Origin of the sequence: Enterobacter sp. BWH52 (assembly GCF_001037565.1) — a bacterium.
GTDB classification, from domain to species: Bacteria; Pseudomonadota; Gammaproteobacteria; order Enterobacterales; family Enterobacteriaceae; genus Enterobacter; species Enterobacter hormaechei_C.
The window spans coordinates 115,344-228,521 of the sequence record NZ_KQ089854.1 but is presented as its reverse complement, the minus strand read 5'-3'; the positions used below and the strand labels follow the sequence as shown (position 1 = coordinate 228,521).

110 protein-coding genes, 1 tRNA gene and 1 pseudogene (2 of these 112 running past the window's edge) are annotated in these 113,178 nt (G+C 54.8%); 52 read left to right on the top strand and 60 right to left on the bottom strand.

Annotation, left to right across the window (positions count from 1 at the left end; all coding sequences use genetic code 11):
- The 4 genes from SK47_RS01115 to SK47_RS01100 form a co-directional block, all read right to left on the bottom strand.
- Window positions 1-1,253, bottom strand: the 5' portion of a protein-coding gene (locus tag SK47_RS01115) for an efflux transporter outer membrane subunit (RefSeq protein WP_048243360.1). Its footprint begins 112 nt before the window's first position; 1,253 of the gene's 1,365 nt are visible here — the first part of the coding sequence; it begins with the start codon at window positions 1,251-1,253; its stop codon lies off the left edge, out of view.
- Window positions 1,253-4,363, bottom strand: coding sequence for an efflux RND transporter permease subunit (locus SK47_RS01110; protein WP_023315100.1), 3,111 nt, complete (start codon window positions 4,361-4,363; stop codon window positions 1,253-1,255). The genes SK47_RS01115 and SK47_RS01110 overlap by 1 nt, the downstream gene beginning before the upstream one ends.
- Window positions 4,363-5,484, bottom strand: coding sequence for an efflux RND transporter periplasmic adaptor subunit (locus SK47_RS01105; RefSeq protein ID WP_023315101.1), 1,122 nt, complete (start codon window positions 5,482-5,484; stop codon window positions 4,363-4,365). The genes SK47_RS01110 and SK47_RS01105 overlap by 1 nt, the downstream gene beginning before the upstream one ends.
- A 147-nt stretch (window positions 5,485-5,631) precedes the next feature.
- Window positions 5,632-6,201: a TetR/AcrR family transcriptional regulator gene (locus SK47_RS01100; protein ID WP_022646570.1), complete on the bottom strand. Its 570-nt coding sequence runs from the start codon at window positions 6,199-6,201 to the stop codon at window positions 5,632-5,634.
- A gap of 185 nt (window positions 6,202-6,386) precedes the next feature.
- Between SK47_RS01100 and SK47_RS01095 the strand changes: the two genes are divergently transcribed.
- The gene (locus SK47_RS01095; protein WP_022650109.1) at window positions 6,387-6,806 is read left to right on the top strand and encodes a GNAT family N-acetyltransferase; all 420 of its coding nucleotides are present in this window, start codon (window positions 6,387-6,389) and stop codon (window positions 6,804-6,806) included.
- Here the strand turns inward: SK47_RS01095 and SK47_RS01090 are convergent.
- On the bottom strand, window positions 6,803-7,450 hold the full coding sequence (locus tag SK47_RS01090; protein ID WP_017383663.1) for a TetR/AcrR family transcriptional regulator: 648 nt from the start codon (window positions 7,448-7,450) through the stop codon (window positions 6,803-6,805). The two genes, SK47_RS01095 and SK47_RS01090, sit on opposite strands and share 4 nt — an antisense overlap.
- A gap of 78 nt (window positions 7,451-7,528) precedes the next feature.
- Here SK47_RS01090 and SK47_RS01085 point away from each other — a divergent pair, with 78 nt between their 5' ends.
- Entirely contained in the window at window positions 7,529-9,028 is a 1,500-nt protein-coding gene (locus SK47_RS01085; RefSeq protein ID WP_032608159.1) for an MDR family MFS transporter, read from the top strand.
- Window positions 9,029-9,269: 241 nt separating this feature from the next.
- Window positions 9,270-10,058 carry a lipoprotein NlpA gene (nlpA, locus tag SK47_RS01080; protein ID WP_045336004.1) on the top strand — a complete coding sequence of 263 codons (789 nt, stop codon included), beginning with the start codon at window positions 9,270-9,272 and terminating at the stop codon, window positions 10,056-10,058.
- A gap of 33 nt (window positions 10,059-10,091) precedes the next feature.
- Here nlpA and SK47_RS01075 read toward each other — a convergent pair whose 3' ends face one another.
- Window positions 10,092-10,772: an EAL domain-containing protein gene (locus tag SK47_RS01075; protein WP_048243358.1), complete on the bottom strand. Its 681-nt coding sequence runs from the start codon at window positions 10,770-10,772 to the stop codon at window positions 10,092-10,094.
- 76 nt (window positions 10,773-10,848) lie between these two features.
- The gene (locus SK47_RS01070) at window positions 10,849-11,469 is read right to left on the bottom strand and encodes a LuxR C-terminal-related transcriptional regulator (RefSeq protein WP_015570093.1); all 621 of its coding nucleotides are present in this window, start codon (window positions 11,467-11,469) and stop codon (window positions 10,849-10,851) included.
- Between the two features lie 570 nt (window positions 11,470-12,039).
- On the opposite strand from SK47_RS01070, the gene SK47_RS01065 reads away from it, so the two are divergent.
- Window positions 12,040-12,675: a LuxR C-terminal-related transcriptional regulator gene (locus SK47_RS01065; RefSeq protein WP_045332986.1), complete on the top strand. Its 636-nt coding sequence runs from the start codon at window positions 12,040-12,042 to the stop codon at window positions 12,673-12,675.
- A 6-nt stretch (window positions 12,676-12,681) separates the two neighbouring features.
- On the opposite strand, the gene SK47_RS01060 is transcribed toward SK47_RS01065, so the two are convergent.
- Genes SK47_RS01060 through SK47_RS01045 form a run of 4 tightly spaced genes read right to left on the bottom strand, consistent with a single transcriptional unit; the run spans window position 12,682 to window position 17,599 of the window.
- Window positions 12,682-13,746, bottom strand: coding sequence for a fimbrial protein (locus SK47_RS01060; RefSeq protein WP_022650114.1), 1,065 nt, complete (start codon window positions 13,744-13,746; stop codon window positions 12,682-12,684).
- A 15-nt stretch (window positions 13,747-13,761) separates the two neighbouring features.
- A complete protein-coding gene (locus SK47_RS01055) occupies window positions 13,762-16,254 on the bottom strand; it encodes a fimbria/pilus outer membrane usher protein (protein ID WP_048243355.1) in 2,493 nt (830 codons plus the stop codon).
- Between the two features lie 15 nt (window positions 16,255-16,269).
- The gene (locus SK47_RS01050) at window positions 16,270-16,962 is read right to left on the bottom strand and encodes a fimbrial biogenesis chaperone (RefSeq protein WP_001223973.1); all 693 of its coding nucleotides are present in this window, start codon (window positions 16,960-16,962) and stop codon (window positions 16,270-16,272) included.
- Between the two features lie 52 nt (window positions 16,963-17,014).
- Window positions 17,015-17,599, bottom strand: a complete 585-nt coding sequence (locus SK47_RS01045; protein WP_022646579.1) for a fimbrial protein — start codon at window positions 17,597-17,599, stop codon at window positions 17,015-17,017.
- A gap of 374 nt (window positions 17,600-17,973) precedes the next feature.
- Between SK47_RS01045 and SK47_RS01040 the strand changes: the two genes are divergently transcribed.
- From SK47_RS01040 to SK47_RS00970, 15 genes are all read left to right on the top strand, one after another.
- On the top strand, window positions 17,974-18,786 hold the full coding sequence (locus tag SK47_RS01040) for a winged helix-turn-helix domain-containing protein (RefSeq protein WP_022646580.1): 813 nt from the start codon (window positions 17,974-17,976) through the stop codon (window positions 18,784-18,786).
- An 18-nt stretch (window positions 18,787-18,804) separates the two neighbouring features.
- The gene (locus SK47_RS01035) at window positions 18,805-19,275 is read left to right on the top strand and encodes a hypothetical protein (protein WP_003860998.1); all 471 of its coding nucleotides are present in this window, start codon (window positions 18,805-18,807) and stop codon (window positions 19,273-19,275) included.
- A gap of 227 nt (window positions 19,276-19,502) precedes the next feature.
- On the top strand, window positions 19,503-20,126 hold the full coding sequence (locus SK47_RS01030; protein WP_003860995.1) for a common pilus major fimbrillin subunit EcpA: 624 nt from the start codon (window positions 19,503-19,505) through the stop codon (window positions 20,124-20,126).
- Between the two features lie 45 nt (window positions 20,127-20,171).
- The gene (locus SK47_RS01025) at window positions 20,172-20,849 is read left to right on the top strand and encodes an EcpB family pilus assembly chaperone (protein WP_048243353.1); all 678 of its coding nucleotides are present in this window, start codon (window positions 20,172-20,174) and stop codon (window positions 20,847-20,849) included.
- 6 nt (window positions 20,850-20,855) lie between these two features.
- Entirely contained in the window at window positions 20,856-23,450 is a 2,595-nt protein-coding gene (locus tag SK47_RS01020) for a CS1-pili formation C-terminal domain-containing protein (RefSeq protein ID WP_045350369.1), read from the top strand.
- Window positions 23,428-25,026: a hypothetical protein gene (locus tag SK47_RS01015; protein WP_023315112.1), complete on the top strand. Its 1,599-nt coding sequence runs from the start codon at window positions 23,428-23,430 to the stop codon at window positions 25,024-25,026. Before SK47_RS01020 ends, SK47_RS01015 begins: the two co-directional genes overlap by 23 nt.
- 6 nt (window positions 25,027-25,032) lie before the next feature.
- Window positions 25,033-25,686, top strand: coding sequence for a hypothetical protein (locus SK47_RS01010; RefSeq protein WP_006812468.1), 654 nt, complete (start codon window positions 25,033-25,035; stop codon window positions 25,684-25,686).
- A gap of 73 nt (window positions 25,687-25,759) precedes the next feature.
- Window positions 25,760-25,954 (top strand): hypothetical protein, encoded by a 195-nt coding sequence (locus SK47_RS01005; RefSeq protein WP_022646586.1) that lies wholly within the window; start codon window positions 25,760-25,762, stop codon window positions 25,952-25,954.
- Between the two features lie 23 nt (window positions 25,955-25,977).
- A complete protein-coding gene (locus SK47_RS01000) occupies window positions 25,978-26,163 on the top strand; it encodes a hypothetical protein (RefSeq protein ID WP_001196016.1) in 186 nt (61 codons plus the stop codon).
- A 67-nt stretch (window positions 26,164-26,230) separates the two neighbouring features.
- Window positions 26,231-28,327, top strand: a complete 2,097-nt coding sequence (locus tag SK47_RS00995) for a peptidase domain-containing ABC transporter (RefSeq protein WP_048243351.1) — start codon at window positions 26,231-26,233, stop codon at window positions 28,325-28,327.
- A complete protein-coding gene (locus SK47_RS00990) occupies window positions 28,324-29,073 on the top strand; it encodes a hypothetical protein (protein ID WP_003860969.1) in 750 nt (249 codons plus the stop codon). The genes SK47_RS00995 and SK47_RS00990 overlap by 4 nt, the downstream gene beginning before the upstream one ends.
- A 6-nt stretch (window positions 29,074-29,079) precedes the next feature.
- Window positions 29,080-30,330, top strand: coding sequence for an HlyD family secretion protein (locus SK47_RS00985; protein WP_022650120.1), 1,251 nt, complete (start codon window positions 29,080-29,082; stop codon window positions 30,328-30,330).
- 89 nt (window positions 30,331-30,419) lie between these two features.
- Window positions 30,420-31,199, top strand: a complete 780-nt coding sequence (locus SK47_RS00980) for an MBL fold metallo-hydrolase (RefSeq protein ID WP_022650121.1) — start codon at window positions 30,420-30,422, stop codon at window positions 31,197-31,199.
- A 25-nt stretch (window positions 31,200-31,224) separates the two neighbouring features.
- Window positions 31,225-32,211, top strand: a complete 987-nt coding sequence (locus SK47_RS00975; protein WP_022650122.1) for a GlxA family transcriptional regulator — start codon at window positions 31,225-31,227, stop codon at window positions 32,209-32,211.
- Window positions 32,212-32,334: 123 nt separating this feature from the next.
- On the top strand, window positions 32,335-32,664 hold the full coding sequence (locus tag SK47_RS00970; protein WP_023315117.1) for a hypothetical protein: 330 nt from the start codon (window positions 32,335-32,337) through the stop codon (window positions 32,662-32,664).
- Here SK47_RS00970 and SK47_RS00965 read toward each other — a convergent pair.
- From SK47_RS00965 to SK47_RS00945, 5 genes are all read right to left on the bottom strand, one after another.
- Window positions 32,642-33,445 (bottom strand): DUF4225 domain-containing protein, encoded by an 804-nt coding sequence (locus SK47_RS00965; RefSeq protein WP_039268673.1) that lies wholly within the window; start codon window positions 33,443-33,445, stop codon window positions 32,642-32,644. The genes SK47_RS00970 and SK47_RS00965 overlap by 23 nt on opposite strands.
- A 175-nt stretch (window positions 33,446-33,620) precedes the next feature.
- On the bottom strand, window positions 33,621-34,709 hold the full coding sequence (locus SK47_RS00960) for an AAA family ATPase (RefSeq protein WP_006812462.1): 1,089 nt from the start codon (window positions 34,707-34,709) through the stop codon (window positions 33,621-33,623).
- A 146-nt stretch (window positions 34,710-34,855) separates the two neighbouring features.
- A complete protein-coding gene (locus SK47_RS00955) occupies window positions 34,856-35,815 on the bottom strand; it encodes a YbgA family protein (protein ID WP_048243349.1) in 960 nt (319 codons plus the stop codon).
- A gap of 102 nt (window positions 35,816-35,917) precedes the next feature.
- Entirely contained in the window at window positions 35,918-36,328 is a 411-nt protein-coding gene (uraH, locus tag SK47_RS00950; RefSeq protein WP_022650126.1) for a hydroxyisourate hydrolase, read from the bottom strand.
- Between the two features lie 99 nt (window positions 36,329-36,427).
- The gene (locus tag SK47_RS00945; protein ID WP_022650127.1) at window positions 36,428-37,153 is read right to left on the bottom strand and encodes a MerR family transcriptional regulator; all 726 of its coding nucleotides are present in this window, start codon (window positions 37,151-37,153) and stop codon (window positions 36,428-36,430) included.
- Window positions 37,154-37,270: 117 nt separating this feature from the next.
- On the opposite strand from SK47_RS00945, the gene SK47_RS00940 reads away from it, so the two are divergent.
- Window positions 37,271-37,795 carry a lipocalin family protein gene (locus tag SK47_RS00940; protein ID WP_048243347.1) on the top strand — a complete coding sequence of 175 codons (525 nt, stop codon included), beginning with the start codon at window positions 37,271-37,273 and terminating at the stop codon, window positions 37,793-37,795.
- Window position 37,796: 1 nt separating this feature from the next.
- Here the strand turns inward: SK47_RS00940 and SK47_RS00935 are convergent, their stop codons facing one another.
- Genes SK47_RS00935 through SK47_RS00910 form a run of 6 tightly spaced genes read right to left on the bottom strand, consistent with a single transcriptional unit; the run spans window position 37,797 to window position 43,832 of the window.
- Complete coding sequence (locus SK47_RS00935; RefSeq protein WP_048243345.1) at window positions 37,797-38,804, bottom strand: fimbrial protein; 1,008 nt, start codon at window positions 38,802-38,804, stop codon at window positions 37,797-37,799.
- The gene (locus SK47_RS00930; RefSeq protein ID WP_022650129.1) at window positions 38,804-39,322 is read right to left on the bottom strand and encodes a fimbrial protein; all 519 of its coding nucleotides are present in this window, start codon (window positions 39,320-39,322) and stop codon (window positions 38,804-38,806) included. Before SK47_RS00930 ends, SK47_RS00935 begins: the two co-directional genes overlap by 1 nt.
- On the bottom strand, window positions 39,313-41,838 hold the full coding sequence (locus tag SK47_RS00925; RefSeq protein ID WP_048243343.1) for a fimbria/pilus outer membrane usher protein: 2,526 nt from the start codon (window positions 41,836-41,838) through the stop codon (window positions 39,313-39,315). The genes SK47_RS00930 and SK47_RS00925 overlap by 10 nt, the downstream gene beginning before the upstream one ends.
- A gap of 23 nt (window positions 41,839-41,861) precedes the next feature.
- Window positions 41,862-42,539 (bottom strand): fimbrial biogenesis chaperone, encoded by a 678-nt coding sequence (locus SK47_RS00920; protein WP_023323945.1) that lies wholly within the window; start codon window positions 42,537-42,539, stop codon window positions 41,862-41,864.
- Window positions 42,540-42,592: 53 nt separating this feature from the next.
- Window positions 42,593-43,177, bottom strand: a complete 585-nt coding sequence (locus SK47_RS00915) for a fimbrial protein (protein WP_023315123.1) — start codon at window positions 43,175-43,177, stop codon at window positions 42,593-42,595.
- A gap of 52 nt (window positions 43,178-43,229) precedes the next feature.
- Entirely contained in the window at window positions 43,230-43,832 is a 603-nt protein-coding gene (locus tag SK47_RS00910; protein ID WP_048243341.1) for a helix-turn-helix domain-containing protein, read from the bottom strand.
- A gap of 834 nt (window positions 43,833-44,666) precedes the next feature.
- On the opposite strand from SK47_RS00910, the gene SK47_RS00905 reads away from it, so the two are divergent.
- The 4 genes from SK47_RS00905 to SK47_RS00890 all read left to right on the top strand — a co-directional run bounded on the left by SK47_RS00905 (window position 44,667) and on the right by SK47_RS00890 (window position 47,552).
- On the top strand, window positions 44,667-45,455 hold the full coding sequence (locus SK47_RS00905) for a winged helix-turn-helix domain-containing protein (RefSeq protein WP_022650133.1): 789 nt from the start codon (window positions 44,667-44,669) through the stop codon (window positions 45,453-45,455).
- Window position 45,456: 1 nt separating this feature from the next.
- On the top strand, window positions 45,457-45,936 hold the full coding sequence (locus SK47_RS00900; protein WP_017693981.1) for a hypothetical protein: 480 nt from the start codon (window positions 45,457-45,459) through the stop codon (window positions 45,934-45,936).
- A gap of 353 nt (window positions 45,937-46,289) precedes the next feature.
- On the top strand, window positions 46,290-47,060 hold the full coding sequence (locus SK47_RS00895; RefSeq protein ID WP_263740538.1) for a GlxA family transcriptional regulator: 771 nt from the start codon (window positions 46,290-46,292) through the stop codon (window positions 47,058-47,060).
- A gap of 48 nt (window positions 47,061-47,108) precedes the next feature.
- A complete protein-coding gene (locus SK47_RS00890) occupies window positions 47,109-47,552 on the top strand; it encodes a GNAT family N-acetyltransferase (protein ID WP_045332974.1) in 444 nt (147 codons plus the stop codon).
- Window positions 47,553-47,584: 32 nt separating this feature from the next.
- Here SK47_RS00890 and SK47_RS00885 read toward each other — a convergent pair whose 3' ends face one another.
- From SK47_RS00885 to SK47_RS00870, 5 genes and pseudogenes are all read right to left on the bottom strand, one after another.
- The gene (locus SK47_RS00885) at window positions 47,585-48,172 is read right to left on the bottom strand and encodes a hypothetical protein (RefSeq protein WP_023295690.1); all 588 of its coding nucleotides are present in this window, start codon (window positions 48,170-48,172) and stop codon (window positions 47,585-47,587) included.
- Complete coding sequence (locus tag SK47_RS22775; protein WP_074173973.1) at window positions 48,169-48,534, bottom strand: tlde1 domain-containing protein; 366 nt, start codon at window positions 48,532-48,534, stop codon at window positions 48,169-48,171. Before SK47_RS22775 ends, SK47_RS00885 begins: the two co-directional genes overlap by 4 nt.
- Window positions 48,535-48,543: 9 nt before the next feature.
- Window positions 48,544-49,029, bottom strand: a complete 486-nt coding sequence (gene tssD / locus SK47_RS00880) for a type VI secretion system tube protein TssD (RefSeq protein ID WP_048243339.1) — start codon at window positions 49,027-49,029, stop codon at window positions 48,544-48,546.
- A gap of 300 nt (window positions 49,030-49,329) precedes the next feature.
- A pseudogene (locus SK47_RS00875) lies at window positions 49,330-49,632 on the bottom strand (hydroxyacid dehydrogenase); the annotation flags it as partial.
- Window positions 49,633-49,690: 58 nt separating this feature from the next.
- Complete coding sequence (locus tag SK47_RS00870) at window positions 49,691-50,032, bottom strand: SymE family type I addiction module toxin (RefSeq protein WP_023302861.1); 342 nt, start codon at window positions 50,030-50,032, stop codon at window positions 49,691-49,693.
- Between the two features lie 136 nt (window positions 50,033-50,168).
- On the opposite strand from SK47_RS00870, the gene SK47_RS22770 reads away from it, so the two are divergent.
- Window positions 50,169-50,348 (top strand): toxin-antitoxin system HicB family antitoxin, encoded by a 180-nt coding sequence (locus SK47_RS22770; protein WP_071785192.1) that lies wholly within the window; start codon window positions 50,169-50,171, stop codon window positions 50,346-50,348.
- Here the strand turns inward: SK47_RS22770 and SK47_RS00865 are convergent, their stop codons facing one another.
- Together SK47_RS00865 and SK47_RS00860 are read right to left on the bottom strand one after the other, a co-directional pair.
- The gene (locus SK47_RS00865; RefSeq protein ID WP_063869059.1) at window positions 50,349-50,927 is read right to left on the bottom strand and encodes a DUF2971 domain-containing protein; all 579 of its coding nucleotides are present in this window, start codon (window positions 50,925-50,927) and stop codon (window positions 50,349-50,351) included. It lies immediately after the preceding gene.
- A 297-nt stretch (window positions 50,928-51,224) separates the two neighbouring features.
- Window positions 51,225-51,319, bottom strand: a tRNA-Sec gene (locus SK47_RS00860).
- A gap of 287 nt (window positions 51,320-51,606) precedes the next feature.
- On the opposite strand from SK47_RS00860, the gene SK47_RS00855 reads away from it, so the two are divergent.
- Together SK47_RS00855 and yicI are read left to right on the top strand one after the other, a co-directional pair.
- Window positions 51,607-52,998 (top strand): glycoside-pentoside-hexuronide family transporter, encoded by a 1,392-nt coding sequence (locus tag SK47_RS00855; RefSeq protein ID WP_015570055.1) that lies wholly within the window; start codon window positions 51,607-51,609, stop codon window positions 52,996-52,998.
- A gap of 12 nt (window positions 52,999-53,010) precedes the next feature.
- On the top strand, window positions 53,011-55,329 hold the full coding sequence (gene yicI / locus SK47_RS00850) for an alpha-xylosidase (protein WP_048243337.1): 2,319 nt from the start codon (window positions 53,011-53,013) through the stop codon (window positions 55,327-55,329).
- Between the two features lie 84 nt (window positions 55,330-55,413).
- Here yicI and SK47_RS00845 read toward each other — a convergent pair whose 3' ends face one another.
- Both SK47_RS00845 and xanP read right to left on the bottom strand, forming a co-directional pair.
- Window positions 55,414-57,108, bottom strand: a complete 1,695-nt coding sequence (locus SK47_RS00845; RefSeq protein WP_048243336.1) for an AsmA family protein — start codon at window positions 57,106-57,108, stop codon at window positions 55,414-55,416.
- 118 nt (window positions 57,109-57,226) lie between these two features.
- Window positions 57,227-58,618, bottom strand: a complete 1,392-nt coding sequence (gene xanP, locus SK47_RS00840) for a xanthine/proton symporter XanP (RefSeq protein ID WP_003860925.1) — start codon at window positions 58,616-58,618, stop codon at window positions 57,227-57,229.
- A gap of 225 nt (window positions 58,619-58,843) precedes the next feature.
- On the opposite strand from xanP, the gene gltS reads away from it, so the two are divergent.
- Window positions 58,844-60,046 carry a sodium/glutamate symporter gene (gltS, locus tag SK47_RS00835; RefSeq protein WP_023315156.1) on the top strand — a complete coding sequence of 401 codons (1,203 nt, stop codon included), beginning with the start codon at window positions 58,844-58,846 and terminating at the stop codon, window positions 60,044-60,046.
- Between the two features lie 3 nt (window positions 60,047-60,049).
- Here the strand turns inward: gltS and recG are convergent, their stop codons facing one another.
- From recG to gmk, 5 genes are read right to left on the bottom strand one after another with little or no spacing between them, the layout of a single operon-like run.
- Window positions 60,050-62,131, bottom strand: a complete 2,082-nt coding sequence (gene recG / locus SK47_RS00830) for an ATP-dependent DNA helicase RecG (protein ID WP_015570052.1) — start codon at window positions 62,129-62,131, stop codon at window positions 60,050-60,052.
- A 3-nt stretch (window positions 62,132-62,134) separates the two neighbouring features.
- The gene (gene trmH, locus SK47_RS00825; RefSeq protein ID WP_003860922.1) at window positions 62,135-62,824 is read right to left on the bottom strand and encodes a tRNA (guanosine(18)-2'-O)-methyltransferase TrmH; all 690 of its coding nucleotides are present in this window, start codon (window positions 62,822-62,824) and stop codon (window positions 62,135-62,137) included.
- A 4-nt stretch (window positions 62,825-62,828) separates the two neighbouring features.
- A complete protein-coding gene (spoT, locus tag SK47_RS00820; RefSeq protein WP_003860921.1) occupies window positions 62,829-64,943 on the bottom strand; it encodes a bifunctional GTP diphosphokinase/guanosine-3',5'-bis pyrophosphate 3'-pyrophosphohydrolase in 2,115 nt (704 codons plus the stop codon).
- A gap of 19 nt (window positions 64,944-64,962) precedes the next feature.
- Window positions 64,963-65,238, bottom strand: a complete 276-nt coding sequence (gene rpoZ, locus SK47_RS00815; protein WP_000135058.1) for a DNA-directed RNA polymerase subunit omega — start codon at window positions 65,236-65,238, stop codon at window positions 64,963-64,965.
- A 54-nt stretch (window positions 65,239-65,292) separates the two neighbouring features.
- The gene (gene gmk, locus SK47_RS00810; protein ID WP_006177710.1) at window positions 65,293-65,916 is read right to left on the bottom strand and encodes a guanylate kinase; all 624 of its coding nucleotides are present in this window, start codon (window positions 65,914-65,916) and stop codon (window positions 65,293-65,295) included.
- A 250-nt stretch (window positions 65,917-66,166) separates the two neighbouring features.
- Between gmk and ligB the strand changes: the two genes are divergently transcribed.
- The 8 genes from ligB to etk all read left to right on the top strand — a co-directional run bounded on the left by ligB (window position 66,167) and on the right by etk (window position 76,237).
- Window positions 66,167-67,837: an NAD-dependent DNA ligase LigB gene (gene ligB / locus SK47_RS00805; protein ID WP_048243334.1), complete on the top strand. Its 1,671-nt coding sequence runs from the start codon at window positions 66,167-66,169 to the stop codon at window positions 67,835-67,837.
- Between the two features lie 708 nt (window positions 67,838-68,545).
- Window positions 68,546-68,842, top strand: coding sequence for a hypothetical protein (locus SK47_RS00800; protein ID WP_022650140.1), 297 nt, complete (start codon window positions 68,546-68,548; stop codon window positions 68,840-68,842).
- A gap of 115 nt (window positions 68,843-68,957) precedes the next feature.
- A complete protein-coding gene (locus SK47_RS00795) occupies window positions 68,958-69,602 on the top strand; it encodes a YjbF family lipoprotein (protein WP_022650141.1) in 645 nt (214 codons plus the stop codon).
- On the top strand, window positions 69,599-70,336 hold the full coding sequence (locus SK47_RS00790) for a capsule biosynthesis GfcC family protein (protein WP_047653570.1): 738 nt from the start codon (window positions 69,599-69,601) through the stop codon (window positions 70,334-70,336). The genes SK47_RS00795 and SK47_RS00790 overlap by 4 nt, the downstream gene beginning before the upstream one ends.
- Window positions 70,336-72,429 (top strand): YjbH domain-containing protein, encoded by a 2,094-nt coding sequence (locus SK47_RS00785; protein ID WP_075262076.1) that lies wholly within the window; start codon window positions 70,336-70,338, stop codon window positions 72,427-72,429. Before SK47_RS00790 ends, SK47_RS00785 begins: the two co-directional genes overlap by 1 nt.
- A gap of 43 nt (window positions 72,430-72,472) precedes the next feature.
- Entirely contained in the window at window positions 72,473-73,606 is a 1,134-nt protein-coding gene (locus SK47_RS00780) for a polysaccharide export protein (RefSeq protein ID WP_048243332.1), read from the top strand.
- Window positions 73,594-74,037: an arsenate reductase/protein-tyrosine-phosphatase family protein gene (locus SK47_RS00775; RefSeq protein WP_015570047.1), complete on the top strand. Its 444-nt coding sequence runs from the start codon at window positions 73,594-73,596 to the stop codon at window positions 74,035-74,037. The genes SK47_RS00780 and SK47_RS00775 overlap by 13 nt, the downstream gene beginning before the upstream one ends.
- A 22-nt stretch (window positions 74,038-74,059) precedes the next feature.
- A complete protein-coding gene (etk, locus tag SK47_RS00770) occupies window positions 74,060-76,237 on the top strand; it encodes a tyrosine-protein kinase (protein ID WP_045332964.1) in 2,178 nt (725 codons plus the stop codon).
- 26 nt (window positions 76,238-76,263) lie between these two features.
- Here the strand turns inward: etk and SK47_RS00765 are convergent, their stop codons facing one another.
- The gene (locus tag SK47_RS00765; protein ID WP_015570045.1) at window positions 76,264-76,881 is read right to left on the bottom strand and encodes a trimeric intracellular cation channel family protein; all 618 of its coding nucleotides are present in this window, start codon (window positions 76,879-76,881) and stop codon (window positions 76,264-76,266) included.
- Window positions 76,882-77,089: 208 nt separating this feature from the next.
- Complete coding sequence (locus SK47_RS00760; protein ID WP_003860907.1) at window positions 77,090-77,953, bottom strand: YicC/YloC family endoribonuclease; 864 nt, start codon at window positions 77,951-77,953, stop codon at window positions 77,090-77,092.
- A gap of 125 nt (window positions 77,954-78,078) precedes the next feature.
- Between SK47_RS00760 and rph the strand changes: the two genes are divergently transcribed.
- Window positions 78,079-78,795, top strand: coding sequence for a ribonuclease PH (gene rph, locus SK47_RS00755; protein ID WP_015570044.1), 717 nt, complete (start codon window positions 78,079-78,081; stop codon window positions 78,793-78,795).
- Between the two features lie 66 nt (window positions 78,796-78,861).
- A complete protein-coding gene (pyrE, locus tag SK47_RS00750; protein ID WP_048243330.1) occupies window positions 78,862-79,503 on the top strand; it encodes an orotate phosphoribosyltransferase in 642 nt (213 codons plus the stop codon).
- A gap of 82 nt (window positions 79,504-79,585) precedes the next feature.
- Here the strand turns inward: pyrE and slmA are convergent, their stop codons facing one another.
- The 3 genes from slmA to coaBC form a co-directional block, all read right to left on the bottom strand.
- A complete protein-coding gene (slmA, locus tag SK47_RS00745; RefSeq protein ID WP_003860901.1) occupies window positions 79,586-80,182 on the bottom strand; it encodes a nucleoid occlusion factor SlmA in 597 nt (198 codons plus the stop codon).
- 121 nt (window positions 80,183-80,303) lie between these two features.
- Entirely contained in the window at window positions 80,304-80,762 is a 459-nt protein-coding gene (gene dut, locus SK47_RS00740) for a dUTP diphosphatase (protein ID WP_015570042.1), read from the bottom strand.
- Window positions 80,740-81,951 carry a bifunctional phosphopantothenoylcysteine decarboxylase/phosphopantothenate--cysteine ligase CoaBC gene (coaBC, locus tag SK47_RS00735; protein WP_086532025.1) on the bottom strand — a complete coding sequence of 404 codons (1,212 nt, stop codon included), beginning with the start codon at window positions 81,949-81,951 and terminating at the stop codon, window positions 80,740-80,742. The genes dut and coaBC overlap by 23 nt, the downstream gene beginning before the upstream one ends.
- A 173-nt stretch (window positions 81,952-82,124) precedes the next feature.
- Here coaBC and radC point away from each other — a divergent pair, with 173 nt between their 5' ends.
- The 4 genes from radC (at window position 82,125) to mutM (ending at window position 84,316) form a co-directional block, all read left to right on the top strand.
- On the top strand, window positions 82,125-82,790 hold the full coding sequence (radC, locus tag SK47_RS00730) for a RadC family protein (RefSeq protein ID WP_006812419.1): 666 nt from the start codon (window positions 82,125-82,127) through the stop codon (window positions 82,788-82,790).
- 217 nt (window positions 82,791-83,007) lie between these two features.
- Window positions 83,008-83,244 carry a 50S ribosomal protein L28 gene (gene rpmB / locus SK47_RS00725; RefSeq protein WP_002436699.1) on the top strand — a complete coding sequence of 79 codons (237 nt, stop codon included), beginning with the start codon at window positions 83,008-83,010 and terminating at the stop codon, window positions 83,242-83,244.
- A 22-nt stretch (window positions 83,245-83,266) separates the two neighbouring features.
- Window positions 83,267-83,434: a 50S ribosomal protein L33 gene (rpmG, locus tag SK47_RS00720; RefSeq protein ID WP_003024094.1), complete on the top strand. Its 168-nt coding sequence runs from the start codon at window positions 83,267-83,269 to the stop codon at window positions 83,432-83,434.
- A gap of 72 nt (window positions 83,435-83,506) precedes the next feature.
- On the top strand, window positions 83,507-84,316 hold the full coding sequence (gene mutM, locus SK47_RS00715; RefSeq protein ID WP_003860879.1) for a bifunctional DNA-formamidopyrimidine glycosylase/DNA-(apurinic or apyrimidinic site) lyase: 810 nt from the start codon (window positions 83,507-83,509) through the stop codon (window positions 84,314-84,316).
- 2 nt (window positions 84,317-84,318) lie between these two features.
- Here mutM and coaD read toward each other — a convergent pair whose 3' ends face one another.
- From coaD to rfaQ, 7 genes are all read right to left on the bottom strand, one after another.
- Window positions 84,319-84,798, bottom strand: a complete 480-nt coding sequence (gene coaD / locus SK47_RS00710) for a pantetheine-phosphate adenylyltransferase (RefSeq protein WP_023315165.1) — start codon at window positions 84,796-84,798, stop codon at window positions 84,319-84,321.
- A gap of 3 nt (window positions 84,799-84,801) precedes the next feature.
- Entirely contained in the window at window positions 84,802-85,572 is a 771-nt protein-coding gene (locus SK47_RS00705; RefSeq protein WP_048243328.1) for a glycosyltransferase family 2 protein, read from the bottom strand.
- Window positions 85,572-86,846 carry a lipid IV(A) 3-deoxy-D-manno-octulosonic acid transferase gene (waaA, locus tag SK47_RS00700; protein WP_003860874.1) on the bottom strand — a complete coding sequence of 425 codons (1,275 nt, stop codon included), beginning with the start codon at window positions 86,844-86,846 and terminating at the stop codon, window positions 85,572-85,574. Before waaA ends, SK47_RS00705 begins: the two co-directional genes overlap by 1 nt.
- Before the next feature lie 66 nt (window positions 86,847-86,912).
- Window positions 86,913-87,902 carry a glycosyltransferase gene (locus SK47_RS00695; protein ID WP_045332963.1) on the bottom strand — a complete coding sequence of 330 codons (990 nt, stop codon included), beginning with the start codon at window positions 87,900-87,902 and terminating at the stop codon, window positions 86,913-86,915.
- Between the two features lie 11 nt (window positions 87,903-87,913).
- Window positions 87,914-89,014: a glycosyltransferase gene (locus tag SK47_RS00690; protein ID WP_022650148.1), complete on the bottom strand. Its 1,101-nt coding sequence runs from the start codon at window positions 89,012-89,014 to the stop codon at window positions 87,914-87,916.
- A gap of 2 nt (window positions 89,015-89,016) precedes the next feature.
- Window positions 89,017-90,144 (bottom strand): glycosyltransferase family 4 protein, encoded by a 1,128-nt coding sequence (locus SK47_RS00685; protein WP_045332962.1) that lies wholly within the window; start codon window positions 90,142-90,144, stop codon window positions 89,017-89,019.
- On the bottom strand, window positions 90,141-91,211 hold the full coding sequence (gene rfaQ / locus SK47_RS00680; protein ID WP_072163321.1) for a putative lipopolysaccharide heptosyltransferase III: 1,071 nt from the start codon (window positions 91,209-91,211) through the stop codon (window positions 90,141-90,143). Before rfaQ ends, SK47_RS00685 begins: the two co-directional genes overlap by 4 nt.
- 150 nt (window positions 91,212-91,361) lie before the next feature.
- Here rfaQ and SK47_RS00675 point away from each other — a divergent pair, with 150 nt between their 5' ends.
- Window positions 91,362-92,315 carry a polysaccharide deacetylase family protein gene (locus SK47_RS00675; protein ID WP_022650150.1) on the top strand — a complete coding sequence of 318 codons (954 nt, stop codon included), beginning with the start codon at window positions 91,362-91,364 and terminating at the stop codon, window positions 92,313-92,315.
- Window positions 92,316-92,341: 26 nt separating this feature from the next.
- On the opposite strand, the gene SK47_RS00670 is transcribed toward SK47_RS00675, so the two are convergent.
- From SK47_RS00670 to rfaD, 6 genes are read right to left on the bottom strand one after another with little or no spacing between them, the layout of a single operon-like run.
- Window positions 92,342-93,553, bottom strand: a complete 1,212-nt coding sequence (locus SK47_RS00670) for an O-antigen ligase family protein (RefSeq protein ID WP_023315170.1) — start codon at window positions 93,551-93,553, stop codon at window positions 92,342-92,344.
- The gene (locus SK47_RS00665; protein WP_048243326.1) at window positions 93,541-94,440 is read right to left on the bottom strand and encodes a glycosyltransferase family 2 protein; all 900 of its coding nucleotides are present in this window, start codon (window positions 94,438-94,440) and stop codon (window positions 93,541-93,543) included. The genes SK47_RS00670 and SK47_RS00665 overlap by 13 nt, the downstream gene beginning before the upstream one ends.
- A 5-nt stretch (window positions 94,441-94,445) precedes the next feature.
- On the bottom strand, window positions 94,446-95,555 hold the full coding sequence (locus SK47_RS00660; RefSeq protein ID WP_032608201.1) for a glycosyltransferase family 9 protein: 1,110 nt from the start codon (window positions 95,553-95,555) through the stop codon (window positions 94,446-94,448).
- 3 nt (window positions 95,556-95,558) lie between these two features.
- Window positions 95,559-96,542: a lipopolysaccharide heptosyltransferase RfaC gene (gene rfaC, locus SK47_RS00655; RefSeq protein ID WP_022646632.1), complete on the bottom strand. Its 984-nt coding sequence runs from the start codon at window positions 96,540-96,542 to the stop codon at window positions 95,559-95,561.
- 3 nt (window positions 96,543-96,545) lie between these two features.
- Window positions 96,546-97,592 carry an ADP-heptose--LPS heptosyltransferase RfaF gene (gene rfaF, locus SK47_RS00650; protein WP_048243324.1) on the bottom strand — a complete coding sequence of 349 codons (1,047 nt, stop codon included), beginning with the start codon at window positions 97,590-97,592 and terminating at the stop codon, window positions 96,546-96,548.
- 2 nt (window positions 97,593-97,594) lie between these two features.
- The gene (gene rfaD / locus SK47_RS00645) at window positions 97,595-98,527 is read right to left on the bottom strand and encodes an ADP-glyceromanno-heptose 6-epimerase (RefSeq protein ID WP_003860858.1); all 933 of its coding nucleotides are present in this window, start codon (window positions 98,525-98,527) and stop codon (window positions 97,595-97,597) included.
- A gap of 213 nt (window positions 98,528-98,740) precedes the next feature.
- On the opposite strand from rfaD, the gene kbl reads away from it, so the two are divergent.
- Both kbl and tdh read left to right on the top strand, forming a co-directional pair.
- Window positions 98,741-99,937 carry a glycine C-acetyltransferase gene (gene kbl / locus SK47_RS00640; protein WP_048243321.1) on the top strand — a complete coding sequence of 399 codons (1,197 nt, stop codon included), beginning with the start codon at window positions 98,741-98,743 and terminating at the stop codon, window positions 99,935-99,937.
- 9 nt (window positions 99,938-99,946) lie between these two features.
- Window positions 99,947-100,975 (top strand): L-threonine 3-dehydrogenase, encoded by a 1,029-nt coding sequence (gene tdh, locus SK47_RS00635; protein WP_017383610.1) that lies wholly within the window; start codon window positions 99,947-99,949, stop codon window positions 100,973-100,975.
- A gap of 27 nt (window positions 100,976-101,002) precedes the next feature.
- Here the strand turns inward: tdh and SK47_RS00630 are convergent, their stop codons facing one another.
- Together SK47_RS00630 and SK47_RS00625 are read right to left on the bottom strand one after the other, a co-directional pair.
- The gene (locus SK47_RS00630) at window positions 101,003-101,917 is read right to left on the bottom strand and encodes a hypothetical protein (RefSeq protein ID WP_032608204.1); all 915 of its coding nucleotides are present in this window, start codon (window positions 101,915-101,917) and stop codon (window positions 101,003-101,005) included.
- Window positions 101,918-101,932: 15 nt separating this feature from the next.
- Window positions 101,933-103,138, bottom strand: a complete 1,206-nt coding sequence (locus SK47_RS00625) for a glycosyltransferase (protein WP_023315174.1) — start codon at window positions 103,136-103,138, stop codon at window positions 101,933-101,935.
- A 205-nt stretch (window positions 103,139-103,343) separates the two neighbouring features.
- Here SK47_RS00625 and SK47_RS00620 point away from each other — a divergent pair, with 205 nt between their 5' ends.
- On the top strand, window positions 103,344-104,144 hold the full coding sequence (locus SK47_RS00620; RefSeq protein WP_023323978.1) for a glycosyltransferase family 2 protein: 801 nt from the start codon (window positions 103,344-103,346) through the stop codon (window positions 104,142-104,144).
- 11 nt (window positions 104,145-104,155) lie between these two features.
- On the opposite strand, the gene SK47_RS00615 is transcribed toward SK47_RS00620, so the two are convergent.
- The 3 genes from SK47_RS00615 to gpmM are packed head-to-tail and all read right to left on the bottom strand — an operon-like array spanning window position 104,156 to window position 107,929.
- Window positions 104,156-105,088, bottom strand: a complete 933-nt coding sequence (locus SK47_RS00615) for a divergent polysaccharide deacetylase family protein (RefSeq protein WP_032634365.1) — start codon at window positions 105,086-105,088, stop codon at window positions 104,156-104,158.
- 3 nt (window positions 105,089-105,091) lie between these two features.
- Window positions 105,092-106,351: a murein hydrolase activator EnvC gene (gene envC, locus SK47_RS00610; protein ID WP_026094345.1), complete on the bottom strand. Its 1,260-nt coding sequence runs from the start codon at window positions 106,349-106,351 to the stop codon at window positions 105,092-105,094.
- A 33-nt stretch (window positions 106,352-106,384) separates the two neighbouring features.
- A complete protein-coding gene (gene gpmM / locus SK47_RS00605; protein WP_022650159.1) occupies window positions 106,385-107,929 on the bottom strand; it encodes a 2,3-bisphosphoglycerate-independent phosphoglycerate mutase in 1,545 nt (514 codons plus the stop codon).
- 248 nt (window positions 107,930-108,177) lie between these two features.
- Between gpmM and SK47_RS00600 the strand changes: the two genes are divergently transcribed.
- The 5 genes from SK47_RS00600 to cysE all read left to right on the top strand — a co-directional run bounded on the left by SK47_RS00600 (window position 108,178) and on the right by cysE (window position 111,287).
- Window positions 108,178-108,609, top strand: coding sequence for a rhodanese-like domain-containing protein (locus SK47_RS00600; protein WP_003860840.1), 432 nt, complete (start codon window positions 108,178-108,180; stop codon window positions 108,607-108,609).
- Window positions 108,610-108,620: 11 nt separating this feature from the next.
- Window positions 108,621-108,872: a glutaredoxin 3 gene (gene grxC / locus SK47_RS00595; protein WP_003860837.1), complete on the top strand. Its 252-nt coding sequence runs from the start codon at window positions 108,621-108,623 to the stop codon at window positions 108,870-108,872.
- Window positions 108,873-108,903: 31 nt separating this feature from the next.
- The gene (gene secB / locus SK47_RS00590; protein ID WP_003860835.1) at window positions 108,904-109,371 is read left to right on the top strand and encodes a protein-export chaperone SecB; all 468 of its coding nucleotides are present in this window, start codon (window positions 108,904-108,906) and stop codon (window positions 109,369-109,371) included.
- Window positions 109,371-110,390 (top strand): NAD(P)H-dependent glycerol-3-phosphate dehydrogenase, encoded by a 1,020-nt coding sequence (gene gpsA, locus SK47_RS00585; RefSeq protein ID WP_006812398.1) that lies wholly within the window; start codon window positions 109,371-109,373, stop codon window positions 110,388-110,390. Before secB ends, gpsA begins: the two co-directional genes overlap by 1 nt.
- Before the next feature lie 75 nt (window positions 110,391-110,465).
- Complete coding sequence (gene cysE, locus SK47_RS00580; protein WP_022646641.1) at window positions 110,466-111,287, top strand: serine O-acetyltransferase; 822 nt, start codon at window positions 110,466-110,468, stop codon at window positions 111,285-111,287.
- Window positions 111,288-111,341: 54 nt separating this feature from the next.
- Here cysE and ppiC read toward each other — a convergent pair whose 3' ends face one another.
- Window positions 111,342-111,623 carry a peptidylprolyl isomerase PpiC gene (gene ppiC / locus SK47_RS00575; protein WP_006812396.1) on the bottom strand — a complete coding sequence of 94 codons (282 nt, stop codon included), beginning with the start codon at window positions 111,621-111,623 and terminating at the stop codon, window positions 111,342-111,344.
- A gap of 85 nt (window positions 111,624-111,708) precedes the next feature.
- Between ppiC and rep the strand changes: the two genes are divergently transcribed.
- On the top strand, window positions 111,709-113,178 hold the 5' portion of the coding sequence (gene rep, locus SK47_RS00570; protein WP_003860830.1) for a DNA helicase Rep. The gene runs 555 nt beyond the window's last position; 1,470 of the gene's 2,025 nt are visible here — the first part of the coding sequence; it begins with the start codon at window positions 111,709-111,711; its stop codon lies off the right edge, out of view.

Below are 113,178 nucleotides of genomic sequence, written 5' to 3'. Positions count from 1 at the left end.
AGCACCGTCAGATAATCGCCCGCGCCAGCCTTGTAACTGCGCGTCGCCACATCCAGCGTTTTTTGCTCCGCCGCCACGTATTCACGCTGGGCATCAAGCTGTTCACTCAACGTTTCGCGCCGCGCCAGCGCGTCGGCCACGTCCTTGAACGCGCTCTGGATGGTTTTCTCATAGGTCGCAATTAACCCTTTTTTCTCGGCTTCCGCATAGCGCAGCTGCGCCATATTGTTGCCGCCGCTGAACAGCGGCAGGGTGATGGAAGTTGCAAACGACCAGACCTTCATCCCGTGGCTGAACAGGGACGACAGCGAATCGCTGCCGACGCCCGCGCTGGCGGTGAGCGAGATGGTCGGGAAGAAGTTGGCGCGCGCCGCGCCGATGTTGGCGTTGGCGCTCAGCAGGTTGTGTTCCGCCTCCTGAATGTCCGGACGACGCAGCAGCGCGCTGGAGCTAACGCCCGCCGGGATCAGCGTGATGGCGTTGTCGCTCAGGCTCTCCAGCGTGCCGGGTAGCAGGTTCTCGGGCACCGTATCGCCCGCCAGCAGGTTGAGAGCGTTTTTGTCCTGCATCACCAGCGTCTGGTAGCTCGCCACGCTGGCGCGCGCCTGCTGGTAAACCGCCATCGCTTCACTGACGTCCGTTGCCGCTGCCACGCCTACTTCCTGCTGGCGCTTCACAATCTTGAGTGAGTTTGCGGCGCTCTCCAGGGTGGACTTCGCCAGCGCCAGATTGCTGTTATCCGCCGCCAGCGTCACCCAGGCCGTGGTCAGCTCGCTGACCATCGTCAGGCGCGTGTTCTGCGCGGTGAATTCGCTGGCAAGCCAGGTTTCACGCGCGGCACGCGACAGGCTCTGGTTGCGGCCAAACAGATCCAGTTCGAAGCTGGAGACCGCGCCGTTGGCTTCGTCACTTGTCGCGACACCGCTCGCCAGCGTGCGGCTGCGGGTGTGGCTCAGTTCCGCGTCCACCGTCGGGAACAGGGACGAGCGCGTTTCGCCATACTGGGCACGGGCGGCGTCGATATCCGCAATCGCTTTTTGCACGTCGCGGTTGCTGTTGAGCGCCATCGTCACCACGCTTTTCAACCGCGCATCATTCATCACCTGCTGCCACTGGCTCACCACGGCGTTGGCTTCGCCGTGCGCGCCGGGCAGGGTGGCCGGAACGGGCGCGTCCGGGCGCTGATACGTGGGATCTAATGACACACAGCCCGCGCTCAGCAGGGCTAACGCTAAAACAGTTACACGAAACATTATGACCTCCGGTTTGCGTGCTTACCGGAGAACAGACGTTTCACCAGTACAAAGAATAAAGGAACAAAGAAGATGGCCAGCAGCGTCGCGGCCAGCGTCCCGCCGATAATGCCGGTACCGATCGCCACGCGGCTGTTGGCCCCGGCGCCGGTGGCAATCGCCAGCGGCGTCACGCCTGCGATAAACGCCAGCGAGGTCATGATGATCGGACGCAGACGCGTCTGGGCGGCCCGCAGGGCGGCGCGCGTCAGGGAGTAGCCTTCGGCGACTTTGGCTTCGGCAAACTCGACAATCAGAATGGCATTCTTCGACGACAGACCGATGGTGGTCAGCAGCGCCACCTGGAAGTAGACGTCGTTGCTCAGGCCACGCAGGGAGGCGGCAATGGCCGCGCCCAGCACCCCAAGCGGGATCACGAGGATGACCGAAATGGGCACCGACCAGCTCTCATACAGCGCCGCCAGGCACAGGAACACCACCAGGATGGAGAGGGCATAGAGGCTCATCGCCTGACCGCTCGCCAGTTTTTCCTGCAACGACAAACCGCTCCATGCCCAGGTGCTGCCGGACGGCAGGTTATTCGCCAGTTGCTCCATTTTGCTCATCGCCGTACCGGAGCTGGCGCCGCTGGCGTTCTCGCCCTGAATTTCATACGCCGCCGAGCCGTTGTAGCGCACCAGGCTTTCCGGGCCATACTCCCAGCGGGTGGTAGCGAAGGCGGAGAACGGGGTCATGGTGCTGTCGCTGCCGCGCACATACCATTTGTTAAGATCCGACGGCACCGCGCGATAGTCGCTGTCGCCCTGGATGTAGACCTTTTTCACGCGGCCACGGTCAATGAAGTCGTTCACGTAGGTGCCGCCCCAGGCGCTGGAGAGGGTGTCGGTCACGTCGCTCAGGGAGAGCCCCAGCGACACGGCTTTGTTGTTATCGATATCCACCTGAAGCTGCGGCATCTGCGGCAGATCGTTGGCGCGCACGGCGTGCAGCGAGCTGTCCTGGTTGGCTTCGCCAATCAGCTGGTTACGCAGTTTCAGCAGCGCGTCGCGGTCGGTGCCGCCGCTGGCCATCAGCTCAAAGGTAAAGCCGTTGCTCTGGCCTAAACCATCCACCGCCGGGGGCGTCATGGCGAAAATTGTGGCATCCCGAATGGTGCTCAGCTCCTGCGTGGCGCGCAGGGCAATGGCCTGGGCGGTATTCTCATCGCCTTTGCGCTCTGACCAGTTTTTCAGGGAGACGAACGCCATCCCGGCGTTCTGGCCGCTGCCGCTGAAGCTGAAGCCTTCAATGGTGAAGATCACGTCGGTATTGGCTTTCTCTTTGGTGAGGAACCACTCGCGTACCTGGCGGCTTACCTCGGCGGTACGCACCGCGGTTGCGCCGGCAGGCAGGGTGTACTGCACCATGATTTCACCCTGGTCTTCGGTTGGCAGGAAGCTGCCCGGCAGTTTTAGCATGGCGAACCCCATCGCGCCGCAGAGCAGGGCGTAGATCACCAGCATGCCACCGGAACGGCGCAGGGCGCGCAGCACCTTGTTCTGATAGCTGTGCTCGGTCTTACTGTAGAAGCGGTTAAACGCGCCGAAGAAGCCCTTTTTGTGCGGAGCGGTGTGATTCAGGATCGAGCCGCACAGCGCGGGCGTCAGGGTCAGCGCCACCACCACGGAGAGGAACATCGCCGAAATAATGGTGACCGAGAACTGGCGGTAAATGACCCCGGTAGAGCCGCCGAAGAAGGCCATCGGCAGGAATACCGCAGAGAGCACCAGCGCAATGGCGATCAGCGCGCCGGAAATTTCGCCCATCGATTTTTCGGTCGCTTCCCGGGCGGGCAGCCCTTCGTCGCGCATAATACGCTCGACGTTTTCCACCACCACGATGGCGTCATCCACCAAAAGCCCTATCGCCAGCACCATCGCAAATAGCGTCAGGGTGTTGATGGAGTAACCGAACAGCGCCAGCACGCCGAAGGTGCCCAGCAGCACCACCGGCACCGCCAGCGCCGGGATCAGCGTCGCACGGATGTTTTGCAGGAACAGGTACATCACCACCACCACGAGGATAATGGCTTCGAACAGGGTCTGAATCACGTCCTCAACGGAGATCTTGATGAACTCGGTGCTGTCTTTCGGGTAGGCCACGTCGTAGCCTTCCGGCATCGACTTTTTGAACTCGGCGATCTTATCTTTTACCGCCGTGGCGGTGTTAAGCGCGTTGGCGCCCGGTGAGAGCATCACCGCCATACCCGCCGCCGGGTGGCCGTTCAGCTTCGCGGTGGCGGTGTAATCTTCGCTGCCCATCTCCACGCGCGCGACGTCGCTGATGCGCACCACCGCACCGTTGGACTGGCTCTTGACGATGATCTTTTTGAACTCATCGACCGTTTGCAGACGCGACTGAGCGCGGACGGTGGCGGTCAGCTGTTGGGCGTTCGACGAGGGCAGCGCGCCGATTTTACCGGCGGAAACCTGCACGTTCTGCGCTTCAATCGCGCTCTGCACGTCGGAGGGCATCAGCGAGTACGACGCCAGCTTCGCCGGGTCGAGCCAGATGCGCATCGCGTATTCTGCACCGAACACCTGTAGGCTACCGACGCCATCCACGCGCGCCAGCGGATCCTGCATATTACTCACCAGCCAGTCGGCGATATCCGAGCTGCTGGCGGTGTCGGTTTTGTCATATACGCCCATGATCAGCAGGAAGTTGCTCTGGGATTTTTCGACGGTGATCCCGGACTGCTGCACCTCGGTCGGCAGGCGCGATTCTGCCTGCTGGACTTTATTCTGCACCTGTACCTGAGCGGTGTCCGGATCGGTTCCCTGTTCAAACGTGACGTTAATGCTCACCGACCCGTCCGAGCTGCTGGTGGAGGTGAAGTAGAGCAGGTTATCCAGCCCGGTGAGCTGCTGCTCGATCACCTGCGTCACGCTGTTCTCCAGCGTTTGTGCGGAGGCGCCGGTGTAGGTGGCGGATATTTTGATCGACGGCGGGGCAACGTCCGGGTACTGCGCAACGGGCAGCGTGCGGATCGCCAGTATCCCGGCGAGCATGATGAGAATGGCGATAACCCAGGCAAAGACCGGGCGACGCACGAAGAAACGGGAAAACATCAGGCGTTTCCTCCGTTGGTTTTCATCTCTTCAGCTTTCACTTCCTGCCCGGCGGTGACTTTATCGGTGCCTTCCACAATCAGCTTATCGCCAGCCTTCAAACCGCTCAGCACCAGCCATTTGTCGCCGTAAGTGTCACCCGTCTCCAGCTGACGCTGTTCGACCTTGTTGCTGGCGTTCACCACCAGCGCGGTGGCGGTGCCTTTGGCGTCGCGAGTGATGCCCTGCTGCGGGGCGAGGATCGCGTCATTCATGATGCCTTCATCCACTCTGGCGCGGACGAACATGCCCGGCAGAAGCTGATGCTGCGGGTTCGGGAAGACGGCGCGCAGGGTAACTGAGCCGGTAGACTCATCCACCGCCACTTCGGTTAACGCCAGATGGCCTTTTTCGCTGTAGCTGCTGCCGTCTTCGAGGATCAACGACACGTTCAGCGTATCGCTGTTGCTGGCGAGGGTTTGCTTGCGTAAACGCAGCAGATCGGCGCTGGAACGGGTTAAATCGACGTACATACTGTCCAGCCCGCGAATGGTGGCCAGCGCGGTATCCTGCTGGGCGGTCACCAGCGCGCCGGGGGTCACAGAGGAGATGCCGATACGTCCGGCAATCGGCGCGGTGACGGTGGTCCAGTTGAGGTTAATGCGGGCGCTTTCCAGCGCGGCTTTCTTTGACTCGACGCTGGCCTTGTCCTGCGCGCAGGTGGACTTCGCGTCTTCCGCATCCTGACGTGATACGCCGTCGTCCTTCACCAGCTGCGCATAGCGTCGGGCTTTCTGGCAGTCGGCCTGCACCAGCGCCTGCGCCTGTTTCAGTGCGGCGGCAGCTTCATTATAAGCGGCGCGGTAGCTGGAAGGATCGATCTGATACAGCGCCTGCCCGGCCTTGACCGTATCGCCTTCGGTGAACAGGCGCTTCTGGATAATGCCACCTACCTGGGGGCGCACTTCGGCGCTCATTGCGGCGGCGGTGCGGCCGGTCAGCTCGCTGACGACGGACACCGGCTGGCTCATGAGTGTGACAATCCCCACTTCCGGAAGAGGACGCTGGGGAGCAGATGTTTGCGCATTATCGCACCCTGTCAGGAGGAGTAATGCTGCGATGGAGGTTGTTATGGTTTTCATAATCTTTTTCCAGGGTGAACGAAGCCTGCCCTGTTAATCGCTTAACAGGGAGGAGGGCTAATTAAAAGCACAGCGATCCCGCATCTCTGGCAGAGCCAGAAATGAAAAAAGGGAAATTAATTATTTCCGCTAATTATTCACATGCGATTACTTCGCAGAGAAAAGCATATTTAAAATATTCTGGTATATGGGCTCTAATTGTTCTGACGGTACTTTTAAAGGCGTGAGTCGACGGTAAATCGTGCCTTCGATCATCACAGCGGTAATCTCCACGCAGCAGCGAATATGCTCATCGCTCAGGTGGGGGAACTGCTTTTTAAGGTGCTCACAGGCGTTGGCGAACATGCGGGCTTCGGCTTCGATCAGCATGTTTGCCACCAGCGGATTGCGCGTGGCCTCTGCGGACATTTCGAGCATTAGCGCGTCATCATCTTCGTTAAGCGTCTGGCGCCAGGCAAGCGCCTGCGGCATCCCTTCAACCAGGGTTTTGCCCTGCATCTCCTCAATACGTGAGTCGATAATGCGCCGGATCATCTCTTCAATGATCGCGTCTTTGTTACTGAAATAGCGATAGATTTGTCCGACGCTGAGCCTGGCTTCGCTGGCGATCTGCGACATGCTGGCAGCGTGAAATCCACTGGCGCGAAAGCAGCGGCGCGCGGCGGTGATGATTTCGTCCTGCCGTAGTTTTTGTCGTTCTTCCAGCTTTGTGCTCATCGTCGGCTACCGTAAAAAGTGAGAATGATCGTTCTCATTATACGTTTTCGGAGCCTATTGGAAAGGTTTTTTTTATTTACATATTGAATGAATATTTCCTTGTTTAAACAATGGAGGAAATAAGGAGTTTTTATGAAGGTTAAGCTGTGAGATATTCAGATTGCGCTGAAAATAAGGAGAGATTTATGCACCTGAGCATTACAGATAAAGTCACGGCTGAAGAAAAAGAAGAATTATTAACGGGGCTAAGAGCCTATAACGCGCAGTATTTAGATCTGGCGACGTTTAGTGGCGATATTGGCGTATATATGCGAGACGACAATGGCGTCATGCTGGGCGGGTTAATCGGCGTACGGAAAGGCGACTGGCTGAACATCGACTATCTGTGGGTCAGTGACAGCGTGCGGGGTACGGGTGTGGGAAGCCAGCTTATCAAAACGGCTGAAGAGGAGGCCCGTCGCAAAGGCTGTCGTCACGCGCTGGTGGATACGGTCAGCTTCCAGGCGCGTCCGTTCTATGAAAAACAGGGTTATCAGGTGCAGATGTCCTTGCAGGATTACCCTTATCAGGGAATGCAGAGACACTATCTGTCCAAAAATCTTTAACCGCCGATCCCGGTGCCTATCACGGCTAACACGTGGCGCACCACGATCTCCGGCGAGAGGGCGCTTAGCCTCTCGTCATTGCGCATGCGGGAGAACGGCACCAGCACCAGGCTCAGCAGCGTAGTGAACAGCAGTTCGGGGGCCAGCGCCGGATTCAGCTTTCCTTCCTGCTGCCAGCCTTTGATGGTTGCCAGCGTGGTGTGATATTTCTCATCGCCAAAGCGTGCCTGCAAATGGGTGCGCAGTACCGGCATCTCGCCAATCACCTCCTGCATCCACAGCGGGGCAAACCAGCGATACTTTTCCGCCAGTTCGGCCAGCACCCTGACCATTTCCGTCAGGGCATCCACCGGCGAATCCCGGTTGTCGGCGAAAATCGCCCCGATCCGCTCGCGTAACGGCAGGAAGCGCTCCTCAATCATCGCATCCAGCAACTGTTCTCTGGAGTTGAAGTAGTAGTGCAGCATGGCGGGCGTCACGCCTGCTTCGCGGGCAATAGCGTTCAACGACGTATTGGCGATCCCCTGGCGGGAAAAGAGATTCAGGGCGATATCCAGCAGCTGTTCACGGCTGGCGGTAACGCGCTTGCCGCCGCGTGGCCGACCGGGGCGGCGGGGTTCAGAATTGTCCTTTTGTGCTGGCATGGTCACCGTATCTCTTGATCTTATTCATCACTTCCACAAATATTAATTATACGATTAATTAATTTCAAGTGATGTCTTATGGAGTCCGACGTAATGACTCAACCTGCGAAAAAGGCGCCGTCGATTAAGCTGCTGTTCAGCGCACTCCTGCTGGTGATGCTGCTCTCGGCGCTGGATCAGACCATTGTCTCCACCGCGCTGCCGACCATCGTCGGTGAGCTGGGCGGGCTGGATAAGCTCTCGTGGGTGGTAACGGCCTATATCCTCAGTTCGACCATCGTGGTGCCGCTGTACGGCAAATTCGGCGATCTGTTTGGCCGAAAAATCGTTCTGCAAATCGCGATTGTGCTGTTCCTTGTGGGGTCCGCGCTGTGCGGTCTGGCGCAGAACATGACCCAGCTGGTGCTGATGCGCGCCCTGCAAGGGCTGGGGGGCGGGGGTCTGATGGTGATCAGCATGGCTGCCGTGGCGGACGTGATCCCGCCTGCCGATCGGGGTCGCTATCAGGGGCTGTTTGGCGGCGTGTTTGGCCTGGCGACGGTGATAGGGCCGCTGATCGGCGGGTTTATCGTTCAGCACGCATCCTGGCGCTGGATTTTCTACATCAACCTGCCGCTGGGGCTGTTTGCGCTGCTGGTGATTGGCGCGGTTTTCCACGGCAGCGCGCGGCGCAGCAAGCATGAGATTGATTACCTGGGGGCGATTTACCTCAGCATGGCGTTGCTGTGCATCATTCTGTTTACCACCGAGGGGGGGACGATCCGCCAATGGAGCGACCCGCAGCTGTGGTGCATTCTGGCCTTCGGCCTGACGGGGATCGCCGGGTTTATCTACGAAGAGCGGCTGGCGTGGGAGCCGATTATCCCGCTGTCGCTCTTCCGCGACCGCAGCTTCCTGCTCTGTAGCCTGATCGGTTTTATTATCGGCATGTCGCTGTTTGGCTCCGTCACTTTCCTGCCGCTCTATTTACAGGTGGTAAAAGACGCCACGCCGACGCAGGCCGGTTTGCAGCTCATCCCCCTGATGGGGGGGCTGTTGCTCACCTCCATCATCAGCGGGCGCATCATCAGCCGTACCGGGAAATATCGTCTGTTCCCGATCCTCGGCACGCTGCTCGGCGTGGTGGGGATGATGTTACTGACGCGCATTTCAATCACCTCTCCAACCTGGCAGCTTTACCTGTTTACCGGCGTGCTGGGCATGGGGCTGGGACTGGTGATGCAGGTGCTGGTGCTGGCGGTGCAGAACAGCGTGTCAGCCGATCAATACGGCGTCGCGACGTCTGGGGTGACGCTGTTCCGCTCCATTGGCGGGGCGATTGGCGTTGCGCTGTTTGGCGCGGTGTTCACCCATATTCTGCAATCAGGTCTGATCGACAGGCTGCCTGAAGGGGCGGAACTGCCGCGTGAACTTAATCCCGTTGCCATACACCATCTGCCTGATGCCCTGCGTCTGGACTATCTGGATGCGTTCGGCTCGGCGATCCATGCGGTGTTCATGCTGGCGGCGGGGATTATGGTGCTGGCGTTTGTGCTGTCGTGGTTTTTGCGCGAAGCGCCGCTGCGTCGGCAGGCGTGAGGTTAGCGGTTCTGCTTGCGCCTGGACTACCGTAGCCTGATGCCCATCGCCCGGTGGCGCTACGCTTACCGGGCCTACACTTCCCCCGTCACGTAGGCCGGGTAAGCGCAGCGCCACCCGGCAACAGGCCGCATATAACTTAACCGTCTTACTGATTCCTTTTCGTTTTTTAGCCTGCCGTCTCGTTGTCGATATAGTCTTCAAAACGTCTTTCAAAAGGAACTGTCTCGTGAAACTTCGAATGGGTGTGCTTCTCCTGACTGGCCTGCTGCTCGCGGGCTGTGACCAGGGCGGCAATGATGCCAGACACATTAAAGTCGGCGTAATCAATGGCGCTGAGCAGGACGTGGCGGAAGTCGCCAAAAAGGTGGCAAAGGAGAAATACGGTCTGGATGTTGAGCTGGTGGGCTTTAGCGGCTCGCTGCTACCCAACGATGCCACCAACCAGGGCGAACTGGACGCCAACGTCTTCCAGCATCGCCCTTTCCTTGCAGAAGATAACAAGGCGCACAATTACAAACTGGTCGCCGTGGCCAATACCTTCGTCTTCCCGATGGCGGGTTACTCCCGAAAGATTAAATCGGTCTCTGAGCTGAAGGACGGCGCAACCATTGCGATTCCAAACGATCCCACCAACCTTGGTCGCGCGCTGTTGCTGCTGCAAAAAGAGAAGCTGATTACCCTTAAACCGGATGTTGGCCTGCTGCCAACGGCGCTGGATATTACCGCGAACCCGAAAAACTTACAGATTATGGAGCTGGAAGGGGCGCAGCTGCCGCGCGTGCTGGACGATCCGAAAGTGGATGTGGCCATCATCAGTACCACCTATCTCCAGCAAACGGGGCTTTCCCCGGTACACGACAGCGTCTTTATCGAAGACAAAAACTCACCCTACGTGAATATTGTGGTCACGCGTGAAGAGAACAAAGACGCCGAAAACGTGAAGGAATTTATCCAGTCCTATCAGTCGCCGGAAGTGGCGAAAGCGGCGGAGACCATTTTTAACGGTGGCGCGGTGCCGGGCTGGTAAGCCCCGGTAAAAAGGCCAGCGCTCCGCTGGCCGTCAAAGCGTTACGCGGGCATCGCTTCGGCTTTCGGGCCACAGAAAACCCTGACCAGACTGTGCGCCGGACGCGCGGGCGCGCGCCAGATCCCGCGAGTTTTCGATGCCTTCTATAAGAATTGATTGCGCGATACCTGCCCTGACCTCCTGTACAAACGGGGCAAGCGGCGCGCGCTCGCGCAGCGCTGAGCGGTCAATTTTCACCCCATCCAGCGGCAGCGCAAGTCGCGCGAACGCCTCCGCCAACTCCCGGGTTAAATCGTCCAGCCAGATTTGCCATCCCGCCTCTTTTAACCGAACAAGCGTGGCATGAAGGCGACGTTGCTCATCCTCGCTCAGCCGTGTGATGGTGAGGGGATCCTGAATTTCAATCGTTAACCGCTGCTGATGGCGTAACGCCAGCAACAACCGGATAGCGCGTTCGTTGAGAAGGTGTTCTGCCGGAAGGTTTAGCCAGTAAGCGTCCCGGGCGGGTATCTGTAACAGGGTGTTGGCCTGCCAGAAGAAGATTTGCAGCGCGCTGCGCGAGGGCAGCGAGGCAAACAGCACCTCAAGATTGACGTTACGGATCTCCACAAGCACTTCATGCGCGAACACCTGGCCCGAATGAAGATCGACAAGCGGCTGGAAGCGCAGCCCTGAGATACGTTGCAACAGGGGAGAGGGAAGAACGGTATACATGGAACAGCCTTCAGGAAATGAAAAAAAGGTTCCCGCGGACACGGGAACAAAAGGCAAACGACACACGGTCAAATTCTTAATTCAGGATCCAGCGAATGCTCTGGTAAAACGAGGGGCCACGCACGGCTTTAAGCTTGTTCATGGCGTTGTTCTTATAAAAGTAAACCAGCCTGACGTTACACCCCAGCTGACGGGCGATTTGCTTGGTTTTGAGATTACAGGAATAGCCGCGCAATACGCTGGCCTCCTCGCTGGACAGCCTCGCCGGGGTGCGTAAGCGGGTCGTCATGCCTACGTTGTAACGGCCAGACTCTTGCGGCGTCTGGCTCATCAGTATTTGCCACAGCGCTTTGATATCCCCCAGGGAGACTCTTTTACTGATTACCCCATCAACATGTTTGAATTTCAAATAGCCGGCGGATAACGAATAGATATAGATCTTCGCCGTCACTTGTTTCTGTTTAATGCAGAGAATGTCGTCATTTGTCGTCACCCGGAAATGACGCGTATTCAACGGATCATAAATGATGATATCAAAGAGTTGTTCACTCATAGCAAGTTCTTCGATATGGGTAAACCCATGGAAAATAACGTCGTGTTTTTCATCAGGCTCACGCTTTCCAAGCGATTGCAGGCCAATCATCGTGAATTCGCAGCTGTCAACAACGGCAACGTGAATTGTTTTTTTATTTTGCATTGGCATTCTCCTTTCGCTGAGTAAACAGTCCATATAAGAGAAAATGGCAGTTCGCACTCTCTTATTAAAAGAATAGCGAGCACTTTTTTAAATAACGCGATGCGATGGCATCAATGTAAGCCAATACAAACCGTCGAGTAAAGCTGATGCCAATTATTAGAGGAAGATAAAATTGAAAAATGGTTTTAATGGTATATGCAATTGTTTTAATCTTCTAATAATATTCATGCCAGATTTTTATTCTGTAAATGAGCGGATAATAAGCATCGGACGGTTAATTAATGGAGTTAATCCACCGATTTTTCAGTGGCTTAATGCTATTCCTGTAAGAAAAATTGTGATCGTGGCAGGGTTATCGACAAGGCTTTATCTGCAAGGGGAAACGGCGCGCAGAATAAAATAGAATTTTTTCTATGAATTTAATGTCCTTGTTCAGATTTTTAGGCCTGAGAAGGATAAAATCCTGGCGCGAAGAGGTTGTGAGTGGTGAGTACATAAACTATTATCATTTTCCTCCGGTCACGAGAATTTAGAAAAGACATGAATAATACTGAACGTATCGTAAGGGTAATGGTGTTTTACAAAATAAATATATTTAAAGAGATAATATTCCGGGCGCTCCAGGATCTTTTACCCGATTACGTACTGAACATTACTCAGGTCGATTCCACAGAACAGGCGCTGGCGGCGGTGGCGGATAATAGCGTGGATGTTTTCTTCACTGAATTTAATTATCTGCTTAATCATAAAGAGTGGAGCGCGGAGGTCAGCAGCCGTTTTACATCTTTATGTAAAACCCATCACGTCAGGCGTGTTCTGTTGGTGCCCGAGCTGCCTTACGGGCTGTTAAAAAAAGTTCTGGAGATGAAATTTGAATTAACCATCAGTCAGCAGGATGAATTGACTGAACTGAAAAAGGAATTACCCGCGTTGCTCATGGCGGACGGGCAAAAACCGTCGATCTCTTCGTGGCTCAGGCGGGTAATGCGGTCCGGCTCCCGGGCGCGCTCCATCCTCTCGGCCAGAGAGTGGGAGGTGCTTCATCTTATTGTGGAAGGATTTTCAACGACGGAGATTGCCCGTCATCGAAACCGTTCGGTCAGTACCATTGCGACGCAGAAGCATAATGCGATGAAAAAGCTGAATCTTTCCAACCACAGCGAACTGATTAAGTATGTGCAGGCGGTTGGAAAGATGGAGGAATAGTCCACATCAGGGGTAGATAATATTCAGCGTAGCCGATGTATTGATCTTACCCTGGCTTACCTGGGCGGGTGCCCACACGTAATAGTACGCCGCCATCGGAAGGGTGAAATGTTCGTCCAGCGCCGCGCCAGCCGCCACGCTGAATATCATTGTGGCGTTGCCACGGCTGGTGGTCGAGGTAGAGAAGGTCACCGGCGTTTGCGGGGCGTCACGTTTTATCAGGCGGAGCCCCACGCCCTGCGCCGCGCTACTGCTGCTGTCGATCAGCACCGAGCTGTCGGTCGAAAGCAGCTGCGTGCTGGACAGAAACATCTCAATTGCCCGATCGGAATTGCCATTAACCCCGACGTTCTGACAGCTCATGTTCAGTGAAAAAGGCGTCAGCCCCGGCTGTGAGGATGCACTGAGCTGGGGAATGCCGAGCGTCGGCAGCGCCACGGTCAGCCCCGCATTATCAAAGGAACAGGTAGTCAGTTTCGGCGCGTATTTGATGATCATCGGCTGACCAAACATATCGCGGTTGTCGTAAGGCCACTTGAATCCGCTGAATAACCACTGCGCTATCTTGATGACCTGATTGATTGGCCAGGTGATGATTTCCCAGATAGATAACCCGCTCATGTCGCTGACGAACAGAACGTCGCTCATGTTCGCCGTATCCCCCGTCAGGGTGGTGCCGCTCTGGTTAACGAGGGTGAAGCGAACCGTAAAAGGTGTATTCAGCTCAGACGCCGTATGGCTACCGCTGGCAGACAGGGTTTTATTGGCCGGGGGATTGGTGATCTCCGCCCGCACCATATACTTGTTGTTGCTGAATCCGAGGATGGTCGCGTATTTGCTGTCGGTCGAGAGGATCGGCGTGTAAGAAAATTCGCTGTTACCCGTCGTACAGTTGAACGAGCCGCTGTACTGGGTGGTGAAGCTGCCGGTCCATGTGGGCGTGGCCGGGCTCAGCTTATCCGATAAATCAATGGTAATCGGTGTGCCATAAACGATGCTGCTGCCGGAGCAGGTGGCATAGCTCATCCCGCTAACGCTGGTGAGGAGCAGGAACATGAATGATCGTAACATTTTGATAATCCGTAATTAATGGCAAACCGATGAGGGGCTGTTCAGCCCCCAGGCCGGGGAGGAGATTTCGCACTTTCCGCCGCGGAGATGCACGTTGAGCGCGCGTGGCGGCCGTTCAGCACGGATATACAGTACGCTGGCCTGTCCGACATACCCGACAGATTCACCATGTTCATCCAGCACTTCGGTGCCAAAGGGCAGCGGTTTGCCGTCGGCGCGCGTCGCATGAAGTACCCATGACTGGCGCTTGTCGGTTTCAAAGCGGATATAGCTCACCGCCCCGTCGTAAGGAGCCACGTTAGCCATATTGCCGATCACCTCCGCGCCAGCGCTGTTTTCCGTTTCAGTTAACGTAATGGCGTTTTTGCGATACGGGGTGGCGTAAGGCACCAGCGCCACGCCATCGCGGTTCGTCATAATGCTTTCATCGCCGTTCACCATCAGCCCCTCCGCCTTTGGCGCATCGACGATAGTCATGGTTGTGCCGGTTTCGTTTGAGGCGAGAACGTGCCACGGGTAGGCCACCAGGCTGCCGCGTCCGCTGAGCCCGGTCTGGCGGTAGTCGGAGGATTCGCTGTAAGAGCCACCGAGTGTCGCGAAGTTCGAACGGTACGCGGCGTTAACGCTTGCCGCATTTTTACCCCCCCGCGCATTACTGCCGGAGAGGGTATAGCTCAGGCGGTTCGACGCCAGCGCGTTCCCGCTCATGCTGATATTGCTCTGCTCATAATGCGAATCGCTGGCCGTCAGGCTGGAGGTGATCCACGCATTATTATCAAACAGCGAGAACGGCAGGCTGAGGGAGAGGTAAAGGCGCGTCTCTTCTTCACTGTCCCTGTTCCGTACCCGGCTGGCCGACAGGGTATAGCTGGCGCGGCCGATGGCGTTGGAATAGCCCATCTGGTATTCGCGCGTGGTTTGCTGTGAGTTCCAGTAATCGCGCTGTGTGCCGGAGACAAACACCGTGCCCCAGTTATTGAGCAGGCGCTGATTAAGGTTAAGCGTAAAGGTATTCTTGGGCTGCGCCGCGCGCATGGCGTCCCAGGTGCTTAGCGACATGTCGGGCGCAACGCCAAACCGATCTTCATAGTCGTCGTACTGCGCTCTCAGGCGCTGATACCCTTCGCGCGAATAGAGCGCGTCGCTGAAGCTGTAATAGCCTTTAGTGGAATAGCGATAGGCCGCCAGGGTGAAGTTGGTGGCGGTGGTATCGATAAATTTGCTGTACGACACGCGATAACTCTGACCGCTGCTGGTGCGATCCTGTAGGGTGGTTTTGGCGTGGGTGACATCAAACGAGACCGCGCCAAAGGGAAGGTTCCACCCGGTACCGACAAGCCCGGCCTGGTAGTTATCGCTAATAATCGTCCCGGTATACCCGGTGATGAGGTTATTAAACCCGTAGCGCAGCGTGGCCTGCATGAATGCGGGTTCGGCATCGAGCGTGTTCTGATGCACTTTACCCGCCACCACGCTGTACTGACTCACCCCTTCTTTTAGCATCCCGGGTACGGCGGAAAACGGCACCGTGAAGGACTGCTGTGAACCGTCCGCTTCACGCACCACCACCAGCAAATCGCCCGCGGAGCCGGTAGGCTGAATGCTGTCGAGGGTAAACTGGCCCGGCGGCACATTCTCCTGATAGATCACGTTGCCATTCTGGATAACTTTCACCAGGGCGTTCGTCCGTGCCACGCCGTGAACCACCGGTGAAAAACCCTGCTGTGAATTTGGGCGCATCTTCATGTCCGACGCCAGCGACACGCCGCGCACGCGCAGGGAATCAAACAGATCGCCAGGAATATAAAAGTCACCCAGCGTCAGGTTGGATTTCAGCGAGGCCAGGGGACGGCGCAGGTAGCGGGTATTATTCTGCCAGCTACTCTCTCCGCTGGCCGTTTTCCGCCAGGCGCTGCTGTCGCGAAACTGCCAGCCGAACAGGTTGGCGCCGGAATCCAGCCCGGCATAAAAATCATCATTTGTGTCTTTCGCAGCGCCTTTCGCGCGGGTGTTGTACCAGGTCGTGTTCCACGAGAGCATCAGCGCCGGTATCCCCTCGTCCCAGAACTGGGGGGCAATGTAACCTTCTTCAGTACGCAGCACGGCCGCCTGCGGAACGGTAAGCGCCAGACTCAGGGTGCTGGTATCGGTTTTGACTTCACCGCCCTGAACCAGATCGCGCAGCTGAACCTGCCCGTGCGCAATGGCGGGCGCAGGCACGGACGTGGTGTTGATGCCAAGCGACCGGGCATCTTTCCAGGCAAGGCGGATGTCGTCACGCTGCTCGCCGTAGATGACGGTATAACGCCCCTTCCAGCTGCCGTTTACGTAGATATCCATCTCCTGACTGCCGGCAGGCATGGCGTTGTTTTCGGAAAAGCGAGACAGATCGGACTCACCGGATGCGCCAGCAAGCAGGGAGGGATCAAACGAGACGGCCCCTGATTTATGCGAAAGCAGAAGCGTGCAGACTGCCAGCAGACAGAGTCTGTTTTGTTTCTTTTTCATGGTGAGTCTTTCCGATCACTGACTGGTGAAAGTCCGGGTTTTATACGCGCCAAGATCGTCCACATACATCAGCTGGAAGGTCTGTCCGCGCTTAACCGTATTTTTTGCGGCGACCGTCAGCTGCCCAAACGGGGAAACCATAGGGGACTCCTGGAGCAATTTCGTTTTACCCAGCGAAATATTGGCGACCGTAATATGGAACGGACTGTTATTTGTAATACGAAAGCGATCGCCTTCGGCGGCGAGCGTCAGTTTCGCCACCGCGTCATCCAGCGTGCCTTTCAGCGCAGCGGGCCGGTAAAAAAGTTTGATACGGGATTTAATCGCCAGCTGAACGGTATTCTGGTTTTGCAGATTTTCAGGTCTGGGCGGAATGTCGAGAACATTCAGGAAAAAGACGGATTCGCGATCCGCAGGCAAGCTGGACGGCAGCTTTTTAATACGAAGCTGTTGGCCATTATGTTCGTTAACCTTTATCACTGGCGGCGACAGCAAAAACGGCACATTGGCTGTTTCCGGCGTGGAATTAATATCACCGTCATCTATCCAGGATTGCACCAGAGCGGGCGCATCGCCCGTATTCATTAACTGGACGATCACCTCTTTGTTATTTTCAGGATAAAGGACACGGGTGCCATTAATGACAATATTGGCCCATGAGTGACCGGTGCTTAGCAGTAAGCCTGCCAGCAAAATTGCCTTGCGCATGATTGCAACCTTAAATACAGGCTCTGCGAAAACAGAGCCTGAATAATCATTATTACAGGTAGGAAATGGTATACGTTACGTTGGAGCTTAACTCGCCCACGGTGGCGGCAGCGGCGTTCGTTTTATAATAATAAACATCCAGCGTCAGCGTCTCGGAATCTGGCGCGGTCGCTGTACCCATAATATCTGTGGTGTAAGGCTGGTTCAGGGTAATTGGCGTAGACGAACCTGGCTCCACTAGCGCAAAACCGACATTACGTGCCACGCTGGCATCGCTTTCGTTCACGCTGTTATTGAGCAGGTATTTACCGTCAGTGGAAATATTATCCGCGCTGGAGAAATACACTTTCAGCGGGGTGCCGGTCGTTCCGGCTGCTGGTGAACAACCTGAGAAAGTCAGCGCAATAGATTTTTTATTCTTAGTGATCAGGCCAACCGTGGTGCCCGCATCTTTTACCGAAATAGGGGAAAGCGCAACGGTAAAGTCTGCGCTTTTACCGCCGTTAATGGTACAGGTTGTATCGGTAATAGCGCCGGTAAAGTTAATGATACCACCCGCTGAATTGTCTGCGGCCACTGCGCTGGTAGAGGCAATAGCAGCGGCCAGCAGTGATACGGTCATGATCGATTTGAACATGATAAACTCCATGAAGATTTGTGTTATTTAAAATGAATGTTAATCGGCTACACATGTCCCTGATGTACCGGCTAGACGCATGGCGACTCGGGAGAATGCTTTGACGATATTATGTTGCACTAAAAAAGTACATAACAAAACATTATTCCAACAATTTCTAAAGTTTAAGATTATAATCTTGTGTGTTGGTTTTTTTTAATGTTTTAACCTAAATGCGTTGGTTCAAATATTTTTATTAATGATTTAATAATTGTTAATTAATGAAGCTTTATGAATTCATCTCTCAATTAACATCACGCGACTTGACCACACAAACTTTAGACTTATTATTGCCTGGCAAATGCACATAATTTTAACAATGGCGTAATAATAATATGAAGTATCTCATTGATCTTACAATGCTTTATGAAGTCGACACCGGTATGATCATGATTAATGGAGAGGAAGAGTCATCCATTAAGTTATCTAACCAGGCGGGTCGTCTGCTTTATGAACTTATCATCAATAATGGTAAAACTCTCGACAGAGACGACCTGATAAAGAAGGTCTGGGAGGATCATGGTTTCTCTGGTTCTTCGGTGAGTCTGAATGTTGCCATAAGTGAAATCAGAAAAGCATTTCGTACATTAGGATGCGACCCTTTACTGATAAAAACGATACGTGGCAAGGGATTTAGCCTTGCCGCGCATATTGAACACCACACGGTCAGGCCGCCGGTTGTTTCAACGCTTAGTGAACAATCTGCCTCTGAAGCATTCGATACGCTAGCGCATAAGAAAGATGCCGATCCGCCTAAACAATTAATATCGCTGCACAGACTCTTTATTTCTCTCTGCACGTTATTACTGATTACCGTTATCGGCACCGCTGTTTTACTGTTGCACCAAAGGGATTCCTATGCCGAGAGCCTGAAAGATTCTGATATGCATCTGCTCGGTAAAGTGGACCGGTGTACGGTATACCTGATCGATAAGAATATGTATCAGCCGCGACAGCACTACTTTAATCACGTAAAAGAGGTCATCGCCAGTCAACATATCGACTGTCAACATCAGGTTGCAGATGCTTACTATTCCAGGTTTAAAAAGTCGCAGATAGAAAATTATTTCCTGGCCATCTGTTATCAGCAGGACAGTATCGACGATTATAAGAACTGCATTTCTTACAGAAGCCTGACCGGGAGTTAAAATATGTCAAGGACTAAAATGAGTGTACTGTTCAGTATCGTACTGGCGCTGTCTGTCATCGCGTTGTTATGGATCTATTTTACCAGAACGCAGGATGAGGGGTTTGGCTGCCAGTCAGATACCATTTCCTGGAAAACATATTCTACGGGTGAGTCAACCGATATGTCGCTAACCACGCTTTTCCTGTTTAACAACAAAGATGTTGTGACGGTTATTCATAAAGGCGTGCTCAAGAAAGAGGGCAAAAGCTACCTGATTGACCGAAATTACACGCTCAGCGTGGAAAAAGTCGATGGAAGCAATATCTTTTATATTAAGGATAAAAAGCTGAATAAATCTGAAGATGATGCGGCGCCGGATGGCGTTGTAAACGAAATGTTACTTGATAATATCAACTTCTTCTATATTACCAGCGTAAAAAAACATGCGTGGTTAATTAAGGGGCTGGTGTTGCCTGTAATGATGTGTGTGGCTGTCCCGACGTCCTGATATTTCTCTTTATTGAAAAATCGATATTTATCTATTGCTCGGGAAAATTAGTAATTTACTCAATACGTAACAATAAGATACGAGAAATTTATTTATATTTTTATTGTTGCTCTCCGTCGAGTGAATTTTTCTGTATTGCCTCGTTATTTTGCGGCTGTCTATACTCCGCCTCGAAAAAGGGGCTCCCCTTTTTATACACGTGGATTCTTTTTTGAAGGACTAAATAAATGAACAAACTGAACGCTATCGTTCTGGGCTCCCTGCTGTCTGTTTCTGCCCTGAGCGCAGTTAATGCAGCAGAAACGACGGCTTCTGCCACATGGCAGGCAACCGCGACCAAAGACAGCGAATCCGATCTGGTTGTTACGCCAACGCGTGCTCTGAACTTTGTTTACAGCGCCAACACCAAATCTTTCAACACCGACACCGGTCTGTTTGATGTGGCTATCCGTGGCGATCACTCTACGGCGACCAGCTTCAAACTCGAAGCTATCCTCGACGATTCAAACAACACGCTGTTCAGCGTGGGTGGTGAAGCGACCAAGCTGAAAGTGGGTGCGCGTTGGGGCGGTAACGACCTGGGCTCTATCGGTGGCACCGTGGGGGCGAAATCAACCGCATGGACCACGCTGGTTGATTCCTCTTCTAACACCGGCGTCTCTTCTGGCCTGTGGAACCTGACCACCAGCGCAGGCGCGGCGGCAGATACCGAAATTACCGGCCAGGACAAATTTGTCTTCTACGTTGACTCCGCTCAGGACAATGCCGGTACGGCGAAAGAGTTCAAAGACCTGACCAACAGCCTGTGGGAAGGGACCGTGTCTGTTGCGTTCCGCGCAACCTGGGGCTAAGGCCTGATCGATCCAGGGGCGCAAGCCCCTGTTTAGGGAAATAGCATGTTTAACCTCAAATCCGCCTTCTTATTTTTATTATTTATCTCTTCCTCCGCGCTGGCCATTAATGTGGGAAAAGTCACCACCATTATTTCTGCGGATGCTGACTCCACCGCCAAGGAAATAAAAAACGAAGCAGACAGCGTGCGCATTGTTTCTGTTCGCGCACAGCGGATCAGCAGCCCAATGGATGAAGGGATCGTCATCAATCCGGAGAAAGTGGACGAAGTGTTGCTGACGCCCACGCGCATGGTGATGCCCGCCGGTACCAGCAATATCGTCAAATTTTACTATCACGGGAACGCCGATAACAAAGAGCGTTACTACCGCATTACCTTCACGGATGAAGGGGTAAGCGAAGAGGTGGACAGCGGTTCGCCAAAAAACGGCACCGGGATGACGCGCGCGGTGGTGAGCACCATTCTGGTGGTTCAGCCCCGGGATAAGAAGATTGATTTCGTCTATGTGGCGGGAAAAATAACCAATAAAGGGAACACCTCGTTTCGCGTCAATGCGACCGGGACCTGCCTGAAGCCGAATCCGGAATCCCCCGGCACGCCGTGTAGCAAAAACTTCTACCTGATGCCAGAGACCTCGCGCGCTATCGAGGATATCAACGTTACGGATAACCATTTTCATCTCGGAATATGGGACCTGAAACAGTTCATTCCTGTTAAGTAAGGATGCATGGTGAAAAATAAATTAGTGTTGCCGGTGATGATGGCTTGCGCATCCGGCACGCTGCCCGCGCTTGCGCATGCAGCCTCAAGCTCCGTGGTTATCGCTAATTACCGTTTTCCCGACTCGCTTTATGCACTGCTGGAGCAGGGGATCAAAATTCCCGTCTATCTGGTGAATACGCGTCCACACTCAGCACAACAAGGGAACCACGAAGGCACGGCGAGCGAATATGTTCGTATCGGTGACGTGACGCTCTTTGCAAAAGATCTGAAGCTGGGGCTGAGGGACGTTCAGGTCCAGGAGTCTGATAACGGCATTCGTCTGTCAAAAGAGATGAGAACGTTATTGCAGAGCATTAACGATAAGCAGTTTGATGACCAGATGCGCATTCCGGTAAGTACGGGGTCCGCGTTCGAGCTGGATCAGAAAAAAATGCGCCTGTTGCTGAATCTGTCGCAGAGCGACTACGGGGTGAATATTCGCCCGCGTGAGGTGGACATTGATGCGCCGGAGTCTGACGACCTGAGCGGCACGTTCTCCTACAACCTCGGGGCGTATCACACCGAGAGCGGCTACGGTGACAGCTGGTCGTCGGGCTATCTGAACGCGAGAAACTGGATCTCAATGGGCGTCGATCATGTGCTGATCGATGGCTCTGGCTACGTCAACGAGAGCAGCAGCGATACCCAGATGAATGCGGTTATGTGGGAGCGCGACTATCAAGGGATGCGCTACGCCGCAGGCATGCTGAACGGCTGGGCGATGCAGTCTCTGGCGAGCGTCAGCGGGATTTCCGGCGGTGAAGTCTACGGCGTTTCCATGGGCAACCAGGCCAACTCCCGCAAACGCGATAACACGCTCTCTCTGACGCCGGTGGTGGTCTATTTCCCCACGGCGGGCGAGGCCCGTATTCGTCGTGACGGGCAGCTTATCGGCATTCAGCGCTTTGACGTCGGCAACCATGAAATTGACACCAGCAGCCTGCCCTACGGGATCTACAGCATCGAAGTTGAGGTGGTGAGCGGAAGCCGCACCGTGTCGCGTAGCATGTACACCGTAAATAAGCCGTTCTCCAGCAACGTGTCGGAAACGCTGCGCTGGCAGATGTGGGGCGGGATGTATAGCCGCGATAAATCCGTCGTCAATTATAAAAAATACGCGAAACGCAAAAACGAGCAGGACAACACCTACTACTACGATTACGACACCAAACATAAAGACACCATGTCGCTGGTGGGAGCCTCGTTCAGCAAGCGCAGCGGGATGGTCGACTGGAACGCCTCCACCTACATGATGCGGGAACACATCGTCAGCGAGCTGTGGGCCTCCCTGAACCTGACGGGCTATTTCTCGGTGAATACCCAGACCATGGCCGCCTCCGACGGAACCTATCGCGCCAACTATGGGGCGAATCTCAGCCTGCCGTGGCAGATCGGCTCGGTGTGGTACTCCCATGAACAGCTCTCCAGTGGCAAGTTCCTCGATATCTATGAGAGCAAGGGCAATACCTGGGGCGCCTCCTTTAGCCTGCCGTCGTTCGGTCTGCCCTCGGCGGGCAACCTGAGCCTGATGCGCCAGGAGGACGACCTCTATCGCTATAAACGCTATCAGCTGGACTACTCCCAGGGGTTATACGCCGGTCGCTACGGTACGGCGCGCCTGCGGGTGGGAATGTCGCGCAACAAATACGACGGGTATTACGAAGAGAAAGATCGTTACGTGATGCTCGATTTCGCTATACCGCTCGGCAATACCGTGTCGGTTGGCGTTTCCCACAATCGCGATACCGGCACGGCGCTGAACGTCAGCGCCAGCCGCCAGTTTGAAGGCGATTACCTGAAATCTGCTACTGCCAACGTCTCGAAAGCCTTTAACAGCCGCCAGGATCGCAGCGTAAGCGGCGGCGGCAGCGTGAACTTCGACACGCCGTGGAACAGCAACATCCTCAGCGTCCAGAGCGGCATGAGTAAAGGCTGGAACTCCACGCTGACCAGTGACGGCAGCGTGGGCTGGTCCAAAGAGGCCATCGCCGCCGGGAAAGGCACCGAAAGCGCAGGGGTGATTGTCAGTACCGGTCTCAAATCTGATGAAGCGCTGACCCTGAAGCTTAACGGCCGGGCAGAACGCATCAAAGGGGATAAGACCTGGCTGTCGCTGCCGGCATACCAGGCTTATGACCTGGAAGTGATGAACAGTGAAACCGGTACGGAAAGCTATGAGATTGGCGCGAATGCGCGTCGCCATATCACGGTTTATCCGGGCAATACCGTGGTGATGAAGCCGCAGGTGAAGAAAATCGTCACTCTGTTTGGTCGTCTTGTGGATGCAAACGGGGCCCCGATTGGCGCCATGCAGATCAAAAACCACGTCGGGCTGACCCGGACGGAAAACGACGGACGCTTCGTGATCGACGTTGATAAGAACAACCCTGTCCTGAGTATCGCCACGCCGGACGACAGCGTCTGCGAAGTGCGCCTGGACATCGAGTCTAACCGCGGTGCGCTGTGGCTTGGGGACATCTCCTGCGACAAAGGCGATTTCGTCTGGCAGGAAGCAAAAGGAACGCAGGAACGTGACGATGAAAAAGATATTCGCTCTTAATTTACTGCTGATGAGCGCGGCGGCCCAGGCGCAGGAGCTGCCCTATTTCGCCATTAATAACCCGGACAATAACGGTACGGGAAACAGCGCAGGGCTGTTTAGTCTCAACAGCACGTCGACCGCGTTTTTACACGGTTCGCGCGAGTGGCCGACCCTGAGTGCGAAAACGAATAACGGTATCGCCACTTACATCCCGGACAACAGCTTCAACGGCCCGGCAGGCAGCGCGTTAACTATCGACTTTTCGGTGACCGGTTCCAGCGCTTCTCCGTTCTTTAAAGGGACGGCGTGTTCCTCGTCCTGCGGCAACACGGGGTACACCCCGACGACCAGCTATACCGACACGTCGATGGTGGTTAAGCCGCCGGTGATGGAGCCCGGCACGTCATACGGGCGCTGGGTACTGGGCGATCCGTTCTTTAACTATTTGCTCAACGCCGCGCCAGGGGATGAAGTGACCATCACCTCCACGCCGCAAATCAGCTCCATCAACAAAGTGACCACCACCAATACGCTTCACAAGGTGGGCACGCTGACCATGACCAACTCCAGAGCGCTTAACCTGGGTATTGACCCGATCAGCGGCGAGGTGACGATTGTCGATGGATCAACGGGGGCCACCTGCACCAAGTACACCCGTAATACGGTCTCTGGCGTCCTGTGCGACCTGCTCGAATACACGTTTGTTGGGGAAGATATCTCCGGTTACAACGGAGGGCTGGCGCTCACCTCTTCCCGCGTCAACAGCGTGCTGCAATCGCACATGAGCGGCGGCACCGGGCTTGCCGCCGAGCTGACCTTCGATGAAAACACCTGGTACAGTATCTCCGGCGGTATCCTGAGCGATACGCGTGTCCTGGCGAACACCTTCCTTGCAGCGCCGCAGAAAAACGGCGGCAAAGCGTACCTTAAAATCTTTTTGCCGAAAGCGTTAATTCTGAGCGTGGCGCAGGCGGGGGACGGCAGCAACATTGGCAATATCGTCAGCCTGTGTCTGACGCCCGGCAACAGCTCGCTGGCGGCGGATTTCTGCTTCCAGCCGGGGGGCGGCCTGGTGATTAACCCTATCGAACCCGGGCTGGAAATTGTGCCAGACAACCCGGATTACACCCTCGATCCTGACGGTCTGGGCGGCTCAGGGAAAGGCATTATCGGCGAAGCGCCCATTGAGATCCCCTACACCATCACCTACAGCGGGGCGCAAAAAGATGCGGCGATTGCGGTCACGGTAAAAGTCACCGGGCCTACCCAAAGCCTGAATGGGGTGGACTACTGCGCCTTTAGCGGCAACGGCTTTACGGTTCCCATTCCGGGCAACGTGCTGGTGGGGAAAAGCCAGACGCTGATGGCGCACAACTGTAAAGGCGAAGTACTGTCGATCCCGGCGCCGGCCACCCATGCGGAAGAGTGGGACAAAATGAGTTCCGGCGTGACCGATATGTGGCTCTGGAAAACACCGCTGATCCTCCAGTTCGTTATGGATAATCCGGTATCGAAAACCACCTATGACGGAAATAGCTGGTTTGGTGAAGTGACCGCGCAGGGAAGAATAGATGTTAGCGCATCCTGGAATTAATCAACCATGACTGGAAAATTCCTGGCTATTTTTGCAATAAATTGCTTCATTTCCACAGGGGCAAATGCTTTAATTATCGAAAGTCTGAATATTGATTTTCTTCCCGAAAGAGAAGTTGTTTTTCAGCCGATAAAAAACGATACCAGCGAGCGTCAGAATTATACCGTGTCGCTTATTCAGGTAGACGTTCCTAAAGAGAAGGGAAAAGAAACCGAAATAAAAGACGGCGAAGTCATGTATTCGCCTAAGCAATTAACGCTGGGGAGCGGTGAACGCGCGGGTTTTAAATTTTATTATACCGGCCCGCATGACAACAAAGAGCGATACTATCGCGTAAAATTCACCGAGACGCCGCTCCAGGCAAAGGTTATCACGCGCAAAGGCCAGCGCATCCAGTCGGATGTGGTGGTCTCGCTTGAGGCTATTTTGATTGTCCGACCATGGACACGACATTTTGATTATGCGTTTAGCAACGGGGTGGTGAGTAATACCGGGAATACCTATTTTAAATATGTTTCCTCGGTCGGGTGCAGTACGCAATACAACAATTCAAAATATATTCCACCGGGGCAACGGCTGGAAATAGATAATGCCGGGCAGGCTGCAAGGCGGATGATTATTTATGGCAATAAAATCATTCCGCTGACCACCTGCCCGTAGCAACCGCTTTCCTTCATAAAAGGAAATTAGCCTTTAGCATCATGCTAAAGATCCATCACTACAGGAGATAAAAATGAAAGCGATTTCATTCGTAGAAGCGAAAGACATTATTGGCGGCGCGTTAAACCCGTTCGCTGGTCTGGTTAAAGGTGCACAGCTGGGTTACGACACTGGCGCCAGCATCATGGGCATGGTTGGCGGTGTGGTTGGCGGAGTTCTGGGTGGCGCAATGGGCTTCCTGGGCGCGCTGGTTGGTAGCTACAACTAATTCACGTTAACAGGAAAAGTATCATGCAAGTTATCGATTTCAAAAAAGCACAGGCCATCATCGGTGGTTGGGATCCGTTTGCTGCCGCTATTCAGGGCGCAAGCGCGGGCTATAACGCGGGCAGCCAGATGTTAGGCGCGCTGGGCGGCACCATCGGCGGCGTATTCGGCCTGGTGGGCGGCTTCATCGGCGGTTTCTTCAGCGCCTAAGCGAGAAGCACGTTGTACGCATGGCCCGCATTGCCGGGCCATTTTTTTATTTCAGCCACGGATCATTATGTTTTCGCTCTTTCAGTATAAAAAACAGGGTAAGACCGCTGTTATTCGCCAGCATGAATTTACCGAATGTGGACTGGCCTGCCTGGCGATGGTGTTGGGGCACTACGACCACCATGTCTCCGTCAGCCAGCTGCGCCGGGAGATTTCCGTTTCCGCCGATGCGGGAACCTCAATGGCGGAATTGATGACCCTTGCCAGCGATAAAAATATGTCTGGCCGGGTGCTTAAAGGCGAAATCACTGAAATAGAAACGTCTGAGCTGCCGCTCATCGCCTTCTGGCGCGGCAACCATTTCGTGGTCATCGTGAAGATCGACAGCCGCAGCGTGACCGTTCACGACCCGGCCAGCGGCGTGCGTCGTTACCGTCTGAAAGAGGCGGAAAAACTCTTTTCCGGGTATGTGCTTGAGCTTAAGCCCACGCCGTGCTTCGAAAAGAAATCCCCGGATGAAACGCTCACGCTTGGCCGTTTAGCCAATAAATCTCCGAGCCTGTTCCAGCGCCAGCTGCTGCTGTTTGTGCTCTGTATTTTTACTCTCATCACCATGCTGGCAAGCCCCACCTACGTGCAGCTGATTATGGATGAGGCCATTTCCCGCAGCGACAGCGATCTGGTGATCCTGCTCACCGCGATCTTCGCTATCGTCTTTATCTTTGAAGTCATCGGTAAATTCCTCAAGCAGCTGCTTGAGATCCTGATGCGTAACATTGCCTATGACGATTTAAGCCAGTCCGTGCGCCACTACATGCTGCGCACCCAGACCAGCTGGTTCCGCTCGCGCCCGCCGGGCATCGTGCTGGCTATTGAGAAATCGCTCCACGCCTGCGCGGAGTTCATCAGCAATGGTTACGTGCAAATTCTCTTTTCCAGCCTGATCGCCGTCACCAGCCTGCTGTTTATGCTGCTGTATAACGTCAAAATTGCGCTGCTGACAATGCTGCTGATGGGCGTGTTTTTCCTGATCCGCTTTTCGCTGATCGGCCCCTATCAACGCGCGGTGGATGACTCCATCGAGCGCACCGCCCAGTATGAGTCTCTGCTGGTGGAGACGCAGAAAGGGATCATAACGCTCAAAGCGAACAACATGGAGCAGGCCCGGGATGCGGTGATGGACAAATCCCAGCGCGAGCACATCGCCGGGCTGATGCGTAAAGAGCGGCTACTGGCCCGCTTTGACGTGGCTTCGCTGCTGGTGATCAATGCCGAGCAACTGCTGGTGGTCTGCTTTGGCGCGTGGCTGATCCTGGAAGGGCAGATGAGCATCGGGATGCTTTACGCCTATATCAGCTATAAGCGCTATTTTTCCGATGCCATGGTGCAGGTGGCGCAGAAGCTGCTGGACAAAAATGCCCTCAAGGGGCCGCTGGATCGCGTGGGCGACCTGCTGTTTGCCCCCTCTGAAACCAGCCAGTTTGGGAAGCGGATTGTCACCTCGCCGGTCTGTCTGCAATTTGAGGATGTCTCATTTGCCTATCCTGGCCGGGAGGCCACGCTACAGCATATCAACATGACCCTGAAGCAGGGCGAAGAAGCGGTGATTGTGGGCCAGAGCGGGTCGGGAAAAACCACGCTGCTGCGTCTGATCTCCGGCATGCTGCTGGCATCGTCTGGCACGCTGCGGATCAATAAGATCCCCATTGAGGAGTGCGATCTTTCCTCGCTGCGTCAGCACATCCGCATCGTCCATGCGGACGATATTCTCTTCACCGGCTCGATTCTGGACAACATCGCCTGCTTTGACAGCGCACCGGATAAAGAGCAGGTCATTGCCGCGTGTCGGCTGGCGGAGGTGGACCACGTCGTCGCCCGGCTGCCGCACGGCTACGAAACGGAGATGCTGCCGGGGAACACCTTTTTCTCTGCCGGGGAGATGCAGCGTCTGGTTCTGGCGCGCGCCCTGTACAGCCAGCCTAAGCTTCTGCTCTGTGACGAAGTGACGGCGAACCTGGATAAAACGACCGCGCAGAAAGTGCTGGCGAACCTGCGTAGCCTGGGGATTGGCCTGGTGTTTGTCACCCACTCGCCGGACGTGGTGGGCTGTCAGGGGCGTCTCTATACCATGGAAAACGGCACCCTGCGGGAGAGTGAGCAATGATGCTTTTGCCGCGTCTCTATGCGCGACTCTGCGCGCGCCAGGCCGGGCGCACGCTGCTGGCAAACCGGATCACGCAAAACTACAGCCAGTTTATGCGTTGCCCGGAGGCCGATGTTCCGGCTGATTTTCTGCATCAGAATGCGCATGAGCTGAGCGGGTTTAACTTCGTGGAGCAGATCTTCCCGCCCGCGCTTTGGGCGCGCAACGTTAGTTTTGATCTGCACGGGTACGTGGCGCAGTGGACGCGGGAGCAGGCATTTTACAGTTCATCTCGCACCCTGCTACTGGGCATGCGCTGGGCGGGCTTTGGTCTGATCGTGGATGCGCTGCTCGCCACCGCGCCAGCCGATGTGCGCTTTCAGTTTATTACCCGTCACCCTGCGCTGCATAAGCTGATGGCCGCGCACGAAGGCCGACGCGCCAGCTCGTTTTTCGCCCCTCACCGCCTGGTGACGGTGCTGCTGATGGACGAACGCCTGCCGGATGCGCCGCTGTTCTCCACCCAGGCAGGGGATCAAAAGGCGTGGTTAACGGACGTCTCAACGCGGTTTTTATCGCGCTATGGCTACAGCGTCCGAACGCTGCTGCCGATCTGTTCGCTGCACGCGGCGGAGTTTGGGCTGGAGAGTCAGGCGTATGCGCCGGAGGATTACCGTCAGGCCGCCGCCGACACGCTGAACGCGCTGCGCAAAACCCCCACGCTCTGGAGTGCATGGGATGATCTTTCAGTGATTTATCATGGATGACATATCGTGAAATTAAAAAACCGAAGCGGACAGCGGCGGGCGCTGATCCCGCATCACTTCTCAAAAAGCTATCACATCAACGCGCCACGGCTGAAAGCCGTGCTGACCTTGTTCATCGCCTTTTTTCTCTGCCTGCTGGTCTTTGCGATTGTCTTTAATTTTTCGGAAACCACGCTGGCACGCGGGGTGCTGATCCCGGCGCAGGGCGATGTGGAGGTGCGCGCCAGAGAGTCCGGAACCCTTGTTGATTTTGCCGTCCGGCCCGGCCAGTACGTGAAGGAAAACGATCCGCTGTTCACCGTGTCGCAGGACTATGGCGGCAAGCAGGGCTCGGTGGTGCAGTTTGACCGCCAGCAGATGGAAGCGGAGAAGAAGCGCAGCGAGCAGCGCATTCAGGCCATTGAGGACTCGATTGCGTCGTATCGCAAAAATCTGGCGCAGCAGCTGGCTCTCACCGACAAGCAGATCGCCGTTTCCCGCGATAAGGTGAAGAAGCTGCGCGCGCTGTTAAAAAACAGCACCGACACCTACGAGGCGTGGAAATCCGTCTCCGGGAAGGGCTATGTCTCCAGAGTGGATCTCGATAAAAGCCACAATGATGTGCTCAATGCGCAGCTCAACCTGACGCTGGAGGAGAGCACTATTCTTGAGCTTGAGGCACGCAAAACCAGCCTGACCGACAGCACCCAGTCGCAAATTGACTCTCTGAGCGAAGAGCAGCTGTATGTGAAAAACCGCATCAGCGAAATCGATCGCAACCTGTCCAGCCGGGGAAGTTCCACCATGGCGATGCTGGCCCCTTCCGATGGTTACGTGGTGGCGATTAACTTCCCGCCTGGCCGGGCCATTACGCAAAATAGCGAGGTGGTGGTGGTGATCCGTAAAAATACCGCGGCGACGATGGAGGGGTACCTGTATGTTCCGGCAACGGGGGTGGGGCGCGTGGCGAAAGGCGATAAGGTTAAGCTGCGCTTCGACTCCTGGCCCGTGGACAAATACGGTTCGGTGGAGGCGACGCTGTCCGATTTCTATGAGGTAAACATTGATGCCCATTCGGCGCTGATCCCGCTCCAGGAAGGGCAGAACTACTACCTGGCTAAAGTGCGCGTCCCCTCCTGGTTTACCGACCCGGACAAGAAAAAGCGCATGCTGATGGGCGGGATGACGGTGAACGCCGATATCGTTATCGATCGTAAGCCGCTTATCAATCTGCTGATTGCCCCGCTGGAAAGGGTGCGCAAGCGGTTTATCGATTGACCCGATTTCATCGATCATCGCCCTTTGGCCCACATTCTTAACGGCACCCTGGGGCTATTCTCCTTCTCATACCAACCGGAGGATAGCCCATGAACATTACGCAAATTCGCAATGCCACCCAACTGATCACTTACGCGGGAAAACGCTTTTTAATCGACCCAATGCTGGCGCCAAAAGGCACTTATCCGGGTTTTCCCGGCACGGCGCGGGCTGATATTCGCAACCCGATGGTCGAGCTTCCCGTTGACGTTCAAACGCTTCTGGATGCTGACGCGGTGATCGTCACCCATACCCATGCCGATCACTGGGATCAGTACGCCGTTGAGCTGATCGCCAAAGGCAAGCCGATCTACGTGCAAAATGATAGCGATGCCGCGCTGCTGCGCAGCCAGGGATTTACCAACCTGACGATCATGACCGGGGAAACAACATACGGCGATATCCGGATAGTGAAAACCCACGGCGGCCAGCACGGTACTGACCGCGCTTACGCCGTGCCGGAGCTGGCAGAGTTTCTGGGGGAAGCCTGCGGCGTGGTGTTCCGTCATCCCGATGAGAAGACGCTTTATATCGCAGGGGATACCATCTGGCGCGATGCGGTGGCGGCCGATCTGCAAAAGCACCAGCCGGATATCGTCGTGCTCAACGCCGGTTACGCTCATGTCATTGGGTTTGGGCCGATTATCATGGGGGAAGAAGATCTGCTTAACGTGCATTTCCTGCTGCCGCAGGCGAAAATCGTGGCGACCCATATGGAAGCTATCAACCACTGCCTGCTGACCCGCCGCGCGCTGCGCGAGTATGTTGACGCCAACGAGATAAGTGACGCGGTGAGCATTCCTCAGGACGGCGAAACCGTTATATTCTGAGTGTTAAAGGGGAAAGGAGAGACAGATGCCGCTTGTTAACGTTGCTATTGTCGCGGTGGACGGGTTTAGCCCGTTCCACTACTCCGTCCCCTGCATTCTGTTTGGCGATACGGTATCCGGGGAAAAGCGCTTTAACGTTACGATCTGCGCTGAAAAACCGGGATTCCTGACCTCGAAAGACGGTTTTGCCCTGCATGCGACGCAGGATTTTTCTGCAATCGCATCGGCTGAAATTGTGGTTGTACCCTACTGGCAGCACGTGCTGGAGCGCCCGCCTCAGACGCTGCTCGACAGCCTGGTTCAGGCCAGAGACAACGGGGCGGAAATTGTTGGGCTGTGTCTGGGATCGTTTGTACTGGGCTATGCGGGCATACTCAGCGGCAAACGGGCCGCCACCCACTGGGAGTTTGAACACCAGTTTCAGACGCTGTTTCCGGACGTTCGACTGGACATCAACGCGCTCTACGTGGACGACGGCAATGTGATCACCTCGGCAGGTACCGCCGCCGCGCTCGACTGCTGTTTGTATATCATCCGCCAGCGCTTTGGCAGCGTTGTCGCCAATCAGATTGCCCGCCGGATGATCGTCCCGCCGCACCGCGAGGGCGGGCAGGCGCAGTTTATTGCGCAACCTGTGCCGAAAGATACCCGCGACGGGCGGATTAACTGTCTCATTGACTACCTTCAGCAGCACATTTCCGAACCGCATAACCTGGATTCGCTGGCGGACGTGGTGTCGATGAGCCGACGCACGCTGACCCGCCATTTTATCAAGGCGACGGGCATGAGCGTTGCCGACTGGCTTACCGCCGAGCGCCTGCGGCGCAGCCAGATCCTGCTGGAGTCCGGCAGTCTGCCAATCGAAAGCGTCGCTGAGCAGGTGGGGTTTTTATCAGCGGTGACGTATCGGCAGCAGTTTAAGGCGCGCTTTGGTGTCAGTCCGGCGGAGTGGCGTAAGACGTTTCGCGTTAAGCCGTATGCAGCGAAAAATAATGCTGGCGCGATGGAATAAAAAGACGTGGGCGGCTTCTTTGCCTTTAAAGCTGGCGGCAATGGATATGCATCAGACGGGTTACAAGCACTTCTCTTCCGGTTAAGATAATCCACGTTACTTTCCAGAAGAAAAGGTAGTGGCATGAACAATATTGAAACGCAGTTACTTGAATCAGGTTTCACCGTAAAAGAATTAGCGTATCTGAACCGAAACATTAGCCGTTATGGTTCATCCCTGCTCGAGGTAGTGCTTGAGTTAGGTAAGCGATTTATCATGGTTCTGTGTATTACTGCGACTGTGGCCCTGATTTTCCTGGCGCTTCTTTTTTTCGCTGAACATTATAATATTGTTTCCGGTGGCATTTCTCTTTTCATCGTATTGATTATTGCCTGGTTTTTTCAACCCCCGATCATTACCTACAAAGCCTGGCGCTTCAGAAAGAAATACATTAGTTCTGTCCAGACGCATTAGAAATTAAATCAAACGAGACTTTTGCAGAGACACCCCAGCCGACAATTTTCATAGTGAGCGCTGCGCGATTCATTCCGTCGACTTTGCGGTAGAAATCCAGCGGGAGATAACGAAACAGGCGCCATGATTCGGGTTTCCGGATGGCGCCAAATACCGTATAGACGCTTGCTGCCAGGCTTACGCTATTGAATACCCCAAGTGCTGATTCACGTTTAAATCCCATAAACTGAGCGATATCCATGACGCCATCTGCCAGCATACCTTCGGAGTTTGGTTGATGTTGAAGCGTTCTGTTAATTTCTTTTGAAATGGCATTTGCACCATCCATAACCAGAATCGCTCCTGCAAGCGCACCCACTGGATTCATTGTCATCATTGCACCAACACCTGCAACAATCTGTAACCCTGAAAGCACAACCTTAATCGATGAGATAACGTAACCGACGACTTTGTTATTTTCTTTAACCAGTTCAATCTGAGCAAAAAGCTGAGCTGTACGGGAGCGAAGCATTCTGCTTTGCTCAAGAAGACTTTCGTTCTCAGCCCGGATGTTTTTCAGGCATTCCATGCACTCCTCATCACTTCTGGCTGCCCGGGTAGCACTAAATTGTTGCATCACAAACTGCCGAATATCATCCATAAATTTAATCCGTGCGAGTCCGTCGCTGAGATGTTGCCCTCCGACAATATTCGCAGTATTGATGAGCTTGCGGGCTTCAAGATTTATCATTGTTTCAGCCCATGCGCGGGCGTTCTGACCAGGGAAAATTACAATATCCATTTTAATTTTCTCATCTGATAACCAACGTTTACAGATTATCCTGACATCAGAAACTGGCAACAATAAATTGGATAATCTGTCGCGAGCGCAGAATTCGCCGAAGGTATATACCGACGGAAATCATCTTCGTCGTTGATGGCGACCTTGAAAGTGGTGACAGCATAAAAGAAGTGCATTACCCCAGCCGCTCCATCCGTGTCTCCCCCTCCGCCATCGACAGCTGATACAGCGAAAACGATCGGTGCTTCTCAATCAAATGCGCCAGCTCCGGCGAGTGGCTGGTGAGCCAGATCTGCGAATAGCGGCTGGCCTCGGCAATGAGGCTTGCCAGGGCGGGCAGCATCTGCGGATGCAGGCTGTTTTCCGGTTCGTTGAGGGCGATAAATGCGGGAGGGCGCGGGCTTAACAGCGCCACCGCCAGGCATAAAAAACGCAGCGTGCCGTCGGAGAACTCTGCCGGTTCCAGCGGTCTGCTCAGCCCCTCGCGCTGCATCATCATGCGGAAGCGCCCGCCGGTGTTGTCGCTGTAAAACACGCAGCCGGGGAAGGCCTGGTCGAGAATGCGCATCAGCAGCAGCTCGTCGCCAATTTCGACAATGGTCTGAAACGCGGCGGCCAGGTTCGCGCCGTCGCTGGCCAGCACCGGGGAGCGGAAACCCACCTGCGGCGCGCGGATCGCCGAGCCGGATGAAACGGAAAACTCATGATAAAAGCGCCAGTTACGCAGGGACTCACGCATCTGCGACACTTCGGGGTAGAGGTGCGGTTCGCCGAGCTGCCCGAACACTGACTCGTTCTCATACAGCGTACCGCTGTGGGTCACTTTTTCGTGATGTACGTTGTTCAGGAATACGGCCTGATTCTTACGCTTCATCAGCTGTGACGACGGACGACGGTGCTGGCCGCTCAGCCAGATAGATTCCTCTTTGATCACCGGATCGAGCTGAAACTGTGAGGGGTAGGGCAGCTTTTCCACGAACCCGACCTGAAGCTCATATTCATAGGTTTCCGTTTCCACCGCCAGGTTCATGCGCCGCAGCTGGTCGCTGCGGGTTTTGCCCGCCCAGAACACTTTCAAAATGCCCCCCTCGTTTGCCAGCGCCTGGGAGAATTGCCCCTGCGCCGCGCTGTGCATCAGGTAAATCGCTTTATAAATATTGGATTTTCCGGTGCCGTTGGGGCCGAACACGATATTGAGCTGTTCCAGCTCAAGCGACATATCGCGAATTGAGCGGTAGTTTTGAATATGCAGATTTTTGATCATCGGGTTACTCCGCTGTGCACGCTTAACCTGTACAGAATTACAGTATTTTACGCTGAGCGCAAAAAAAAGACGACAGTGAGGGTGTCGTCTAAACGGGGTACAGCTTTGGGCCTCTGTGGGTCAATGGGGCCTTCGCTTCTTTCTTATCAGGTAACGGCCAGACGCAGACCCAAATCATCAGGATAGGGATCAAAGTAGTTTTGCGTCATCAGATACCGGTCAGGGTATTCAGCCAGATAATGCTTAAGCAGCGTCAGCGGCGCGAGGATCGGCAGCAGTCCGTCCCGGTAATGCAGGATCACATCACGCAGTTCTCCGCGCTGGCGGCTGTTCAACTGGTTACGGAAATAGCCCTGAATGTGCATCAGCACGTTAGTGTGATTCTTCCGCGAAGCAGGTTTTTTCAGTATGGTCATCAGTTTGTCGCGATAGGCCACGAAAAACGCGTCCAGATCGTCCCACTCGTGCAGTGATGCCACGAACGGGCCAATTTCACGGTAGCCTGCCTGATGGTGCGCCAGAAGCTGAAGCTTATAGCGGCTGTGAAAGTCCAGCAGAGCACGGCGCGTCAGGCCATTTTTACGCATTACGTTCAGTTCGTGGAGGGCAAAAACGCGCTCAACAAAGTTTTCCCGCAGTACCGGATCGTGCAGGCGACCGTCTTCTTCGACGGGCAGCCAGGGGAAAGTTTCAAGGAGGGCGGCGGTGAACAGCCCGACACCCTCCTTGCGGCCCCGGTTGCCGTTTTCGTCGTACAGCCGCACGCGCTCCATGCCGCAGCTGGGGGATTTTGCACAGACGATAAACCCCGACAGATCGCCGATTTTCGGCAGATAATCTGCCGTAAATGCGGTCATCTTCTGCGTGACGTCATCGTGGGGCGCTTTGCTGAACCGCATTTCTGTCTCGCCGCCGGTGGTCATCACCAGGCGCAGCGCCGGACGAGGCGTGGGCAGGCCGATAGCCATTTCAGGGCATACCGGGCGGAAAGCGACCCACTGCGCCAGCTCATCCATCACAAAGCCCATACGCTTATGCCCGCCGTCAAAGCGAACGGCGGAACCGGTCAAACATCCGCTAATACCCAGCACAGGTTTTGTTGTCATGGTGTGCACCTCCCGATCTCATATCTAAAAGTTACACAACAATGCGAGTTTGTCCAAGTATTGGCGGGATTATTTTTTAATCGTCTTTAAAATCAAGAGCAATCAGCTGCCCTTGTAGGTTGAGTAACCGTACTGGCTGAGCAGAAGCGGGATGTGCAGTTTTTCATTGGTGCGGGTGACGGTGAACAGCACCGGCACTTCCGGGAAGAAGGAGTCCAGCTTTTTGCCGTGGAAGTAATCGGCGGTTTTGAAGGTCACTTTATACACGCCAGGTGCCATATCCTGATCCTGCGGATAAAGCGATTTAATGCGCCCGTCGTGGTCGGTTTTACCGCTGGCAATCGGGGTCCACTTGTCCTGCTCCTGCTTCTCCAGCGTAACGGTCACATCTGCTGGCGGCATACCGGTTTGCTGGTCCAGAACGTGGACGCTCAGGGTGCCTGCCGGGGCGCTGAATGCGGCAGGCGCGAAAGCCATGGCAGCCAGCATCATCAGAGGGAGTGTCTTTTTCATCGTGTTTTCCTGTTGAGTTGTCGGTGACAGGAAAACGTTAGCACTCGCTGCGCGAAAAAATATTCAACTTTTCGTGAAGATTGCCACAGCAGAAAATAATCAGAGGATAATTACCTCAAGGGAAACCTGCTGCTGCCACTGCGCAACCTGCTTTTTCCGCGCGGCGGTGAGTTTGCCGCTGGTGACCAGCAGCCATTTGCGATCCGGGAAAATTTCCGGGGCCAGCGCGGCAGGGGGAACCGGCAGGATGTCGATGCGGTGGCCCTGGCCGGTGCGCGTTAACGCTTCGAGCCAGATTTCACACGGGTCGTTGAGGTACCAGCCGCTGATGAGAACGTTATCGCCCGGCGCTTTTTTATCGCCCTCAAGGCAAAACGAGGTATAGGCGATGAGGATGCCGTCGAGGATCTCACGCAGCGTCATGGCGGCGGCGACGTTGGCCGATATCTGGCTGCGCAACGGACGCAGCACGTTAGTGACCAGCTCTGGCCTTGGGTATTCGCGTCCGGCGTCGTAAATCATCTGACGCAGGGATTCAATTTTCCCCTCCTGCAACTTTTGCATCATGGCCTGTTGCAGGGTTTGCCAGTTATTGGCGCGGCGCGGCGCAGGGCGTTCCAGCAGTGATTTAACCTGACCGATGGGTACGCCTTTTTTTACCCAGTCGAGGATTTTCAGCGCCTGCTGAACGTCCTCATCGCTGTACAGGCGGTGACCGCCGTCCGTACGCTCGGGTTTGAGCAAGCCATAGCGTCGCTGCCACGCCCGCAGCGTGGTGGCGGTGATGCCGCTGAGTCTGGCGAATTCGCCGATGGAGTAAGCCATGTCTGCATCCGAAGAGAAGGAGTTGTCTCAATATACTACGAATATTCCCCGACGGGATGAAGCGCCGCACGGGTGCGCTACACTTAACGTCCAACCGCGTAAATGAAAGGAGTTCTCATGAGGCTATGGCCTGTAGTTACCGGTGTCGCCATTGCGCTGACGCTGGTTGCCTGTAAATCTCCCACGCCGCCGAAAGGCGTGCAGCCCATTATCGGCTTTGATGCCAGCCGCTATCTCGGCAAATGGTATGAAGTCGCCCGACTGGAAAACCGCTTTGAGCGCGGTCTGGAACAGGTCACCGCGACGTACGGCAAGCGCAGCGATGGCGGTATCAGCGTACTGAACCGCGGCTATGATCCGGTGAAGAACAAATGGAATGAGAGCGAAGGAAAGGCGTACTTTACCGGCGAACCGACTACGGCTGCGCTGAAGGTATCGTTCTTCGGCCCGTTCTACGGCGGCTATAACGTGATCAAGCTGGACGATAAGTACCAGTACGCGCTGGTCAGTGGCCCGAACCGTGACTACCTGTGGATTTTATCGCGCACCCCGACCATTCCGGATGCGGTAAATCAGGACTACCTGAACACCGCACGCGGTCTGGGCTTCCGGGTCGATCAGCTGGTGTGGGTGAAGCACTAACCTACTGATACGAAAAGGTGATGCTTGCCAGGGCATTGGCCGAGCCGGGGACCAGGTCTCCGGTTCGGATGTACTGCGCCTGGAACGGCAGCGACAGCGTTTGTGCTGCGCTGGTGGTCTGGATGAAAAACTGTCCCGTCGTGCCTGCGGCCGAGCTGTCTGGCCCCATCATCAGCGGCCCGGTACCGTTATAGAAAAACTGCACGCCAATGCCGGAGGCCGTGGAGTCCCCGGTCAGCGTCACGACCGACGAGATATTTGACGGTGTGGTCTGATCGGTCATCACTGCGTTAACCGCCACGTTCTCATCGCAGGTCAGGCTGACGTTAAACTCCCCCGACGGCGAGGTGCTGCCTACGCTGGGCAGCGTGTGAACATCAATGGTGCCCAGGTCGACGTTGGCGCTTTTTGTGCCTACCGTGCAGCCGCTTGCCGTCACCGTGATGGTGGTGGGGTTGATGATCACCTGCGCGGTTTTCACTTCGTTGTTATAGGCCGTCAGGATCGCCGCGTTAATGGTCGGGGTCTGGTATACGCCGGATTTCAGCGGAACGCCGGTCTTGATAAACGTCACTTTTGCTGACCAGCCCAGTGCGGTGGCGTAACCGTTAGTCCCATCGGCCGGATAGCTCTGCGTAATGCCCGTCTGCATCGGCACATAGGTGGTGCCGTTATAATCTTTGAGCCCAAGAATGAAGCCGATGCCGGGCACGCCCGTTTCAAATACCATGTAATTTGCGCCATCAAGAATAACCGTGATGCCGGTGGCGGTTATACTGCTGCTCGGCTCCAGCGTCCCTTTGGAGCAGGTAAATACCAGGCCGCACCAGAACACTTCCGAGACGCTCGCAGAGGCGCTCCATTCAGAGCCGACCGTCTTTCCAGGCACGATGGAGTCTGCCGGGCCGGACCATGACATGGGTGTTGGCGAAAGGGTGATATCCGATGTCCAGGAGAGGGCAAGTGCCTGAGAGGACATAAAAAACAGGGCTAAAAACAGTAAACGCATTATTGATACTCCGTCGTCCAGGTCGCCACTGCCGAAACGTCTCCGGCATTGACCGGCGCACCCGTGGCGGCCAGTCGCGCATAGAAGGTCATTTTTACGCTGTCATCCCCCGCCGCGCCGTAAGCAGCGGTTTGGGTGTCCAGCGGGATAAGTACGCTGTCTTTATCCAGAATCTGCACTGCCACGCCGGTCGCGCCACCGTCAGCGACTTTCAGAAGCTGCGGGTTTTCGTCATCCGGCGTACCGCTGAAGCGGATTTTCACGCCAGCAAAGGTGGGGCCGCACGCTTCAAGGGTGAGCGTGAAGGGCGTTTTGATATTGCTGACCGCCCCCGCCTCGCTAAATTGCTTCACGCCGAGGGTGCCCAGCGGCACGTTTTGCTCCTTCGAATCTTCCGAGACAATGCAGGTATTGCCGATCACGTTGCCGGTCACGGAAACCAGCACGTCATAGCCGCGCGCGGGGACGGTGATGACCATCAGCAGGATCAGGGGGAGGAAACGGACGGTTACTGACATATGGCCTCCTGGGAATAAAGCCCGGTGCGGGCGTGATAATTCTGCGGGTTCAACGCATAGCGGATCGTGCAGCGCTGGGCGCTGTCGCGTCCCCATACGGCATGCAAGGTTCCCTGCGCTGACAGGCCGGTCAGATACACGCTGCCGCCGTCGCCGACGATACCGCTGGCTTTGTCATCCTCTGATGAGACCAGCGTGCCGAAGGGGAGCACGTCTTTAGCGTGACGTACGATAAACATCGCTTTTGCTCCCTGACGCGTGGTGAGGGTGGCGCGAACCAGTGCCCCGTCGGTGGGAATTTTATTGGCGATGGCGTTCTCAAGTTCCACGTCATTGCCCACGGTGGTGACATCCAGCGCAACCTGATTAACGCGATACGGCGTGGCGTACGGGATCACCGCATAGCCCCGGCTGTCGGTTTTGATGCCCTTGTGGTTGAGCACGGCGACATGGCTGGCGCCCGGGGCTTTCACCAGAATATTGGTGTTCCCGAGCGGCTGGCTCAGCGTCAGACCATCCTCATGCAGCACCGCTCCGCCGCTCATCCCGTAGCTGAGGTTGCGGGAGTCACCGGCGTAGCTGTAGCCCAGGTTATAGTCTCCCCACGCGCCCTCGTATTGCAGCGCGGCATCGCCGCCGTAGTGCTGCTGCGCGCTGTAGCGCTGGTTGACGCTATAGAAAAGATTCTCCTGCCCCGGCAGATAACCACTGACACCGGTACTGGCGGTGGTGCCAGCGGGATCCGCATGGGTAGCGGTAAAACGGAGACGGGTCGACAGCGCCGGATTACCCAGCGGCACCGACAGGGACAACGCGAGGATATTGTCTTTCTTGTTGTCGTACAGGCCAGAGCTACGCTGGGCGCTGATGCCAAGCGACAGGTTACGAAACGTCGCGTTCCACGCGAACTGCAAACTTTGCGTGGTTTTTGACGTATTCCAGTAGGTTTGTTGATCCCAGGACAGCGACAGCGCGCCGTATTCGCCCATCGGCTGCGACAACAGCAGCTGATTTTTTGCCTTACGCGACATATGCAGGTTGTAAACCGTGTCGTAGTGAGTGGTGACGGTGCCATCGTCTTCCACGGTCTGTTCTGGCGCTCCGCCCGCCATGCCTTTGTAAGTGGTATCGCTGAGGGTATAAAACCCTGCCGTTGAGTAACGCAGCGAGAAGAAATTGACTCGCGTACCGATATCGTTCAGCAGCTTGCTGTACCGCAGGCGCACCGAATCACCGGTGTAGTGCTGGTTATCAGCCAGCTGGCTGCGGGCATGGGTGAGGTCGAGGGAGTAGGCGCCAAAGTGGCCGAGATTCTGCCCGATCCCGAAGGCCAGGCCGGTGTAGCGATCGGAAAACTGCGCCCCGCCATAAAACGTGAGGCCGTATCGCCAGCCCAGGAACAGCTCGCCCTGCGCGAAGGAGGGCGAGATCTGATTGCCCGCAGGACGGTATTTCCCCGCCCCCAGAGCATATTTGCCCTGACCGTTACGCACCAGATTCGGCACGCTGGCAAAGGGCAGGGTGTATTGCGTCTGGCTACCGTCGCTCTCCTGAATGGTGACCGCGAGATCGCCGCCGGAAGAGGTCGGATAGAGATCTTTCAGCACAAACGCCCCCGGCGGAACGGAGGTTTGATAGATGACGTTACCGTTCTGGCGAACCGTCACCGTGGCATTGCTGCGCGCGATGCCGCGCACTTCAGGCGCGTAACCGCTCAGGCTGGCGGGCAACATATTGTCATCGGTCTTCAGGGCAATCCCACGCAGGCCAACGGCGTCAAACACCTGCGAGGAGGTGAACGTTTCACCGGCATAAACCTGGGCACGCAGGGCGCGGATATCCCGCTGTAGCCAGGTCTGGACGTGGGTGAGCTCGTTACTCTCTTTGGTCCACGTGGTGAAATCACGCAGCCGCCATGCGCCCAGGTTGGCGCCGCTGTTCAGGCTCACAAACAGCTGTTGTTCCCGCGTGCGCGTCTCGCCCCGGTAGTCATTATTCGCGCCATTGACCACATAGTTCAGCCACGCGGCAGGGATGCCGGACTCCCAGCTCTCCGGGCTGACGTATCCGCGCGGCAGAGCGCGCATCGCGCTTTGCGGTACGGTGAAGTTGAGGGTAAGCGTCCTCTGGTCAAAATCAAACCGGGTATCGGCGAATGACTGGGTTAAAAAAATGCAGCGCTGCGCAGGCGGCAGCTCACCCCCTTTAGCCTGACGGCTGTCGATGCCAAGTGCGGCGAATTGTGCAGGCGTAAGGCACGGCAGGGCTTCACCGGCGGTGCTTTCAGCGACGCGAAACGTGACGTTACCTGTGAACGCGAACTGGGTATTGATATACACGTTAAGATTGTACTCGCCCGGCGGCAACGCGCTCCCGGCGTTGACCCAGGCGAGATCGGCGCTGTTGGCGCGCTCGCCGTTGAGAAACGCAGGATTAAATTGCAGCTCGCTTTCGGCAGCCACGGCTTGCCGAATCACCAGGGCGATCGCCGTGGCGCACAGGATTTTAATTTTCATGTGGTCACGCCTTACTGTTTTTATTATTGGGACAATGACGTGCGGGTGACGGGCGTCCAGGCCCCATAATCGTTAATCGTCTGGTAGCTCATGCTGCTCGCATGGCTGAAGGTGTCTGCCAGCGTCACGCTGGCTTTCGGCGGTACCATGACGGGCGATACCGGCCTGCCATCAATTTTCACGTTAATGGTGGTGAGGTAATACGGCGTTGGGTTGGTCAGCGTGACCTTGCCCGCGCGGTAGGCGCCGGCAAGGTTTTTCCATGCCTCCCCTGCACCTTCCCTGAGCCGCTCCGGGCGATAAAAGACCTTGATGCGGTTGGCAGAGGCGAATTGCAGCGAATTGCCGGAACCGTTTTTAACCTGCTGTGGGATAGCTTTGACCGTCATCCAGTACAGCGTCTCGCGATCGGCTGGCAGGGCGTCACCGCTGAACATGATTTTCACCGCGCTTTCGCTGGCGGGCTTCATGACGTACAGCGGCGGCGTGATGACGAAGTCGTTGGTACGGCTCCCTTTCTCGTCTTCCATCCATGACTGGATCAGGAACGTGGCATCAGGGTGGGTATTTCTTACCTGCATCATCGTCTGCGTAGCCGCGCCTGCGTAGACCAGCCGCGTTGCGCCTAACCCCACGCCGCCTGCGTACACGGCGGATGAACATAACGTGCCAGCCAGACAAATCCATGTGTTTACGCGCATTGTGCGTCTCCTGAAAGCTGAGTCAGACCCGGCCAGCAGACCGGGCCTGAAGATTACGAATAGGTCACGGTGTAGGTGGCGACCGCGCTGGCATCACCCGCCGTGGCGTTGCCCAGTGGGGAGTAATATTTCGCGCTGAAGTTCAGGGTGTTCGCCCCCGCACGCAAGGGGATCGCTGCTGCCGGCTCACCCAGCCTGACGACGTTGCCCTGTTCGTCATAAAGACGGATAGCGACATGCTGCGCCGAGCCCGCGCCGCCGTTTACTCCCGCGGCCAGGCTATTGACATCGGTACTGTCCGGCGTACCGGTGAAGGTGATAGCCACGGTCGTTGCGGCGATGGGGTTATTTTCCGTGGACGCGGAGGTATCGGCGATTTCGCAATCCTCCAGCGTGATGGAGAAGGCTTTTGCGGTACTGGCTTCACTGCCTGCGGCAGCCAGCGTGGCGGTACGCACTTCCCCCATGTCGACGTCGATATTGGCGCTACCGGCGCTGATGGCACAGGCGGAGGTCACCACTTTACCGCTGAAGTTTACCGTGCCGCCGCTGGTGGTGGCGGCCAGTGCTGAGCCCGCTGGCAGCAGGGCGGCAATGCTTAATGCCAGCAGAGAATGGCAAGTAAGGCGTGCTTTCATTTCATAATTCCTTGATTTTTTTATTACGAGATTTGCTCTGAAAGCGGCAGGTCTAACTGGTTAAAAAGACCAGCAAATCTGTCTTATTCCTGAGCCCGAGTTTCCTTATCGCTGAGCTTTTTAAGGCGCTCACGCGGCGATAAGAAAGTTTCTCCAGTTCTGCGATGTAACGTATATCCAGTCCGTTCCTGAGTTCCTTTAATACCCTCCTTTCTCCAGGCGTTAGCGATAACGCCGCTGGCTGCTTTTGGGGCCGATAATGGCTATCGACCATTTTTGCTAGCTTTATCCGCCACTGATAAACCGTGTTCTGTAGCGAGATATAGGCATCAATATCTTCCCGGACCCATAACAGGGAATGGGCAGAGGTTGAGTACAGGCAGATCATCACTTCAGGGTGCGTGGTTTTGATTTTTTTTAAATATTTCAGTGAGTCATACCCTGTATGGTATTTCTCTGCGCCGGATATAAATAAGATATCGACACGAATCGACGACAGCGCCTTATCCAGTTCCTGAGAACCTCCTTCGATGATAATGATGTGAAGGTCGTCGCGGATGCTGCTTAATAATGTTTTAATGCCGTTTCTTGCATAATGATCGCCGCCCATCAGTGCAACAGTTATATGCTGTGTTATTTGGCTATTGTTCGTCATGTTATTCCTCGATTTATAATAGTAATCAGGCGAATTATTTATAAGGTTATCGCCAGTATTCTCGAAGCAATGACGTATTGCATAGTGTAGGCCTACTATACGTCGGCCAATAAAGAGGTAATCTGAATTAATCTAAAATTGTATTAATTACTAAGATCGAGACCGGTTACGACGCTTCCCTCTGATTGGTCTTATTCCGCTTCGCTTTCTGTAAATTATGATAGCTTCTATTTTTAATGAAAATTTAGCTTTGATAAATGTTTTGTAAGGAGTTTGTCGTCTGGTGTCAGTGCGGGTGTGAAGTTGCTGACGGGGAATAACAATTTACGAATGTTATCATCGATAAAAACTGATAGAAAGGTGGCTGAAAAGCATACAAAAACCATATAAGTTATTGATATTGGTCAGGTTGAGAAAACTTAAGGCTTAAGGGTGCTGAATATTTCAGACACGCATGTCCGTGGCGTACAATGTTTTTTTATGTAGGTATTTGTCAATGTCAAGAGGCGAGGAGTGCGCCAAAAGGTGAGGCTCTGATAAATGAGATGCTGCCGGTAGTCAGATACTTCTGTGGAGCGGAAATTCACTTCACAAAACATCATAATGAGGATGATCGCGGATGAAGCGGCTCTGCAAGCCGCATTCTACAAGGGTTGAGTTCTTATGCAGGTTCAGTGAAGCTTAAGGGATGAAATATAAATTAAGATTTTTCGCCAATGGCGAAGATATACAGCATGCCGTTAATCAGTCACATTAATCCCGACGTGAATGTCATCCCATACATGCGGTGACCCAGGTTCAACATCTGTTAACCGGAGAATTCATACTGCCCCTATGCATAAGCATTACATTATAAATAATATCGTCGAATTTCATCCTGCGGCCAGCACGTTACGTGATATCAACAATCCTGACCGTGTGGTTGTGTTAAATTCGCCAGCAGGCCGATGCCTGTTGTTATTAATCGACAGAGCGGGGTCGATTGTCACTCAGCAAGAGTTCCTTGATATTGTCTGGCAAAGCCGCGGCATGCTTGTCTCCTCCAATACCTATTACCAGAACATCTCCATCCTGCGCAAAGGGCTCAAAAAGATTGGTTTTGAAACTGACCCTATCGTTACCATTCCGCGGATTGGGTTGACGCTGGCAAGCGACACGCAAATAACCGTCAGAGAGTCTTCACCTGTCGCGCCTCAACCCGCAGAGGAACAATGTGTGGAGGCGCCAGCGATCGAGGAGGTCTCTGCATCCTCCGCGCCAGCAACGCCCGTTGCCAGGAAGCCCACGCGCTGGCTGGCTGTTGTCATGGGGCTATTGATCGTCCTGGCCGGGGCAGGCGTGACGGGATATATGAACGCCACAGAAAACCGTTTTGTTGAGGATTACCGTTTTGCGGCATCCGTCGGAGCCTGTCGCGTTTATCTTGCGAACGACATTCAGACTCACGCTGAACGCGCTTCCGCGCTGACCTATGTGGAACAATTCAAGGCTGAATGCGCGCAATATCCCTGGGTTTACATCAGCTGGTACGCTCTGCTTCCTCGTGCGTCGGTTATTCGCTGCGACCGGCCAATGAAAGAACCGAACCGCTGTATATCTGATTATTTCCTGAAGGATAGCTAGCATGACTCGTTTTCGGCAGATGCTGTATATCATCGTGACGGGCCTCGTCACCGCAGGCGTGCTGACGGGCTATTACCTGTGGCACCGAACTTACGTTCAGCCTTTTTCATGCCAGGCTAATCTGGTCCAGCACCATCCGGATGAGACGCTGACGGTCTGGCTGAATTACACCTTCGACGGGAAATTCGGCACCCTGAGCATGAATGGCCGGGCAAAGAGCGATCCGGGTAAAACCATCGACAGGAAAATTTCCTTTCGGGTGGAGAGGCAAGATCATCTCTATTTGCTGACGTCAGAAAAAAATATGACGTTCCCGGACGATAATGTTGACGACAGCTGGCTGGAAAAATATGAACCGCAATTTTTTGTCTATCCGGGCAAGAGTATTTATATGCGGATCAATGAACAACATAATGGTAACTATATCTTTACCTTAGGAACATTACCGACATATGTGTGTCGTGGTTCAAAAAAAGAATGATATAAACGAGAAAAACATTATATTTTCCTCCCTTCTCATTTATGCTTGATTTAAAATATCAGGATTATCTTAGAAATATAAAGTGCGACAGATCATGTTGCGATAATGTCATTAATTTTAAATTTGGCAAGTAAATGAAAAGTGTATTTGACTCCTCCGATAGGGGGAAATCAGTACCGGAAAAGTGTCTGCATATTGGGTTGATATTATGGCCCCGTTATTCACTCCTGGCCGTCTCCGGATTGCTGGAGGCGCTGCGTTATGCAGCGAAAGCTCAGGATAAATTAGCATTTAAAATCAGCCTGATAAGTGAATTTCCTGATATCCCGATTATCAGCAATGCGGGGATTATCATGAGACCGGATTCCACCCATGCGCCGCCGGACAGTTTTAACTACCTTGCTGTTATCGGCGGTGAATTGCAGTATCTGGACTTAGGGTATCAGGGGGATAAAGCGTATCTGGCACATGCCCACCATGCCGGGGTTCCGCTCATTGGCATTGGCACCGGCAGTTTTGTCCTCGCACAGGAAGGATTGCTGAATGAACGACGAGCGTCCATCCATCCTTTCCACCTTGATGCATTTCGGCAGGCTTTCCCGCTGGTTTATGCTGAGCAAGGGTATGATTTCATCGACGATGGCGATGTGCTGACCTGCCCGGGCGGTATTTCCACCCTGACGCTGGCAACTGAGCTTATCCGCGCCCATGCCGGGGATGATATCGCCAGCACCACCTGTCAGCGTTTGTCGCTCGTTCCGCATGAAATTGCCACCCCACGTCCGGCGAATCTTGCGCTTATCCCTGACTCGCGGTTGCGCCGCGCCGTCATGCTGATTGAACAGTTCCTGACCCGGCCGCTCACCACCGCCGGGCTTGCGCGAGAAGTGGCATTGAGTGAACGCCAGCTCAACCGTCTGTTCCACGCAGAATTCGGCAAAACGGCCCGCGAATTTATCCGCAGCGCCAGGCTGCGCTATGCTTGCTGGCTGCTGAAGAACTCGCAGCAAAGCGTGACGGATATTGCGCAGCGGATGGGATTCAGCGACTGCGCGCACTTTATTCGTCATTTCCAGACGGAGTATGGTTGTACGCCTGGCGTGTGGCGCACGTCGCAGAGCTGAATATCATTACATTGCTGCCCTGAAACTTTACTCAACCGGAATATCACCATGAAAATAGAAGCCGCACACCCCTCGCAATTTGAACGCCTCGTCGCAGTCTGGGAGTCGTCAGTTCGCGCCACGCACCGCTTTTTGCAGGAAAGCGATATCGCGGCGCTGCGTCCGTTATTGCTCAACGCATATTTGCCTAATCTCAGGGTTGTGATTGCCCGGGATGACGTGGGTATTATTCACGGCTTTTTGGGCGTGGATAAAAATCGCATTGAAATGCTGTTTGTGGATGATGCGAGCCGGGGGAAGGGTATCGGGAAAATGCTGCTGCAATATGCCATTGCAGAATTCGGCGTAAATGAAGTGGATGTGAACGAGCAGAATCCGCAGGGGGTGGCGTTTTATCGTCATATGGGGTTTGAGCAGGTCGGGCGCTCGGCACTGGACGGGCAGGGGAATCCGTTTCCGCTGTTGCATATGCGGTTGAGTGGACAGGCTTAACGCCCTCTTCTGTAAAAGAGGGAGCCTGCAAGCTAGTTACTGGTTATTTGCCCGATAATTACGCCGCGCAATTTTTCGCCATCAAAGTAATAAGAGACGGTATTGTTCTGAACAAATCCATCCTGTACAGGTGTCTCCTGATAAAGCAGGATCTTTTTTCTGTTGCCGATTGCTTTTTTGCCGAACAATTCAACTAAATCCCCGTGAGTGGCATTTAACAATGGAACGCCAGAGACTGAGACACTGACTCGTTCCGTTGTATTCACACACTCTTTATGGATGCCATCCCTGGATATGGCTAGCGCAGTTAACAGCCCTGCACCCATTTCGTTATCTGAAATGAACCAATAATTGGTGCCATCGTCGTCATGAAGGCAGATCCAGTGCGCGGAGCTGTCTTTCTCCACGTATGTACTGAAAATCTGAGACAGATGAGTAACTTCCATCTGAACCGTTTTCTTGCCGATCGTGATGGTCGGGGAAAGGGGCACTATGGTTGAAATTTCCGTCAGCGAGCCGTCTTCATCGTAATACTGTGTTGCGAAGCCGGTCATTTCAGATGCTGAGACGTGCGAACTGACTGCAACGAGTAATGGCAATGAACAAATTAAACGCTTCATTTGACAATCAACACCGTATCGTTGCTTTTCCAGATGCTTCTTCTCGCACTCAAAGGAGCAATAATGCAGCCGTCTGAAGAGTCATCAGGGTGCAAACTGCTTTTGCCATGAATTTTAAATGAGTCTCTGCCACACATATCATTTGTCGAGTAGGGCGTGAGGCTGAGGGTATATTTTCCTGTGTGGGCAGAATTATGAGGGGAACCAATTGTGTATTTCCCTCGAGGTAGAGGCCCACTGTTTTTTACACATTCTTGAGATGGATCGTTTTTGTAACCACTTGCTCCTGCATAATCTGCATCGAACTGATAAACACCATCAAGATAAAATTTGTGCTCTTTTACATTATATTCCCAGGACATACTTTCTCCTTAAGCGCGTTCCTTCCAGGTATCAGAATGAATGATGTTTCCATCTATGTAATGCCATGTTATTTTTTCATATGTTAGATCTACATATTCACAATGTGTATAGCGTTCGCTTTGCGGTAGTTTAATGTCAAACATGAGTGGTTCAATTTGAACTACTCTTGCATTTTCTAAAGTTGTCTTAAAGTAAGCCTCTTCGAGCCCGTTATAGTTGATCCTGTAAAATATAAATTCTGCTCTTGTTAGTGTTTGTCCAGTGCTCAAGGCCTTGTATAGATATGAGGATGAGGAATCAATCTCTTTCATGAATGCATAGGTGCTACAAATACGTTTTGAAGTGATTTTTCCGGAGTGCTTATCAATAGGTTGTTCGATTGAGTGCATAAATTCAATAACTTCTATTGAGCCTTCGCGATCTTTTACATCGACAGAGCCTTTAATTCTCCGGCCTGCATCGTCCTCAAGCCATAAGTAAACAGGTATAGCCATCTCAATCTCCTTTTATAGACTGAGGGAAACTACGCTTCATTAAGATCTTAAATTGTGACTTACCATTCAAAATGGGAATGCTGAAGAACTTTGCCTGCTTAAAAAGAAAGTTATCGTTGCGAGATATATGTGGTATGAATTGATATCAAAAAAGTATAAAGTTGATTTATGGTTGTTCTTCCATTTTAAGAACAATAATGACATAAAAAATGTATCAAGTATCAAAATGGTGAATATCATTAAATAACGAACATGTACTGGAATTATCGCTTAGCCTGCTTTTCCCATTTTAATAAGCCGACGATAGCCGATGGTGAGAATAACGGGCAGGCTAAAATATTGAACGTTGTATACTTTACCATCGCTGGCAGTTGTTCGGTAAAACCGAACAACTGAATTTTCGACCAGTTCACCCTCATCAAAAATATTCTTGATATGCCCGCTGATCGTAGCTTTGGCTTTGCCGTATAACTCACAGATCGTGGCCTGTGAGAGCCACAACGTATCGCTTTCGAAGCGGCATTCAATGCGAACTTTTCCATCCTTGCTGGCAAACATGACAAACTCACCGGCTGGCGAATTTATTAATTCCTCATATGTCATGCTGCCTCCGCGTCATAAGGTTGATGCCTGTAAGCTCGTAGTATGACAGAAACAGCCGTTAAGCCAGATGGTTTGTATTTGATTTTGCGAGGCGCTTTCCAGCATGTGGAATTTGGATCGCTGCAAGCGCGTCCTCTATCTCAATAAGCTTTGCTTTCGTCCGTTTATAATCGTCCTGCAAACGCTGCTCCTGCTCGTTATACGCCACCAGAACGATGCATCCTTTCATGACCTTTACCGTGACCTGCTGCCCGGTATCAAACCCCGCCGCGCGCAGCCACTTGCCGGAAAGGATGATTTTCGGCGTAGATTTGTCGAAAACATTCGGGCGGTATCCCACAATTAACGAACGCTCGGTTCCGGATTGGTCGGTGTCTGGGGTAGAATGCGAATCAGCCATAATCAACTCCTTGATAGTTGGTGTGGTTAGCTCTCGTCCGGTGTTGCGAGCACTTGACGAGGGCGTTTCAATTTGAGGTTTTCGTATGATAAGGTACGTACCTCAGTGAAGATATCTTGCTCTTGTAGGTACGTACATGTCAACAGCTAAACGCGACCCTAATCAGTCAAAATCCGGAAAAGCACCAACTTTTCAGATTCGTATTACGCCGGAGTTGAAGGCGCAGTTTGAGGCTGCGGCGAAGGCTGAAGGGATGAGTTTGGGGAATTGGTTAAAAAATTTAGGTCGAAATGAATTAAATAGATTAAAAAAGTAGTTATAACGGGTCTAATACAATTTCAAATCTTGAATTTGATTTTTTAGCCTGTATAAAACTGATATGTTCATAGTCGGTTCGTGAACTTATTAACCTGAACATTTTAGTTTTAAAATGTTCTGAGGTATTGCAACCAAAAATTATTGTTTTGATAGCATCGGATGGTAGTTCATAGAGATCAAATTCTTTTTCACATACATTAATTGTTTTACCAGAATTGGCCTGTGGTAACAACATTCGCCATTCATGTTCATATTCCCAGTCTTTGCTTTTTATTAGGAAATGATTTATTTGATCGCCTGAGAATGGATCCAAGAATGGATATTCTTTCTGATATATGACTTTTCGTAAATAACCAAATTCACCTTTTTGGCCGCGACGTTGTGAGAAAAATGGATGATTGATATCAAACTCAATAATAAACCCACTGTGGGCCTGTGCGTAGTGTCCCCACATCAAAATATTCGTAGGGGTTTCTGTTAATGATAGAATTCTCGTTATTCCTATCAACTTTGAGTTAAAACTTTGCATTGTAGTATCTGCTGCTCTTATTATATTTTCTTTTTCTTTTTTATACATCGAGAGCATTGCTTTTTTTGCATCTTTAAGTATATTGCTGACAATTTCTTTAGGCAGTTTTTCAATCTGATTTAATAATTCAGCTGGAAATTCTTTAAGAAGGTCTACAGTGCTTAACGAATCGTATAAATTGGATTCAAAGCTACTAAAGTTAAAAGAAGTATTGAATTCAAATGGGTCGTTAAAATTTAAAGGGTTATTAAAACATATTAAGTTATTTTCAAGTATATCAGATTCTTTCTGAGGGAAGATATTTATACATGTTATTAACTCTGAAAGTAGATTTAGCTGTATTTTTGGCGGAAGATCACAGGAGTCGAACCTGCCCGGGAACGCTGGCGTCCCCAACTGGATTTGAAGTCCAGCCACCTCACCGGAGATGACGATCTTCCGCGCCTGCATTGCTACATGGAGGCGGGGCGCATTATAGCTACTTTCAGGCATTTACCACATACCCCACACCACTTTTTTCACCTCTCTTTTGACCTGAATCCCCCTGTTTCAGCTAATTCTTAAGAAAATCCTCAGGTTAGCATTTCGTGCTCATCAACTTTTATCCCGATCACAAAAAACAAGAAACGTAATCTCTTAACCAGAAAACGCAATACCCGCTCCTGAAACAATGGTTTAAAAAACGGTAACCGGTCTCAGCGCCCCCTACAGCGTGAAGGATAAAAATATGAGCGAAGTACTGTCAGTAAAAGAGAAGATTGGCTACGGCATGGGAGACGCCGCCAGCCACATTATTTTTGATAACGTCATGCTTTATATGATGTTTTTCTACACCGATATTTTTGGTATTCCCGCCGGGTTTGTCGGCACCATGTTCCTGCTGGCCCGCGCGCTGGATGCGATCTCCGACCCGTGCATGGGGCTGATTGCCGACCGCACCCGCAGCCGCTGGGGCAAGTTCCGTCCATGGATTTTGTTTGGCGCTATCCCGTTCGGCATCGTCTGCGTGCTGGCGTATACCACGCCGGACCTGAGCCTCAACGGCAAAATGGTTTACGCCGCCATCACCTACACGCTGCTGACCCTGCTCTATACCGTGGTCAACATCCCGTACTGCGCGCTGGGCGGCGTGATCACCAACGACCCGACGCAGCGTATCTCCCTCCAGTCCTGGCGCTTTGTGCTGGCGACGGCGGGCGGCATGCTCTCTACGGTGCTGATGATGCCGCTGGTGAACCTGATTGGCGGCGACGATAAAGCGTTCGGCTTCCAGGGCGGGATCGCCGTGCTGTCGGTGGTCGCGTTCCTGATGCTGGCGTTCTGCTTCTTCACCACCAAAGAGCGCATCCAGGTGCCACCGAGCACCACCTCCATGCGGGAAGATCTGCGCGACATCTGGCAAAACGACCAGTGGCGTATCGTCGGCGTGCTCACCATCCTCAACATCCTCGCCGTCTGCGTGCGCGGCGGCGCAATGATGTACTACTGCACCTGGATCATGGGCTCGCCGGAGGTGTTCGTCGCCTTCCTCACCACCTACTGCGTCGGTAACCTGATCGGCTCCGCGCTGGCGAAACCGCTCACCGACTGGAAGTGCAAGGTGAGCATCTTCTGGTGGACCAACGCCGCGCTGGCGGTGGTCAGCGTGGCGATGTTCTTCGTGCCGATGCATGCCACCGTGCTGATGTTCGGCTTCATCTTCGTTATCGGCGTGCTGCATCAGCTGGTGACGCCGATTCAGTGGGTCATGATGTCCGATACCGTCGACTACGGCGAATGGACTAACGGCAAACGTCTGACCGGCATCAGCTTTGCGGGCACGTTGTTCGTGCTGAAGCTCGGCCTGGCGCTGGGCGGGGCGATGATCGGCTGGATGCTGGCAGGCGGCGGCTACGACGCGGCGGCCAAAACCCAGAACAGCGCGACCATCAGTATCATTATCGGCCTGTTTACGCTGGCACCAGCGATCTGCTACGTGCTGAGCGCCATCATCGCCAAACGCTACTACACGCTGAAAACCCCCTTCCTGACCAAAATCCTGCGCGAGCTGGCGCAGGGTGCGCGCCGCAATCAGCAGGAGTTTGAAAACCTGCCGGTCAGTAAAGAATTGCAGAACTAAGAGGACGAAAGCATGAAAATCAGTGATGGAAACTGGCTTATTCAACCGGGCCTGAACGTGACGTATCCGGTTCAGGTGTTCGACGTGGAGCAGCAGGGCAATGACCTGGTGGTGTATGTCGCGCCGCGTGACGTGCGCGAACGCACCTGGCAGCTCGACACGTTGATGTTCACGGTGCGCCTGTTTGCCCCGCAGGAAGGGATTGTCGGGGTGCGCATTGAGCACTTCCAGGGCGCGCTGAATAAAGGCCCGCACTATCCGCTGAACGTTCTGAAAGACGTGAAGGTAGAGATTGAAAACAACGCCGAGTTTGCCGAGCTGAAAAGCGGCAGCGTCAGCGTGCGCGTCACCAAAGGCGAGTTCTGGGCGCTGGATTTCCTGCGCAACGGCCAGCGCATTACCGGCAGCCAGCTGAAAAACAACGGCTACGTACAGGACAGCAATACCGATCGCAACTATGTGTTTGAACGTCTGGATCTGGGCGTGGGGGAAACGGTCTACGGCCTGGGCGAGCGCTTCACCGCCCTGGTGCGCAACGGTCAGACGGTCGAGACCTGGAACCGCGACGGGGGCACCAGCACCGAGCAGTCCTACAAAAACATCCCGTTCTACCTGACCAACCGCGGCTACGGCGTGCTGGTGAATCACCCGGAAAACGTCTCGTTTGAAGTCGGCTCCGAGAAAGTGTCCAAAGTGCAGTTCAGCGTGGAAGGGGAATATCTCGAGTACTTTGTGATCGACGGCCCGACGCCGAAAGAAGTGCTGAACCGCTATACCCGCTTCACTGGCCGTCCGGCGCTGCCGCCTGCGTGGTCGTTCGGCCTGTGGCTGACCACCTCGTTCACCACCAACTACGACGAAGCCACGGTAAACAGCTTTATCGACGGCATGGCCGAGCGCGACCTGCCGCTGCACGTGTTCCACTTCGACTGCTTCTGGATGAAGGCCTTCCAGTGGTGCGATTTCGAGTGGGACCCGGTGACCTTCCCCGATCCGGAAGGGATGATCCGCCGCCTGAAAGAGAAAGGGCTGAAGGTCTGCGTGTGGATCAACCCGTATATCGGCCAGAAATCCCCGATCTTCCGGGAGCTGAAAGAGAAGGGCTATCTGCTCAAGCGCCCGGACGGCAGCGTGTGGCAGTGGGACAAATGGCAGCCGGGGCTGGCGATCTACGACTTCACCAACCCGGACGCGTGCCGGTGGTATGCGGACAAACTGAAAGGCCTGGTGGAGATCGGCGTCGACTGCTTCAAGACCGATTTCGGCGAGCGTATCCCGACGGACGTCCAGTGGTTTGACGGGTCCGATCCGCAGAAGATGCACAACCATTACGCCTACATCTACAACGAACTGGTGTGGAACGTGCTGAAAGAGACGGTGGGAGAAGAAGAGGCGGTGCTGTTTGCCCGCTCCGCGTCCGTGGGGGCGCAACAGTTCCCGGTACACTGGGGCGGCGACTGCTACGCCAACTATGAATCGATGGCCGAAAGCCTGCGCGGCGGGCTGTCGATTGGCCTGTCCGGCTTCGGGTTCTGGAGCCACGATATCGGCGGGTTCGAAAACACCGCTCCGGCGCACGTCTACAAACGCTGGTGCGCGTTCGGGCTGTTCTCCAGCCACAGCCGCCTGCACGGCAGCAAATCCTACCGCGTGCCGTGGGCGTACGATGACGAGTCCTGCGATGTGGTGCGCCACTTCACGCAGCTGAAATGCCAGCTGATGCCGTACCTGTATCGTCAGGCGGCTCTGGCGCGTGAGTTCGGCACGCCGATGCTGCGGGCGATGATGCTGGAGTTCCCGGACGATCCGGCGTGTGACTATCTTGACCGTCAGTACATGCTGGGGGATTCAATGATGGTGGCGCCGGTGTTCTCCGAGGCGGGCGATGTGCAGTTTTACCTGCCGGAAGGGCGCTGGACGCACCTGTGGCACAACGACGAAATTCAGGGCAGCCGCTGGCATAAGCAGCAGCACGATTTCATGAGCCTGCCGGTCTATGTGCGCGACAACACGCTGCTGGCGCTCGGCAATAATAACCAGAAGCCGGACTATGCGTGGCATGAGGGGACAGCCTTCCAGCTCTTCAACCTGAGCGATGGCGCAACGGCGGTGAGTGAAGTGCCTGCGGCGGACGGTTCCGTGTTGTTTACGCTGAAGGCGTCACGTCAGGGCGACGTCGTGACCTTTACCGGCACGGGAGATGCGCAAAACTGGTCGGTGTGCTTGCGCAACGTGCAGAAGGTCGGCGGCGTAAAAGGCGGTTCACATGCGGGCAGCGAGTGGGGTGTGGTGGTGAAAGCCGAGGGGGATGAGGTGGTGGTTCACCTCTGAGCTGGAAAAATGCCCGGTGGCGCTTCGCTTACCGGGCCTACATGAGATCGTAGGCCGGGTAAGGCGAAGCCGCCACCCGGCTATTTACTGTGCCGGAGCCACCGTCGACACCACACCACCCGTCATCGTCTGTTGCACCTGCTGTTTATCCATATTCACCGCGCTCAGCTTCCCGTTCACCGTCGGCTTCAGCGGCGCATTCGCCTGCACGCTTCCGCTGGCGGTGAGCTGAATATTGCCGTCGCCCGCAATCGGCAGCGCTGGCCAGCCCCACTGCTGCAAAACGTTGAGTGGTACACCGCGCCCGTTCAGGCTCACGGTGGTTTGTCGCTGTGGCAGCTGTGACACGGTGGCGGTCGCTTCCAGGATCCCTTTCTCGGTAAAGGCGCTCAGGTCGGTAATATTTACCGTTGCGGCGTTGGCATTCAGCGCCAGCGACGGGCGACGCACGTCGACGCGGTTAAAGGTCGCTGCCGCCCCGTTGAGGGTTGCGTTACCGCCCCACACGCCCCACTTGTGATCCTGCGCCAGCCGCAAATTAGCGCCATAACCGTCGAGGGAGGTGATCTGCCACGGGAACGCCGGATCGATGTCGATCACCAGGTTGCGGCTCAGGCCGAATTTTTTCAGCGTCACGCTGTTCAGCCATGCCGGGAGCGGGTCCATCCACAGCGTTTTCCAGTTTTCCGGAAGCGTATATTCCAGCCCGGCAATCGCAACGTCGTCCAGCACCAGCGCCTGACCCTCGCGCAGCCAGTTGCCGGAGGTGCGCACCATGCCCCCTTCCCAGCGGGAGGTGAACTGACGCAGCGCAATGCCCTGCGGGGAGAATTCCGCGTTCAGGATAGGGTCAAACAGATGCAGCGAGCCGTAGATAAATTCGCTGGCGTTCATGGATAACCGTCCCTCCTGGCTTTGCCAGTCACCTTTACTCAGGGTGAGGTTACGCAGGCTGAGATCGAGGTCGGTTACCGCCCAGTCTGGCCCCTGTAGACGGGCATCGGTCACTTCCAGCCGGCCAATCTGTAACGAAGGCAGGGTGGAGAGAGGGGCGAAGAAATCCAGCAGCGATTTGTCGCTTTGCAGGCGGATCTCATTCAGACGCAGGGTGTTGATAACCCAGCCACCGTCGGCATTACGCAGAGCCGAGCCCGTAAGCGAGCCGCGCGCCATATCGGCACCGATGGTATTCAGCGCCACCTCTTTGCCGTTGAGTTGTCCCTGAATCAGCACGTTGTTGGCCGGTATGCCGTTGAGGGTGAGCGACCCGGCGCTCATCTGGATTTGCGCATTTTTCCCCAGTACGTTCCCCGCCTCGGGCTGCCACGGGCTGACGCCGCCGGTCACCTTTTGCGCACTGAGATCCCACTCCGTATTCGGGCTGTTAAAGGCCATGTTATTCAGTTGCAGACGGTCGGCCTGGAACGGCAGCGGCGCCGTCTGCGGCGATAAATTCAGCGTGCCATCGAACAGGGTGATGGCATCCATATGCAGCGGGTCGGTGATCTGGCGGCTGCTTAAGCCAATATCCACTTTTTTAGCGACCAGCGTGGCCGGTTTGCCATCTCGTCCGAAGGTAACGTTTTCCAGAAGGATGTGAGAAGGGGATGAAAAGCGGTGATCCATCAGGTCAAAGTTGAGCTCGTAATTGGTATTCACCGTGATCCAGCTGCTGACCTGCGATGCGCCCCAGCGGGTCTGGAGCAGAAAATAAAAGGCGAGCACTACAATGAGCAGGGCTACCAGAAGATAGATAAGCAGCTTTCCAATAAATTTCATGGTCTTCCCTCCCGCGAAACGCACATAAGGGTGTTATGCACGATTTATGCGCAATGCTCAAGGCGGGAATGGTGTAAAGAGATGTCACGGCAGGCATTGACAGCCTGCCGTGTGGGGATCAGTTCTTTTCAGGCGGGAAAATGAGATTCAGCACGATAGCGGTAATACCGCCCGCGGCGATGCCGGAAGAGAGCAGGTTTTTCACCCAGTCCGGGGCAAACTGCAAAATCATCGGCTGCTGGGAGACGCCAAGCCCTACGGCGAGAGACAGCGCAATAATCATGATTGCGCGGCGGTTCAGCGGCTCGCGGGAGACGATACGCACGCCGGAGGCCGCGATAGTACCGAACATGACCAGCGTCGCGCCGCCCAGCACCGGCTCGGGAATGTGCTGTACAAATCCGCTTACCGCCGGGAACAGGCCGAGGACCACCAGCATCAGCGCCACCACGAAGCCCACGTAGCGGCTGGCCACGCCGGTCAGCTGGATCACGCCGTTGTTCTGGCCGAAGCAGGAGTTCGGGAAGGTGTTGAACACCGCCGAGACAAACGAGTTCAGTCCGTTCGCCAGCACGCCGCCTTTAAGACGTTTCATGTACAGCGGGCCGGAGACCGGCTGCTCGGACACGTCGGAGGTGGCGGTGATATCGCCAATGGTTTCCAGCGAGGTAATCATAAAGACCAGCATCAGCGGCAGGAGCAGACTCCAGTCAATGCCCAGGCCATAGTAGAGCGGCGTTGGCACGGTAATCAACGCGCTGTTGGTTGGGGTGGTGTTCTCCGGGAGCATACCCAGCGCCCACGCCAGCAGGTAACCGGCCGCCATGGCGATCACCAGCGATGCCACGCGCAGGTACGGGTTACGCTGGCGGTTAAGCAGAATAATGATCGCCAGCACCACGCCTGCCAGCAGCAGGTTTTTCGGCGCGCCGAAGGTATGGTCGCTCATTGCCGCGTAGCCGCCCCCGATGGAGGTCAGACCCACCTGAATCAGCGACAGGCCGATAATCATCACCACCACGCCGGAGACCAGCGGGGTGATCACCCGGCGCGCCAGGTGCAGAACGCGGGAGATGAACATCTCTGTGCAGCTTGCCAGCATCAGGGTGCCGAAAAGCGCTGCCATCATCGTCGGGACATCTGCGCCGCCGGTTTTCAGTGCCGTACCGCCCATGATCAGCGGAGCCACAAAGTTAAAGCTGGTGCCCTGAATCGACAGCAAACCTGAACCCACCGGACCCCAGGCTTTAATTTGAATGATGGAGGCCACGCCGGAAGCGAACAGAGACATACTGATGATGTGTTGCGTATCCTGCGCCGGTAACCCTAGCGCCTGGCAAATCAGCAGAGCCGGCGTGATGACCGCAACGAACATCGCCAGCAGGTGCTGGCAGGCGGCAAACAGGGTTTGAGGCAGCGGGGGACGATCTTCAAGGCGGTAAATCAGTTCGCTGTTTTGCTTCTGCGCAATCGGTTGCGCATCAGCAGACTCCAGAGTGTTAACAGACATTGGCGGCAATCCCACGGTGGAAAAGCGGGCATTTTAGCTGACCACCTGGTAAAAGCAAACGATTGCCAGCAAAAAAAAGAGAGAAAATCTGCCGGTGTGAGCAGCTTTTCTACAACGAACAGCAAAAAAAAATTACACTTTTCGCGCCGGCGGCTCATGACGAGCATCACCCGGCCCAGGATAACGCCGCGTGTGTATGGAATACGCGCATAACAGGAGCCTTTTATGATTCATCTCGATACGTTGTCGACCCTTGTTGCCGCAACGCTGGTTCTTCTGCTTGGTCGCAAGCTGGTACACAGTGTTTCCTTTCTGAAAAAGTACACCATTCCTGAACCCGTCGCCGGTGGTTTGCTGGTGGCGCTGGCCCTGCTGATACTGAAAAAAAGCATGGGCTGGGAAATCGATTTTGATATGTCCCTGAAAGATCCGTTGATGCTGGCCTTCTTTGCCACTATCGGCCTGAACGCTAACCTCGCAAGCCTGCGTTCGGGTGGCAAGGTGCTGGGCGTGTTTCTGATTGTTGTGGTGGGCCTGCTTCTGATGCAAAACGCCATCGGCATCGGTATGGCGTCATTGCTGGGGCTGGATCCGCTGATGGGTCTGCTGGCGGGGTCGATTACCCTCTCAGGCGGCCACGGAACGGGCGCGGCGTGGAGCAAGCTGTTCATCGAACGCTATGGCTTTGAAAACGCAACGGAAGTGGCGATGGCCTGCGCGACCTTTGGCCTGGTGCTTGGCGGGCTGATTGGCGGCCCGGTGGCGCGCTATCTGGTGAAACACTCCACCACGCCGGAAGGCAGGCCAGACGATGAAATGGTGCCGACCGCGTTTGAAAAACCGGACGTTGGCCGCAGCATCACCTCGCTGGTGATGATTGAAACCATCGCCATGATTGCTATCTGCCTCACCGTGGGCAAAATCGTTGCGCAATGGCTGGCGGGAACGGCTTTCGAACTGCCAACCTTTGTCTGCGTGCTGTTTATCGGGGTGATCCTGAGCAACGGTCTGGCGCAGATGGGCTTCTACCGCGTCTTTGAGCGCGCAGTGTCCGTGCTGGGGAACGTCAGCCTGTCGCTGTTCCTGGCGATGGCGCTGATGAGCCTCAAGCTGTGGGAACTGGCCTCGCTGGCGCTGCCGATGGTGGCGATCCTGGCGGTACAGGCCGTGTTTATGGCGCTGTATGCCATCTTTGTTACCTGGCGCATGATGGGCAAAAACTATGATGCGGCGGTACTGGCAGCGGGTCACTGTGGGTTTGGACTGGGGGCAACGCCAACGGCCATCGCAAACATGCAGGCGATCACTGAACGGTTCGGTCCGTCGCACATGGCGTTTCTGGTGGTGCCGATGGTGGGGGCATTCTTCATTGATATCGTCAACGCGCTGGTCATTAAGCTCTACCTGATGCTGCCGATGTTTGGCTGATCGTCAGGCGTTGGAATACCGCTCGGTTTCCGGCATCCAGCGTTCAATTAACGCTGCCGCCTGTTCGGGGTAGCGTTCATGAATATGACGCGCAAGGCGTTGTACTTCGGGGATCATGGCCTGATCGCGCAACAAATCCGCCACTTTAAATTCGGCGTTACCCGTCTGACGCGTGCCCAGCAGTTCACCCGGGCCGCGGATCTCCAGATCTTTTTGCGCAATGACGAAGCCGTCATTGCTGTCGCGTAATACCTGCAAACGCATCTGCGCGGTTTTCGACAGCGGGGCTTTGTAGAGCAGCACGCAGTGAGAGGCGATCGCGCCACGCCCCACGCGGCCTCGTAGCTGGTGGAGCTGCGCCAGGCCCAGGCGCTCCGGGTTCTCAATAATCATCAGGCTGGAGTTCGGCACGTCCACGCCCACTTCGATAACCGTGGTCGCAACGAGTAAATGCAGTTCACCCTGTTTGAACGACTGCATCACCGCCTGCTTTTCGGCAGGCTTCATGCGCCCGTGAACCAGACCGACGTTCAGCTCCGGCAGGGCGAGCTTTAACTCTTCCCATGTGGCTTCGGCAGCCTGCGCTTCCAGCAGCTCAGACTCTTCAATCAGGGTACAGACCCAGTAAGCCTGACGTCCTTCGTGGGTGCAGGCGTTGCGCACGCGGTCAATGATGTCGCTGCGGCGCGTGTCCGGAATGGCGACCGTTGTCACCGGCGTACGACCCGGGGGGAGTTCGTCGATGGTGGAGGTATCCAGATCGGCATAGGCCGTCATCGCCAGGGTGCGCGGAATCGGCGTGGCGGTCATGATCAGCTGATGCGGGTGGAAGCCCTGTTGCAGACCTTTCTCCCACAGCGCCAGACGCTGATGAACACCAAAGCGGTGCTGTTCGTCGATAATCACCAGCGCCAGGCCGTTAAACTGCACCTGTTCCTGGAAAATGGCGTGCGTGCCGACAATCATCTGCACCTGCCCGCTGGCTATCGCCTCCTGCTGCGCAAGGCGCGCTTTGCCCTTCTGCTTCCCGGCCAGCCAGCCCACTTCAATTCCCAGCGGGGCAAACCAGTTACGGAAATTGTTGGCGTGCTGCTCTGCCAGCAGTTCCGTCGGTGCCATCAGCGCCACCTGCTTGCCGTGGGCGATAGCGCGCAAAGCGGCCAGTGCGGCGACCAGCGTTTTACCGGAACCCACATCGCCCTGCACCAGGCGCATCATCGGCACATCCAGCGCCATATCGCGTTCGATCTCGGCGGTCACCCGCGCCTGGGCGCCGGTGGGTTTAAACGGCAGTGAGGCCAGCAGCTTATCTTTGAGCTCATCACGCTGGCTTAATGGCTGCGCGTGGAAACGCTGCGCACCTGCGCGTAGGGCCAGCATGCTCAGGTTGTGAGCCAGTAATTCCTCAAGGATAAGACGCCGTTGGGCGGGGTGTTTACCGCTCTCTAAATCAACAAGCTGAAGCGTTGGCGGTGGACGGTGCAGGGTGCGTAACGCCTCCGGCAGGCTCATCATGCCCTGCGCCAGCTCCGGCGGCAGCAGCTCGTTAATGGCGCAGGTATCGAGCAGCTCCAGCGCCTGGTCGGTGAGCTTGCGCAGCGTAGCCTGCTTAATGCCTTCGGTGGTTGGATAGACCGGCGTGAGCGTCTCCTGTAGCTCAGGTGAGCTGAGATCGCCCTGCACGCGGTATTCCGGGTGGATCATCTCCGCGCCGTATTTGCCACGTTTCGCTTCGCCGTACGCAAGTACGCGTCGTCCAGTGGCAAGGCTGTTTTTCATTGCCGCATTGAAGTTGAAAAAGCGCATGGTAAGAATACCGGTGCCGTCGCTGATCTGGCAGGTCATCATCCTGCGTCCGCCAAAGGTGATGTTGCAGTTCAGCACTTCCCCTTCAACGGTGGCGTAAATAGCGGGCAGCAGATCGCCAATTTTATAAAGCTGAGTACGGTCTTCGTAACGCAGGGGGAGGTGGAGCAGGAGATCCTGCACGGTGTGCAGGCCAATCTTCGCCAGTTTACTGCTTTGTGCCGCGCCCACGCCCGTCAGGCTGTTGAGCGGTATGGCGTCCAGCAGGCGGCCTTTCATGATTTACCCTGCGTACTGCATGGTGGACCACCACTCGGCATCGGCTTCAATTTCGCCCTGCGCGTTGACGTGGGGGTAAGGCAATTTCTTCTGCTTCGCAACGCGAGCCAGAACCGGATAGCCACCTTCAAACAGCAGGCGCTGCTGCTCCTCTTCCGGCAGCATACTGTTGCTGCGCTCGTACATTCCGGCATTCTGACGCTGGCGCTGCGCTTCATACAGGATCAGCGCTGAGGCGACCGACACGTTGAGTGACTGGACCATGCCAATCATCGGAATGATGATGTCCCGATCGGCCAAATCCAGTGCTTCCTGCGTGATCCCCGTTTTCTCCTGGCCCATTAAAATACAGGTCGGACGGGTGTAGTCGATCTCACGGAAATCCACGGCTTTAGCAGAGAGGTTGGTTGCCAGAACCTGCATGCCACGCCCTTTCAGGTGCGAGACCGCTTCACCAATAGTCTGGTGAGTTTTCACGGATACCCAGCTGTTGCTGCCTGCGGCGGTGGAGGCCATGGTACGCATACGTGCGCCTGGCCAGACGGCGTGGACTTCATGCACGCCGACGGCATCTGCGGTGCGGACGATAGCAGAGACGTTATGAGGTTTATGGACCTGCTCCATGCAGACCGTCAGATCAGGCTGACGCCTGGCGAGCATTTCGCAGATTCGCTCGTAACGTTTTGAATTCATAATGCTAGTTTCGGTTACGGGTGACTTTAATGACATCCGGCATCACGCGGATCTTGCGCATAATATTGGCCAGATGCACGCGGTCACGGGCGGTCAGGCGAATAAAGGCGCTGTAAACGCGGCCATCTTTTTCTTCCGTATTCAGGCTTTGAATGTTGGACGAGGCCGTGTTAATCGCTGCCGTCAGGTTCGCCAGTGCACCCTGGTGGTTGAACATATCCACCTTGATTTCAGTGATAAATTCCTGCGCCGTCTCTTTATCCCACTCGACCGCCATGAACTTCTCAGGCTCTTTCTGATAGCCACGGATGTTACGGCAGGATTCGTGGTGGATCACCAGCCCTTTACCCGGGCTGACGTGCGCAATAATCGGGTCGCCCGGGATAGGACGGCAGCATTTGGCGAAGGTGATGAGCACACCGTCAGCGCCTTTGATCGGCAGGTGACCATGATTTTGCGTGGTGGCAGGAACGGCTGTCGTTTCACCTTGTTGCAGGTTCTTCGCCACGACCACGCTCATGGCGTTGCCGAGACCAATCTCTGCCAGCAGGTCATCCAGCGAGGCGAGCTTCATACGCTCCAGCTCATGCTGAATGTTTTCTGGCGGGATCTCTGCCAGTTTGCGGCTGCCACCCAGCGCGTGATTGAGCAGACGACGCCCCAGGCTAACGGAGTCGTCGCGCTTAAGGTTTTTCAGCAGCTGGCGGATTTTTGCGCGCGCTTTTGAGCTCACGACAAAGTTCAGCCAGGCGGCGTTAGGACGTGCCCCCGGCGCGGTAATGATCTCCACCGTCTGTCCGCTGAAGAGCGGCTGCGACAGCGGATAAGGCTGCCTGTCGACGCGGGCACCTACGCAGGCATGGCCGATATCGGTATGCACGGCGTAAGCGAAGTCGACCGGTGTCGCGCCCGCAGGCAGTTCGACAATGCGCCCTTCCGGCGTGAAAACGTAAATCTCATCCGGGAAGAGATCGGATTTAACGCTCTCGATAAATTCAAACGAGCTACCTGCGCTCTGTTGCAGCTCCAGCAGGCTCTGCATCCAGCGCTGGGCGCGGATTTGCGCGGTGGTGCTGCTTTCACCACCGTGCTCTTTATAGGCCCAGTGTGCCGCGACACCCATTTCCGCCATCTGATCCATGTCTTCGGTACGAATTTGCACCTCAACCGGAACGCCGTGCGGGCCAATCATCGAGGTGTGCAAAGACTGGTATCCGTTCGCTTTTGGAATGGCGATGTAATCTTTGACGCGCCCCGGGCGTGGCTTGTACAGGCTATGCATCTGCCCCAGCACGCGGTAGCAGGTGTCCGAGTCGTGGACGATCACGCGGAATGCGTAGATATCCATGATCGAGTGAAAACGCTGCTCTTTGAGCACCATTTTGCAGTAGATAGAGTACAAATGCTTTTCGCGACCGCTCACGCGGCACGGAATGCCCGCTTCCTGCAAACGCCCTTCGATTTCAGAGAGGATCTTTTGAATCATCTCTTTACGGTTACCGCGAGCGGCTTTCACCACCTCTTTAATCACGCGATAGCGGTTCGGGTACAACGCCTCAAAACCCAGCTCTTCCAGCTCGGTTTTAATGTGATGAATACCTAAACGGTGCGCCAGCGGACTGTAGATTTCGAGGGTTTCACGGGCGATGCGGCGACGTTTATCCGGGCGAAGTGAGCCCAGCGTGCGCATATTGTGGGTGCGGTCAGCGAGTTTGATTAGAATGACGCGGATATCCTGCACCATCGCCATGATCATCTTGCGGAAGTTTTCGGCCTGCGCCTCTTTCTTATCGCGGAATTTCAGCTTATCAAGCTTAGAGACCCCTTCCACCAGCTCGGCAACGCTTTTGCCAAACAGCTGTTCCATGTCCTGGTAGGTGGCAGGGGTATCTTCAATCACGTCATGCAGCAGGGCGGCCATCAGCGTTTCGTAGTCGAGTTTCATCTCGGCCAGAATACAGGCCACCGCTACCGGGTGCGTGATATAGGGTTCACCGCTTGAACGTGTCTGGCCCTCGTGAGCGTCACGTGCAACGAGATACGCCTGCTGAAGACGCTTAATCTGGTCTTCAGGCAGGTAGGTTTGAATCAGTTGATTCAGGCTTTCAAACAGATACAAGGGCGACCCGCAGGTTTAATTAACGACGACCTTCAGCAATAGCGGTAACAGCTTGTAATTCAGCGGCTTCCTGCTCTTGCTGCTCCTGGCGCTCACGCACGTCGAGGATCTGGTTGTTAATCAGACCTTCTTCGATTTCGCGAAGTGCAATAACGGTGGTTTTATCGTTTTCTTCCGGTACCAGCGGATCTTTACCGCCTACCTGCATCTGACGAGCGCGACGCGCGGCGACCAGCACCAGGTCAAAACGGTTACCAATTTTCTCTACAGCGTCCTGAACAGTTACGCGTGCCATACTTAAAATGCTCCACAGGTGAAGAAATGACTGGGCATGATACTGAAAGTGGGTTCAGTCTGCCAACAGTTTGGTGATTAATGCGTCATGTCGCTGCTTCTGGCGGCTCATACGCAGGCGTTCTGCGCGAAGGATAGTTTTGAGATCGCTCAGCGCGGCATCAAAATCATCATTCACAATAAGGTAATCATATTCCGCGTAATGGCTCATTTCTGCAACAGCCTGCGCCATACGCTTCGCGATAACTTCTTCGCTGTCCTGGCCGCGACCACGCAGGCGGCGATCCAGTTCATCTTTCGATGGCGGTAAAATAAAGATACTGCGCGAATCCGGCATTTTCTTACGAATTTGCTGCGCGCCCTGCCAGTCGATATCCAGGAACACGTTCACGCCGGTCGCCAGAACCTGCTCAATGGTTTCACGCGAAGTACCGTAGTAGTTACCGAATACTTCTGCGTGTTCAAGAAACGCGTCTCTGCCAATCATCGCTCTGAATTCGTCGTGATTCACAAAGAAATAGTGTTCACCGTGCACTTCACCCGGACGCGGTGCTCGCGTGGTGTGAGAAACAGAAACCTGTGTATCGTACAACGGTTGGGTTTTTAACAGTGCCTGAATAAGGCTGGATTTACCCGCGCCACTAGGGGCAGAAACAATATAAAGCGTGCCTTGAGCCATGAGAGTCTTTTGTATGTGTTAACGAAGAAGTCCTACATACGGGCTTATTATACACGTCGCCGCTGTGTGACGTAGCCTTTGTCACACTTTTTCCCCCGGATGATTAAATTTTGCGTGCCGTTTTCAGCTTTTACCTTCCTTTTGCTGCAACAAAAACAATGCGCTGAAGCGCGCTCGTAAAATGCATTTTTGCAGCTGGTCTGCGGCTCCCGGGCAGGGTATACCCTTCGCAAAACAGGGAGGGGTAATAATGGTGAAATGGATAAGCATACTGATGATCTTCTTAAGCAGCGGGGCGATGGCTATCTGCCCGGTCTGGTCACCGGCTAAAGCCGGGCAGGAGATCGCGGCCCTGAAGGCGCAGCTGACCCGCTGGAATGAAGATTACTGGAAGCAGGGCAGCAGCGAGGTGAGCGACGACGTTTACGACAGGCTTAACGGCCGCTTAAAACAGTGGCAGCGCTGTTTTCACGATGAGCCGCTGCACGACGATCGCCCTGCCGCCAGCGGGACGGTGAAGCATCCCTTCGCCCATACCGGCGTGCATAAAGTAGAAAGCAAGCAGGCGCTTAGCCGCTGGATGGCGACGCAGCAGGATCTCTGGGTACAGCCAAAGGTGGATGGTGTTGCGGTCACCCTGGTCTACAAAAACGGCAAGCTGGCGCAGGCGATCAGCCGGGGCGACGGCTTACAGGGGGAAGAGTGGACGGCACAGGCGCGAATGATCTCCGCTATTCCGCAAACGCTGGTCGGGCCGCTTGCCAACAGCGTGTTGCAGGGGGAACTTTTTCTGCTGCGCGAGGGGCATATCCAGCAACGGATGGGGGGGATGAACGCGCGTGCGAAGGTAGCGGGGGCGATGATGCGCGCGACCGATCGCGCAGCGCTGAAGCAGACAGGCATTTTTATCTGGGCCTGGCCGAACGGCCCAAAAGTGATGAAAGCACGCCTTTCCGCGCTGGCGGAGGCTGGTTTTACCCTGACGGCGCGCTATACCCTGCCGGTTAAAAACGCGGCTGACGTGGAAGCGCAGCGGACGGCCTGGTTTAAGGCTTCGTTGCCCTTCGCCACGGATGGCATCGTGGTCCGCGCCTCGGCAGAGCCGCCGGGCGAGGAGTGGCTGCCGGGGGAAGGAAGTTGGGTCGTCGCATGGAAATACCTTCCTGTGGCCCAGGTGACGGAAGTCAAAGCGATTCACTTTACCGTTGGCCGTACCGGGCGGATCACCGCGATTGCGCAGCTTGAGCCGCTGATGCTCGACGATAAACGCGTACAGCGCGTCAGCTTAGGGTCAGTTAACCGCTGGCAGAGGCTGGATATTGCCCCCGGCGATCAGGTGCTGGTAAGCCTGGCGGGACAAGGTATTCCCCGGCTGGATAACGTGGTGTGGCGCAATGTGGATCGCCGTAAACCACAGCCGCCCTCATCGCGCTATAACGGCTTAACCTGTTTCTATGCCTCCCCGGAGTGCATGGAGCAATTTTTTGCCCGGCTGACGTGGCTAAGTTCCAGGCAGGCGTTAGATATCGAAGGTATGGGCGAATCAGGATGGCGGACCCTCTATCAGGCGCATCGGTTTGAGCACCTCTTCTCCTGGCTACAGCTCACGCAGGCGCAGCTCACCGCGACGCCGGGGATATCGGCATCGCATGGCGCTGCGCTGTGGCATCAGTTTAACCTGGCGCGGGAGCGCCCTTTTATCCGCTGGATCACCGCGATGGGAATACCGCTGGCCCGGTCGACGCTCAAGGCGGCAGGGGATCGCACCTGGCAGGCGCTGATTCAGCGAAGCGAAGCGGAGTGGCGGCTGCTACCGGGTGTCGGGCAGGAGAAAGCCCGCCAGATCGTAAACTGGCTGCATCAGCCTCAGATTGATGCCCTGGCAAAGTGGCTGGCCGCAGAGCACATCGGTGGATTTTAATCTGCATGCGCTCCTGAACAGACTGGCGAGGGAGGAAAACATTTTCGCTGCCGTGAAATAGCGTATTTATGAGACGCGGTTTATATACGCAGTAATTATGAATATAAATGAATTATTCATGATAAATATATTTTGAGGAAATATTATTCCCGATCCTGATTTCAGGGTTTACTCTGCTTGTGTTTTTATTTTTCTCGAGAGGTTGGTTTAATTGATCTCAATCATTATTAATCGAGAACACTAGCCGGTAATGAAGGCGTTATAGGTGATGTAGTCTGTGTGCTTGACGTGGTTTTGCTTTTAATTTCAGTTGGTTAAATGTTTAATTAATAATATATTGAGTTTTTTCTGGTTAACAATTGGTCATATTTATTCTGCCGGAAATCATTGCGTCAAATTATTATAAGAATTATCTTATCCAAAATTTTTAAGGTAGTTACCGCTGGGGTGCATTTTGCATCACTTCTGCGTTTTCCTTTCTTTTTGCACCCCGTGAGGGAGTTAACTATCTGAACTCCAATTGAAGCAATTAAGGGTACCGAAATATATCCTGGCGGTTTATATGCGCTGGTGTTCAGAGCCCAGGGCTTTTACATGGATGATTTTCCGTCCCTGTCGGGCCGGAATTCAGCCCCGGGCTTTATGCCCGTTAACCGGGACCTGGTTTCCAGGTGCTCATATTTTCCTTCATTTGAATGAGGACCAAAAATGAAAAGGACGCTTTGTACAGTGCTGACGGCACTCACGCTGGCGACTGCCTTGCCTGCTATAGGCGCTACCACCGAAGCAGGTAGCACCAGCGCAGCAACAACCGGAACAACAACCGGAGCAACGGTGGGAACTACCGCTGGCACTACGGGGGGACTGGCGGCAGGGGCGATTGGGACAACCGCTGTTGTCACCACCGCTGCGATTGCCGGCGTAGCGACGTTAGCCGTTGTCGCGGCAAGCGACAGTGGCGATGACTCAAGCAATGGTACTTCCACGACGACAGTTACCCGCTAAGGCTGGTGCGCAAGGCGATATAACCTTGCGCTGAACAGCGCAACGACTTGACCCGGCGTCGATATTAAAGCCGGGTATTTGATTGATTTCAATGTTATTTAATCAAGGATTTCTGGTGAGACTGTTTATTCTGCTCATCATGACTCTGCTGATCCAGGGGTGTACGCCGAGCCAGCAGAGCATTATTGAGACCTTTAACGCCAGTCTGGACGGGCGCCAGGATGTGACGGTAACGGACGGGCAGATTCAGGCGCTCCCATACTCAACCATGTACCTGCGACTGGATAATGGCCCGAGGATCCTGGTGGTTCTCGGATACATCGAACAGGGAAACAGTAAATGGTTATCGCAGGATAATGCGATGATCGTCACGCATAACGGTCGCCTTATCCACACGCTCAAGCTTCCTTATAACCTGCTTGAGGTAACCAATCTTGAGCACGATCCGCTGCGCCACACGCCGCAGCTCCGCGACGGCAGCCAGTGGTCGCGTGATGTGCGCTGGCAGGAAGAGGGGCGGTATCGCTCCGCACACCTGACCTCGCGCTTCTCCCTGAGCGGGACGGAAAACCTGACCCTTGCCGGAAACACGCTACGTTGTCAGGTCTGGCAGGAGGCGGTGCAGGCCGACGGCCTCGATCGTCGCTGGCATAACACCTTCTGGATTGATTCCGCTACCGGCCAGGTACGCCAGAGCGAACAGATGCTCGGCGCGGGCGTATTCCCTGTCGCCATGACGATGTTGAAGCCCGCCCCATGAACAGACTCAGAAAATGGTTACCTGGCGTAGGGCTATCTCTCTTCAGCCTGTCCGCCTTATGCGCAAGTGTCGTTACCGTGCATCAGCCGGGCAAAACGTGGTCTGCTGAACCGGCTGATACGCTCTCCCGGCTGGTCACCCAGCCGCAGCTGAACAACGTCTGGTGGCAGGGGGCTGTCATCGCAACCCCTTCCGCCACGCTGCGCGCGCAACAGACGCAACAGCAGGTGCTGGCGTCGCTTTCAACCTGGCAGAATCGCGCCGATGACGAGCGGATCGCGACCATTCGCGCTGTCGCTGCACAGATCCGCTCCCTGCGGATCGTCGGGCGGCAGTTTGTCAGCCTCGACCCAGATGCCGTGCGTACCGACGCCCGCGGCGATCGCTCCCTTGAGGGCCGTTACGATCTGTGGCTCTCTCCTGCGCCCCGTACCGTCACGCTGATGGGGGCGGTCGTCACGCCGGGGAAACGGGCTTGGCGACCGGGCGCAAGCATCCGGGACTACTTACAGGGGCAGTTGCGGCTGGCCGGCGCCGACAGGAATAACGTAACCGTTATCGATCCTGACGGCAGTACGGTTGTTGCGCCGGTGGCGTACTGGAACGCACGCCATATTGAAGCAGAGCCGGGCGCTGTTCTGTGGGTGGGGTTTGATCCCCGGGCGGTACCGGACGATTTTACCGGTCTGAATGAGCAAATCGTTGCGCTCCTGACGCGGCGGATACCTGACTGATGAACAAACTTTTTTTACTGAGCGGCCTTGCTCTGGCGATCTCTTCTGCCTGCCACGCGGAGCTGCGTACCTGGCCCGATCCGACCGGACCGTCACAGTCCGATTTTGGCGGCACCGGCCTGATGCAAATGCCCGACGCGCGCTTTGGCCGGGAAGGGGAATTCAGCGTCAACTACCGCGATAACAACCAGTACCGTTTTTACTCCTCTTCGGTCGTGCTCTTCCCGTGGCTGGAAGGGACAATTCGCTATACCGACGTCCGCACCCGTAAATACAGCAGCGACGAGGATTTCAGCGGCGATCAAAGCTACAAGGATAAGTCGTTCGACTTTAAAGTTCGTCTGTGGGAAGAGGACTATAGCCTGCCGCAGGTGGCGCTCGGCAAGCGTGATATTGCAGGCACCGGCCTGTTCGATGGTGAATATCTGGTTGCCAGTAAAATGGCCGGACCGGTCGATTTTACCTTTGGAATAGCCTGGGGATATCCCGGTAATAGCGACAACGTGGGTAACCCGCTTTGCCATGACAACAATAAGTATTGCACCCGCGGCGAGTCGCATGATGCCGGAGATATCAGCTTTAGCGATATGTTTCGTGGTCCGGCGTCTCTGTTTGGCGGCCTCCAGTATCAGACGCCCTGGCAGCCCCTGCGCCTGAAGCTTGAGTATGACGGCAACAATTATGCCGATGATTTTGCCGGCTCCATTAAGCAGTCGAGCCATATTAACGTGGGGGCGGTCTATCGCGTTGCCGACTGGGCCGATCTCAACCTCAGCTACGAGCGCGGCAATACGCTGATGTTTGGCTTCACCCTGCGGACCAACTTTAACGACCTGCGCCCCGCGTTGCGTGATAACCCGAAACCGGCCTGGCAACCGGCACCGGCAGGCGAGACGCTGGACTATACCTCTGCGGCGAACCAGCTCACCGCGCTTAAGTACAACGCAGGCTTCGATGCGCCGGAGATCCTTCAGCACGGCAATACCTTATACATGACCGGCGAACAGTATCGCTATCGCGATCCGCGCGAAGCGGTGGATCGTGCCAACCGTATTCTGATCAATAACCTGCCCGACGGGGTCGACACGATCGCTATCACCCAGCAGCGTGATCATCTGCCGCTCGTCACGACGCAAACCGATGTCGCCAGCCTGCGCAAACAGTTGGCGGGGCAGCCGCTCGGCCAGGAGGAGGCGCTCAGGCAGCAGCGCGTCGAGCCTGTGGATACCACAGCATTCGGGCGTGGCTACCGTATTCGCGCCGATCGCTTCAGCTACAGCGTTAAACCGACGCTGGCGCAGTCGCTGGGCGGTCCGGAAGATTTCTATATGTTCCAGGTGGGGGTGATGGCCAGCGCCAGCTACTGGCTGACCGATCGTCTGCTGCTCGACGGCGGCGTGTTCGCCAACCTCTATAACAACTACGACAAGTTCAAATCCTCGCTACTTCCCGCTGACTCCAGCCTGCCGCGCGTCAGAACCCATATTCGCGATTATGTCAGCAATGACGTCTACATCAACAACTTACAAGCCAACTATGTCGATGCGCTGGGGAACGGCTTCTATGCCCAGATTTATGGCGGCTACCTCGAAACCATGTACGGCGGCGTGGGAGCAGAGGCGCTCTGGCGCCCGCTGGATAGCGGCTGGGCGCTGGGGGTGGATGCGAATTACGTCAAGCAGCGCGACTGGGACGACATGATGCGCTTCACCGACTACAGCGTGCCAACCGGATTTATCACCGCCTACTGGAACCTGGCGAAGCTCAAAAGTGTGCTAATGAAGCTGAGCGTCGGGCAGTACCTGGCGAAGGATAAAGGCGCCACCCTCGACGTCGCGAAACGATTCGACAGCGGCGTGACGGTAGGCGTCTGGGCGGCGCTGACCAACGTCTCGAAAGAGGATTATGGCGAAGGTGGCTTTAGCAAAGGCTTCTACATCTCGATCCCGCTTGATCTGATGACGATCGGCCCAAATCGCAACCGGGCGGTAGTCTCGTGGACGCCTCTCACGCGTGATGGCGGCCAGATGTTAGGCCGTAAATATCAGCTCTATGACATGACGTCAGAACGCGAAACCCCGGTAGGGCAGTAGTACCGGATGAAAAAGGCATTACTTAACCAGATGATTTTCCTGAATGAAAAACGTTAAATTTTCCGTGCTGGCGTTGGCTATGATGGCGTTAAGCGGTTGTACTATCGTACCGGGCCAGGGACTTAGCACCCAGGGCAAAGATATTATCGATCTGCCTGACAGCAATTACGATCTGAATAAGATGGTCAACGTCTATCCCCTCACGCCGGGGCTGGTGGAGCAGTTGCTGCCTGGCAAAGTCGACTCCCGCGCGAATCCTGAACTGGATCGCCAGCTTCAGAACTACCAATATTGCATCGGCGTCGGCGACGTGCTGATGGTTACCGTCTGGGACCACCCGGAGCTGACCACCCCCGCAGGTCAGTACCGCAGCGCCAGCGATACGGGCAACTGGGTGAATGCCGATGGCACGATCTTCTACCCCTATATCGGCAAAATCCGCGTCGTCGGCAAAACGCTGGCCCAGGTGCGCGATGAGATCGCCGCCCGGCTGGACTCGGTGATTGAGAGCCCGCAGGTGGATGTCAGCGTCGCGGCATTCCGCTCGCAAAAAGCCTACGTGACGGGCGAAGTGGCTAAGTCGGGCCAGCAGCCCATCACCAACATTCCGCTGACGATAATGGATGCGATCAATGCGGCTGGCGGCCTGACATCTGAGGCGGACTGGCGCCATGTGGTGCTGACCCACAACGGCCAGGACACGCACATTTCGCTCTACGCGCTGATGCAGCGCGGCGATCTCACCCAGAACAAACTCCTCTATCCGGGCGATATTCTCTTCATTCCCCGTAATGACGACCTGAAAGTGTTTGTCATGGGCGAGGTGGGTAAACAGAGCACCCTGAAGATGGACCGTAGCGGCATGACGCTGGCGGAAGCGCTGGGTAATGCACAGGGCGTGAATCAGGATTTGGCCGACGCCACCGGAATCTTTGTGATTCGTCCGTTGCAGGGCAAGCAGAACGGCAAAATCGCCAACGTCTACCAGCTTAACGCCCGGGATGCCACCGCGATGGTGTTGAGCACCGAATTTCAGCTTGAGCCTTACGACATCGTCTATGTCACCACCGCGCCGCTGGTGCGCTGGAACCGCGTGATCTCTCAGCTTGTGCCGACCATTACCGGCGTACATGACCTGACTGAAACAGGGAGAAATATCAGAACATGGCCAAACTAACGTTTAACGCCATCCTGGTGATCTGTACCGGCAATATCTGCCGCTCTCCCATTGGGGAACGGCTGCTGCGCCGGCTGCTTCCCGCTGCCCGGGTCGATTCAGCGGGAACGTGTGGCCTGGAAGGGCGCACCGCCGATTCACAGGCGACAGAGATCGCCGCCGAACGCGGCACCCTGCTTGAGGGCCACGTGGCGCGCAGGCTCACCCCCGCCATGGTGCGCGACTACGATCTGATTCTGGCGATGGAGCTGGAACATATCGAGCAGGTCACGGCTATCGCACCGGAGGCGCGCGGCAAAATGATGCTCTTTGGTCACTGGACGGGCAGAAAAGAGATCCCGGACCCCTACCGTAAAAACCGGGACGCATTTGAATATGTTTATGGGCTGCTGGAGCAGGCCAGTCTGGAATGGGCGAAACGGCTCAGTTAATCACACGGGATAGTTACGTTTTATGTCAACAAATAACCTTCACGCCCATGATGCGTCTGCCGCGAATAACGAGATCGATCTTGTGCGCCTGTTGGGTGAGCTGCTCGACCACCGAAAATTCATTCTCATCCTTACCGCGCTGTTCACGCTGGTGGCCCTGCTTTATGCGCTCTTTGCCACACCGGTTTATCAGGCCGATGCGCTGATACAGGTGGAACAGAAGCAGGGCAACGCGCTACTCAGTAACCTTAGCGAGTTCATCCCTGACTCCTCGCCGGAGTCGGCACCGGAGCTTCAGCTTCTCCAGTCGCGCATGATCCTCGGTAAAACGATTGATGACCTGAACCTGCGCACGCAGGTAAGTGAAAACTATTTTCCCCTTGTCGGACGCGGCTGGGCGCGGCTCACCGGCCAACAGCCTGGCATCGTCGATATCCGTATGCTCAATCTTCCCCCTGTCGCGGGCCGGGCGCAAAAGCTGACGCTGACCGTCGGCGAGAAGGGCCACTATCAGCTGGAAGGCGATAATGTGACGTTACAGGGCGTTGTGGGACAACCCCTGAGCGCGGCGAATATCGCCATTACCATTGCCGATATCCAGGCGAAGCCGGGTACGCAATTTACGATTACACAGCAGAGTGAGCTGGAGGCCATTGACGCGCTACAGCTGCGTTTTTCCGTGAGCGAGCGCAGCAAGGACAGCGGGATGCTTGGCCTGACCATCACGGGAGAAGATCCCGATGAGATGGCTCGCGTGCTTAACTGCATCGCCGACAACTATTTACAACAGAACGTGGCTCGCCAGGCGGCGCAGGATGCGAAAAGCCTGCAATTTTTGAAGCAGCAGCTTCCGCAGGTACGCAGCGAGCTGGACCAGGCCGAGGAGAAGCTCAACCGCTATCGCCAGCAAAACGACTCCGTTGACCTGAACCTGGAGGCAAAAGCGGTGCTGGAGCAGATTGTAAATGCGGACAATCAGCTCAATGAACTGACCTTCCGGGAAGCGGAAATTTCGCAGCTCTACAAAAAAGATCACCCCACCTACCGGGCGCTGATTGAGAAACGCCAGACGCTGGAGCAGGAAAAAAACCGCCTGAATAAACGGGTATCGTCCATGCCGTCAACCCAGCAGGAGGTCTTGCGCCTGAGCCGTGATGTGGAGTCGGGACGCGTTATCTACCAGCAGCTGCTTAACCGCGAACAGGAGCTGAGCATCGCCCGGTCGAGCGCAATTGGTAACGTCCGCATTATCGATCCGGCCGTGACCCGGCCGCAGCCAGTCAAGCCGAAAAAAGCGCTGGTCGTCGTTCTGGGGGTTCTCCTGGGTCTGTTCGTCTCTGCGGGCTGGATCCTGGCGCGCAGTATGCTGCGTATGGGCATTGAAACGCCGGAGCAGCTGGAGGAGCACGGGATTAACGTCTATGCCACCGTACCGCTGTCAGAATGGCTGGCTAAAAAGATGCGTTTGCGTAAAAAAGACTTTATGTCCCCAGGGCTGCGCCATAAGACCAAACATATCCCCTTCCTGGCGGCGGATAATCCGGTCGATCTCTCCGTGGAGGCGATTCGCGGCCTGCGCACCAGCCTGCATTTCGCGATGATGGAGTCAGCGAACAATATACTGATGATCTCTGGCGCCACGCCTGACAGCGGTAAAACCTTTGTCAGCAGTACCCTGGCGGCCGTCGTGGCGCAGGCGGGCCAGAAAGTGCTCTATATTGATGCGGATATGCGTCGCGGGTATGCCCATGATCTGTTTAAGCTCGACAATACCTGCGGCTTGTCGGAGATGTTGTCCGGTAAGGCGGAGTATACCCAGGGCGTTCAGACCTTCGATAAAGGCGGGTTCGATACCATCGTGCGCGGGCAGATCCCTCCTAATCCGGCGGAGCTTCTGATGCATACGCGTTTCCAGCAGCTGCTGGACTGGGCGAATGAACGCTACGATCTGGTGATTATCGATACGCCACCGATCCTGGCGGTCACCGACGCGGCGGTTGTCGGCCGTCGCGCAGGCACCACGCTGCTGGTCGCCCGCTTCGGGATGAACAGCGTGAAGGAGATGCTGGTCTGTGTACAGCGTCTGGAGCAGAGTGGCGTCAATACCAAAGGAGTGATTCTCAACGGCGTCGTTAAGCGGGCAAGCAACGCTTACGGCTACGGCTACCATCACTACGGTTACAACTATTCGAGTAACTGATTATCCGGCGCCTGCCCGTTCTGACATTAATGCGCATTGTGTTTGTAATGAAAAACGGGCAGGCCCAGCTTCAGGCGCAATGCCAGCATACGCGCGGTGAAACCAAACAGCAGGGTGGAGATAACCACCACATCGTGGCTGGTGACATAGTGCTGCAAGGCGACGTAAAGCACTGCCGCAGCAAAGGAGATGCCGGCATACAGTTCCTTCTGGAAAACCAGCGGGATACGTTTGCAGAACATATCCCGCAGCACCCCGCCAAACACGCCCGTGATCACGGCAGCAATGGTGGCGATAACCGGGCCTTCACCCATATCGAGAGCGATTTGTGCGCCAATGATGGAAAAAACAATCAGCCCAAGCGCATCCAGCACCAGGAACACGCGGCGCAGATGAGGCATCACCGGGGCCACAATCGTGGTTAGCACGGCTGCCGTTGCCACGATAATGACGTACTCAGGGTTTTTTACCCAGCCGAGCGGATAATGGCCAAGCAGGATATCGCGTACGGACCCGCCGCCGAGCGCGGTGGCTGTGGCAATGATAATCACGCCGAAGGTGTCCATACGGCGACGTCCGGCAGCGAGCGCGCCGGTCATGGCTTCTGCGGTAATGCCAATAAGATAAAGAATGTGAAGCAGCATAAACCCTCCGGAATGAAGAGAAGGAGATTAGCGATTTGTGCGGAAGATCACGATTGAGATTTTCTAAGGTGAGGGGGGGTGCCCTACAGAAAATTATCAACGCATGCCAGGCAGGCTTGATATAAGGCGGGATAGAAAGGAAGTAGGGCTAAGAAAGGATTAGAAAAAGTAATGGGTGGTATGCGAGGCAATACCACCCTGAAAGGAATTACTCGATATTCTGGATCTGCTCGCGCATCTGCTCAATCAGGACCTTCAGTTCAATCGCTGAATTGGTTACCTCTGCATTGATAGACTTAGACGCCAGCGTGTTCGACTCGCGATTGAACTCCTGCATCATAAAGTCGAGACGGCGGCCTACCGCTTCTTTCTTCTTCAGAATGTTGTAGGTCTCTTTAACGTGCGCTTCCAGACGATCCAGCTCTTCAGCCACGTCCACACGCTGCGCCATCAGCACCAGCTCTTGTTCCAGACGGTTGTTTTCCAGCTGGACTTCCGCCTCTTCCAGTTTGGCGACAAGACGCTCACGCTGCCATTGCAGCACTTCTGGCATATGAGCGCGCACTTTAGCGACTTCGGCGCTCACGCCCTCAAGGCGTTGCTCAATCATCGCTTTCAGCGCCTGGCCTTCGGTTTCGCGGGCAACGATAAAGTCGTCCAGCGTGCCGTCGAGTGCAGCCAGGATCTCAGCGGTAATCGCGTCCAGATCCTGCTCTCCGGCGGCCATCACGCCAGGCCAGCGCAGAATATCAACCGGGTTGATCTCGCCTTCATCGCTTTGCATTTTGACCCAGTTCGCCGCATTAACCAGCTGTTTTGCCAACTTTTCGTTCAGGATCAGTTCGCCCTGTGCACTGGCATCAGGCTCAAAACGCAGGTTACATTCCACTTTCCCGCGGGTCAGACGCGTACGGATACGCTCACGCACCACAGGCTCCAGGCTGCGGAACTGTTCCGGCATACGGAAATACGTTTCCAGATAGCGCTGGTTTACCGAGCGCATTTCCCAGGTAGCGCTACCCCAGCTACCCTTGATTTCACGCCGGGCGTAGGCGGTCATACTGCGGATCATAGACATTCCCGTTTTTAAAGGAGAGATGGGGGGATTATAGCTTTCAGGGGCTTCTCAGGATAGGAATAAGCGTCCTTTATCCGTATAATGCGCAGCCACATTCGTTTCAAGCCGGAGAATCCATCATGCGTCCAGCAGGTCGTAGCGCCAACCAGGTGCGTCCCGTCACCCTGACCCGTAACTATACAAAACACGCTGAAGGCTCCGTGCTGGTTGAGTTTGGTGACACCAAGGTGCTTTGCACCGCGTCCATTGAAGAGGGCGTGCCTCGCTTCCTGAAAGGTCAGGGCCAGGGGTGGATCACCGCCGAATACGGTATGTTGCCGCGCGCAACCCATACCCGTAATGCCCGTGAAGCGGCAAAAGGTAAGCAGGGCGGCCGTACTATGGAGATTCAGCGCCTGATCGCGCGTGCGCTCCGCGCCGCGGTTGACCTGAAAACGTTGGGTGAGTTCACCATCACGCTGGACTGCGACGTGATCCAGGCCGATGGTGGCACGCGTACGGCCTCTATTACCGGTGCCTGTGTGGCGCTGGCAGACGCCCTGAACAAGCTGGTTGCCGCCGGTAAGCTGAAAACCAACCCAATGAAAGGGATGGTTGCTGCTGTCTCCGTTGGTATCGTTAACGGCGAAGCGCTTTGCGATCTGGAATACGTTGAAGATTCTGCCGCAGAAACCGACATGAACGTGGTGATGACCGAAGATGGTCGCATCATTGAAGTGCAGGGTACGGCAGAAGGCGAGCCATTCACCCACGAAGAACTGCTCACCTTGCTGGCGTTGGCCCGAGGGGGAATCGAATCTATTGTAGCGACGCAGAAAGCGGCGTTAGAAAATTGATTTTAAGGCGACCAATGAGTCGCCTTTTTTTTGCCTGTAAGACTGAAAAGACAAAGGAGCAAATCCATGAAATCGTATCAGCGCCAGTTTATTGAGTTTGCGCTTAACAAGCAGGTACTTAAGTTTGGCGAGTTCACGCTGAAATCCGGGCGTAAAAGCCCGTATTTCTTCAACGCCGGGCTGTTTAATACCGGGCGCGACCTGGCACTGTTAGGCCGCTTCTATGCCGAAGCGCTGGTGGATTCCGGGATTGATTTCGACCTGCTGTTTGGCCCCGCGTACAAAGGCATTCCAATCGCAACCACCACGGCGGTGGCGCTGGCGGAGCACCATGACCGCGACGTACCGTACTGCTTTAACCGTAAAGAAGCCAAAACCCACGGTGAAGGCGGCAACCTGGTAGGCAGCGCGTTGCAGGGCCGCGTGATGCTGGTGGATGACGTGATCACCGCAGGTACCGCGATCCGTGAATCGATGGAGATAATCCAGGCTAACGGTGCAACGCTTGCGGGCGTGCTGATTTCGCTCAATCGTCAGGAGCGTGGGCGCGGCGACATCTCTGCTATTCAGGAAGTGGAGCGCGACTACAACTGCAAAGTGACGTCGATTATTACCCTGAAAGATCTGATTGCGTATCTGGAAGAGAAGCCTGAGATGGCTGATCATCTGGCGGCGGTGCGTCAATACCGCGAAGAGTTTGGCGTTTAATTCAATTGCCCGGTGGCGCTGCGCTTACCGGGCCTACCCGTTCGTAGGCCGGATAAGGCGAAGCCGCCATCCGGCGATGGCGTTACTGTAACTGAGCAGCCACTAACGGCCAGCGGGCGTCAAAATCGTCCGTTGGTCGATATTTAAACTCGCTGCGCACAAACCGGGAGAGCATCCCTTCGCAAAATGCCAGGATCTGGCTTGCCAGCAGGGTTTCATCCGTATTATATCCCTCGCCTTCCCGCATTTTCTTCTCGCGCAGAACCTGACGCAGCTGGGCTTCGATACGCTCAAAAAGCTGGTTTATACGGCCTTGCAGACGATCCTGTTCAAACATCAGCGCGTGGCCGGTCAGAATACGGGTCAGACCCGGGTTACGTTCACCAAAGCCCAGAATCAGCAGCACAATCAGACGCAGACGCGTGCTGGTGTCTTTTTCATCCTTCAGAATCAGGTTGATGCGCGTGATCAGGCTGTCTTCGATAAACTCGATCAGGCTGTCAAACATCCGGGTTTTGCTCGGGAAATGACGATACAGCGCCGCCTCTGACACGCCCACAGAGGCCGCCAGTTTTGCGGTGGTGATGCGTTGACTGCCGTCGCTGGATTCAAGCATCAGAGCCAGAGATTGAAGTATTTCTTCGCGACGATTCCTTTTCGCGGTTTGTTTTTCTGCCATGTTACAAAATACCCCTGAAAATAAGCACTTGTCAGGCTGGCAACCACACAGCGACCCGCAAACTGACGTTTGCGGTTTGTTATTGCATTATGGCGCTGTGAGATGCGTGTTTGTCGGGCGGTTATTTGCGCCCGGAATGGCCGAAGCCGCCTTCGCCACGGTCGGTAGCGTCGAAGTCTGCCACCAGGTTAAATTCTGCCTGCACCACCGGTACAAACACCATCTGCGCGATACGCTCGCCCGGCTCAATGGTGAAGCTGTCCTGGCCACGGTTCCATACGGATACCATCAGCTGACCCTGATAGTCAGAGTCGATCAGGCCGACCAGGTTACCCAGCACGACGCCATGCTTATGGCCCAGGCCAGAGCGCGGCAGGATCACCGCTGCCAGTGACGGGTCAGCAATGTGAATCGCCAGCCCGGTCGGGATCAGGGTCGTTGCACCCGGCGCCAGTTCTACGGCGTCATCGAGACAGGCGCGCAGGTCAAGACCGGCAGAGCCGGAGGTGGCATACGTTGGCAGCGGAAATTGCTCGCCAACGCGCGGGTCCAGAATCTTAACGTCGATTTTTTTCATCATAACGGGTAACGATCTCGTCCAGTAAGTGTTGGCCCAGGAGTTCTTTGCGCTCAAGCGGTAAGACTTTATCTCCATCCTGCCAGAAAAGGTGCAATGCGTTGCTGTCGCTGTTAAATCCTTGCGTGGACAGCGATACGTCGTTCGCGCAAATTAAATCGAGGTTTTTGCGGGTACGTTTTTGCCGGGCATATTCTTCCACATTATTCGTTTCTGCGGCAAACCCAACAACGTAAGGACGATGAGTTTTCAGTGCGGCGACACCGGCAACGATATCCGGGTTCTTCACCATTTTTATTGTTAATTCATCGCCTTGCTTTTTAATTTTGGCGTCAGCAATAGTTTCGGCGCGGTAATCAGCGACGGCCGCACAGCCGATAAAAATATGCTGCTGTTGAGCATGCGCCAGTACGGCGGCGTTCATTTCCAGCGCGGTCGTCACATCAATACGCTGCACAAACGCTGGTGTGGTAAGCGACACCGGGCCGCTCACCAGCGTGACGTTCGCGCCGCGTTTGGCTGCCGCGGCAGCAATCGCAAAGCCCATTTTGCCGGAGCTGTGGTTGGTGATGTAACGCACCGGATCCAGCGGCTCGCGCGTGGGGCCCGCGGTAATCATGATGTTGAGATGTTGCAGATCGTTGACAGGCGAGAAATGGGCGGCGGCCATATCAACAATCGTTAATGGGTCGAGCATACGCCCTGGCCCCACGTCGCCGCAGGCCTGGCTGCCGCTGTCCGGTCCCCAAATCAGCAGGCCGCGCGAGGCCAGCGTGTCCAGATTGTGCTGGGTAGCGGCGTTGCGGTACATCTGCTGGTTCATTGCGGGCACAACCGCGACGGGCGCAGGCGTGGCGAGGCAAATGGTCGTTACCAGATCGTTCGCCATACCGGCTGCCAGGCGGGCAATTAAATCTGCCGTGGCGGGGGCAAGGATAACCAGATCGGCCCATTTCCCCAGCTCAATGTGGCCCATTGCGGCTTCGGCCGCCGGGTCGAGAAGGCTGTCGGATACCGGGTATCCCGAGACGGCTTGCAGGCTCAGTGGGGTGATAAAGGCTTTGCCGCCTTCGGTGATCGCGACCCGTACGTCGGCCCCGCGCTCGCGCAAACGGCGCACCAGGTCTGGCGTTTTATAGGCAGCAATACCGCCGCTGACGCCAAGAACGATTTTTTTACCGGCCAGGCTCATCATGATTCTTTCCTGTTGGGTTTCACCAGAGAGCGGGCATTTTATCACAATCCCTAAAACGGGGTGATGATGTCCTTAATTCACTTTGCGAGGCGTTACGCAAGAACGAAATGCCAGCATCGAACCCCGAATTTGCCTGTGGCAGCATAATGGCAAACAGAAGGAGGCCAGGCATGGAAGAGACTGAACTGCTGCTACCGCGTGAAAAAATGCTGCGTCATGGCGTCACGTTGTTAAAGGACGACGAGCTGCTGGCGCTCTTTTTACGCACAGGCACGCCGGGGAAAACGGTATTTACGCTGGCGAAAGAACTGATAGACCATTTCGGTTCACTGTATGGATTGCTGACCGCTGAGCTGGAGGCGTTTACGCACGTTGAGGGCATTGGCGTGGCGAAATATGCCCAGTTGCGGGGCATTGCCGAGCTGGCCCGGCGATTTTACAACGTGCGTATGGAGGAAGAAGACCCGATCCTCACCCCCGACATGACCCGCGAATTTCTGCAAAGCCAGCTCTCCGATCTGGAGCGGGAGATCTTTATGGTGATCTTTCTCGACAACAAAAACCGGGTACTGAAACATACCCGCCTTTTTTCGGGAACATTGAGCCATGTTGAGGTGCATCCGCGTGAAATTGTGCGGGAAGCGATAAAAGTGAATGCAGCCGGCGTGATCCTCGCGCATAATCACCCCTCTGGCTGTGCAGAACCAAGCAGAGCTGACAAAGCAATTACCGAACGTATTATCAAATGCTGTCAATTCATGGACATTCGTGTGCTGGACCATCTGATAATTGGCCGCGGAGAGTACATTTCTTTTGCCGAACGTGGCTGGATTTAGGCCTTTTCTCGCGATCCATCGGGATCTTTGTCTGTTCGGGACTTGAGCACACCGCCGAGTCAGCGTATACTACGCCACCTTTGAGAATCTCGGGTTTGGCATTTGGGCCTGGCAATCGAGAGTTCAATAGAACTATGCGATGACCGGGCTGTAAAGCCTGACGAGGCGCCGATACCCCATACGAAGCTCGAGCTAATTTGATTTTTGGAGAATAGACATGTCCCGAGTCTGCCAAGTTACTGGCAAGCGTCCGGTGACCGGTAACAACCGTTCCCACGCACTGAACGCGACTAAACGCCGTTTCCTGCCGAACCTGCACTCTCACCGTTTCTGGGTTGAGAGCGAGAAGCGTTTTGTCACCCTGCGCGTATCTGCTAAAGGTATGCGTGTAATCGATAAGAAAGGCATCGATACAGTTCTGTCCGAACTGCGTGCCCGTGGCGAAAAGTACTAAGTACTTAAAGAGGAAATAAATCATGGCTAAAGGTATTCGCGAGAAAATCAAGCTGGTTTCTTCTGCTGGTACAGGTCACTTCTACACCACCACGAAGAACAAACGTACTAAGCCGGAAAAACTGGAACTGAAAAAATTCGATCCAGTTGTACGCCAGCACGTACTGTACAAAGAAGCTAAAATCAAATAATTTTAGTCTCCTTGTATTGAAAAACCCCGCAACTGCGGGGTTTTTTGCATTCTGCATCTCAACGGAGGAACCATGCCTGAATTACCTGAGGTAGAGACCAGCCGCCGCGGCATTGAGCCCCATCTGGTTGGCGCGACTATTCTTCATGCTGTCGTTCGCAACGGGCGTCTGCGCTGGCCGGTGTCCGATGAGATCCACGCGTTAAGTGACAAACCCGTCCTGAGCGTGCAGCGCCGCGCGAAATACCTGCTGCTGGAGCTGCCTGACGGCTGGATCATTATCCATCTGGGCATGTCGGGAAGCCTGCGTATTCTTACCGAAGAGTTGCCTGCGGAAAAGCACGACCACGTTGATCTGGTGATGAGTAACGGCAAAGTGCTGCGTTACACCGACCCGCGTCGCTTTGGCGCATGGCTGTGGACCAAAGAGCTGGAAGGACACAACGTGCTGGCGCATCTCGGACCTGAGCCGCTCTCAGAGGCGTTTAACGCAGATTATCTCAAAGAGAAGTGCGCGAAAAAGAAAACCCCGATTAAACCCTGGCTGATGGATAACAAGCTGGTGGTAGGCGTGGGGAATATCTACGCCAGCGAATCGTTGTTTGCCGCCGGGATCCATCCCGATCGGCTGGCCTCCTCGCTGTCGGCGCAGGAGTGCGAACTGCTGGTCAGGGTTATTAAAGCGGTACTGCTGCGCTCAATTGAGCAGGGCGGGACGACGCTGAAGGATTTCCTGCAAAGCGACGGGAAGCCGGGTTATTTTGCGCAGGAGTTGCAGGTTTATGGCCGTAAGGGTGAGCCGTGCAGAGCCTGCGGGACGCCGATTATTGCCACGAAGCACGCTCAGCGCGCCACGTTTTACTGCCGTCAGTGCCAGAAGTAGGGTTACTTTAGCTTTTCCATCAACGCCTGGTGGACGTTAACCGGCAGGAAGTGGGTAACGTCCCCATGATGGCGCGCCACCTCTTTCACCAGCGAAGAAGAGATGAAGGACCACTCTTTGGAGGGCATCAGGAATACGCTCTCCAGCTCCGGCATCAGATGGCGGTTCATGTGTGCCAGCTGCATCTCATATTCGAAGTCTGCTACCGCGCGAAGACCGCGGATCAGGATATTGGCATGCCGGTCACGGGCAAAGTTTGCCATCAAGTCGCTGAATCCGACGACCTCAACATTCGACAGATGCGAAATCGCATCGGTGGCAAGCTGCACGCGTTCGTTCAGGTCGAACATCGGCTTTTTGCTCGGGCTGGCGGCAATGGCCAGAATCACCTTGTCGAACATACACGCCGCACGGGTGATGATATCAAGATGACCGTTAGTGATCGGATCGAAGGTACCCGGATAAATCGCTTTTGTGCTCATGGCTCACGTTTTCTCTGAGTAGCCGCGGTTCAGCGCCCACAGCTCGGTGTATTTGTTAAAAGTATACTGGGCATTCACTACGGCCAGTAACCAGCCCTGTTTGCCGTCCAGCACGCCGCCACGCAGCAGCAGCGTTTTCAGAAACGCGCCCAGCGTGTGGGTGAAGATGCCGGTCAGCGTGGCCTTCTTGCCGCGCGCATGCCGCTCCTGTGCCCAGGCGGTGGCATAGTTCAGCTGTTTACGCTGGAAGCTGGCGAAATCGCGGCAGGTCAGATGAAGCAGATCGCCCGTCAGGGGGATGACCTGAGCGTTATCGCAGGCCAGAGACTCATGGACCAGGTTATCGTTGTACTGATAACGCTCGCGGGCATAGAGGCGCATCACGCGGTCGGGGTACCAGCCGCTGTGGCGCATAAAGCGGCCCAGGAAATAGTTACGACGCGCGATACTGTAGACCGCGCCAGGCTGTGGCGCGGCAAGCACCGTTTGAATGGCCTGTCGGAGTTCTGGGGTGACGCGCTCATCGGTATCGATCATCAACACGTAATCGCCCGTGGCGTAACCCTGCGCACGCTGACGCTGAATACCGTAGCCCTGCCAGTCGGTGTCGGTAAAGACTTTTGCCCCGGCTACACGGGCAACGTCCGCCGTATTGTCCGTACTTCCGGAGTCGAGAATGACGATTTCGTCAGCCCAGGCAACAGAGGCCAGGCAATCCGGAAGCAGGTCGGCGGCGTTTTTGGCGATCATCACGACCGACAGACGCGTTGACATTAGTGGCTCCGCTGCGGCAGATAAGGTTGCAGAAGTTGCAGCAGACGGGTCAGTGCGCCCTGGTTCTGATGCAGGACTTCAACGGCGTGACGACCGTACCACAGGCGGTAATCTTCGTCAGTCAGAAGGGTTGAGACCTCTTTGACCACCGAGTCCGCATCGGTCACGGTGATTAAGCCATCGGCTTGCTGCAATTTCGCGCAGATATCTTTGAAGTTAAACGTGTGTGGACCCATCAGCACGGGAATGGCGTGGGCTGCCGGCTCCAGCGGGTTATGACCACCTCGCTCCACCAGGCTACCTCCAACAAAGGCGAGGTCTGCAATGCCGTACAGCAGCATCAGTTCGCCCATCGTATCGCCAATCACCACCTGCGTGCTGCCAGAGGGGATTTCGCCGCTGCTGCGCAGGGTAAAGCTGAAACCGCCTTTTTGCACCATCTCGCGGGCATCTTTAAAACGCTCCGGATGGCGAGGAACCAGAATCAGCAGTAAATCAGGGAATTTTTCCAGCAGCTGGCGGTGAGCCTGAAGGATAATGGCTTCTTCGCCGTCATGGGTGCTGGTGGCAATCCAGACCTGGCGACGCGGCGCCCACTGACGACGCAGCGTTACCGCACGGGCGGCGAGTTCAGGGGTGACGGAAATATCGAACTTCAGGCTACCCGTGACCGCAAGCTGGTTGCGCTTCAGGCCGAGGGCGATAAAGCGCGCGGCATCTTCTTCGTTCTGCGCGGCGATCAGCGTGATTTTGCTGAGCAGGCGACGCATAAATTTACCCAGCTTGCCGTACCCTTTAGCCGAGCGTTCCGACAGACGCGCGTTGGCGATAACCAAAGGAATTTTACGGGCATGCAGGGCGGAAATCATATTCGGCCACAGTTCGGTTTCCATGACGATCACCAGTTTAGGGCGCACGGTATTCAGGAAACGGTTCATGGCGCAGGGGAGATCGTACGGCAGGTAGACGTGATGCACGTCTTTACCGAAGGCAGACATCACGCGCTCTGAGCCGGTTGGCGTCATCGTGGTGACGGTGATGGGCAGTGACGGATAACGGTGGCGCAGGGCACGCACCAGTGGAATGGCGGCCAGCGTTTCCCCGACTGACACGGAATGCAGCAGAATACCGTCCGGCGCCACTTTATTGCGGCAGTAGCCATAGCGTTCGGCCCAGCGTTTACGGTACGCAGGCGCTTTACGGCTACGAAGCAACAGTCGCAGCCAAACCAGTGGCTGAATGATGTAGAGCAGGGCGGTATACAACAATTCCAAGCGATTATCCGTTTTTTTAGTTTCGGCCGGGAAATTCTAAGCATTTAAGCGTGCTAAAGCTATCTCTTATGCCAGATACCGTTTTAAACGGAAGTAGCGTCGGCCCAGGCGCCAGCGCAAACGCGGGCTTTTGGCACTTTTCCAGATGAGCTTCCAGATCCCGGTGTCGAAGAACTCTTTGATTATCATTGCTTTCTTCGCCTCATCCTTCATGTTGTCGAAGGTATGAATAATTCCCAGACCCTCTTTGGCGATTTGCCAGTGGCAGGCCGGGATATTTTTCACTTTATCCGGGTAGCGCTGGTTAATGGCATCAAGCATCTTCAGTATCTTCATGTAATGGCGCGCAGAGCGAATCAGCGTGTCGTCATTATCCGGGGTGTGCGATACCGAGGCGGAGTGAATGTAGTAGTCGTAAAAGCGTTCGCTGGTGTACTGAACGCGTTCCGCGGCAAGCAGCACCTCAGTCGTCCACGGAATATCCTGATGGCGCAGGCCAGGCTCGAAACGGAAGCCGTGCTGACGAATAAAATCGTGACGATAGATATTCAGCCAGGTCACATGCAGGAACTTACGTGAATCCAGCGCCTTTTTTAACCATGCCGCACCATTCATGACGCCCGTTGAGGCGAGCTTATCTTCAGGGAAGATAGGGCGAGACGGTTTTTTGTTATTTTCCCAGACGTAGTTGCCATTGCAGGTGGCGACATCCAGGTTCTGCTTGACGGCCATATCCAGCAGACGCTGGTACATGCCGGGTTTGAAGACATCATCAATATCCGGGAAAGAGAGATACTGCCCGGTCGCAACCGCCAGGCCGGTATTACGCGCGATGGACACGCCCTGATTAGGTTGTTCAATAACCTGCATCTGTGGCAGCTTTTCGCGCCATTTTTCGACAATTTGCATCGAGCGGTCAGTGGAGCCGTCATTCACGATGATGACTTCCATACTGTCGATGTGTTGATTTACAAGGCAGGTAAAGAACTGATCGAGAAAAGCTTCACCGTTATAAACGGCAACCACCACGCTTAATAAAGGCGCTGAATTTTGCATATGAAACCTGATTATTTTTGGTTGTCGACCAAAGCAATGTATTGCTGGCAAATGGCGTTAATACCGAACGATGCGATCGTTTCGCGATCAACAACTGGCGGAGAGGCATACAATTCTGCCAGTGTTTTCGCCAGTGATTCGTCGGTTAACGCTGTCAGACCTCGCGCCAGGGGGCCAGTAAGGATCTCAGCAGGACCGCCAGGGCAGTTTGTACTCACCGGTGGGGTCTGACAGATAATGGACTCTACCAGTACATTACCAAAACCTTCGCAGTCGGAACTTAACACTAAAAGGCGTGCCCCTTTGATCCACGGGTAGGGGTTGGTTTCGAACGGGCGGAAGACGATCTTGTTTTCAATTCCCAGCTTAGCGGCAAGCTGTTTGAGCTGGTTTATTTTCGCGTCAGAACCTTTGCCCATCAACACCAGCGATGCGTCGATCTTGCTCAGCGCAAACGCCCGCAGCAGCCGGTCGTGACGTTTGTGTTCATGAAAACGGCCAACGTGGATAATGTAATCCTGCCCCTGCATCTCAAAGGGCGCTTCCGCCAGACGCTGAATTTCAGGGATATCAAAGGGGTTATGGATAACCGCTTTGCGCCGCAGGGGGATCGCGAGTACTTCAGAGAGGTCGTGCAGCACGGCGCCGGAAACCGCCACCACGTTGCGGTTTTCATAGGTATGCCGAATTTTATAATGCTTAAACCAGCGAGAAAGCCCGCTGCGATGGCGCAAATAGGAGAAGGAGAACATCCCGTGAACGCAGAACCAGACCTTATCCCGATCCAGCACGCGGCTGTGCGCCACGATACGGTCGGTTTTATGCAGATGCGAGAACACGACGTCAAATTTACCGCTGCGTTCTGCCTTCTCGATGGCGCGATCCAGCAAACGGGCGCGACGCGGGATCTCGGTCAGCTTCCGCCAGGGTTTTTTACAGGTATCCTGCACAATCTGAAAATCGATGCCTTCCGGAATGGCGTAGTCGCACACCTTCCGTAAGGAGAAAAGGGTGACCTGATGCCCCAGTTCTGTCAGTCCGCTGGAGAGGGTGAGAACCGTTTTTTCGGCTCCTCCACCGGGTAAACCATCAATAATCATTAGGATGCGCATTATTAATCCAGTAATTTTTGATAAAGCGAAATAAGCTGACTTGATAGTTTTTCAGGGGTTGCTTCTCTGACGCGTTCACGCGCCGCAAGCCCCATATTATTATTTTTTTCCAGTGAAGGGATGGACATGACGGCCTCCTTCAATGTGTGGATATCAAGTGCATCACAGTAAAACCCGTTCTGGCCTTGCTCAATAAATTCTGAACCACCGCAACTCTCTGACGTAATGACGGGCAATCCACATGCCATTGCTTCAAGTATGACGTTAGGGAAAGGATCATACAGCGTCGGCAGCAGTAAACCATCAGAAAGCTGATAAAATGGCAGCGTCTCTTTTTGCATCCCCAGAAAACGGATTTGCCTTTCACAGCCTAATGAACGGGCGAGGTCGCGATAACGGCTTTCCGCTTTATCCTGACCGACCACAACCAGCCACGCCGATGTTCCTGCTATAGCCCGAATAGCGCTTGCCAGCCCCTTGCGTTCAAACCCTGAACCCACGAAGCAGAAAATGACGGCATCAGCGGGTAAGCCAAATTGCTGACGCAGTACAGCGCGTTGTCTCTCTTCTGCCGGAACGAAGCGGCTGGAATCTATTGAATTATAAATCACATGTATCTTTTTTGCGTCAATATCAAAGTCTTCGACGATTTCGCGTTTGATCATCTCCGCATTACAGATAACGGCTTTCAACTCGGGAGCCTGGTACATTTCACGTTCTGCGTTCATCACGTAGCGGTGATAACGATCGTTCATAAGCAGCTTCGCACGCCAGGCGGGAAGAATACGCGTACGCTGTAGCAGCCAGCGTCGATGTACACCATCCCCGGCGCGGTAAATATCGCAGCCCGGAATACGTTCGTGGCTCTGGACAATATCAAACTGCTGTTGCTGCCACAGCGCGCGTGCGGCGTGTGCAAAGCCGCGCTCACGGCTGATGCGGCCCCACTTTCGTGGATCGCAAATATGAATATGCCAGTCGTCCTGCTTTTCGCCCTGCCACTCGCGGGTGATGACGTTGAGCTCAAGATTTTGATTGCTCAGCGCGGTAAGTGCCCTGGAGACAAAACGTTCTGCTCCTCCATCCGGACGATATTTTTGGCGCACAATGGCCAGACGATGAAGCTTCATTGCAGGTATCTCCTTGCGGCGGAGACGACAGCATCAACGGGGATGGCGTCGAGATAACGTTCCGTCGTTTTTGTATCAATGGCGTCAGGGTTGGGAAGCGGGCCGTAGTTACCTGCCCAGATGACCTCGCCGTTAACCTGCCATGGCGACCAGAACGTCAATTTTGACGGGCCAAACAGCGCCACGCAGGGCGTCTGAAGGGCGGCGGCCATGTGCATGGGTACGGAGTCAACGCCAATGAACAGGATCGCGTGATCGATTAGCGAGGCCAGCTGGCGCAGGGTTAACTGCCCTGCCAGCGATACAACACCCGTCTGCGGGGAGGCGGCAAGAATGCGGTCAATCATCGCCAGCTCTTTCTTATCCGGTCCCGCCGTAAGGACGATAGTGTGGCCGTCCTGCTGCAACGTGGCGATAGTTTGCGCCATTTTGCCTTCGTCCCAGCACTTAAAGAACCAGCGTGACGTGGGTTGAATAACGATGTAGCGGTCTCCCACGCCCTTTTGTGTCAGCTTTTGGTGAGCATGGCGCCAGTCATCCGCGCTGTAAGCCATGGTGACGGTAGGGTTGGCCATTACCGGCAGCGCTGACAGTATGGAGAGATTTTGTTCAACGGTGTGCAGCGACTGATGGCTGGCGACCGAGACCAGTTCACTGTGACAAAAACGCCAGAAGGCATTCTTGCGCTTGTTAAAAGCGAACCCGAGCCGAACCGGTGCGCCGGTGAAGCGGGTAACAATCGCGCTGCGCCACTGATCGGCAAGATTGATCACCAGATGATAATGCTGAGCGCGTAAAGCACGAAGCAACTGCCACTCTTTTTGCAGGTGCTTCAGCGTCCCCAGCTGCTTCCATTTACGATCGATACCATAGATCGTCCCGATTGCCGGATGCGCGGCGAGCATGTCTCGCGTCTCTTCATAGAGAAGCACGTCGATTTGGGCTTCAGGCCATTTCTGGCGTAATGAATTGATGACGGGGGTGGTGAGTAACATGTCGCCATGATGGCGAAGTTTGATCAGTAAAATGCGCAAATCAGGCGTGTCAGGTAAGTTATTCATCATCATCTTATCGGCGTTGTACTATTGGCAATTCTAATAGACCTGGTAACGACTTGCACTCTTTCTCCATAATGTCAGGAATTTCCCTGGAAGGGTTTACTCCTGCTTTCGGGCGTGCGTAACATAGCGCTAACTATTTTGTCTTGCGGACTTATTATGAAAAAACCAGCGTTTATCATCACGATCGATACCGAAGGGGATAATCTCTGGCAGAACCACCGGGTGATCAAAACGGAAAACGCGCGCTACCTGGCGCGGTTTCAGGCGCTTTGTGAACGCTTCGGCTTTAAGCCCGTCTGGCTGACCAACTACGAGATGGCCGTCGAACCGGTATTCATTGAGTTCGCGAAAGAGGTCATAGCCCGCGGCCAGGGTGAGGTGGGAATGCATCTCCATGCCTGGAATAGCCCTCCGGAGCACGATCTGACCGGTGATGACTGGCGCTGGCAGCCTTATCTGATTGAGTTTTCAGACGAGGTCATGCGTGAGAAAGTGCTGTTCATGACCCGCTTACTGGAAGAGACTTTCCAGACAAAAATGCTCAGCCATCGCGCCGGGCGCTGGGCATTCGACAGCCGTTACGCCCGGTTGCTGATTGAGCTGGGGTATCAGGTAGATTGTTCCGTTACGCCGCGCGTGAACTGGCGCAACGCGAAAGGTGCCCCGCAGGGTAATGGCGGAACGAATTACCAGCATTTTCCCGATCGCGCCTATTTTTTGGACGTAGACGACATTTCCCGGCCGGGAAACAGCCCTCTCCTCGAAGTGCCGATGAGTATCCAGTATAAACACCCGGCATGGCTGAATTCCCTGAAGCAGGGTTACGATCGTCTGCGCGGTAAATACCGTTCTCCGTCAGTTAACTGGTTACGCCCGTCCGGCGGTAACGCGCAGGAGATGATTAAGGTTGCGCAGCAGTGCCTGGCTCAGGGGAATGACTACGTAGAGTTCATGCTGCATTCGTCGGAATTTATGCCTGGCGGCAGCCCTACTTTTAAAGACCAGGCCGCGATTGAGGGACTGTATCAGGATCTGGAGCAGCTCTTTACCTGGTTATCAGATAAGACCGTGGGGATGACGCTTGCGGAGTTTTACCAGTACAAAAAATAGTTATGCCCGCCAGGCGGGCATATTTATTATTGCTGCTTTGTTTGTGAGAAAGGTGTACTTAACGCAAACAAAATCATAAAGAAGATTAAGGCTTCTGAACTGAGCAGTATGACATCCGTCAGTCCATACAAAAGCAAAAGAAGCATTGACGTTAGCAGCAGCGCGTTTCTGTTTCGTAGGGCATACGCAATCATCGAAACGAAGAAAAAGAGCATTACCGCTACGCCGGGGATCCCCTGCAAAGAGTATTTCTCAATAAATTCATTATGCAGATGAACTTTGATGTATTCGAGTGCACTGCCAAGGTGCGGATGTCCGTCTTTAATATACTGCCGCGTCCACGCTTCACGCTGTTCCAGCGATTGCCCTAACGGATGCGCAAGACCATTCTCGATCCCGACAGTCCACATCGAAAAACGTGCGCCCAATGACGTGCGGTCAAAACCTTGTTGATAACGTTCAACCTCACGTTGGGTTTGTTTAATTTTCGGCGAAATCAATGGCTTGTAGCTAACGATTACAACGCCTGCAACAATGCATAGAAAGATGAGGGCGGATTTAAGATGAATCTTTCTGAAATGATAAAGCGTGAGCACAATTGCCAGAAGCAGATATAAACCCATCGCAGCACGGGTCCCCGTCAACAGTATGACGAAGTAAGAGATTAATATAGTGAAGCCCGCAACAACATACAGCTTCACGTTCTGTTGAAGGTAAAGACTGTATACGAAAGCCAGTGACAGGACAGAATAAACATAGGCTGAAACGGTGGCACGGTTAATTGCCATCTCAACGCGAGTCATACCTTGTGAGGCCTGCCACAAGCCATACCCTGTGGCGAGCACAAACCCTAAGGCCGTTGCGAAGAAGAAAAATTTCCTGAAGGTGTCCTTATCGATATAAAACTTAAAGCGGTCAATATAGAAAATCAGGACACTCGCTAAAATTAATTTTTTGCTGGCACCGAGATAGTCGCTGTAAAGGTTGAGTCCCTCGTTATGATACTCATAGAGTAAATACCAGCCGAGGTTAAGTAATCCAATCAGCAGAATGGGCAGCGCTATAGTAAAAGGTCGCAGAGTGATTTTTTTATATTCGAAAGCCAGGCCAATAATACTGACGTAAATAGCAATATAGAAAAACTCTCTTTGCTTCCCTGAACTGACTAAAGCCAGTATCAAAGAGATGAGGCTCAAAGCGATCGTCAGTTGATAGAGCCGTGGTTTTATTTTTTCCATAATGCCTCAATAACCCTTTTTTTATAGCTAAAACGAACATCGGTGGAGAGGAAAAAAGACAATGTATACATGGCCTTTACGCGTTGTTTCACGAGCTGCAATTGTTGGTCTGTAAGACAGGACCGATGGTTGCTGTAAATATCAAACCAGTGGCAATTGACGAGATGCTTGTAGCTTGACGGAAATGTTCTTTCCATCTGTAACGTGCATTCGACAAGCGTTGAAATTTTGCTGGCGTCCAGAGTGCTCGACAAACTGTCGCGACGCTTGATGTAATAATAATGCCCCTGGCGTTGATAGACTATTTTGTTCGATTGCATCAGCATTCCAGGGAAGACAGCGAAATCCTCATAACATAACATCGGAGGAATAGGGTTACTCTCGTACAGGCTACGATGAATAAACTGGCCAATGAGATGCGCCTGAAAGTCTTTATGGCGCAAGAAACGAGCGACTGCTTCATGTTGTGGCAATGGCACAGGATTAAATCCCTGCCAGTCTGAAGTCATTTTCCGGGGATCGCGAATCTCAAGCAAACGTGTCAGTAACATATCCGGACGTTGCGCTTTCAGGAAGGCTATTGCGTCCCCGAGGCTGCCCGGCTTTAAGCAATCGTCACTGTCGAGCATCGTAATATACTCTCCCGATGCCAGCGCGACAGCGCTGTTTCGTACCCGGCCTACGTTACGAAAGTTCACGGTGCGCGTGATGATCTGAGGAAATTTCGGCGACCACTCTTCAATTATTGCCTGCGTGGCATCCTCAGAACTGTCATTGAAAATAATGACTTCAGTGTCCTGACCGATTGCTGCCAGCAGGCTTGAAAGCGTGGCGTGCAGCGTAGCTTCAGCGTTATGCGCAGCAATAATGACGCTTAAAAAAGCCATAAAAATTAGTTTCCTTGAGCGTCGGTAGCGCTAGCCAGTGAGCGGGCTTTGGGTAATGTACGGACAAACTGCTGAAGATCGTGTAACGCGGAGTCAGTGACAGAGAATAGCGCTTCCCGTTCTTGCGGGAAGTAATAGCGCGTTTCAAACACATAAGAACAAATGTTGTCGTCATTCCCGATCAGCATCACATTGCCAAGCGGACGCTGTTCGTAATGACAACACGGTCCAAACAGCAGGACCACCGGCACGCCGACGGCGTCTGCGATATAGACATTCCCCGAGTCAGACGCGATATAGCAGTCCATCTTTGAAATGGCCCAGGGAAGCTCTTCTAGCGAAATTTTGCCAATAAGATTAATAAAATTAGGGATTTCACCGTAAAGGCGGGTGATATCATCCATCCACGACTGTTCGTTTGGCGCGCCGAAGACATAAAACTCGCAGGGTAAATCAGCGAGTTGATCAACAATCCGCTTCCAGATACCCGGAGGGACGGTTTTGGCTTTATTGCCTGCCGCAATACTGATGCCGATGCGGATAACGTCAGGTTTATCAAGAATAGCCGGCCAGGTCGTCGGCTTGAAGAGCGGCTTTGTGGCGTGCTTGGGAGAGTCTTGCCATGTGAGCGAGCGGTCGGCCAGTTTCAGGTAGTTCGTCACCGAAAGCGTTTTTTTGCCATGCTCAACGGTACCGTCGGCCGCGAGATAGAAAATCCCGTGATACCACCTGCGCGTGTAAATGCTTAAAAATTGTTTGTTTTTGGCATTGCAGACGGCGGCAAAAAAGAGGTTCACGCTGTTGGGCTGTAGCAGGTAGACGTTGTCGTAGCGGTTCATGATCCTGCACGCGAAGCACAGTTTACGCCACAGGTTGCGCTTATGCTGCTCAATAAAATAGATCTGCTCGATAGTCTCATCATGCTTCGCCAGCGCACCAACGCTGCGACTGATCAACACATCGCTTTTTTGCAGCCAGGCCAGAAGAGGCGTCGCATTAATAAAGTCACCGATTTTGGCTGTTTGAATGACAAGGTTCTTGCCCGTGTCCTTTCGAAACAGCTTCCGGATGAGTTTCACCGGAAAGAGTAAAATCAGCAGAAATACATAACTCATGGGTTAAATATCCCTGTTGGAAAGCCGATGGCTGCCCTGTAAAAATGAAAAAATAGCATCTGCGCTAATATCCTTCGTTTGTTGCGTAGGGCTGACCATCTGATGCTGGTTTTTACCGTAACCCCCGATCAACCCCGGATCGGTCGGGCCGAAAATCGTGATATTAGGTCGATCCAGTGCGGCGGTTAAATGGCTTAACCCTGTATCCACAGAAACGACGGCGTTTGCGCCCGCCAGCTGTGCGGCAACTTGCGCCAGCGTGAGTTTGGGTAACACCTCGACATGGGAAAAACCGGCTGCCAGACGCTCCGCACGCTGACGCTCATGTTCAGCGCCCCACGGGAGTTTAATATGGATACCGCAAGGTTGCATTAGTTCAATAAGCCTTCGCCAGTGCGTTTCCGGCCAGTGCTTATCGTCGCGCGTTGTGGCATGCAGGAACACCAGATACGGCTCGGCATGCTCCTCCGTCTCGCGCAAAAAATGCTGTGCAATAGCGTAGTCACCCTGGGCTTCAGGTTTTGCATAGCCCAGGCTTTTCGCGAACAGCTCGCGGGTGCGCTCCACGGCGTGCTGTTGTTTCGCAATATGGTGTCGACGGTTATAGAACAGGCTCGCCAGCGGTTCGCGGGCGGTTTGCCAGTCCATGCCGTGCTTTACGCCGTGCGCCAGACGCGTGACCAGCGCGGCGCTTTTCACCAGCCCCTGGGCGTCGACGATCGCGTCGTAACGCCGGGCCTGCACCGCTTCGCGGAAGGCTTTGCGTTCGGCTTTAATCGGTGCGGAGAACCACGCTTTGCGCCAGCGGCGAATGGCCACCGGGATCACGCGATCAACCGCTTCATGCCAGGTGGGGATCTGCGCGAAGCCTTCTTCCACCACCCAGTCAAAACGGATGCCGGGAATGGCCCGCATGGCGTCCGTCAGCGACGGCAGCGTATGCAGAACATCACCCATTGAGGAGGTTTTAACGATCAATACCCGCATCCGTTATCCTTCTTCGCTCAACAGCAATGCGTTGAGTTCTTCAAGGACGCGCTGCGGCGTGATGTCGATCAGGCTCTGATGATAGCCTTCTGCGGCATCGCCTTTACGCACCTTGTGGTAGCCGGTGATTAAACGGATCACGCGCGCCTTGTGCGACAGCGGCGGCGTGAAGTCCGGGCTGCTTGGGCCATACAGCGCAACCAGGGGACGATCCAGCGCGGCGGCGACGTGCATTAAACCGGAGTCGTTCGTCACCACGGCTTTACAGGCGGCAATCAAAATAACCGCCTGCTCGAGCTGCGTTTCCCCAGCCAGGTTTCGGCACCAGGCCTGTTGCTCGGTACTGAGCGTGGCGAGAATTTCATTGCCCGCCTCATGATCTTTCGCCGAGCCAAACAGCACAATCTGATAGCCTTCATCGATAAGCTGTTTCGCCAGCTCTGCATAGTGATAGTGCGGCCAGCGTTTTGCCGGACCAAACTCCGCGCCAGGGCAGAACCCAATCATCGGGCGTTCGGACGAAATGCCAAATGCGTTGCAGGTGTGGGATTTCTCCCCATCGCTTACCTGGAGCTGCGGCCACAGCAGCGGCTGCGGCAGATCTTTCGCGCTGCGCATCACGCCTTTGTCGTAGGCCAGCGCCACGTAGCGCTCGACCATCAGCGGCCAGGCCTCTTTATCCAGCACACGAGCATCGTTCAGCAGGCCGTAGCGCATTTCACCGCGCCAGCCGGTACGATGCGGGATGCCCGCAAAGAAGGGCACAAGGGCAGATTTGAAGGAGTTAGGTAGCACGTAGGCGCGGTCATAGCGTTTCTCGCGCAGGCTGTGGCCGAGTTTGCGGCGTTCACCGATTTCCAGCGTCCCGTGGCCGAGCGGCATCGGGATCGCCTCGTTCACTTCCGGCATACGCGATAACAGCGGACGGCACCATGCGGGTGCCATCACGTCGATTATCGCCTGGGGATAACGCGCCTTGAGCGTGCGATAGAGACTTTGCGACATCATCATGTCGCCCACCCATGACGGGCCGATCACCAGAATTTTCATACTTATGCGTCGCGGTTCAGCCAGGCCATATATTCCGTTACGCCTTCGGCAACGGTCTTGAACGGCTTGTCATAGCCTGCGGCGCGCAGGTTAGTCAGGTCCGCCTGAGTGAATGCCTGGTAGCGGCCTTTCAGCTTATCCGGGAACGGAATGTACTCGATGCTGCCTTTCTTATGGTACGCCAGCGTCGCGTCTGCCACCGCCTGGAAGGATTCCGCGCGGCCGGTGCCCAGGTTGAAAATGCCGGACACGCCATTTTCCAGGAACCACAGGTTCACTGCCGCCACGTCGCCCACGTAGACGAAGTCACGCTTGAAGCCGTCGCTGCCTTCGAACAGTTTCGGGCTTTCGCCGTTATTTAACTGGGTGTTCAGGTGGAACGCCACGCTCGCCATGCTGCCTTTATGGCCTTCGCGCGGCCCGTAGACGTTGAAGTAGCGGAAGCCGACAATTTGCGAGTTCGCTTCTGGCAGGATCTGACGCACGTACTCATCAAACAGGAATTTGGAGTAACCGTAGACGTTCAGCGGCTGCTCATATTCGCGGGATTCGATGAAATCTGAAGTGCGACCACCGTAGGTTGCCGCGGAAGAGGCGTACAGGAACGGAATTTCACGCTCCAGGCAGTAGTGCAGGAGCTCTTTGGAGTACTGATAGTTGTTATCCATCATGTACTTGCCGTCCCACTCGGTGGTGGAGGAGCATGCACCTTCGTGGAAGATGGCTTCGATCTCGCCGAACTCTTCACCCGCCATAATCTGGATAAGGAAGTCTTCTTTATCCATGTAGTCAGCGATGTTCAGATCCACCAGGTTCACGAACTTGGTGCCGTCTTTCAGGTTGTCCACCACCAGAATGTCGGTGATGCCTTTGTCATTGAGGGCCTTAACAATATTGCTGCCGATAAAGCCCGCGCCGCCAGTAACGATGATCATAACTGTAACCTTTGAAGTATGAGTCGGGGAATATCCCGAACGCTAATCTCTTTATCATATCATCACAATGCTCAGGCTTCAGCCATTCACCGATATGCAGCAGGGGTACGCGTGATTTATGCTGCAAAAACGAGAAGAGATACTGCGTCATCTCGTCATGAACTATTGGTTTGGGTAATATGTGCCAAAATTTGCCGAGTCTGGAGAATTGCAATGCGTGGTGATTTTTACAAACAGTTAAACAGCGACCTCGAGACCGCACGTGCGGAAGGGTTGTTCAAAGAAGAGCGTATTATCACGTCTGCCCAGCAGGCGGACATCACCGTTGCCGACGGCAGCCATGTGATCAACTTTTGCGCGAACAACTACTTAGGTCTTGCGAATCACCCTGAGCTGATTGCCGCGGCGAAAAGCGGCATGGACACCCACGGTTTCGGTATGGCCTCCGTTCGCTTTATCTGCGGTACCCAGGACAGCCACAAGCAGCTTGAGCAAAAGCTGGCGAACTTCCTCGGAATGGAAGACGCGATTCTGTACTCATCCTGCTTCGACGCCAACGGCGGTCTGTTTGAAACCCTGCTCGGCGCAGAAGATGCGATTATCTCCGACGCCCTGAACCACGCCTCCATCATCGACGGTGTTCGCCTGTGTAAAGCGAAGCGTTTCCGCTACGCCAACAACGACATGGTTGAGCTGGAAGCCCGCCTGAAAGAGGCACGCGAAGCGGGTGCCCGCCACGTGCTGATCGCCACCGACGGCGTGTTCTCCATGGATGGCGTGATCGCCAACCTGAAGGGCGTGTGCGATCTGGCGGATAAATACGACGCGCTGGTGATGGTGGATGACTCTCACGCGGTTGGCTTTGTCGGCGAAAACGGCCGCGGCTCCCACGAATACTGCGACGTAATGGGCCGCGTGGACATCATCACCGGTACGCTGGGCAAAGCGCTCGGCGGCGCGTCTGGCGGTTATACCGCTGCGCGTAAAGAGGTGGTTGAGTGGCTGCGTCAGCGCTCCCGCCCGTACCTGTTCTCCAACTCCCTGGCACCGGCGATTGTGGCTGCCTCTATTAAAGTGCTGGAGATGGTGGAATCCGGCGCTGAGCTGCGCGACCGCCTGTGGGCTAACGCCCGCCTGTTCCGTGAAAAAATGAGTGCCGCAGGATTCACCCTGGCCGGTGCCGATCACGCGATCATTCCGGTGATGCTGGGCGACGCGGTTGTCGCGCAGAAATTTGCTCGTGAGCTTCAGAAAGAAGGGATTTACGTGACCGGGTTCTTCTTCCCGGTGGTACCAAAAGGTCAGGCGCGTATCCGCACCCAGATGTCTGCGGCGCACTCGCCTGAACAAATTGAACGTGCGGTGGAAGCCTTTACCCGCATCGGCAAACAGCTGGGCGTAATTGCCTGAGGACGTGTGATGAAAGCGTTATCCAAACTGAAAGCGGAAGAAGGGATTTGGATGACCGACGTACCGGAGCCGGAAGTCGGTCATAACGATCTGCTGATCAAAATTCGTAAAACCGCCATCTGCGGTACTGACGTTCACATCTACAACTGGGACCAGTGGTCGCAAAAAACTATTCCCGTGCCAATGGTAGTCGGCCACGAATATGTCGGCGAAGTAGTCGGCATCGGCCAGGAAGTGAAAGGCTTCAACATTGGCGACCGCGTCTCCGGTGAAGGCCACATTACCTGTGGTCACTGCCGCAACTGTCGCGGTGGGCGTACCCACCTGTGCCGCAACACCGTCGGCGTGGGCGTGAACCGTCCGGGCTGCTTCGCGGAATACCTGGTGATCCCGGCGTTTAACGCGTTCAAAATCCCGGACAATATCTCTGACGATCTGGCCTCCATCTTCGACCCGTTCGGCAACGCGGTACATACGGCGCTCTCCTTCGACCTGGTGGGGGAAGACGTGCTGGTCTCCGGCGCAGGCCCCATCGGTATTATGGCGGCTGCCGTGGCGAAGCATGTGGGTGCGCGCAACGTGGTGATCACCGACGTGAACGAATACCGCCTGTCGCTGGCGCGCAAAATGGGCGTCACCCGCGCGGTGGATGTCTCGAAAGAGAGCCTGACCGACGTGATGGAAGAGCTGGGCATGACCGAAGGCTTTGACGTGGGTCTGGAGATGTCCGGCGCGCCACCCGCGTTCCGCACCATGCTCGACACCATGAACCACGGTGGTCGTATCGCGATGCTGGGTATTCCGCCGTCAGATATGTCCATCGACTGGAACAAAGTCATCTTCAAGGGGCTATTCATTAAGGGCATCTATGGCCGCGAGATGTTTGAGACCTGGTACAAGATGGCCGCGCTGATCCAGTCTGGTCTGGATCTGTCCCCGATTATCACTCACCGTTTCTCCATCGATGAGTTCCAGCAGGGCTTTGACGCGATGCGTTCCGGCCAGTCAGGGAAAGTGATCCTGAGCTGGGATAAATAATGAAAAAGGGGCCAGCGGCCCCTTTTTTTACTGATTCTTTTTCTCTTCGTCCGTCAGGTAACGCACCTTGCGGGTGTAGTCCTGACCTTTGAACAGCAGTTTGTTATCCGGCGATTCCAGATACTTCTGCCACTCGGAAAGCGGGAAACCACCGTGCGCGCCAATCACCTCTTTCGGCACAACGGCTTCCTGACCGCCGATCTTCTTGGAGACCGGCCAGTTCATCCAGTCGCCCAGGTTAACCGTTTTTACATCCAGCATGTCCAGCAGCGCAGCGAGCGGCAGCTGATCGGTCGGCGGCTGCGTATCGTCCATCAGCTCCCAGGTATCCTGGAACAGCGTCAGCCACAGCGGGCAGATACGGCGCCAGGTCTTTTTGGTGGCCGCAAGAAACGCGCCGTTAACGTGATCGACCAGATACGGGCGCACCGTTTCTTTGTAATATGCCGGCACTTTCTCCGCTGGCGCACCGTCCAGCTTGGCAATCATTTTGCCCTGACGGAAGCTGGAGTAGATGTGCATATCCGCCATGTTGATCTCTGGCATTTTAAGCAGGTTGAGATCGGAGTCGATCATCAGCACCCCTTCACCGCGCGCCTGCAACGGAGCATTAAGCTTCACCAGACGACTGAGGTAGATCTGCTTATAGCGGTACCCCTCTTCACGTTTTGGAAGCGTGAGGGTGACAACGCGGGTTTTTAGCGGCAGCTCGCCGAAAGCGGATTCAGGCTGATCGCTGACGATAACAATCTCGCTGACGTCGGTGGCGTAACGCTCTGCAAAGGTCGCTGATAATAACGCCTCTTCGACGAAATCCGCGCCCGTACAAGGGATCACGATGGAATCAACCGCAACGAGATCGCGCGTGACCGGAAGGGAAGCGTAGGGAATGTTATGACGCCCGGTAATGTGGCGGTAGCGAGCATTCAGGAATTTAAACATGTTCTTCTCGTTTGGTTATTGCGCGCCAAGAACGGCCTCGACACCGTTAACATAGCTTTCAATGGCATACATGTTGCAGACATTCTGGTGTGCGGCAGCGGCGAGCCGGGCGCGCAGAGCAGGATCCTGCCAGATATTATCCAGATGTTGAGCAAGTTGCGACACGTCGCTCCACGGAAACAGCAGGCCGGTCGACTCGTGGTCGATCAATTCTGCCGTGCCGGTCACCTTTGAACCAATCACTGGGATGTTCAGCAGCATTGCCTCCAGCACGACGCGCGGCAGACCTTCGCTCTTCGAGGCCAGAATAAACGCGTCAAAGGTAGCAAGGTAGTCAAAAGGCGTGTTCTGGAAACCGGTAAAAATCACGTGTTCAGCAATCCCCAGCGCGTCAGCCTGTGCCGTCAGCGCGCCGCGCTCAGCCCCTTCACCGACCAGCACCATCTTCCATTTTGCCTGCGGGTGCCTCTGGTTGAACTGGGCCAGCGCCTCCAGCGTGTGATGATTGGCCTTGCGAGGGATTAACGAGCCAACGCTGCCGAACACAAACGTGTCATCATCAATGTTCAGGCGCTGGCGCATCGCGCGTCGGTCGGGCAAAGGCTGGTGGATGTCGATGGCATTGTTGACCGTGGTACACAGCGCTGGCCGGACGCCATGCTGAAGTAGCACACGTTCAACGCCGTGCGAGACGGCGATGATTTTTGTGGCATGGGTATTCACCAGCTTCACCAGCGGCGGGGTTAGCACCGGTTCAATCCGGCAGTGCTGGATTATCCGCGCATGCAGGTTTGCGCCCGCCAGATACCCTTCTTCGTTAGAGCCTGGCTGGTTGTTCATATACAGCGTATCGAATCCACCTTCCCTGAAAATGGTCTCGATCTTGCTGACGTTGGGGCGAATGCGCCACAGGGTATCGATATGTCGCGTAAATGCTTTGCGCGCCGAACGCGAGAAAAACAGCAGACCACGTCCCGCTTCTTTCAGGAGTTTTGCCCATGCCGGTTGCTTACGTTGAGGGATAACGAGTAGAGGTATCCCAATGCTATTGAGCACCTGGCCTATCGTTTCACCTTCAGCACGACTATAATCACTGTAAAAACAACAAGTAATGTCGAATTTTTCGCGGTTGATTCGCTTCAGAAGCTCAAGCATACTGTTGGTACCTCCCCCCCATTCTTTGCCCGTGTCCAGGAGGAGGATTTTACGTTTTTGCGGCATGTCTGAATCCGTATGCTACCCTTCATCTGACCGCATTATAAAGAATTTGTTGAAATAAAATAGATTTTTTGTATTTCTTTGTCTTTTTATAAGAAAACGTTTTAAACGCGCTTATTTTAAAAGTGTGATTTAAGACTTTAATCGCCTCTTCTCAATTAGATACTATTAGCGAAAGTATTTATGTTGTTATTGAGAGAGTGAGAAAATGTTTAAAATAACGGTCTGCTTATTAACGTTTAACTCCGAAAGAACGTTGCACGATGTTATTCCTCCTCTTTTAAAAATAGCGGATGAATTCGTTGTAGTTGATTCCGGAAGTACAGACGCAACGATATATATTTGCCAGAGTTATGGATTGTCGGCCATATTCAAAAAATATAGCTGGCACGGCGAGCAGATGAACCATGCCGTATCCCATGCGCACAACGACTGGGTGCTGTGCATGGACAGCGACGAAATACTCGATCAAGAAACCGTTGATGCTATTTTAAAATTAAAAATGGGCGATGAACCCGAACCGGATATGGCGTGGCGGATATGTCGTCACTGGTTTGTTCTGGGAGAAAATGTCCGAACGATTTATCCCGTCTCATCACCGGATTATCCGGTGCGTCTTTTTAACCGTACGCAGTCGCGATTTAATAACCGGCCAGTAGACGATCAGGTCGAAGGTTTTCTCCATTCTGAACGTATTCCTGGCTATGTCAGACATGATACATTTTATTCACTGCATGAACTTTTCAATAAATTAAACGGATATACCACTCGCCTGGTTCAATATCAGACGATACGTCCCTCTCTTGGTCGCGGAGCGATCAGCGCTATCGGCGCATTTTTCAAATGGTATCTGTTTAGTGGTGCCTGGCGTCAGGGCAAAGTGGGTGTGGTGACAGGGTTTTATGCCACGGCGTACAGTTTTTTGAAGTATTTCAAGGCCTGGTATCAGAATCGGGAAAAGAAAGAGTCCGTTGCAAAAGAGCAGTCGGACTCTTATCTGGCAGAATAGGCGTTAGCCGATCAGGCTTTTTTTCCCCAACCCTGCCACTGTTGCTGGACGTATTTAACCAGCGTACTGCTGCTGATGCTTTCGCCAATCACCGTGAAGAAGCGGGTTGCATAGACCGGTTCAGGCGGCTGTTTCAGCGTGCAGTTCTTCACGCCGCGGAATGGATTACGTGGCCGCGTTGCGGGTGGTTGCGCGCTACCCGGACGGGAAGTATCCACCTGAGGTTCATTGAGCAGATCGCTCGGACGCACCAGCGTGATATCGGCGGGTAAGCCCGGCAACATTTGCTGCAAAACGCGAACGGTAGATGGATGCGGATGCCCAATGGCAATCGCCGAACCGTTACGGCGCGCCAGCTGTACCGCGCGGTTGAACTGGACGCGGATATCCGCTTCGTTCTGGGAGTCATCCAGGAATACTTTGCGCTTGATGACTTTCACGCCCGTTCCCTGAGCGGCACGCATCGCCTGGCTGTTGCCGATGGTCATGCTGTCGAGGAAATAGAGGTTGTAACGCTCCAGCGCCTGCATCACTTTCAGCATACCGTACAGGCTGGAGGTCATCGCGCTGCCCATATGGTTATTCAGACCCACGGCATACGGCACTTTATTGTATGCATCGCGGATGATGCGATCGATCTCGTCGCTGCTCATGTCCGGGCGCAGGGTATCTTTTTCCAGCGGCTGCTTGCTGAGGGGGGCCATCGGCAGATGGATAAGGACCTGATGGCCGCCATTGTGAGCTTTGGTCGCCATTTCATGCGCGTGAGGCGCATTAGGCAGGACGGCGACAGAGATGGCTGACGGCATCGCCAGCACCTGATTTTCATAGTGTGGTCGATAACCGAAGTCATCAATCACAATCGCGAGTTTGCCTGCATAAACCGGTGCAGCCAGCGCCAGTGCGCTGACTACGGAAAAAACAATTCGACGAAATTGAAGCAAAACTTATCTTCCCAACCACGGCTGTGGATTGACCGCCTGACCCTGACGACGAATTTCGAAATAGAGTGACGGGCGGCCCTGACCGCCACTGCTGCCCACAAGGGCAATGGGTTGACCCGCGCGCACCTGAGTGCCAACGCTGACCAGCGCACTCTGGTTGTAGCCGTAAAGACTCATGTCGCCTTTACCGTGTTCAACCACCACCACGAGCCCATAACCCTGTAGCCAGTCGGCCAGGATCACGCGGCCATCGGCGATGGCTTTCACTTCGCTACCTTCAGACGCACCGATAACGATCCCCTTCCAACGTAGCTCACCCTGCAACTGTTCGCCATAGCGATGCAGGATCGTACCGCGAACGGGCCAGTAAGCCTGACCACGCGGGGAGCCGAGGCCGCCGGTACGGGACATCAGGGAACGTTCATTTTCAGTCGGTTTGTAGGTGGTGCCTTTCCGGGAGGCTTCCTGCTGCTTATTACGCACCGCCTGCGCTTCGCGCGCTTCTTTTTCGGCGCGCGCTTTGGCCGCGGCTTCTGCCCGGGCAATGCTGTTACGCAGTCTCGATTCGTTGGCGCGCATTTCGCTCAGCTGGCTTTGTCCTGCCTGGATAGAGGACTCCAGCCCGGCGAGCGTCTTCTTACGCTCATTGCGCGCCTGCTCAAGCTTCTCCTGCTGCGCCTGCTGATCGTAGAGCAGCGTTTGCTGCTGGCTCTGCTTCTCTTCCAGCTCGGCTTTTTGCGTGGTGACTTCTTCGCGCGTCTGTTTCAGCTGCGCAATGGTCTCCTGACGCGCCTGGTTAAGATAGCCGAAATAGGCCTGTAAACGCTGACCTCGCTGGCTCTCTTCACCGCTGAGGATCAGCTGAAGGCCTGTGTGTTCACCCTGACGGAAAGCAGCATCAAGTTGTGCAGCAAGGTTCCGCTCCTGGGCATCGCGCTGACGCTCCAGTTTCGCAATCGACGCGTTCATTTCATCGATTTGCTTATTGAGCTGGGCAAGGGTGTTTTGTGTTTCACGCAGCTTACGCGCGGCGGCGGAAATGGCCTCTTCCTGCTTTTTAAGCTGGGCGAGCAGGGTGGCGCGCTGCTGTTGCTGCTGACGTACTGCACGCTCTTTGGCGGCGATATCGGCCTGAATGGATTTAAGCTGATCGCGGTCATCCGCATGGGCGGATGCGGCGCACAGCAATACGCCAGCGCTGAGTGCGCTGGCGCAAAGCAGAGGTCTGACTGATAACCGAAGCGGCTTCACGACCCATGTGATTGAAAAAATCGCCTTTCCCCTCATGGGGAGCGATTATTCCACGATGAACAGCGGCTTGCCAGTCATCTCTTCAGGGATTTCCATACCCATCAGCGACAACATGGTTGGCGCGATGTCGGAAAGCTTGCCGCCTTCCACTGCTTTCACTGATTTATCACCCACATAAATCAGTGGAACAGGCAGGTTGGTATGGGCGGTATGTGCCTGACCGGTTGCCGGGTCACGCATCTGTTCTGCGTTACCGTGGTCAGCGGTAATCAGCAGTTGGCCGCCTACGGATTCAACCGCTTTCGCAACCTGCTCAACGCAGTGGTCCAGCGCTTCAACCGCTTTAACGGCTGCTTCCATCACGCCGGTGTGGCCCACCATATCGCCATTCGGATAGTTACAGATGATGGTGTCGTATTTACCGCTTTGGATCGCGGCCACCAGTTTTTCGGTCAGCTCCGCAGAGCTCATTTCTGGCTGGAGATCGTAAGTGGCGACTTTCGGTGAGTTAATCAGGATGCGGTCTTCGCCTTTAAACGGCTCTTCTACGCCGCCGTTAAAGAAGAATGTCACGTGCGCATACTTCTCAGTTTCGGAGATGCGCAGCTGCGTTTTGTCATTTTTCGCCATCCACTCGCCGAAGGTGTTTGCCAGCGAGGCGGGTGGATACGCGCATGGGGCTTTGATATCCGCTGCATATTCGGTCAACTGGATGAAATCAATTTTCGCCACTTTCTTACGGGCGAAACCGTCGAAATCGCTGTTGACGAAGGCGCGGGTGATTTCGCGCGCGCGATCGGCACGGAAGTTCATGAAGATCAGCGCATCGCCATCTTCCATGGCGGCATCGGCCTGGCCTTCAGCGCGGATCACGGTTGCCTTCACAAATTCGTCGTTTTCATCACGCGCGTAAGCCGCTTCCAGGCCTTCAACGGCGGTCGGGAACTGGAACTCGCCTTTTGCCAGGGTCAGCAGATCATAGGCTTGCTCAACGCGGTCCCAGCGGTTGTCGCGGTCCATGGCATAGTAACGACCAATGATGGACGCCACGCGGCCTTTGCCCAGTGCGGCAAATTTGTCTTCAAACGCTTCAAGAGAACCTTTTGCGCTGCGTGGTGGCGTATCGCGACCATCCAGGAAGGCGTGCAGATAGATTTTTTCCGCACCGCGCTCAGCGGCCAGTTCTACCATCGCCATGATGTGATCTTCGTGGCTGTGAACACCGCCCGCAGAGAGCAGACCCATAATGTGAACGGCCTTGCCTGCGGCAACGGCTTTATCAACCGCTCCGGTGAGAGTTGGGTTGGCAAAGAATGTACGTTCTTTGATTTCAACGTCCAGGCGTGTCAGGTCCTGATAAACGATACGGCCCGCACCCAGGTTAACGTGACCCACTTCTGAGTTGCCCATCTGACGATCCGGCAGACCCACTTCCAGGCCAGACGCATCAATCAGGGTGTGGGGACGTTTTGCCCATAGCGCATCCATAACCGGGGTTTTGGCGTTGAAAATGGCGTTATCCTGTTGATCTTCACGGTAGCCATAGCCATCCAGAATCACCAGTACCATAGGTTTTTTAGAAACCGACATTGCGACAACCTCATGCTCAAGAGACAAAAAATTTGCGTAATTTTACTACAGCTGAATCGATAAAATAGCCGCAGAAGATCAAAGAAAGCGCGGGGGCAAGGCTGTTCTCAGGCCATTTTGAGGCTTTTTTTACGTGGCATGCCGCAGAAAATAGATTAGCTTTATGTCGCTGGCTGTATTTGCCACAGCGCACAGGTATACTCCTGTCCTGGTTTTTTTAATCACTTAGTCGGGAGTTGTTACCCCCCATGCAAGAAATTATGCAATTCGTTAGCCGCCACCCGGTTCTGAGCATCGCGTGGATTGGCCTGCTGGTCGCTGTACTGTTCACCACATTTAAGGGACTGACGTCTAAAATTAAGGTGATCACCCGCGGTGAAGCGACACGTCTGATCAACAAAGAGGACGCCGTGGTTGTCGATCTGCGTCAGCGCGACGATTTCCGCAAGGGCCATATTGCAGGTGCTATCAACCTGCTGCCAGCGGAAATTAAAGCGAACAACATTGGTGAGCTGGAGAAGCATAAAGCCCAGCCGATTATTGTTGTTGACGGCACTGGCATGCAGGCGCAGGAATCTGCCAACGCACTGCATAAAGCAGGCTTTGAAAACGTAACGGTGCTGAAAGAAGGCATCTCCGGCTGGAGCGGGGAGAATCTTCCTTTAGTGCGCGGTAAATAAGGAGTTAAGTGATGGCCAATATTGAGATCTACACCAAAGCAACGTGCCCGTTCTGCCACCGAGCGAAAGCGCTGCTGTCCAGCAAAGGCGTAACGTTCAAGGAATTGCCGATCGATGGTGACGCGATTAAACGCGAAGAGATGATCCAACGCAGTGGTCGCACAACGGTTCCACAGATTTTTATTGATGCGCAGCACATTGGCGGCTGTGATGACTTGTATGCGCTCGACGCCCGTGGTGGACTCGATCCGCTGCTGAGCTAGAGACTTTAGGACAATTAAAAAGGGTTTTTCCATGTCAGAACAAAATAACACCGAGATGACTTTCCAGATCCAGCGCATCTACACCAAGGATGTCTCTTTCGAAGCGCCAAATGCGCCGCACGTTTTCCAGAAAGACTGGCAGCCAGAGGTTAAACTTGATCTGGATACCGCATCCACCCAGCTGGCGGATGATGTGTATGAAGTCGTACTGCGTGTCACCGTGACCGCCTCTCTGGGCGAAGAAACTGCGTTCCTGTGCGAAGTTCAGCAGGGCGGTATCTTCTCCATCGGCGGCATCGAAGGTAACCAGATGGCGCATTGCCTGGGTGCATACTGCCCGAACATCCTGTTCCCGTATGCGCGTGAATGCATCACCAGCCTGGTTTCTCGCGGTACATTCCCGCAACTGAACCTCGCGCCAGTAAACTTTGATGCGCTGTTCATGAACTATCTACAGCAGCAGGCTGGCGAAGGTGCCGAACAACATCAGGATGCCTGATGAGCACTGTTAATGCGTCAATGACTGTGATCGGTGCCGGCTCTTACGGCACCGCTCTTGCCATCACGCTGGCAAGAAATGGTCACGACGTGGTCCTGTGGGGCCACGATCCAAAACATATCGCGACGTTGCAACACGACCGCTGCAACGTGGCGTTTCTCCCGGACGTTCCGTTCCCTGACTCTCTCTATCTGGAAAGCGACCTCGCGACCGCGCTGGCGGCCAGCCGCAATATTCTGATTGTGGTGCCAAGCCACGTGTTTGGCGAAGTCCTGCGTCAGATTAAGCCGCTGATGCGTGCGGATGCGCGTATTGTGTGGGCGACGAAGGGGCTGGAAGCGGAAACCGGACGTCTGTTGCAGGACGTTGCCCGCGAAGCGCTGGGAACAGCGATCCCGCTGGCGGTGATCTCGGGGCCGACCTTTGCCAAAGAGCTGGCTGCGGGCTTGCCGACGGCGATCTCGCTGGCGTCCACCGACCAGGCATTTTCAGACGATCTTCAGCAACTGCTGCACTGCGGCAAAAGCTTCCGCGTGTACAGCAACCCCGATTTTATCGGCGTGCAGCTGGGCGGCGCGGTGAAGAACGTCATTGCCATCGGGGCCGGGATGTCTGACGGCATCGGTTTCGGCGCGAATGCGCGTACGGCGTTGATCACCCGTGGTCTGACCGAAATGTCCCGCCTGGGCGAAGCGCTGGGTGCCGATCCGGCCACTTTTATGGGAATGGCTGGGCTGGGCGACCTGGTGCTGACCTGCACCGATAACCAGTCGCGTAACCGCCGCTTTGGCATGATGCTCGGACAGGGCAGCGATGTAAAAAGCGCGCAGGAGAAGATTGGTCAGGTGGTTGAAGGCTATCGCAATACCAAAGAAGTTCGCGAATTGGCGCACCGTTTCGGTGTCGAAATGCCAATAACCGAGGAAATTTATCAGGTATTGTATTGCGGAAAAAATGCGCGCGAGGCAGCATTGACCTTATTAGGTCGTGCGCGCAAGGACGAGCGCAGCAGCAATTAGCCGGGAAGTATCGTCACCTGAATGACCCAGCCAGCGCAGAACTGGCTGGTCATTAACTATCGTCTGGAGCAAGCAATGCCGTGTGAAGAACTGGATATCGTCTGGAATAATATTAAAGCCGAAGCCCGAGCTTTGGCCGACTGTGAGCCCATGCTGGCCAGTTTCTATCACGCGACGCTACTTAAGCACGAAAATCTCGGCAGCGCCCTGAGCTATATGCTCGCCAATAAACTGGCTTCCCCTATCATGCCTGCTATTGCCATTCGCGAGGTGGTTGAAGAGGCCTACGCCGCAGATCCGGAGATGATTGCTTCTGCCGCCTGCGACATTCAGGCCGTGCGTACGCGTGACCCGGCGGTGGATAAATACTCCACGCCGCTACTGTATCTCAAAGGATTCCACGCCTTACAGGCGTACCGCATCGGCCACTGGTTATGGAATGAGGGACGCCGCGCGCTGGCCATCTTTCTTCAAAACCAGGTTTCCGTGACCTTCCAGGTCGATATTCATCCGGCGGCGAAAATTGGCCGTGGGATCATGCTCGACCACGCCACCGGCATTGTTGTCGGTGAAACGGCGGTGATCGAAGATGACGTGTCGATCCTGCAATCCGTTACGCTGGGCGGTACCGGTAAAACCAGCGGCGATCGCCATCCGAAAATTCGTGAAGGGGTGATGATTGGCGCGGGTGCTAAAATCCTCGGCAATATTGAAGTCGGACGCGGCGCGAAGATTGGCGCGGGGTCGGTTGTGCTCCAGCCTGTACCGCCGCACACCACCGCCGCAGGCGTCCCGGCGCGCATCGTCGGTAAGCCAGACAGCGATAAGCCGTCGATGGATATGGATCAGCACTTCAACGGTATTCACCACACCTTCGAATACGGCGACGGCATCTGAACGCCGGAACAGCCAAATAAAAAAGCCCGGTGAGTCAATGCACCGGGCTTTTGATTAGTTGCGGTATAACACTTTGATAATGTGATAGCCGAACTGCGTATGCAGTGGGCCGGTTGGCTCCAGCACCGGGCAGGAGAAAACCACTTTATCAAACGCCGGGACCATCTGGCCCTGGCGGAACTCGCCTAAGTCACCACCGCGTTTGCCTGACGGGCAAATCGAGTGTTTCTTCGCCAGTTTGCCGAAGTCGGCGCCGTTTTTAATCTGTTCGAGCAGATCCTGTGCCAGTTTCTCTTCTTTAACAAGGATATGCAGTGCTGCTGCTGTTTTTGCCATGATCGTGCCTTGAGTCGACTAGTTTACGGTCGGTATACTACCACGCGTTTTTCCTCCTCTCCCGACTTTCATTGAGTGATCATTTATGCGTTTAAACCCCGGACAACAACAAGCTGTCGAATTCGTCACCGGACCCTGCCTGGTGCTGGCGGGAGCGGGATCCGGTAAAACACGCGTGATCACCAACAAAATCGCCCACTTAATTCGGGGTTGTGGATACCAGGCGCGCCATATCGCGGCGGTCACCTTTACCAACAAAGCGGCGCGTGAGATGAAAGAGCGCGTCGGCCAGACGCTGGGCCGTAAAGAGGCGCGCGGGCTGATGATCTCCACCTTCCACACGCTGGGTCTGGATATTATCAAGCGCGAATACGCGGCGCTGGGCATGAAGTCCAACTTTTCTCTCTTTGATGACACCGACCAGGTGGCGCTGCTTAAAGAGCTAACGGAAGGGCTGATCGAAGATGACAAAGTGCTGTTGCAACAGCTGATCTCGACGATCTCGAACTGGAAAAACGATCTGATGACGCCGGCCCAGGCAGCGGCAAGTGCCAAAGGCGAGCGCGACCGCATCTTTGCCCACTGCTACGGTCTTTACGACGCGCATATGAAAGCCTGTAACGTCCTGGATTTCGACGATCTGATCCTGCTGCCGACGCTGCTGCTTCAGCGGAATGAAGAGGTGCGCGAGCGCTGGCAGAACAAAATTCGTTACCTGCTGGTGGATGAATACCAGGATACCAACACCAGCCAGTACGAGCTGGTAAAGCTGCTGGTAGGGCAGCGCGCGCGCTTTACCGTTGTAGGCGATGACGATCAGTCGATTTACTCCTGGCGTGGCGCACGTCCGCAGAACCTGGTGCTGCTGAGCAAAGACTTCCCGGCGTTGCAGGTGATTAAACTGGAGCAGAACTACCGTTCCTCCGGGCGTATCCTGAAGGCGGCGAATATCCTGATTGCCAATAACCCGCACGTCTTTGAGAAGCGCCTGTTCTCCGAACTGGGTTACGGCACCGAGCTGAAAGTGCTCAGCGCCAATAACGAAGAGCACGAAGCGGAGCGTGTAACGGGCGAGCTGATTGCCCATCATTTCGTCAACAAAACTGAATACAAGGATTACGCGATCCTCTATCGCGGTAACCACCAGTCGCGCGTCTTTGAAAAGATGCTGATGCAGAACCGCATCCCCTACAAAATCTCCGGCGGTACGTCGTTCTTTTCGCGTCCGGAAATCAAGGATCTGCTGGCCTATCTGCGCGTGCTGACCAACCCGGATGACGACAGCGCTTTCCTGCGCATTGTAAATACGCCGAAGCGCGAGATTGGCTCTGCGACGCTGCAAAAGCTGGGTGAATGGGCGATGACCCGCAACAAAAGCCTGTTCACCGCCAGCTTCGATATGGGGCTGAGCCAGACCCTGACCGGGCGCGGCTATGAGGCCTTAACCCGCTTTACCCACTGGCTGGGTGAGGTGCAGCGTCTGGCTGAGCGCGAGCCTGTGGCGGCAGTACGCGATCTGATCCACGGCATTGATTACGAATCCTGGTTGTATGAA

Excerpts from the sequence above, each read along its gene's own strand:
- SK47_RS01090 (WP_017383663.1), bottom strand. The coding sequence starts at position 7,450 with ATGCCAGCACAAAAGGACAATTCTGAACCCCGCCGCCCCGGTCGGCCA.
- SK47_RS00675 (WP_022650150.1), top strand. The coding sequence starts at position 91,362 with ATGAAAAAACCAGCGTTTATCATCACGATCGATACCGAAGGGGATAAT.
- yicI (WP_048243337.1), top strand. The coding sequence starts at position 53,011 with ATGAAAATCAGTGATGGAAACTGGCTTATTCAACCGGGCCTGAACGTG.
- radC (WP_006812419.1), top strand. The coding sequence starts at position 82,125 with ATGGAAGAGACTGAACTGCTGCTACCGCGTGAAAAAATGCTGCGTCAT.
- trmH (WP_003860922.1), bottom strand. The coding sequence starts at position 62,824 with ATGAATTCAAAACGTTACGAGCGAATCTGCGAAATGCTCGCCAGGCGT.
- SK47_RS00845 (WP_048243336.1), bottom strand. The coding sequence starts at position 57,108 with ATGAAATTTATTGGAAAGCTGCTTATCTATCTTCTGGTAGCCCTGCTC.
- rfaC (WP_022646632.1), bottom strand. The coding sequence starts at position 96,542 with ATGCGGGTATTGATCGTTAAAACCTCCTCAATGGGTGATGTTCTGCAT.
- SK47_RS00925 (WP_048243343.1), bottom strand. The coding sequence starts at position 41,838 with ATGAAAATTAAAATCCTGTGCGCCACGGCGATCGCCCTGGTGATTCGG.
- cysE (WP_022646641.1), top strand. The coding sequence starts at position 110,466 with ATGCCGTGTGAAGAACTGGATATCGTCTGGAATAATATTAAAGCCGAA.
- recG (WP_015570052.1), bottom strand. The coding sequence starts at position 62,131 with ATGAAAGGCCGCCTGCTGGACGCCATACCGCTCAACAGCCTGACGGGC.
- dut (WP_015570042.1), bottom strand. The coding sequence starts at position 80,762 with ATGATGAAAAAAATCGACGTTAAGATTCTGGACCCGCGCGTTGGCGAG.
- SK47_RS00995 (WP_048243351.1), top strand. The coding sequence starts at position 26,231 with ATGTTTTCGCTCTTTCAGTATAAAAAACAGGGTAAGACCGCTGTTATT.
- SK47_RS00965 (WP_039268673.1), bottom strand. The coding sequence starts at position 33,445 with ATGGATATTGTAATTTTCCCTGGTCAGAACGCCCGCGCATGGGCTGAA.
- SK47_RS01055 (WP_048243355.1), bottom strand. The coding sequence starts at position 16,254 with ATGAAAAAGAAACAAAACAGACTCTGTCTGCTGGCAGTCTGCACGCTT.
- SK47_RS00930 (WP_022650129.1), bottom strand. The coding sequence starts at position 39,322 with ATGTCAGTAACCGTCCGTTTCCTCCCCCTGATCCTGCTGATGGTCATC.
- SK47_RS00905 (WP_022650133.1), top strand. The coding sequence starts at position 44,667 with ATGCATAAGCATTACATTATAAATAATATCGTCGAATTTCATCCTGCG.
- ligB (WP_048243334.1), top strand. The coding sequence starts at position 66,167 with ATGGTGAAATGGATAAGCATACTGATGATCTTCTTAAGCAGCGGGGCG.
- SK47_RS00630 (WP_032608204.1), bottom strand. The coding sequence starts at position 101,917 with ATGTTTAAATTCCTGAATGCTCGCTACCGCCACATTACCGGGCGTCAT.
- rfaF (WP_048243324.1), bottom strand. The coding sequence starts at position 97,592 with ATGAAAATTCTGGTGATCGGCCCGTCATGGGTGGGCGACATGATGATG.
- SK47_RS01005 (WP_022646586.1), top strand. The coding sequence starts at position 25,760 with ATGAAAGCGATTTCATTCGTAGAAGCGAAAGACATTATTGGCGGCGCG.
- rpmG (WP_003024094.1), top strand. The coding sequence starts at position 83,267 with ATGGCTAAAGGTATTCGCGAGAAAATCAAGCTGGTTTCTTCTGCTGGT.
- SK47_RS01105 (WP_023315101.1), bottom strand. The coding sequence starts at position 5,484 with ATGAAAACCATAACAACCTCCATCGCAGCATTACTCCTCCTGACAGGG.
- SK47_RS00915 (WP_023315123.1), bottom strand. The coding sequence starts at position 43,177 with ATGAAAGCACGCCTTACTTGCCATTCTCTGCTGGCATTAAGCATTGCC.
- grxC (WP_003860837.1), top strand. The coding sequence starts at position 108,621 with ATGGCCAATATTGAGATCTACACCAAAGCAACGTGCCCGTTCTGCCAC.
- SK47_RS01020 (WP_045350369.1), top strand. The coding sequence starts at position 20,856 with ATGGTGAAAAATAAATTAGTGTTGCCGGTGATGATGGCTTGCGCATCC.
- SK47_RS01110 (WP_023315100.1), bottom strand. The coding sequence starts at position 4,363 with ATGTTTTCCCGTTTCTTCGTGCGTCGCCCGGTCTTTGCCTGGGTTATC.
- gmk (WP_006177710.1), bottom strand. The coding sequence starts at position 65,916 with ATGGCTCAAGGCACGCTTTATATTGTTTCTGCCCCTAGTGGCGCGGGT.
- SK47_RS00970 (WP_023315117.1), top strand. The coding sequence starts at position 32,335 with ATGAACAATATTGAAACGCAGTTACTTGAATCAGGTTTCACCGTAAAA.
- SK47_RS00780 (WP_048243332.1), top strand. The coding sequence starts at position 72,473 with ATGAAAAACGTTAAATTTTCCGTGCTGGCGTTGGCTATGATGGCGTTA.
- rfaQ (WP_072163321.1), bottom strand. The coding sequence starts at position 91,211 with ATGATGATGAATAACTTACCTGACACGCCTGATTTGCGCATTTTACTG.
- xanP (WP_003860925.1), bottom strand. The coding sequence starts at position 58,618 with ATGTCTGTTAACACTCTGGAGTCTGCTGATGCGCAACCGATTGCGCAG.
- SK47_RS01075 (WP_048243358.1), bottom strand. The coding sequence starts at position 10,772 with ATGTATACCGTTCTTCCCTCTCCCCTGTTGCAACGTATCTCAGGGCTG.
- SK47_RS00670 (WP_023315170.1), bottom strand. The coding sequence starts at position 93,553 with ATGGAAAAAATAAAACCACGGCTCTATCAACTGACGATCGCTTTGAGC.
- uraH (WP_022650126.1), bottom strand. The coding sequence starts at position 36,328 with ATGAAAAAGACACTCCCTCTGATGATGCTGGCTGCCATGGCTTTCGCG.
- SK47_RS00910 (WP_048243341.1), bottom strand. The coding sequence starts at position 43,832 with ATGACGAACAATAGCCAAATAACACAGCATATAACTGTTGCACTGATG.
- SK47_RS00625 (WP_023315174.1), bottom strand. The coding sequence starts at position 103,138 with ATGCCGCAAAAACGTAAAATCCTCCTCCTGGACACGGGCAAAGAATGG.
- gpsA (WP_006812398.1), top strand. The coding sequence starts at position 109,371 with ATGAGCACTGTTAATGCGTCAATGACTGTGATCGGTGCCGGCTCTTAC.
- SK47_RS00765 (WP_015570045.1), bottom strand. The coding sequence starts at position 76,881 with ATGCTGCTTCACATTCTTTATCTTATTGGCATTACCGCAGAAGCCATG.
- SK47_RS01050 (WP_001223973.1), bottom strand. The coding sequence starts at position 16,962 with ATGCGCAAGGCAATTTTGCTGGCAGGCTTACTGCTAAGCACCGGTCAC.
- SK47_RS01035 (WP_003860998.1), top strand. The coding sequence starts at position 18,805 with ATGAGTGTACTGTTCAGTATCGTACTGGCGCTGTCTGTCATCGCGTTG.
- SK47_RS00705 (WP_048243328.1), bottom strand. The coding sequence starts at position 85,572 with ATGTCAACGCGTCTGTCGGTCGTGATGATCGCCAAAAACGCCGCCGAC.
- SK47_RS01025 (WP_048243353.1), top strand. The coding sequence starts at position 20,172 with ATGTTTAACCTCAAATCCGCCTTCTTATTTTTATTATTTATCTCTTCC.
- coaBC (WP_086532025.1), bottom strand. The coding sequence starts at position 81,951 with ATGAGCCTGGCCGGTAAAAAAATCGTTCTTGGCGTCAGCGGCGGTATT.
- SK47_RS01085 (WP_032608159.1), top strand. The coding sequence starts at position 7,529 with ATGGAGTCCGACGTAATGACTCAACCTGCGAAAAAGGCGCCGTCGATT.
- mutM (WP_003860879.1), top strand. The coding sequence starts at position 83,507 with ATGCCTGAATTACCTGAGGTAGAGACCAGCCGCCGCGGCATTGAGCCC.
- nlpA (WP_045336004.1), top strand. The coding sequence starts at position 9,270 with ATGGGTGTGCTTCTCCTGACTGGCCTGCTGCTCGCGGGCTGTGACCAG.
- SK47_RS00620 (WP_023323978.1), top strand. The coding sequence starts at position 103,344 with ATGTTTAAAATAACGGTCTGCTTATTAACGTTTAACTCCGAAAGAACG.
- rpmB (WP_002436699.1), top strand. The coding sequence starts at position 83,008 with ATGTCCCGAGTCTGCCAAGTTACTGGCAAGCGTCCGGTGACCGGTAAC.
- SK47_RS01045 (WP_022646579.1), bottom strand. The coding sequence starts at position 17,599 with ATGTTCAAATCGATCATGACCGTATCACTGCTGGCCGCTGCTATTGCC.
- SK47_RS00690 (WP_022650148.1), bottom strand. The coding sequence starts at position 89,014 with ATGCGCATCCTAATGATTATTGATGGTTTACCCGGTGGAGGAGCCGAA.
- SK47_RS00935 (WP_048243345.1), bottom strand. The coding sequence starts at position 38,804 with ATGCGTTTACTGTTTTTAGCCCTGTTTTTTATGTCCTCTCAGGCACTT.
- SK47_RS22770 (WP_071785192.1), top strand. The coding sequence starts at position 50,169 with ATGTCAACAGCTAAACGCGACCCTAATCAGTCAAAATCCGGAAAAGCA.
- SK47_RS00660 (WP_032608201.1), bottom strand. The coding sequence starts at position 95,555 with ATGAGTTATGTATTTCTGCTGATTTTACTCTTTCCGGTGAAACTCATC.
- SK47_RS00920 (WP_023323945.1), bottom strand. The coding sequence starts at position 42,539 with ATGCGCGTAAACACATGGATTTGTCTGGCTGGCACGTTATGTTCATCC.
- tssD (WP_048243339.1), bottom strand. The coding sequence starts at position 49,029 with ATGGCTATACCTGTTTACTTATGGCTTGAGGACGATGCAGGCCGGAGA.
- SK47_RS00600 (WP_003860840.1), top strand. The coding sequence starts at position 108,178 with ATGCAAGAAATTATGCAATTCGTTAGCCGCCACCCGGTTCTGAGCATC.
- SK47_RS00760 (WP_003860907.1), bottom strand. The coding sequence starts at position 77,953 with ATGATCCGCAGTATGACCGCCTACGCCCGGCGTGAAATCAAGGGTAGC.
- secB (WP_003860835.1), top strand. The coding sequence starts at position 108,904 with ATGTCAGAACAAAATAACACCGAGATGACTTTCCAGATCCAGCGCATC.
- SK47_RS01040 (WP_022646580.1), top strand. The coding sequence starts at position 17,974 with ATGAAGTATCTCATTGATCTTACAATGCTTTATGAAGTCGACACCGGT.
- SK47_RS01000 (WP_001196016.1), top strand. The coding sequence starts at position 25,978 with ATGCAAGTTATCGATTTCAAAAAAGCACAGGCCATCATCGGTGGTTGG.
- gltS (WP_023315156.1), top strand. The coding sequence starts at position 58,844 with ATGATTCATCTCGATACGTTGTCGACCCTTGTTGCCGCAACGCTGGTT.
- SK47_RS00865 (WP_063869059.1), bottom strand. The coding sequence starts at position 50,927 with ATGTATAAAAAAGAAAAAGAAAATATAATAAGAGCAGCAGATACTACA.
- rph (WP_015570044.1), top strand. The coding sequence starts at position 78,079 with ATGCGTCCAGCAGGTCGTAGCGCCAACCAGGTGCGTCCCGTCACCCTG.
- SK47_RS01095 (WP_022650109.1), top strand. The coding sequence starts at position 6,387 with ATGCACCTGAGCATTACAGATAAAGTCACGGCTGAAGAAAAAGAAGAA.
- SK47_RS01060 (WP_022650114.1), bottom strand. The coding sequence starts at position 13,746 with ATGTTACGATCATTCATGTTCCTGCTCCTCACCAGCGTTAGCGGGATG.
- SK47_RS01100 (WP_022646570.1), bottom strand. The coding sequence starts at position 6,201 with ATGAGCACAAAGCTGGAAGAACGACAAAAACTACGGCAGGACGAAATC.
- rfaD (WP_003860858.1), bottom strand. The coding sequence starts at position 98,527 with ATGATCATCGTTACTGGCGGCGCGGGCTTTATCGGCAGCAATATTGTT.
- SK47_RS01030 (WP_003860995.1), top strand. The coding sequence starts at position 19,503 with ATGAACAAACTGAACGCTATCGTTCTGGGCTCCCTGCTGTCTGTTTCT.
- SK47_RS00685 (WP_045332962.1), bottom strand. The coding sequence starts at position 90,144 with ATGAAGCTTCATCGTCTGGCCATTGTGCGCCAAAAATATCGTCCGGAT.
- SK47_RS00955 (WP_048243349.1), bottom strand. The coding sequence starts at position 35,815 with ATGACAACAAAACCTGTGCTGGGTATTAGCGGATGTTTGACCGGTTCC.
- coaD (WP_023315165.1), bottom strand. The coding sequence starts at position 84,798 with ATGAGCACAAAAGCGATTTATCCGGGTACCTTCGATCCGATCACTAAC.
- SK47_RS00885 (WP_023295690.1), bottom strand. The coding sequence starts at position 48,172 with ATGAAGCGTTTAATTTGTTCATTGCCATTACTCGTTGCAGTCAGTTCG.
- SK47_RS00945 (WP_022650127.1), bottom strand. The coding sequence starts at position 37,153 with ATGGCTTACTCCATCGGCGAATTCGCCAGACTCAGCGGCATCACCGCC.
- SK47_RS01010 (WP_006812468.1), top strand. The coding sequence starts at position 25,033 with ATGACTGGAAAATTCCTGGCTATTTTTGCAATAAATTGCTTCATTTCC.
- slmA (WP_003860901.1), bottom strand. The coding sequence starts at position 80,182 with ATGGCAGAAAAACAAACCGCGAAAAGGAATCGTCGCGAAGAAATACTT.
- SK47_RS00870 (WP_023302861.1), bottom strand. The coding sequence starts at position 50,032 with ATGGCTGATTCGCATTCTACCCCAGACACCGACCAATCCGGAACCGAG.
- tdh (WP_017383610.1), top strand. The coding sequence starts at position 99,947 with ATGAAAGCGTTATCCAAACTGAAAGCGGAAGAAGGGATTTGGATGACC.
- SK47_RS00975 (WP_022650122.1), top strand. The coding sequence starts at position 31,225 with ATGCCGCTTGTTAACGTTGCTATTGTCGCGGTGGACGGGTTTAGCCCG.
- SK47_RS00775 (WP_015570047.1), top strand. The coding sequence starts at position 73,594 with ATGGCCAAACTAACGTTTAACGCCATCCTGGTGATCTGTACCGGCAAT.
- SK47_RS01065 (WP_045332986.1), top strand. The coding sequence starts at position 12,040 with ATGGTGTTTTACAAAATAAATATATTTAAAGAGATAATATTCCGGGCG.
- SK47_RS01070 (WP_015570093.1), bottom strand. The coding sequence starts at position 11,469 with ATGCAAAATAAAAAAACAATTCACGTTGCCGTTGTTGACAGCTGCGAA.
- SK47_RS00790 (WP_047653570.1), top strand. The coding sequence starts at position 69,599 with ATGAACAGACTCAGAAAATGGTTACCTGGCGTAGGGCTATCTCTCTTC.
- pyrE (WP_048243330.1), top strand. The coding sequence starts at position 78,862 with ATGAAATCGTATCAGCGCCAGTTTATTGAGTTTGCGCTTAACAAGCAG.
- kbl (WP_048243321.1), top strand. The coding sequence starts at position 98,741 with ATGCGTGGTGATTTTTACAAACAGTTAAACAGCGACCTCGAGACCGCA.
- SK47_RS00940 (WP_048243347.1), top strand. The coding sequence starts at position 37,271 with ATGAGGCTATGGCCTGTAGTTACCGGTGTCGCCATTGCGCTGACGCTG.
- SK47_RS00895 (WP_263740538.1), top strand. The coding sequence starts at position 46,290 with ATGAGACCGGATTCCACCCATGCGCCGCCGGACAGTTTTAACTACCTT.
- SK47_RS00890 (WP_045332974.1), top strand. The coding sequence starts at position 47,109 with ATGAAAATAGAAGCCGCACACCCCTCGCAATTTGAACGCCTCGTCGCA.
- SK47_RS00960 (WP_006812462.1), bottom strand. The coding sequence starts at position 34,709 with ATGATCAAAAATCTGCATATTCAAAACTACCGCTCAATTCGCGATATG.
- SK47_RS00855 (WP_015570055.1), top strand. The coding sequence starts at position 51,607 with ATGAGCGAAGTACTGTCAGTAAAAGAGAAGATTGGCTACGGCATGGGA.
- SK47_RS00900 (WP_017693981.1), top strand. The coding sequence starts at position 45,457 with ATGACTCGTTTTCGGCAGATGCTGTATATCATCGTGACGGGCCTCGTC.
- ppiC (WP_006812396.1), bottom strand. The coding sequence starts at position 111,623 with ATGGCAAAAACAGCAGCAGCACTGCATATCCTTGTTAAAGAAGAGAAA.
- SK47_RS01015 (WP_023315112.1), top strand. The coding sequence starts at position 23,428 with ATGAAAAAGATATTCGCTCTTAATTTACTGCTGATGAGCGCGGCGGCC.
- rpoZ (WP_000135058.1), bottom strand. The coding sequence starts at position 65,238 with ATGGCACGCGTAACTGTTCAGGACGCTGTAGAGAAAATTGGTAACCGT.
- SK47_RS00695 (WP_045332963.1), bottom strand. The coding sequence starts at position 87,902 with ATGCAAAATTCAGCGCCTTTATTAAGCGTGGTGGTTGCCGTTTATAAC.
- SK47_RS00980 (WP_022650121.1), top strand. The coding sequence starts at position 30,420 with ATGAACATTACGCAAATTCGCAATGCCACCCAACTGATCACTTACGCG.
- gpmM (WP_022650159.1), bottom strand. The coding sequence starts at position 107,929 with ATGTCGGTTTCTAAAAAACCTATGGTACTGGTGATTCTGGATGGCTAT.
- SK47_RS00800 (WP_022650140.1), top strand. The coding sequence starts at position 68,546 with ATGAAAAGGACGCTTTGTACAGTGCTGACGGCACTCACGCTGGCGACT.
- etk (WP_045332964.1), top strand. The coding sequence starts at position 74,060 with ATGTCAACAAATAACCTTCACGCCCATGATGCGTCTGCCGCGAATAAC.
- SK47_RS22775 (WP_074173973.1), bottom strand. The coding sequence starts at position 48,534 with ATGTCCTGGGAATATAATGTAAAAGAGCACAAATTTTATCTTGATGGT.
- SK47_RS00785 (WP_075262076.1), top strand. The coding sequence starts at position 70,336 with ATGAACAAACTTTTTTTACTGAGCGGCCTTGCTCTGGCGATCTCTTCT.
- SK47_RS00990 (WP_003860969.1), top strand. The coding sequence starts at position 28,324 with ATGATGCTTTTGCCGCGTCTCTATGCGCGACTCTGCGCGCGCCAGGCC.
- SK47_RS00665 (WP_048243326.1), bottom strand. The coding sequence starts at position 94,440 with ATGGCTTTTTTAAGCGTCATTATTGCTGCGCATAACGCTGAAGCTACG.